The following is a 111144-nucleotide window of genomic DNA, read 5'->3' on the forward strand; positions in this document are numbered from 1 at the left end:
ATTTGGATTAGAATACGCCCCCTTATAGAGCCTGTTTACGATCGTCTGGCTGTAATAAAGATCGTGCACAGGCTCTTCGTGATTGGTTTTTGCCGCAAGGAGCTGCTGCATGCTGGATCAGGTCAACACTATCGCCCCCGATTTCTCCGGCAAGGGTCTGAAAATCGGCGTGGTCATGGGCCGTTTCAATGACAACGTCTGCCACGGCCTGCGCGATGCTTGCCTCGCCGAGCTGGTGAAGCTGGGCGTGGACGCCGGCGACATCACCCTGGCCACCGTGCCGGGCGCGCTGGAAGTGCCGCTGGTGCTGCAGACCATGGCCAAATCCCGTGCCTTTGACGCGCTGATCGCGCTGGGTGCGGTGATTCGCGGTGAGACCTATCACTTTGAACTGGTATCCAACGAATCCGGTGCCGGCGTTACCCGCGTCGGCCTGGATTTCGACATCCCGATCGCCAATGCCATCCTCACCACCGAAAACGACGAGCAGGCCGAAGTGCGCATGTCGGTAAAAGGTCGCGAGGCGGCACAGGTGGCGGTCGAGATGGTGAATCTGCACAAGGCCCTGCGCGGCTGAAGTCCTGCCCCATGGGCTCACTAGGGATGCGCATTTACGCTGGGTAAATGCCGCGTCCCTCAGTTTTTTGCCTTGTTTCGCGTGAGCTCGCTAGATCGTGAATACGCTCTGAGCCGTACGCCCGCTCTTTACCGAAGGAATTGCCGTAATGAAAACCGCCCGTCGCCGTGCCCGTGAATATGCCGTTCAGGGCATCTACGAATGGCAACTGAATGCCGATCGCCCGGCTTCGCTGATCGAAAAGCATCTGCGCGAGAACGACTACTTCCCGAAAGCCGACGAAGCCCTGTTCCGCGAGATCCTGTTCGGCGTGCTTAACGACGCCGCGCACCTGTCCAAGCTGCTGGTGCCGTTCTACGATCGTGACGCCGCCGAGGTAAGCCCGGTGGAGCGTGCCATCATGCTGATGGCGGCGTTCGAACTGACCGCCCACCCGCAGACCCCGTGCCCGGTGATCATCAACGAGGCCATCGAGATCGCCAAGACTTTCGGCGGCACCGACGGCCACAAGTTCGTCAACGGCGTGCTGGACAAGCTGGCCGCAGAAGTGCGCGCCGACGAGGTGCAGGCCATCCGCACCCGCCGCCAGGGCGCCTGAGCCGTAGCTTTTAGTTGCTGACAACACCCGCCACGGCGGGTGTTTTTCGTAGGGCGTGTGTACAAGCTCGCGAACCAAGCTCGTAGCTTGGGTTGAGTGTAGCGAAGCCCAACGTTTACCGAGACTGGTATGGCTGGCTGTCGCGGGTATGAATCGCTGGTTCAACCCGCCCTACGTGGCGCACCATTTTGCCCGGCTCGCGCCAACGGGTTTGGGGCAAGTCGTTACCGTTCTGGCGCCTGAGTAATCGGAGAAAGCCTTATGAACGGTATTGCCGCTTCGGCGAATGTTTATCTGGGTAGACCATGAACGAATTCGACCTGATCCGCCGCTACTTCACCCACCCCGCCAGCGGCGCGGTGCTGGGCGTGGGCGACGATGCCGCCATCCTGCGGCCTAGCCCCGGCCATGATCTGCACGTGTCCGCCGACATGCTGGTGTCCGGGCGCCACTTCTTTGCCGATGTCGACCCGGAGGCGCTGGGCCACAAGACGCTGGCAGTGAACCTGTCCGACATGGCCGCCATGGGTGCCACGCCGCGCTGGGCGTTGCTCACCCTGGCGCTGCCGCAGCTGGACGAGGCCTGGGTGGCGGCGTTCGCACGCGGCTTTTTCGGCCTGGCAGCGGCGCACGGCGTCAGCGTGGTGGGCGGCGATACCACCCGCGGCCCGCTGACGCTGTCGGTGACCATCATGGGCGAGACGCCGCAGGGCCAGGCGCTGCGCCGCGACGGCGCGCGTGCTGGCGACGATATATGGGTCTCCGGCCAGCTCGGCCTGGCCGCCGCCGCGCTGCACAGCCGCCTGGGCAAGCTGCCCGGCATCGCGCTGCCGGCGGACTGCCAGCAGCAGCTGGAGCGCCCGCAGCCGCGCGTCGCGCTGGGGCAACTGCTGCTGGGCATTGCCCACGCCGCGCTGGATGTATCCGACGGCTTTGCCGCCGACCTGTCGCACATCCTGCAGCGCTCGCATTGCGGTGCCGAGGTGTGGCTGGATGCCTTGCCCACCCACCCGGCGCTGCAGCCGTGGCGGGCGCAGCTGCTGCCATGCATTGCCGCCGGTGGCGACGACTACGAACTGTGCTTCACCGCGCCGCCGGAACGCGCCGCCGCAGTGGAAGCTGCCGCGCTGGCCGCCGGGGTGGCGGTGAGCAGGGTTGGCCGCATCACTACCGTGCCGGGTCTGCGCCTGCTGGCGGCGGACGGCAGCGAACTGCAACTGGAAAGGCTGGGTTATGACCACTTCGCGTAAACCGGATCTACGGTTTCTGCTGGCCAGCCCGGCGCATTTTCTGGCGCTGGGTTTCGGCAGCGGGCTGATCACCCCGGCACCCGGCACCTGGGGCACGCTGGCGGCGCTGCCGCTGGCCTGGCTGCTGCTGCAACTGGGGGTGACCGGTGCCGCGCTGGCCTGGCTCACGCTGCCGCTGTTCCTGCTCGGGGTGTGGGTGTGCGATCGCACCGGCCGTGCGCTGGGCGTGGCCGACAGCGGCCATATCGTCTGGGACGAGATTGTCGCCATGCTGCTGGTGCTGGCCTTCGTGCCGGCCACGCCGCTGGCCTGGCTGGCGGCCTTCGCTGCGTTCCGCTTTTTCGACATCATCAAGCCGTGGCCGATTCGCTGGCTGGATGCGCATGTGCACGGTGGCTTCGGCGTGATGCTGGACGATATCGTTGCTGGCATCTTCGCCACAGTTGTATTGAAATTGATACATTCAATATGAAATAAGCATTGTTTTGCCGCTTTTGCCTGCGTACGATGTGGCGAAATTTTTTGCGGCAATGGCTATGCGGTTTCATGTGGACGATGGCTTGATTGCAAGCCTGGCTCAGACGGAACAATGCTGGCTGGTGCTGGATGCGCATGGTGTGATCCACCATCGCAACCCGCCGGCCAGTTTGCTTTTGGGTACTGCCCTGATGCCGGGGCAGGCCCTGCCACCGCTTGCGCCCTGCGCCTTGCTGGGCGAGGGCAGCAGCCTGCTGGATCTGGCCCAGCTGGCGCTGGACGAACTCACCCTGGGGGTGCAGCTGCAGCCGCCGCAGGCCGGCTGGCAGCTATGCCGGCTGGTGGACCTGACACCGGCGCTGCAGCAGGAGCATGAGCGCCGCCAGCGCGAGTGCTACCTTTCGGTGCTATCCGAGCTGTCCAGCCTGCCCGAGAAGAACCGCGTGCGCCGGCTGGAATTGGCGCTGTCCCACGCCGCCGAGGCGCTGGGCCTGCAGGCCGGGCTGGTGACGCGCTACTGCGGTGACGCGCTGGAGGTGGTGGCGCACTGCGCGCCGCAGCCGTTCAGCCACGGCACCCTGTTGCCGCTGGAGCTGATGTACTGCGAGCACACCTTGCGCAGCAACAGCCTGCTGGCGGTGCACGACATCCTGGACAGTGTGCTGGCCGACAGCGCCTGCTACCGGCAGACCGGCATCCGCAGCTATATCGGCATCCCGCTGGAGGTGGACGGCCAGCGCTATGGCACGCTGGCGTTCTGGGGGCTGCCGCCACATGCGCCGTTCACCGAGGCCGATGCGCAGTTCGTGCGCCACCTGGCGCGCTGGGTGGGCATCGGCCTGGAGCGCAAGTTGGCCGCAGACGAGCTGTCGCTGTCCTATCGCATCCTGGAAGAACAACTGGACTGGCTGCGCCTGGCAGGGCAGGTGGCGCGGCTGGGGCACTGGAGCTACTCGCCGCGCAGCGGCTGGGTGACGCTGTCCGCCGAGGCCTGCGCGCTGCTGGCATTGCCGCGCCAGCACCTGCCGCTGAGCGAGGTGGAGCGGCGCATGGTAGTGGAAGACCGCCAGCGCTGGCGCAAGGCCTTCACCGGCTGCCTGTATGAAAGTGGCGAGCTGCAGCAGGAGGTGCGGCTGCGGCAGCAGGACGACCGCGTCAGCTGGCTGTCGCTGCGCGCGCAACTGGTGGAGCGCGGCGACGGCCCGCTGCTGTTCGGCGTGCTGATGGATGTGACCGAGGCCAAGGAATCTCAGCAGCTGATCCTGTACCAGGCTTCGCACGACGGGCTCACCGGCTGCGTCAACCGCGTGCTGCTGTTCGACCGCCTGGAGCAGGAAATCCGCCGCTGCGAACGTCTGCAGCAGTCGTTCAGCCTGATGTTCATCGATCTGGACCGTTTCAAGCTGGTGAACGACCACCACGGCCACGATGCCGGCGACAAGGTGCTGATGGCCATCGCCAACCGCCTGCAGCGCATGCTGCGCACCACCGACACCGTGGCGCGGGTGGGCGGCGACGAGTTCGTGCTGCTGCTGCCGGGCATGGCGCCGGGGCGCGGTCTGGCTATGCTGCAGCAGGAGGTACTGGCGCAGATCGAGCGCCCGGTGCGCGATGGCCGCCACAGCTACCGGGTGTCGGCCAGCATGGGCGTGGCCAGCTACCCGCAGGATGGCGGCGATGCCGGTGCGCTGCTCAAATTTGCCGACGGCCGCATGTACCAGGAGAAGCGCCCGGCACGGCACTGAACGGCTGCGCCGTGCCGCATTGGCAGCGCTAAGCCCGGCATACCAGGAGAACAACATGGCAACTGCGGCTTCGGATGAAGCATTATCGGCATCGGCGTGCATCGACCGGCGCATCGCCGAGCTGGCCGACTGGCGCGGCGAGCTGCTGCGGCGGGTACGAGAACTGATTCACGAGGCGGAGCCGGAAGTGGTCGAGGAGTGGAAGTGGATGGGCACGCCGGTGTGGTCGCGGCACGGCATCATCTGCACCGGCGAGGCCTACCAGGCGAAAATCAAGCTGACCTTCGCCAAGGGCGCCATGCTGGCGGACCCGGCCGGGCTGTTCAATGCCAGCCTCGACGGCAATGTGCGCCGCGCCATCGACATCGGCGCCGGAGAGGTGCTTGATGCCGATGCCTTCAAGGCGCTGATTCGCGCTGCGGTGGCGCTGAATGCCGCCAAGCCGGCCAAACGCAAGGCGTCGAAGTAGGCGGTGTGCCGGGGCGTGTAGCCCTGGTGGCCGTTGTGCGGTGCTGGCAACGCGGTAGAGTAAAGACCCTGCCGACAGACATGCGGCCAACCTTAAGGTTGGCCGCATGGGTTGGTGCCACCAGTCCGGGGGCACCGCTTGTCTGTTACTCAGTGCGGTTTGGCGTATTTGGCCACGCCGGTGACATCGATCAGCACGCAGCGCTGATCCCCCACCACCCAGGCATCGTGGCCGGGCGGCATGTAAAAGGCATCTCCCGGGCCGTACTCCATTTGCGAGCCATCATCCATCTTGACGACGATGCGGCCTTCCAGCACCACGCCGGTGTGAGCGGCCTGGCAGGAGTCGGTGCCGGCCAGCGGTTTGACGTGCTCGCTCCAGCGCCAGCCGGGTTCGAACTCGCCGCGGCCCATGGTCATATCTCCCAGCGTGACCACGGCCAGCCTGCCCATGTCATCCTTGAACGGGCGAAGCTCATCCGGCTCGTTCAGGGCCTTCTTTTCCAGCATTTGTGACATTTCAGCGTCCTCCAGAAGTATCCCTTGATCAAGATGTCCAGGCGGACGAAACGGGAGGCAACCATGCTCTTGCTGCGCCGGCCAGTCAGGCGGAGCAAGGCGCTTGTGCTGCGGGCGCTGCTGCGGCTGGCCGGAAATCCGCCAAACGATTCGCTGGAATCGAACTGAATCAATTGCTTGTGCCCCGTGCGCTAACGCTCGCCCGCACGGGAGTTGGGCCTTAACTATAGTGGATCGCCACGGCTTTGGCCGTGGCTGGGGAGGGTGCTTGAATCCGCTGCGGGGATGATGATTTAGCCCGTAGGGCGGGCTGGCCGCAGGCCATACCCGCGTGGAGTTGCCGGGTCTCGCGGGTATGAACCTCTGGTTCAACCCGCCCTGCGCTGGGCGCCGTTGCCGCAATGTCGGTGTTGCAGCCCGTAGGGCGGGTTGGCCGCAGGCCATACCCGCACGCAGTTGCCGGGCCTCGCGGGTATGAACCGCTGGTTCAACCCGCCCTGCGCCGGGCGCCGTTATCGCAATGTCGGTGTTGCAGCCTGTAGGGCGGGTTGGCCGCAGGCCATACCCGCGCGCAGTTGCCGGGTCACGCGGGTATGAACCGCTGGTTCAACCCGCCCTACGCCGGGCACCGTTACCGCATGGCCGGTGCCGGGGGCTCTGGCGACGGGTGTTGCCACAAAGACAACGGCCACCTTGCCGGTAGCCGTGTGGGGTGAAGCATGCGGCCAACGTTGGCCGCAGGGAGCGGGTCAGCCTACGAATTCCACCGGGACAAAGTAGCTGCGGCCGGTGCGGGTGAGCAGTACCTGCGGCTGGCCTTCCACCACGCTGCGGAATGCGCGCGGCAGGCGTTTCCAGTCACGGAACATCATCTTGATCGCTGCGTTGTCTTGCTTGCTCATGTTTGACTCCTTGCCATCAATCCACGGCGTGGATCACGTTGGTCACGACACCCCAGATAAAGAAGCTGGCGCCTTCCGGTACTTCGATCGGGCTGAAATCCGGGTTTTCCGGCAACAGGCGGATGCGGCCGGCGGAGCGTTCCAGCCGCTTCACCGTCAGTTCATCGTTGATCACCGCTACCACCACCTTGCCGTTGCGCGGCTCCAGCGAGCGGTCCACCACCAGCAGGTCGCCATCGTGGATGCCGGCGTTGAGCATGGAATCGCCCTTGACCGTGACCAGGAAGGTGGAGGCCGGCTTGCGCACCAGGTGCTCGTTCAGGTCGATGTCGGCTTCTTTCAGATCATCGCCCGGCACCGGCGAGCCGGCCGGCACGCGGCTGGCGAACAGCGGCAGCGACAGGTTCTGCAGCGCCTCGCCCAGCAGGGCGATGTCGCCGGCGGCGTTGTTGCGCAGGCCGCGCAGGATGCGGTATTCATCCAGCCAGCCTTCCAGCACCGGTTTCAGTGGTTCCGGTACCCGCATGGCAATGGTCTTGTCGCCGCCGAAGCGGGACTTGCGGCCGGCACCTTCGCGTTTTCCACCTTGGGTCATATGGCGTCCTCCTGTTGATTTGATTCTGTACGAATTCAAATAACAAGGCAAGAACGCAGTGCGTTACGGCTGGGGGAGTGTGGCGTTTTTGTCGATAAGCCGATGTGCTTGCTTATCGCCGGGCAGGCGGCCCCGCCACCGGGCCGCCGCCTGTCTTGCTGCCGATTGGGGCAGCTCAGCCGGGCTTGCGGCCAACCACCTGCAGCACCGCGGCGCGGCCGGTGTGCAGGCGGCCTTCCACCACCTCGCGCTCGATTTCCGCACAGCGCAGCAAGTCCAGCCCGGCCAGCTCGTTACGCACCAGTGCCGGCTCCAGCAGCATGTCCGCGTCCTTCGGCCCGCCGGTGCTGTAGGCCAGCTGGCGCGGGGTGTAGCCTTCCATGATCAGCAGGCCGCCGGGCTTGAGTGCGCGCACCGTACCGGCCAGCACGCGCCGGCGCAGCGGGCCGGGCAGGTGGCAGAACACCGATACGATGGCGTCCCACTGCGCTTCGCCCAGCGCGTACTGCTCCAGGTTGGCCAGCGTGGCCGTCACCGACAGCTCGGCGGCGTCGGCTCGCTGCAGCAGCTTGGCCAGGCCGCTCCATGCGGCATCCACCGCGGTGAGCTGGTGGCCCAGGCTGGCCAGGTACAGCGCATTGCGGCCTTCGCCTTCACCCAGGCTCAGTACCCGGCTGTCGGGGGCGAGCAGGCCGGCCTGTTCGCGCAGAAAATCGTTGGGCGCCTCGCCGTAGGCGTATTCCGGCCCGCTAAAGCGCTGGTTCCAGAAGGCGGCAAGCTCACTCATGGCATGTCCTTTACTGTCGGGCCGGGGCTAGTTTTCGTCCGCCTCGACCTCGGCGGCGATGCGGGCGCGGATGTCGGCGAAGAAGCGATGGATGGCCGGCACCGCGGCGCCGATTTCACCCAGCCAGGCGTCTTTCTGTTCGCGGCTGGCGCCGTCGATGAAGGGGCGCATCTCCGGGTCCGGGTGGCGCTCGAAGGCCAGCGCCAGGATGGGCGCCAGCGCCGGTGCGTTGTCGGCATCGTCGAACAGCAGCTGCCAGTCTTCGGCCATCAGCTGCATGCCCTGGTAGAAGCCTTCCGCCCAGTCGTTGCCGTGCACTTCGCCGGCGGCGTCCGGGCTCAACCAGGGCGCAAAGTCGTCGTGCTGCAGCGCGTGGCTGATGTCGTGCCAGTGGCCGCTTACCAGCCGCGCGAAGCGTTCCAGATCCTTGGGGCTGTGGAAGGCGTCTTCGTCGTCGAAGGCATCGCCCAGGATCAGCGGCAGGCAGTCCTGCGGCGACAGCGATTCCGGGCCGGCCAGCAACGCGGCCAGAAAGCCGTCCAGTTGCTCCAGGTTCATCGCGCCCTGGGCAGCAAAGCGCTGCAGCAGGGTCTCCAGGCGCTGGTAATCCTGCTCGCTGAGCGGGGTGTGTTTCATGTTGGCCATCCGGCAAAAAGGGTAAGGCGGCATTATCCGCTAAAATGGCCGCCTTGCGCCCGCTGTGCGGGCATCCGATGGAGTATGCGTGTCAGTCCGATTCTGCCCCTTGCCGCCGCGCGACGGTGTGCATGCCAGCTGCGTGGTGTTGCCGCACGAGGCATGGCCCAGCCTGCTGGCCTACCTGCTGCGGCGTTTTGCCCACGTGGCGGACAGCTGGCAGCAAAGGTTGGCCGCAGGTGAGCTGTGGGATGATGCTGGCCAGCCCTTGCCGGCGGATGCGCCGTATCGGCCCGGTCAGCGGCTGTGGTACTTCCGCAGCGTGGCTGGCGAAACGCCGGTGCCGTTCGATATCGATATCCTGTACCACGACGAACGCCTGCTGGTGGTGGACAAACCGCACTTCCTGGCCTGCGTGCCCGGCGGCCGCCACCTGCACGAGACGGTGCTCACCCGGCTGCGGCGCGACCCGGCGCTGGCAGACGCATCGCCCATTCACCGGCTGGATCGCGAAACCGCCGGCGTGATGCTGTTCTGCCTGGAGCCGGCAGCACGCGGCGCCTACCAGCGGCTGTTCGAAGCGCGCGCGGTGTACAAGTGCTACGAGGCGATTGCGCCGTATCGCGCCGATCTCGCACTGCCGCTGCAGCATCGCAGCCGGCTGCAGGAGCTGCCGGGCGGCTTCGTGATGCAGGAGGTGGTCGGCGAGCCGAACAGCGATACGCTGATCGAGCTGCTGCAACAGCGCGGCGACTGGGCGCAGTACCGGCTGACGCCGGGCAGCGGCAAGAAGCACCAGCTGCGCGCGCACCTGGCGGCGCTGGGCATCGCCATTGCCAATGACCCGTGGTACCCGGTATTCCACAATGACAAGGCCGCGGACGATTTCAGTCGCCCGCTGGCGCTGCTGGCGCGGCGCATTGCCTTTACCGACCCCATCGATGGCCAGCAACGGGTATTCGACAGCCGGCGAGCGCTGGCCTGGCCACAGGAGGCAACATGCTGCAATTGAACGGGCCGCAGGAACTGGGCGGCTTGCTGCTGGCCGGTGGTGAAGGCCGCCGCATGGGCGGCCAGGACAAGGGCCTGCTGCCGCTATGCGGCCAACCGCTGGCCGCACACGTGCTGGCGCGGCTGGCGCCGCAGCTGGGCTGGCTGGCGATCAGCGCCAACCGCAGCCTGGCGGATTACCGCCGCTTCGGCCTGCCGCTGTGGACCGACGCTGTCGCCTGGCAGGGCATGGGCCCGCTGGCGGCGCTGGCCACGGCAACAGACCAGCTGCCGCCGCACATCGCGCTGCTGCAGCTGGCGCCGTGCGACACGCCGGACCTGCCGGCGGATCTCTCCGCCACCCTGGCGGCGGCACTGGCGGCCGGCGATGCCGATATCGCATTGCCGGTAACGCCGCAGGGGCCGCAGCCTGCCTGCCTGCTGCTCAAGGTGGGCGTACTGGCCAGCGTGGCGCCGTATCTGGCCGGCGGCCAGCGCAGCATCCGCGGCTGGCTGGCCACGCAGCGGGTGGTGGAGGTGCCGTTTGCCGACGCGGCGGCGTTTGCCAATGCCAACGACCCGGCAACATTGGCCGCATTGGCGGCCGGGCGCAGCGGTGCCTGAGGCCGGCCCGCTGGCTGCACGCTGCCTGGCTGGGCTACACTGCCGCATCGATATGCCAGCCGCACCTTGCGGCGCTCAATGCTGCCCATGACGCATCCCGTTCACCCGCTTCACCCGGAGCCTGTCCCGCTGCTGCCCTATATCGGCAAGTGGCTGCTGCTGTCCGCCGCGGTGGCGGCGCTGGCCGGCAGCGCCTCGGCGCTGTTCCTGTTTTCCCTTGAGTGGGCTACCGCCACCCGCGAGGCGTCGCGCTGGCTGCTGTGGCTGCTGCCGCTGGCCGGCTTCGGCGTGGGCTGGCTGTACCTGCGCTATGGCCAGCAGGTGGAAGCCGGCAACAATCTGCTGATCGACGAGATCCACGACCCGAAGAAGGTGATTCCGCTGCGCATGGCGCCGCTGGTGCTGGGCGGCACCGTGCTGTCGCACCTGTTCGGCGCCTCGGTGGGGCGCGAGGGTACCGCGGTGCAGATGGGGGGTGCGCTGGCCGACCAGCTCACCCGGCTGTTTCGCCTGCAGCATGAAGACCGCCGCATCATCCTGATGGCCGGCATCAGCGCCGGCTTCGCCTCGGTGTTCGGCACCCCGCTGGCCGGTGCGGTGTTCGGGCTGGAGGTGCTGGCCATCGGCCGCCTGCGCTACGACGCCATTCTGCCGTGCATGCTGGCGGCGATCCTGGCCGACCGCATCAGCCTGCTGTGGGGCGTGCAGCACAGCCATTACCTGGTGCCGCATATCCCGGCGGTAACGGCCTGGGGGCTGGCGGCGATGCTGCTGGCCGGCGCGCTGTTCGGCCTCACCGGCAAACTGTTCGCCGATGCCACCCACGCACTGACCGCCTGGGTGAAACGGCGCATCGCCTACGCGCCGCTGCGGCCGCTGGCCGGTGGCCTGCTGCTGGCGGTGCTGGCCTGGAGTTTGCCGCTGGACCGCTACCTGGGGTTGGGCATTCCCACCATTGTCGAGGCGTTCCGGCAGCCGCTGGCGCCGTACGATTTTGCCGCCAAGCTGGCGCTGACGGTGCTGTCGCTGGGCAGCGGCTTCAAGGGCGGCGAGGTGACGCCGCTGTTCTACATCGGCGCCACGCTGGGCAATGCGCTGGCGCCGCTGCTGCAGTTGCCGCTGCCGCTGATGGCCGGCATCGGCTTCGTGGCGGTGTTCGCCGGAGCGGCCAACACGCCGCTGGCTTCCACGCTGATGGCGATGGAACTGTTCGGTAGCGACATCGGCATCTACGCCGCGCTGGCCTGCGTGGTGAGCTATCTGTGTTCCGGCCATTCCGGCATCTACAAGGCGCAGCGGCTGGGGCAGGGCAAGCATCGGCCGGTGCCGGAGGGCCTGCGCCTGGGCGAGTTGTCGCGGGCGCCGGAGCAGTCGCGGGAGCAGCCGCCATGTTGACTGCGCTGCGCAGTCTGCCCCGTACCGTCTGGCTGCTGGGCCTGATCAGCCTGCTGAACGACAGCGCCAGCGACATGCTGTATCCGCTGTTGCCGCTGTACCTGGCGTCGGTGCTGATGGCCGGGCCGCAGGTGCTGGGGCTGGTCGAGGGCATCGCCGAGGCCACCGCCAGCCTGCTCAAGCTGTTTTCCGGGGTGATGCTGGACCGGCGCGGGCGCAGCAAGCCGTGGATTGTGTGGGGTTACGCGCTGGCCGGCTTTGGCCGCCCGCTGATCGCCTTCGTCAGCAGCTGGCCGTGGCTGCTGGCCATCCGCTTTGCCGACCGGGTGGGCAAGGGGCTGCGCAGTTCGCCGCGCGATGCACTGCTGGCGGCCAGTGTCGAGCCGTCGCGGCGCGGGCTGGCCTTCGGCCTGCACCGGGCGATGGACAATGCCGGCGCAGTGGTGGGGCCGCTGCTGGCCGCGGGGCTGCTGGCCGCCGGGCTGTCGCTGCGCCAGGTGTTCCAGTGGGCCATCGTGCCGGCGCTGCTGTGCCTGGCGCTGGCGCTGGCATTGCGCGAACCGGCGCCGCAGGCGCATGCCGCTGCCAGTACGGCGTTCGACTGGCGCTGGCGCCAGCTGCCGCAGGTGTTGCGCCGCTACCTGCTGGTACTGGCGCTGTTCACGCTGGGCAACTCTTCCAATATGTTCCTGCTGCTGCGCGCCCGCGATCTGGGCGTGCCACAGGCCGAGGTACCGCTGCTGTGGGCCGGGGTGTCGGCGGTGGCCATGCTGTTCGGCACGCCGCTGTCGGCGCTGTCGGATAGGGTTGGCCGCATGCGCCTGCTCCTGGCCGGTTATGCCAGCTATGCGCTGATCTACCTGCTGCTGGGCAGCCTGACGCAGGGCGGCTGGGCGCTGTACCTGCTGATCACCGCCTACGGCCTGTTCCTCGCCGCTACCGAAGGGGTGGAGAAGGCGCTGCTGGCCGACATCGCGCCGCCGGATCGCCGCGGCACCGCCTTCGGCTGGTTCAATCTGGTGGCCGGCCTCTGCCTGCTGCCGGCTTCGCTGCTGTTCGGCGAGCTGTACCAGCATGTATCGCCGTTTGCCGCCTTCGCCGTGGCTGCCGCCTGCGCCGCCGGCGCCGCGGTGCTGCTGCGCTGGTGGGTGGCGCCGCTGCTGCCGGCCGGCCAGCGCTGATACCGCCTCATCCCGCCATATTGTGCGGCCAACACGTTGGCCGCACGACCGCCTTGTCGTAAATCAACAAGTGCTCGTCTGCTGCAAGCTATCGATACCGGGCCAAGTCGCCAAGAATGCATTCACCCTGGCACTTGAACACGGATACGTCCATGGCAAACCGTTACTCTTTCTGGAGCCTGCTCAAACACGGGCTCAAACATCATGAAACCTGGCAGCCTGCCTGGCGCACGCCGCAGCTCAAGTCGCGTTACGACGTGATCATCATCGGCGGTGGCGGCCATGGTTTGGCCACCGCCTACTACCTGGCCAAGAACCACGGCGTCAAGAACGTGGCGGTGCTCGAGAAAGGCTATCTCGGCGGCGGCAACACCGCCCGCAACACCACCATCGTGCGCTCCAACTACCTGTGGGACGAATCGGCCCACCTGTACGAGCACGCGCTCAAGCTGTGGGAAGGGCTGTCGCAGGAGCTGAACTTCAACGTGATGTTCAGCCAGCGCGGGGTGATGAACCTCGGCCACACCCTGCAGGACATGCGCGACATCGAGCGCCGGGTGAACGCCAACGTGCTGAACGGCATCGACGGCGTGATCCTGTCGCCCAAGGAAATCCAGGACATCGTGCCGCTGATGGATGTNGGTGCCAGCACCCGCTTCCCGGTGATGGGCGCCAGCTACCAGCCGCGCGGCGGGGTGGCACGTCACGATGCGGTGGCCTGGGGCTTTGCCCGCGCCGCCAGCGAGCTGGGCGTGGACCTGATCGAGCAGTGCGAAGTCACCGGCATGATCATCGAGGATGGCCGNATCAAGGGCGTGCATACCAGCCAGGGCGATGTGTTCGCCGACCGTGTCGGCTGTGTCGCCGCCGGCAGCACCTCCACCCTGGCCAAGATGGCCAAGGTGCGGCTGCCGCTGGAGAGCCACCCGCTGCAGGCCTTCGTGTCCGAATCGATGAAGCCGTGCCTGGATACCGTGGTGATGTCCAACGCGGTGCACGGCTATGTCAGCCAGTCCGACAAGGGCGAGCTGGTGATCGGTGCCGGTATCGACAGCTACCTGGGCTACGGCCAGCGCGGCAGCCCGCATGTGATCGAGCACACTGCCGCCGCCATCATCGAGCTGTTCCCCAGCTTCTCGCGCGTGCGGCTGAACCGCCAGTGGGGCGGCATCGTGGACGTGGCACCGGATGCCTGTCCGATCATCGGCAAGTCGCCGGTGAAGGGGCTGTATTTCAACTGCGGCTGGGGTACCGGTGGCTTCAAGGCCACGCCGGGCTCGGGTCACGTGTTCGCCCACACCATCGCCAACGATGCGCCGCATCCGCTGAACGCCGCCTTTGCGCTGGACCGTTTCAGCTCCGGCCACCTGATTGACGAACACGGCGCCGCCGGCGTAGCCCACTAAGGAGAAGCTTGCCCACAAACCCCTCCCTGCGTTGTTGCGCCGCCTTGCCGTACGATTAGTACTGTCTGCGGCGGCGCGCCTAGCAGGGACCGCTACGCTGGGGTTTGTGAACAAGCTTGAGGAGGAGAGTTCGATGTTCCAGCTTCACTGTCCGCACTGCGGGGCCACCCGCGAGGAAGAAGAATTCAGCTATGCCGGCGAGGCCTATATTGCCCGCCCGGCCAGCCCGGAAGATGCCAGCGACGCCGAATGGGGCGATTACCTGTTCATGCGCAAGAACACCCGCGGCTGGTTCTGGGAGCAATGGCAGCACACCGCCGGCTGCCGCAAGGTGTTCGTCGTCAAGCGTCACACCGCCAGTTACCAGATTGCCGGCAGCTGGACGCTGGCAGAAGGCAAAGCGCATTACCTGAAGGAGAGCGAAGCATGAGCGCCTACCGTGTCCACCGCAGCAGCCAGCGCATCAACAGCCAGGCGCCGCTGCAGTTCACTTTCGACGGCAAGCGCATGCAGGGCTTTGCCGGCGATACCCTGGCCTCGGCGCTGATCGCCAATGGCGTCAAGCTGATCGGCCGCAGCTTCAAGTACGGCCGCCCGCGCGGCATCATCGGCCACGGCTCGGAAGAGCCGAACGCGCTGATCCAGCTGGAAACCGGCGCGCTGACCGTGCCGGACCTGAAAGCCACCCAGGTGGAGCTGTATGACGGCCTGTCCGCCACCACCACCACCGGCTTCCCGTCGCTGAACTTCGACCTCAAGGGTCTGGCCGGCACCTTCAGCCGCTTCATGCCGCCGGGCTTCTACTACAAGACCTTCATGGGCCCGGTGAAAGCCGCCTGGCCGCTGTACGAGAAGATGATCCGCAAGGCCGCCGGCTATGGCCGCGCGCCGGTGGAAGCCGACCCGGAATTCTACGACCACCTGCACCACCACGTAGACGTGCTGGTAGTGGGCGGTGGCGCCTGCGGCCTGTGGGCCGCCACCCTGGCCGGCCGCGCCGGCCTCAAGACCCTGCTGGTGGACGAACAGAACGAAGCCGGCGGCTGGATGCTGTCCGACGCCAGCGCCCAGATCGACGGCAAGCCGGCGATGCAGTGGGTGGGCGAGCGCCTGGCCGAGCTGGACAGCCTGGGCAACGTCAGCGTACTGACCCGCACCACCGCCTTCGCGCTGCACGAACAGAACCTGGTACAGGCGCTGGAACTGCGCCAGGACCACCTGGCACCGGGCAGCCGCGACCGCAGCCAGCCGCGTCAGCGCCTGCACAAGATCCGCGCCCACCACGTGGTGCTGGCCGCCGGCGCCATCGAACGCCCGCTGGTCTTCGGCAACAACGACCGCCCGGGGGTGATGACCGCCGCCGCCGGCCAGACCTACCTCAACCGCTACGGCGTTGCCGTTGGCCGCAACGTGCTGCTGATGACGCACAACGATGCCGCCTACGACACCGCCCGCGACCTGGCCAGCGCCGGCAGCCGCGTCACCCTGGTGGACACCCGCCTGCGCGGTGCCGCCGACTGGCGCCTGCAGCAGGCCAAGCAGGCCGGCGTCGAACTGCTGCTGGGCTACGGCATTGCCGAAGTGCACGGCAGGACCGCCGTCAGCGGCGCACAGCTGGTACAGCTGGACCCGTTCACCAACACCGTGCGCGGCAAAGGCCCGCGCCTGTCGGCCGACAGCATCCTGTCCTCCGGCGGCCTCACCTCCACCGTACACCTGTTCTGCCACAACACCGGCCGCCCGTACTGGAAGGAAGAAAGCCTGTCCTTCGTGGTACCGGACGAAGGCCGCCAGGGCATCAGCTGTGCCGGCGCCATCACCGGCCGCTGGGAACTGGCCGGCGCACTGGCACAGACCCACGCCGCCACCAGCGCCATGCTGGCCGGCTTCGGCCGCAGCACCCACGGCGACTGCCCGCAGGGCGGCGAGCACGAAGTGGCCGCCACCCGCCGCCTGTTCCGCGTGCCGGACGGCCTGGCGGAAGGCCATGGCGCCAAAGCCTTCATCGACTTCCAGAACGACGTCTCCGCCGCCGACATCCACCTGGCGGTGCGCGAGAACTACCGCTCCATCGAACACGTCAAGCGCTACACCGCGCTGGGCTTCGGTACCGACCAGGGCAAACTGTCCAACGTCAACGGCTTCGCCATCGCCGCCGAAGCACTGGGCAAACCGATCTCCGCGGTGGGCACCACCACCTACCGCCCGGCCTACACCCCGGTGACCTTCGGTGCACTGGCCGGCAGCCACAAGGCCGACACCTTCGAACCGCGCCGCTACACCGCCATGCAGGCCTCGCACCTCAAGCGTGGCGCCCTGTTCGAGACCGTCGGCCAGTGGATGCGCCCGTGGTACTTCCCCAAGGGCAAGGAAACCTTGCACCAGGCCGTGGACCGCGAATGCCTGGCCACCCGTAACAGCGTGGGCGTGATGGATGCCTCCACCCTCGGCAAGATCGACGTGAAAGGCCCGGACGCGCGCGAATTCCTCAACCGCATCTACTCCAACGCCTGGAGCAAGCTGGACCCGGGCAAGTGCCGCTACGGCCTGATGCTGGACGAGAACGGCATGGTGATGGACGACGGCGTGACCGCCTGCCTGGCGGACGACCACTTCCACATGACCACCACCACCGGCGGCGCCGCCCGCGTGCTGAACTGGCTGGAACGCTGGCACCAGACCGAATGGCCGGAGCTGAAAGTACGCTTCACCTCCACCACCGACCACTGGAGCACCACCGCGGTCGTGGGGCCGAAGAGCCGCGCCGTACTGCAGAAACTGTGCAGCGACATCGACCTGTCCGCCGAGAACTTCAAGTTCATGGACTGGCGCGAAGGCACCGTTGCCGGCGTACCGGCCAAAGTGTTCCGCATCTCCTTCTCCGGCGAACTGGCGTACGAGATCAACGTCGATGCCTGCTACGGCCACTACATCTGGGAACAGGTGATGGCTGCCGGCGCCGAGTTCGACATCACCCCGTACGGCACCGAGACCATGCACGTACTGCGTGCCGAGAAGGGCTTCATCATCGTCGGCCAGGATACCGACGGCTCGATGACCCCGATCGACTTGGCCATGGGCTGGGCCGTGGGCATGAAAAAGCCGTTCAGCTTCCTTGGCAAACGCTCGCTGAGCCGCTCCGACACCGTGCGCAGCGACCGCAAACAACTGGTGGGCCTGTACACCGCAGACCCGAAAGTAGTGCTGACCGAAGGCGCGCAGATCCTGTCCACGCCGGACGCCACACCGCCGGCGGCCATGCAGGGCCACGTCACCTCCAGCTACCACAGCGCCTTCCTTGGCCGCTCCATCGCCATGGCCGTGCTCAAGGGTGGCAGCCAGCGCAGCGGCGACACCGTCTACGTGTGGGCGCAGGGCAAGATGTACCCGGCCAAAGTGGTTTCCTCCGTATTCGTCGATCAAGAAGGGGTGCGCCAACATGCCTAACTTCCAACCCTCCCTGCAGTCCCCGCTGGTGAACTTCAACCTGGCGGCGGAAACCGTACTGGCCGACAACAGCCAGCTGGCGCGCGCCAACGAACTGCCGCTGTTGGGCTACATCGCCATCCGTGGCGAGCTGGCGGATGCCGCCATCGCCGCCGCGGTCAGCAGCGTCACCGGTGCGGCAGTGCCGGCGGCGGAACGGTTCAGCAGCGGCGAAGGCGGCGTGCTGGTCTGGGTGTCGCCGGACGAGTTGCTGCTGGTGACCCGTCGCGCCGAACTGGGCGCCAGGTTGGCCGCATTCGACGCAGCCTTCGCCGGCCTGTTCGCCCACGCGGTGGACAACAGCGGCGGGCTGACCTGCGTGTCGCTGTCCGGTGCCGAACATGTGACCGTGCTGCGCCACATGGGGGTGTACGACTTCGAATCGCTGGCGGTGGGCCAGGCGGTGAGCACCGTGCTGGGCAAGGCGGGGGGCACCGTGCTGCGGCTGGAGGACGATGGTGTGTTCCTGCTGATCCGCCGCAGCTTTGCGGACTACCTGTGGCTGCTGCTGCGCAAGGTGGCGGCACCGTATCGCTTCGCGGTGGCGAAGCTGCCGGAATCCGGCAGCCACCCGCTGCTGCGCCTGCTGGATCGTCAGCATGGGGCTTCGGCACGCAAAGCGGTTACTGCTTAAACCTGGCTCTATCCATTTCGCCACGGCGGCAACTGCCGCCGCGGCCAACCTGATAAAGGACACCACTCCATGTCTCTGCATCAAGACAGCATCGTTATCGACGGCCTGATCATCGCCAAGTGGGAAACCTCGGTATTCGAGGATATGCGCAAGGGCGGGCTTTCTGCGGCCAACTGTACCGTGTCGGTATGGGAAGGTTTTGCCGACACCGTGCACAACATCGCCGAGATGAAGCAGAAGATCCGCCAGCACGACGAGATCCTGTCGCTGGTACGCACCACCGACGATATCCGCAAGGCCAAGGCCGACGGCAAGACCGGCATCATCCTGGGCTTCCAGAATGCGCATGCCTTCGAAGACAACATCGGCTACGTGGAGGCCTTCGCCGACATGGGCGTGCGCGTAGTACAGCTGTGCTACAACACACAGAACCTGATTGGCACCGGCTGCTACGAACGCGACGGTGGCCTGTCCGGCTTCGGCCGCGAGGTGATCTCCGAAATGAACCGCGTCGGCATCATGGTCGATCTGTCGCACGTGGGTGGCAACACCTCCATGGAAGCGATCCTGGAATCGAAAAAGCCGGTGTGCTACTCGCACTGCCTGCCGTCCGGCCTGAAGGAGCACCCGCGCAACAAGAGCGACGAGGAGCTGAAGTTCATCGCTGACCACGGCGGCTTCATCGGCGTGACCATGTTCCCGCCCTTCCTCAAGCGCGGCATCGAAGCTACCGTCGACGACTATGTGGAGGCGATGGACTACGTGATCAACCTGGTGGGCGAAGACTGCGTGGGCTTCGGCACCGACTTCACCCAGGGCTACGACAAGGGCTTCTTTGACTGGATTACCCACGACAAGGGCCGTTACCGCCGTCTGACCAATTTCGGCACCATTCTCAACCCGGAAGGCATCCGCACCATCGGCGAGACGCCCAATCTGACCGCCGCCATGGAGCGTGCCGGCTGGGGCGAGGCCAAGATGCGCAAGGTGCTGGGTGAGAACTGGCTGCGAGTGTTTGGAGAAGTGTGGGGGGCGTAACCCCATTTGTGCCCGGCATGCATGGCATGCCGGGTTTTTTGTATCGGGCTCCTTGCCGGCGCGCCAGGCTGGCGGCAGGGCGCAGGTTTTGTTTGTGCAGCAACCGGTAATTCAACAAGAGGCGCCATGCAGGCGCTCGATAGCGGGCAGTTCTCGTCATTACTCACAAAACAGATTGAGGCATCGACATGAATACAGGCAACAAGCGCTTCACCCGTCTTACCTTGCTGGCCGCAGCCCTGGCATGTAGCACCGCCACCTGGGCCGCTGACAAACCCCTGATCAAAATCGGCTACGTGGAGGGCTGGTCCGACAGTGTGGCCACCACCCAGGTTGCGGCCAACATCATCAAGACCAAGCTTGGCTACCCGGTGGAACTGGTGCCGGTGGCTGCCGGCATCATGTGGCAGGGCGTGGCACGTGGCGACCTGGACGTTACGCTGTCGGCCTGGCTGCCGGCCACCCACGGTGACTACTACCAGAAGCTGAAGGACAAGGTAGTGGTGGCAGGTACCAACTACCCCGGTGCCAAGATCGGCCTGATCGTGCCGGAATACGTGCCGGCCAAGACCATTGCCGACCTGAACAAGTACAAGGACGTGTTCCAGGACCGCATCGTTGGCATCGACGCCGGCGCCGGTGTGATGAAGAAGACCGAACTGGCGATCAAGGACTACAACCTGGACCTGAAACTGATGCCCAGCTCCGGCCCGGGCATGGCGTCGGAACTGGCGCGCGCCATCAATGCCAAGCGCCCGATCGCGGTAACCGGCTGGATTCCGCACTGGATGTTCGCCAAGTGGCGCCTGCGCTTCCTGGAAGACCCGAAAAAGGTCTACGGCGAAGAAGAGCATGTGGATACGGTGATGAACCCGGGCCTGGCTACCAAGGCGCCGGCCGTGGCCAGCTTCCTGAAGAAATTCAGCTGGAAGGCCGAGGAGATCGGCAATGTGATGCTGGACGTGGAAAATGGCGTGAAGCCGGCCGCCGCTGCGGAGAAGTGGGTGGCAGGCAATGCCAGCCGGGTGAACGGCTGGCTGTAAGCGCAACGTTCATTTGTCGCAGGCCCCCGCTAGTCGGGGGCCTTTTTGTTGCTGACACCCTGGCAATGCCGGGGTGTTGCTGTTTTTGGCGGGGCGGCGCTGAAGGCTGCGGCGCAGTCAGTAGAAAGAGCCATGGCTATAGCGGGCTGCCTGACATGCCAGGCCAGCGCTACAGAAGGAGGGCAGCATGCCGCTGGTGCTGCGGCTGTGCTACACCCATGCCGCATGAGCCACGCTAGCGCGAGCGGCGAGCCAGCTTGCTGGCGCAGGGGCTGGGCAGCGAAAAGGATCTGGATGAAATACTGCTGGCGGTGGCGAGGCAGGGCCGCGATGCAGTTGTGCGCAGCGGCATGAAAAACCGCCCGCGGGTGAGGCGGGCGGCTAGATGCTGCGTCGGGCCGGCGCGGTGCCGGCTTGCCGGCATCAGGTGGTCTGGAAGCGGCGGAAGCTGCGGCTGATTTCCTCGGTCAGCTCGCTCATGCGCGCGGCGGCGCTGGCGGCCTCGTTGGCCGCATCGCGGTTGCGCTGCGCAATCGAGGTGATGCGCTGCACTTCGCGCGATACCTGCTCGCCGGAGCGGGCCTGTTCCGACAGCGCGCTGGCAATGCCCTGCACGCTGTGGCCCACGGTGTCGGTGCCGCTCTGGATGGCCACGATGGACTGGCCGGCCAGCTGGCCCTGGGTGGCGCTGGTATGGGCGCGCTCTACCGACTGGTTCATGGCTTCCACGGCCTGCTGCGCGCTGATGCGGATGGCGCCGATCATGGCGGCGATCTCGCCGGTGGCCTTGGTGGTGCGTTCGGCCAGCTTGCGTACTTCGTCGGCCACCACGGCAAAGCCGCGGCCCTGTTCGCCGGCGCGGGCGGCCTCGATGGCGGCGTTCAGTGCCAGCAGGTTGGTCTGGTCGGCCACGTCGCGAATCACCGACACGATGTTGTCGATGGTCTGCGACTGGCGGCCCAGCTCGTTGATGCTGCCCGAGGTTTCCTTGATCAGATTGCTGATGGCATCCATCTCGCGCACCGCGCCCTTGATCACTTCCACGCCCTGCTGGGCCTCGCCGCTGGCGGAGCGGGCGGCGGCTTCGGTGTCGTCGGCGTTGCGGTGCAGTTCCTGCACGCCTACGGCCATCTGTTGGATCACGCTCACCATGTCGTCGGCGGCGCGGTTCTGTTCTTCGGAACGGGTCATCAGGCGCTGCATGGTGTTCTGCAGTTCGGCCGAGGCGGAGGCGCTTTCCTGCACGCTGTGTTCAACCGTGTGCAGGGCGTCGTTCAGCTCCTTGGTCATGCAGGACAGGTTGTACAGCAGCGAGCTGTTGTCGCCCTTGCGCAGTTTTACTGCCACGCCCAGGTTGCCGTGGGCGATTTCCTTCATCACGTTGGCCGCATAGTCCGGCTCGCCGCCCAGCTGGCGGGTGAGGGTGCGGGCCAGCAGCAGCGCCACGAAGATGCTGGCGCCCACGCTGATGACGATGGCCAGCAGCGAGGCGATCATGGTGTCACGCAGTGTGCTGGTGGTGGATTCCTTCTGCTCGTCCATCACCTTGGTGTGGTAGGCGATCAGCTTGTCCAGCTGGATGCCCAGCAGTTTTTCCTGCGGTTCCATCTTCTCGCTGACGATGATCGAGGCATCCCATTTCTGGCGGGTGATCATCGGTTCCAGCTTGTCCACCAAAGCGGTGAACTCGGTCAGCGACTGGCCGATCTTGTTTACCAGCGCCACTTCCTGCTCGTCGCGGGAAATGGATTTCATCTGCGCGTACTGCTCGCGGGCAACCTTTACCGAGTTCTTCAGGATGCCCATTTTTTCTTCCACCAGCTTGTCGTCGCTTTCCAGCAGGATGGTGCGCGCAGCGTTGGTGGAGGAAAGCAGGGCGCCGCTGAGGGTGCGCGAGTTCTGGATGATGGGAATGCGGTGTTCCACCAGCTCGGATACCCGCGACTGGATGGTGGTGAGGCGAAGCAGGGTGAAGGCAGAGCCGAGCACGAGCAACAGGATGACCGCGCCAAAGCCCAGGCCCAGGCGCTGGGCCAGTGTGAGTTTCCCCATGATTATTTTCCTTGCTGAAGCACTTCTACGTTGGTGGCGATGCGTAGCAGCCGGCTTGCTTGTGTTTGGAAATATGCCGGTCATTTTGTGTTAACGATAGTAAATCGGCCTTGCAGTTTGTAGAAGTGTTAACGCGGACAGGGGCAGTACGGCGGGGGAATCAAGAACCAGCGGTGCAACAGTTGGCCGCAGGCCGTGGCTGGCAGCGCACGGCCCGGGTGGGGTGGCTCAGCGGCCGGCCAGGAAGTCCTGCAGCAGGAAGTGGGCAATGGAGCGCGGCGGCGGGGTGAGCGGCAGGCTGTCGATATGGAACCACGCCGCATCTTCGATTTCGCCCGGCTGCGGAGTGATGTCGCCACTTTCGTACTCGGCGGTGAAGGCCAGCATCAGCGAATGCGGGAACGGCCAGGACTGCGAGCGCATGTAGCGCAGGCTGCGCACGCGTACGCCTACTTCTTCGAACGCCTCGCGGTGCACGCATTCCTCTACCGATTCGCCGGCCTCGACGAAGCCGGCCAGCGCGCTGTACATACCGGGGGCGAACTGCGGGCTGCGCGCCAGCAGCAGTTCGTTGCCACGATGGATCAGCACCATCATCGCCGGCGACAGCCGCGGGTAGTACAGCTCGCCGCAGCTGGGGCAGTGCTTGCCGTGGTCGTGGGCATTGGCCAGCAGCGGCGCGGCACAGGCGCCGCAGTAGCGGTGGGTCTGGTCGAAGCGGCGCAGCTGCGCGGCGCGTGCCAGCAGCGGGGTGTAGTCGGCGCTCAGGGTCAGCAGCGCCTGGCGCAGGCCGACCTTCTGCCAGTCTGCCGGCGGCTCACCTACCAGCTCGGTGGCAAACAGGTTGGCCGCAGCGTTGTGGCCGATGTAGCGCACCGCGGTATGCAGTGCCGGCGCCTGGGCGGGGAGTGCCTCGGCCAGCAGGTACAGGCCGTTGCCATCGAAGATGCACCACTGGGTGGGCAGTTGCGGATCGGGGCTGGCGGGAAGGTTGAGGCTCATGGGCTGACCTGGCGGCGGGGACGGGGCGATTCTACGCCGAGCGCCGCCGCGGTACCAAGTCAGGCCGCATGCGGGCTGCCGGCATCCAGCTGCAGCAGGCAGTCGGCCAGCTCCGCTGCCAGCACGGCATCGGCCAGGCTCAGTACGATGGTGCGGCCGGTGCGTGCCAGGCGCTGCAGGCGGGTCAGCAATAGCCGACGGGCGGGCTGCACCGCATCCGGCAGTGGCTCGTCCAGCAGCACGATGGGTGCGGCGCCGGCCAGGCTGCGGGCCACGGCGGCCAGTTGCCGGCTGCCGGCATCCAGCTGGCACAGCCGCTGCTGCGAAAGCGGGGTCAGGCCCAGCTCGCGCAGCAGCAGCTCTACCACCTGCAGATCATGCTCATCATGGCGCGGCCACCAGAAGCCGCGCGGCTGGCGCCCCTGCAGTACATAGTGGTGCAGGGTCTGGCGGCAGCTTTCGGCGCAGTCGCCTGCGCGGCAGGTCAGCTGCCGCAGGCTTTGCTGGCAGGCGGGCTGGCCGAATAGTTGGCCGCACACCTCGCCGTGCTGGCCGGACAGCGCCGCAAGCAGCCGGCTGCGTTCCCCGGCGCTGCCGCCGCTGATGATGCTCAGGCGGTTGGCCGGCAGGCGCAGCGTGATGGCGCGGGATGCCGCGCCGGGCGTGGTGGCTGGCAACTGGTAATGCAGGTTGTAGGCGGGCCGTAGCATGCGGGTTCCTGTCGAATGGCGCGGGTGGTTTGCACCGCAGATAAACGATAGCAAATGATAATCGTTATCGTTTAATTCGGCAATGTCATGCTACAACCGGGCCAGCCGTTCGCGGCACTGCTGGGCTTCCATTTCGATGCGCTGGAACAGCTCGGCCACGGTCGGCGTATCGTCAAGCAGGCCCTGCACCTGGCCGATCAGCTGCACGCCGCGCTGGTGGTCGCCATCCTGGATCGCCAGGCGGATGGATTCGGTGGCGGCGCCGAACTGCGCCAGCTGGCGCAATTGCTGCGGCTGGCGCAGCAGGCCGCCGATCACCACCCTGAATAGCGGCATGTGCATGCTGCGGGCGGCCAGTGCGGCGCGCCAGGCGGCACGCAGCAGCCCCAGCGGTTTGCGTGTGGCGCGGCGCGCGGCCGGGCTGTCCATCACCCGGCACCACAGGCCGTCGAAATTGCGCGAGTACAGCGTGTCCGCCACGCTGCGCTGGCGGATCATCTCCTTGCTGCGCTGATGCACCGGGCTTTCCTGCGTCATTGCCAGCCGCGAGCCCATGGCCACCGCATCGGCACCCAGCGCCAGCGCCGCCAGCAGGCCGTCGCCGTTGCCAAAGCCGCCGGCGGCGATGATGGGCAGCGTGGTGAGGCGGCGGATGGCCGGGATCAGCACCAGCGAGGTGACTTCGCCGCCATGCGCCGCCGCCTCGTGGCCGGTCACCAGCAGCGCATCCACGCCACTGTTGGCCGCAGACTGCGCGTGCTTCTCGGTGACCACCGTGGCGATGACCTTGCCGCCGTAGGTGTGGGCGCGCTTGACGATCCAGTCGCCCTTGCCCAGCGAAAAGTTGATCACCGGCACCTGCTCCTGCAGACCGACCTCGGCGTTTTCGTGCGCGCCCGGCATCATCAGCGTGCAGCCGATGCCGAATGGTTTGTCGGTGAGTTCGCGGATGCGGCGGATGGCGGCGCGGGTCTGCGTGGCGGACAGCGGCCCGGTGGCGAGTATGCCCAGCCCGCCGGCGTTGCAGGTGGCGGCCACCAGCTCCGGAGTGGCGATATAGCTCATGCCGGGGCAGAGCAGCGGTCTGGCTACGCCGAAGGCCTGGGTGAAGCGGGTTTGCATGGTGTCAGCCCTGTGTTGTGCGTTGTAGTGCGTTATTCTTGTCGCAACTCTCGATAAATTTCAAACGGTTGTTTGATATGTACTTGGTGCTGATAGGCTGGTTGTATTTCGTGCTGATGCTGGCGGTGGGGCAGAACAGCATCGTGCAGTCCGTGCTGGTGCTGCTGTTCCTGGGCGTGCTGCCTACCTGGTTGTGGCTGTGGATCGCCGGGCGCAAGCGGCGGCGGCGCGATGCGGATGGTGCCGACGGGGCTTGAGTGCGCGCCGGCGAAAATGCTAGAATTACGAGTTCCCCCAATTCCGGGGGAAATTACACACATCCGTACGCAATTAGGGTGCCCGCAAGGGTTGATTGTACGGGTGGAGGCTTAACCCTTTTGGAGATTAAAGATGTCCACCAATGTGACCATGCGTCAAATGCTTGAGGCCGGCGTACACTTCGGCCACCAAACCCGCTTCTGGAACCCGAAGATGGCTCAGTACATCTTTGGCAGCCGCAACAAGATCCACATCATCAACCTGGAAAAAACCCTGCCGCTGTTCGTGCAGGCTCAGGAATATGTGCGTCGTCTGGCCGCCAACAAGGGCACCATCCTGTTTGTGGGTACCAAGCGTCAGGCGCGTGAGATCATCCGCGAAGAAGCCATTCGTGCTGGCGTTCCGTTCGTGGATCACCGCTGGCTGGGCGGCATGCTGACCAACTACAAGACCGTGAAGCAGTCCATCAAGCGTCTTGAAGACAAGCGTGCCCAGCTGGAAGCTGGCGACCAGTCCGGCTTCAACAAGAAGGAACTGCTGGATATGCAGCGCGAAGTTGAAAAACTGGAGCGTTCGCTGGGCGGTATCAAGGATATGAAAGGTCTGCCGGACGCGATCTTCGTAATCGATACCGGCTACCAGAAAGGTACCATCGTTGAAGCCAAGAAACTGGGCGTACCGGTTATTGGCGTGGTTGATACCAACAACTCGCCGGAAGGCATTGACTACGTAATTCCGGGTAACGACGACTCCAGCCGTGCCATCCGCCTGTACGCTCGCGGCATCGCCGACGCCGTACTGGAAGGCCGTGCCCAGTCGCTGCAGGAAATCGTAGCTGCCGCCGAGGCAGCCGCCGAGTAAGCACTTGGCGAAAAGGGGCGAAAGCCCCTTTTTTTAAATCCTCCGGGACGTATTTATTTTTAAGGAGTTAGTCATGGCGGAAATCACCGCAAAGATGGTATCCGACCTGCGCGTTGCGACTGGTCTGGGCATGATGGAGTGCAAGAAGGCTCTGGTTGAAGCTGAGGGCGACGCTGCCAAGGCTGAAGAGATCCTGCGCATCAAGTCCGGCAACAAAGCCTCCAAGATGGCTGGCCGCGTAGCTGCAGAAGGTATCATCGGTTCTTTCGTTGCCGGCGGTGTTGGCGCCCTGGTGGAAGTGAACTGCGAAACTGACTTCGTGGCTAAAGACCCGACCTTCATCGCCCTGGTTACTGCCGCTGCCAAGGCTGTTGTAATCGCCAACCCGGCTGACGTTGAAGCCCTGGCTGCCGTTGAGGTTGACGGCCAGACCGTGGAAGAGACCCGCAAGGCTGCCATCGCCAAGCTGGGCGAGAACATGACCATCCGTCGTTTCGTACGCTACGAAACCGACGGCGCCATCGCCACCTACCTGCACGGCGCCAAGATCGGCGTGATCGTCGACTTCAAGGGCGAAGAGCAAATTGGCAAGGACGTGGCCATGCACATTGCCGCTTCCAAGCCGATCTGCGTTTCCAAGGATCAGGTTCCGGCCGAAACCCTGGAACAAGAGCGCAAGATCTACACCGCTCAGGCTGCCGAATCCGGCAAGCCGGCCGACATCGTTGCCAAGATGGTGGAAGGTCGCGTGAACAAGTTCCTGGCTGAAGTGACCCTGGTTGGTCAGCCGTTCGTGAAGAACCCGGATCAGACCGTAGAAAAGCTGCTGGCCGAGAAGGGTGCTTCCGTCAAGGCATTCGCCATGTTCGTAGTGGGCGAGGGCATTGAGAAGAAGGTTGTAGACTACGCTGCTGAAGTAGCTGCTGCTGCCAAGCTGTAATTTCGTAGTCTAGGTTGTACAAAAAAACGGCACCCTGCAAAACAGGGTGCCGTTTCGCAAACAGAATTCAAACCGAATGCCAGAGGTAATCATGAGCCAAGTTCCCGCATACAAGCGCATCCTGCTGAAGTTGTCCGGCGAAGCCCTGATGGGTGATGACAGCTACGGCATCAACCGCAACACGATCGAGCAGATCGTGGCACAGATCAAGGAAGTGGCGGGTCTGGGTGTGCAAATCGGCATCGTGATTGGTGGTGGCAATATTTTCCGTGGCGTGGCGCCGGCAGCATCCGGCATGGACCGCGCCACTGCAGACTACATGGGCATGATGGCCACCGTGATGAACGCGCTGGCGCTGAAAGATGCCATGACCAAGGCTGGCATGGTGGCGCGCGTGCAGTCCGCGCTGACCATGCAGCAGATTGCCGAGCCCTATGTGCGCGGCAAGGCCATGCAGTACCTGGAAGAAGGCAAGGTGGTGATTTTCGCCGCCGGTACCGGCAACCCGTTCTTCACCACCGACACCGCAGCTGCGCTGCGCGGCATGGAAATGAACGTGGACATCATGCTGAAGGCCACCAAGGTGGATGGCGTCTACACCGACGACCCGAAAAAGAACCCGGACGCGGTGCGCTACCAGACCCTGACCTTCGACGAAGCGATCTCGCGCAACCTGAAAGTGATGGACGCCACTGCCTTCGCGCTGTGCCGCGACCAGCACCTGAATATCAAGGTATTCAGCATTTTCAAACAGGGTGCGCTGGCCCGTGTCGTGCTTGGCGAAGACGAAGGCACGCTGGTACACTGCTGATTTAGTGATTCCACATAGGCGGAAACGGCTGCAAGCCGCTTTCCGCCTTGTTTTTCAGAATGCAACGGGAGTAATCATGATCAACGACGTAAAAAAGTCGGCTGAACAGCGCATGCAGAAGTCGCTGGAAACCTTCAAGACCGACCTGGCCAAAGTGCGTACCGGCCGTGCCCACACCGGTCTCCTGGATCATGTCATGGTCGACTACTACGGTAGCGATGTGCCGGTAAACCAGGTGGCCAACGTTACCCTGATCGATGCGCGCACCATCGGCGTGCAGCCGTGGGAAAAGAACATGCTGGCCAAGGTGGAAAAAGCCATCCGCGACAGCGACCTGGGCCTGAACCCGTCCTCCATGGGCGAGATCATCCGCGTGCCGATGCCGGCGCTGACCGAAGAGCGCCGCAAGGACCTGATCAAGGTCGTGCGTGCCGAGGCCGAAGGTGCCCGCGTATCCATCCGCAACGTGCGCCGTGACTGCAATAACGACCTGAAGAACCTGCTCAAGGACAAGGAAATCACCGAGGACGACGAGCGCCGCGGTCAGGACGAAGTGCAGAAGTTCACCGACAAGTACATTGCCGAAGTCGACAAGGCGCTGGCCGCCAAAGAAACCGAACTGATGGCCGTGTAAGGAGCATTGCGTGTTTGCAAGTTCCACGCAAAGCGTGCCGGCGGTACAGTGCGTGCCCCGGCACATTGCCATCATCATGGATGGCAATGGCCGCTGGGCCAAGAAACGTCTGCTGCCCCGTGTCGCGGGGCACAAGCGCGGTCTGGATGCGGTGCGCGATACCGTCAAGACCTGCATCGATCTTGGCGTCGAATACCTGACGCTGTTTGCGTTCTCCACCGAAAACTGGCGTCGTCCGGCGGACGAGGTCAACTTCCTGATGGAACTGTTCTTCGTGGCGCTGGACCGCGAGGTGGAGCGCCTGCACCAGAACAATATCCGCCTGCGCGTGATCGGCTCCCGCGAGCGCTTCTCCGCCGCCATCTGCCAGCGTATTGATGCCGCGGAGGCCAAGACCGCGGCCAATGGCGGCCTGGTGCTGACCATTGCCGCCGATTACGGCGGCCGCTGGGATGTGTTGCAGGCGGTGAACCGGCTGCATGCGCAGGGCGCGGTGCTGATCGACGAGGAAAACCTTGCGGCCAACCTGTCGATGGCTTACGCCCCGGAACCCGACCTGTTCATTCGCACCGGCGGCGAGCAGCGCATCAGCAACTTCCTGCTGTGGCAGCTGGCCTATACCGAGCTTTATTTCACCGATTTGCTGTGGCCGGATTTCGGCAAGGAAGCGCTGGGTCAGGCCCTGTCTTCCTTCCGCAGCCGCGAACGCCGCTTTGGCCGCACCAGCGAACAATTGCCGCAAGCGAATCGCCGAGGCTGATCCATGCTGATAACCCGCGTCATCACGGCCTTGTTGCTGCTGCCCATCATGCTGGGCGCTGTGTTCTATCTGTCTGCACCCCTGTGGGCGGTGTTCGCCTGGCTGGTGGTGGGCCTGGCGCTGTGGGAGTTCTCCCGCATGGCCGCACTGCAAGGTTGGCCGCAACGCCTGTACCTGGCGTGCAGCACGCTGCTGGCACTGGGCATTCACCAGCTGCCGGCTGCCAGCTTTGCCCTGGTCAGCAAGGGGCTGCTGCTGCTGTCGCTGCCGGTATGGCTGATCCTGGCGCCGATGTGGCTGGCCAGGCGCTGGGCGCTGCCGCGTGGCGCCAAGGCCATGCTGCTGGGCTGGCTGCTGATGCTGCCGGCCTGGCTGGGCTTCATCGCCTGGCGGCCGGACCACAACGCCGCCAGTGCCACCCAGTTGTTCGCGGTGATGGGCCTGGTATGGATTGCCGACATTGCCGCCTATTTCGCCGGCAAGGCTTTTGGCAAGCGCAAGCTGGCACCGGCCATCAGCCCCGGCAAGAGCTGGGAGGGCGTGGCCGGCGCCGTGCTGGGCGTGGCGGTCTACGTGTGGATGGTTACCCGGCTGGGCTGGCTGCAGCTGGATCTGCCGCTGCCGCTGTTGCTGCCGCTGGCATTGGGCCTGACCGCGGTGAGCGTGGTGGGCGACCTGCTGGAATCCTGGTTCAAGCGCAGTGCCGGCATCAAGGACAGCAGCAAGCTGCTGCCGGGGCACGGTGGCGTGTATGACCGCATCGACAGCCTGATTGCCGTACTGTCGGTCTCCGCCGCGCTGTACACTCTGTTTGCCTGAGAGCCTGTTTGCGATCTGCCGCGCTGCGTGAAAACGTAATGCGCCGAGTCGCCTGCGGTGGCGCGTTTGCTGCATGCAGACGCCGCTGTCGCAGCTGTTTTTGCCTTGCCTTGCGCTGGTTCGCGAGGTCGCAAGCGGGCTCCGAGTTCCTTTCGTCTTAAGGGCATCATGACGATCCAAAAAATCACCGTTCTGGGTTCTACCGGCAGCATCGGCGGCAATACGCTGGATGTGGTGGCCATGCACCCGGAGCGTTACCAGGTCTACGCGCTGGCAGCCAATAGCCAGGTGGACAAGCTGTTCGAGCAGTGCCAGCGCTTCCGACCGGCGTTTGCCGTGCTGGTGGACGCCGCTGCCGCGGCGCAACTGCGCAACCGCCTGGCCGCCGCCGGCAGCCACACCGAAGTGCTGCACGGCGCCGCGGCGCTGGAGACGGTATCGACCGCCGGCGAAGTGGACATGGTGATGGCGGCCATCGTCGGCGCCGCCGGCTTGCGGCCAACCATTGCCGCCGCGCTGGCCGGCAAGCGCATCCTGCTGGCCAACAAGGAATCGCTGGTGGTGGCTGGCGAGCTGTTCATGCAGGCGGTGCGCCACGGCGGTGCCGAGTTGCTGCCGGTGGACAGCGAGCACAACGCGCTGTTCCAGTCGCTGCCGGCCGGTTTTGCCGGCGATCATGCCGCCGCCGGCATCGAGGAGCTGATCCTCACCGCTTCCGGCGGCCCGTTCCGCCAGCACACGCTGCAGCAGCTGCAGCAGGTAACCGCCGAAGATGCCTGCCGCCACCCCAACTGGGTAATGGGGCGCAAGATCTCGGTGGATTCCGCCTCGCTGATGAACAAGGGCCTGGAGGTGATCGAGGCACACTGGCTGTTCGCCACCCCGGCCGAGCGCATCAAGGTGGTGGTGCATCCGCAAAGCGTGATTCATTCCATGGTGCGCTACCAGGATGGCTCGGTGATTGCCCAGCTGGGCACGCCGGACATGCGCACCCCCATTGCCTACGCCATGGCCTGGCCGCAGCGCATCACCGCACCGGTGGCGCCGCTGGATTTCATGGCCCTGTCGGGCCTGACCTTCGAGCAACCCGACCTACAACGTTTCCCCTGCCTGCGGCTGGCATTCGACTGCCTGCGTACCGGCGGGGATGCCTCGGCGGTGCTCAATGCGGCCAACGAGGTGGCGGTGGCGGCCTTCCTGGCCGGACGCATCGCCTTCCTGCAGATTCCGCAGCTGATTGAACGCGCGCTGGCGCAGGCCGAGCTGACTGCAAGCGGCGACCTCGACAGCCTGCTGGAGAAAGATGCCATGGTGCGTAGTCTGGTTCAGGGCTGGATCGTCTGATGACGCTCCTGGCCTTCCTGCTGGTCATCGGCGTGTTGGTGACCTTTCACGAGTTCGGCCACTTCCTTGCTGCCCGTGCCTGCGGCATCAAGGTGCTGACCTTTTCCATCGGTTTTGGCCGCAAGTTGATTTCCTGGCAGCCGGGGGAAACCGAGTGGCGCATTGCACTGGTGCCGCTGGGCGGCTTCGTGCGCATGCTGGATTCGCGCGAGGGCGAGGTGCCGGCCGCGGATGCTGCGCGTGCCTTCGATGCGCGCCCGATATGGCAGCGCATGATTGTGGTCAGCGCCGGCCCGCTGGCCAATCTGCTGCTGGCGGTGCTGCTGTTCTCCTGGACCATGTCCGGCGCCCAGACCACCATACGCCCGCTGATCGGCACCGTGGTGGCGCAGACTGCCGCTGCCGCCGCCGGCGTGCAGGCCGGCGACCGGGTGCTGGCCGTCAACGGCCAGCCGGTAGCGGACTGGACCGAGCTGCGCGGCACCATCGCCGACGTCATCGCCGATGGCGGCAAGCTGCAACTGCGGGTGCAGCGTGCACAGCTGCAGCAGAACCTTAACTTTGATCTGGAACGTTTCGAGCTGCAAACGCTCAACGAGCATACCTTTGCCAAGCTGGGGCTGATGCCGGTGCGCTACCTGCCGCAGGTGGGGGCGGTGCTGCCGGGCGGTGCCGGCGCGCGTGCCGGCCTGCTGACCGGCGACCGCCTGCTGGCCATCGATGGTCGCCCGGTGGGCAACTGGGAAGCCTGGGTGGCCTGGGTGCAGAATCACCCGGGGCGGCAGGTAAAACTGCAGGTGCAACGTGCCGGCAAGCTGCTGCTGCTGAATCTGCGCCCGGACGCGGTGGAGCAGGACGGGCAACAGGTTGGCCGCATCGGCGTGGCGCCGGCGCTGGATCAGGCCTGGATGCGCCAGTTGCTGCAAGGCAAGCAGGTGCCGGCCGGTGATGCGGTAGTGGCCGCGCTGCACCGCACGGTCGAGCTGAGCGGCAGCACGCTGCACATGATGTTTGCCATGCTCACCGGCACCGTGTCGCTGGATGCCCTGAGCGGCCCGCTGACCATTGCCGAGTACGCCGGCAAGAGTGCCGATGCCGGTCTGGACGCGCTGCTGGAATTCATGGCGCTGATCAGTGTCAGCCTGGGGGTATTCAATCTGCTGCCCATACCGGTATTGGATGGTGGGCACTTGCTGTATCATGTCATCGAATTGATCCGGGGGCGCCCGCTTCCGGAGCGCGCATACGAAGTCGGTCAGCGCTTGGGGATGGCATTCATTATGACTGTCATGCTGCTGGCCCTATTCAATGACTTCGCTCGGCTGCTGGGCCAATAGGGAAAACTAATGAACAAACGTTTTATTGCCGCTGCAGTTTCTGTCGTTTTGATGTCGCCAGCATGGGCGGCCGACAGTTTTGTCATCAAGGATATTCGCGTTGAAGGGCTGCAGCGTACCGAGCCTGGCACCGTATTCAACTACCTGCCGCTGAAGGTGGGTGACAGCTTCAGCGACGACAAGGCCGCTGCCGCGATCAAGGCACTGTACGCCACCGGCTTCTTCAACGATGTACGCGTGGAAACCGACAAGGACGTGGTGATCGTGTCGGTGAACGAACGGCCGGTGATCTCCCGCCTGGATATTTCCGGCGCCAAGGAATTCAACAAGGACCAGCTGATCAAGGGCCTGAAGGACAACGGCCTGGCCGAGTCCCGCATCTTCGACCAGAGCCTGCTGGACCAGGCGATCCAGGAACTCAAGCGCCAGTATTTCAGCAAGGGCAAGTACGCGGTGGAAATCACCCCGCAGATCACCAAGCTGGACCGCAACCGCCTGGCCATCACCCTGGACATCGTGGAAGGCGTTACCGCCAAGATCGCCAGCATCCACATCGTGGGCGCCCGCCACTTCAAGGAAGCGGACCTGCTGGACGAGTTCTCGCTCACCACCTCCGGTTACATGACCTGGCTGTCCCGCGCCGACCAGTATTCGCGCCAGGAACTGAGCGCTGACCTGGAAAAGCTGCGCGCCTACTACCTGAACCAGGGCTTTGCCGAATTCAACATCGACTCCACCCAGGTGTCGATCAGCGCCGACAAAAAGCAGGTCTACCTGACCATCAACATCACCGAAGGCAACCAGTACCGTGTGGCGGAAACCCGCCTGGCTGGTGACCTGAAACTGCCGGAAGCCGATCTCAAGAAGCTGCTGGTGGTAAAACCGGGCGAGCTGTTCAACCGCGAGCACGTCAACGAATCGGTAACCGCGCTGACCGACCGCCTGGGAGCGGAAGGCTATGCCTTTGCCAACGTCAACGTGAACCCGGAATTCGACAAGGAGAAGCAGACGCTGGTGCTGACCTTCTTCGTCGATCCGGGCCGTCTGACCACCGTGCGCCGCATCAGCGTGGCCGGCAACACCCGCACCCGCGACGAAGTGATCCGCCGCGAACTGCGCCAGCTGGAAACTGCGCAGTACAACGGCGACGCAGTGAAGCGCAGCAAGGAGCGCCTGGAACTGCTGGGCTATTTCGAAACGGTGGACGTGCAGACCCCGCCGGTAGCGGATACCCCGGACCAGGTGGACATGGTCGTGAACGTCAAGGAACGCCCGACCGGTTCCGTGCAGGCCGGTATCGGCTATGCGCAGCATGACGGCATCCAGCTGTCGGCATCGGTATCGCAGTCCAACGTGCTGGGTTCCGGCAAATCGGTGTCGGTCAACTTCAACCAGGGCAAGTCGTCCAAGGTGTACTCGGTATCGTTTACCGACCCGTACTACACCATCGACGGCGTCAGCGTCGGCTACGACATCTACCACCGCATCAGCACGCCGTACAACTCCAATACCGGCGCCTACGACCTGTACAAGAACACCACCACCGGTGGCCTGGTGCGCTTCGGTGTGCCCGTTACCGAGTACGACCGCATCAACCTGGGCATCGGCGCCGAAATGGGCACGCTGGCCTTGAGCAGCAACAGCCCGCAGCAGTACAAGGACTTCGTCGATACCAACGGCACCCACAACACCACCTTGCTGGGCACCGCCGGCTGGTCGCGTGACAAGCGCGACAGCGCGGTATGGCCGACGCGCGGCAACAATATGAGCGTCAACGCCAATATGGGCCTGCCCGGCGGCGATCTTGAGTACTACCGCATTACCCATAGCGAAAGCTGGTTCTGGCCGCTGTCCAAGACCCTGACCTTCGCCCTCAGCGGCGACGTGGGCTTCGTCAACAGCTACGGCAAGACCAAGCGCGTGCCGTTCTTCCAGAACTTCTACGAAGGCGGTATCGGCTCGGTACGTGGCTACGACAGCGGCAGCCTGGGCCCGCGTGACACCGACGGCGATCCGCTGGGCGGCACCCGCAAGATCAGCGGCTCGGCAGAACTGCTGTTCCCGTTCCCTGGCATGCGCGACAACCGCAGCCTGCGCACCAGTATCTTCTTCGATGCCGGCACCGTATGGGACGACAAGGTCAAGAGCGTGAGCGCGGCGGACGCCATGCGCTACTCCAGCGGTGTGGCGCTGGCCTGGCTGTCGCCTATCGGCCCGATGAAGTTCAGCTTCGCTTACCCGCTGGGCAAGAAGGAAGGCGATAAACTGCAGCGCTTCCAGTTCGTGCTGGGGCAGACTTTCTAAGGCAGGCACATGAAAGCATTCGTTTCCATGGCAGCAATGCTGGGCACGCTGGCAACGGCGGGCCTGGCACAGGCGGCAGACCTCAAGATCGGTTACATCAATACCGAGCGGGTCTATCGCGAGGCCGCCCCGGCGGTGGTGGCGCAGAAAAAGCTGGAGAAGGAATTCGCCACCCGCGAGCAGGAGCTGAAAAAGCTGGCCGCCCGCGGCAAGGAGCTGGAAGGCACCATCGCGCGCAACAAGGCCAATGAAACCGAACGCAAGGCGCAGGAGCGCGAGCTGGCGGCGGTGGATCGCGAATACCAGGCCAAGATGCGTGACTTCCGCGACGATCTGAACCAGCGGCGCAACGAGGAGTTCGCCTCGGTGCAGGAGCGGGCGAATCGCATCATCCGGCAGATTGCCGAGCGGGAACAGTTCGACCTGATCCTGCAGGATGCGGTGTACGTCAGCCCCAAACTGGACATCACGCCAAGAGTGCTCAAGGAGCTGGAGAAGTAAATCCAGCAGACAGCCAACCCCGAAGCCGACAACTGTCGGCTTCATTGTTGATGACAAACGATGAAATTATCCCGAATTGTTGCCGAGCTGGGCGGTGAGCTGCGCGGCGAGGACCGCGACATCGTGCGCCTGGCGCCGATGGGCGAGGCAACGGCACAGGAAATCACCTTTCTGGCCAACCCCAAGTTCCGCAGCCAGCTGCCCGGCTGCCAGGCTGGCGCCATCATCGTCAAGCCGGCGCTGGCCGACGAGGCGGCAGGCGAGGGCCGCAGCCTGATCCTGGTGGCCGATCCCTATCTGTACTTTGCCAAGGTGGCCACGCTGTTCAACCCGCCGGCCAGCGCACGCGCGGGCATCCATGAGCGCGCGGTAATCGGCGCCGGCGCGCAGATCGCCGCCAGTGCCGAGGTGCGCGAGCTGGTCAGCGTTGGCCGCAACGTGGTGATAGGCGAGCGCTGCATCCTGCACCCGGGCGTGGTGCTGGGCGATGACGTGGTACTGGGCGATGACGTGGTGCTGTATCCCAATGTCACCATCTATCATGGTTGCCGCCTGGGCAACCGCGTCGGCGTGCACAGCGGCACGGTGATCGGTGCCGATGGCTTTGGCCTGGCCTGGGCCGGCGATCGCTGGTACAAGATTCCGCAGACCGGCCGCGTGATCATCGAAGACGACGTGGAGATCGGCGCCAACACCACCATCGACCGTGGCGCACTGGCCGATACCATCATTCGTCAGGATGCCAAGATCGACAACCTGGTACAGGTGGCGCACAACGTGGAAATCGGTGCGCACACTGCCATTGCCGGCTGCACCGGCATTGCCGGCAGCACCAGGATCGGTGCCAACTGCACCATCGGTGGCGCGGCGATGTTTGTCGGCCATATCGAGATTGCCGACCGCACCCATATCGGCGGCGGCACCCTGGTTTCCAAGTCGATCCGTAACGCCGACAATTACGCCTCGTCGTTCCCGCTTTCCACTTATAAAGACTGGCTGGCCAATGCCGCGCACCTGCGCCACCTGGACCAACTGGTCGCCCGTGTAAAACAACTTGAAAAAGCACTGAAAGAAGTGCAACAGAACAAGGAAGTACAAGCATGACCGACGCCGCAAACAACACCGACAACGCCGCAGTTCACATCGACGTGCGCGAGATCATGAGCTATCTGCCGCACCGTTACCCCTTCCTGCTGGTGGATCGTGTCACCGAATTCGTGGCCGATACCCGCATCAAGGCGCTGAAGAACGTCACCATCAACGAGCCGTTCTTCATGGGCCACTTCGAGCAGTACCCGGTGATGCCGGGCGTGCTGATCATCGAAGCGCTGGCACAGGCCGCCGGCATCCTGGCGATCAAGAGCCAGGGCCAGCGCGCCGACAACGAGCTGTATTTCTTCGTCGGCATCGACAAGGCCCGCTTCAAGCGCCAGGTCGTGCCGGGCGATCAACTGGTATTCGAGGTGGAAACCATCACCGTGAAGCGCGGTATCGGCAAATACAGCGCCCGCGCGCTGGTGGATGGCCAGGTGGCCTGCGAAGCCGAAATCATGTGCGCCAAACGCGAGGTGTGAGCATGGCCATTCATCCAACCGCCATCATCGCCGAGGGCGCGCAGATTGCGCCGGACGTGGAGATTGGCGCCTACAGCATCATCGGCGCCAATGTCAGCATCGACAGCGGCACCTGGGTAGGCCCGCACGTGGTCATCGAGGGTCATACCAGCATCGGCAAGAACAACCGCATCTTCCAGTTCAGCTCGCTGGGTGCGGTGCCGCAGGACAAGAAATACGCCGGCGAGCCGACCCGCCTGGAAATCGGCGACGGCAACACCATCCGCGAATTCTGTACCTTCAACATCGGTACCGCGCAGGACGTGGGTGTTACCCGCATGGGCAACAACAACTGGATCATGGCCTACGTGCACCTGGGGCATGATTGCCAGGTGGGCAACAACACCATCTTCGCCAACAACGCCACCCTGGGCGGCCACGTCTACATCGGCGACTGGGTGATTCTGGGTGGCTTCACCAGCGTGCACCAGTTCTGCCACATCGGCGACCACGCCATGACTGCGTTCTCCAGCGCCGTGGCGCAGGACGTGCCGCCGTACGTGATGGCGCACGGCAACCGTGCGGTGCCCAGCGGTATCAATGCCGAGGGCCTGAAGCGTCGTGGCTTCACGGCAGAGCAGATCCGCAACATCCGCAACGCCTACAAGTCGCTGTACCGCAAGGGCCTGTCCTTTGACGAGGCCCGGGCCGAGATCGTTGCCGCCGCTGCGGCCAACCCCGAACTCGACCTGTTCGTGCGTTTCTTCGAGACAGCCAACCGCGGCATCATCCGTTAATCCATGACTGCAAAGCTGTTTACCCGCCCGGGTGCGCTCAAGGTGGCCATGGTCGCCGGCGAGGCCTCGGGCGATATGCTGGGTGCGCACCTGATGGATGCACTGCGCAGCGCCCACCCCAATATCGAATTCGCCGGCATTGGCGGCCCGCGCATGCAGGCCCGTGGCTTCCACAGCCAGGTGTCGCAGGAAAAGCTGGCGGTGCGCGGCTACCTGGAAGTGCTGAAAAGCCTGCCGGAGCTGCTGCGCATCCGCCGTACCCTGCGCGACACGCTGATCAGGGAGCGGCCGGACGTGTTCGTCGGTATCGACGCGCCGGACTTCAACCTGGGGCTGGAGAAAAAACTGCGCCAGGCCGGGCTGCATACCGTGCACTACGTCAGCCCCTCGGTGTGGGCGTGGCGGCCGGAGCGGGTGAGCAAGATCGGCGAATCCGCCGACCTGGTGCTGTGCCTGTTCCCGATGGAAAAGCCGCTGTACGACGCCGCCGGCGTGCATGCCACCTATATCGGCCACCCGCTGGCCAGCGAGATTCCGTTCACCCCGGACCGCGACGCGATGCGCGAGCAGCTGGGCCTGCGCAAGGATGGCCCGGTGTTCGCGCTGCTGCCGGGCAGCCGCCGCAGCGAGCTGGAGTTCATGGGCGGGCTGTATATCGACGTGGCGCGCAAGCTGCTGCAGGAATACCCGGACGCGCAGTTCCTGGTGCCGCTGGCCACGCGGCCAACCCTGGACCAGTTCGACCAGCTGCTCACCCGCCACAAGGCCTGGGATCTGCCGATCCGCAAGCTGTTCGGCCATGCGCAGATGGCGATGATCGCCGCCGACGTGGTGCTGGTCACCAGCGGTACCGCCACGCTGGAAGTGGCGCTGACCAAGCGGCCGATGGTGATCAGCTACAAGCTGTCCTGGCTTACCTACCAGCTGGTGAAGCGCAAGCTCAGGCTGCCGTTTGTCGGCCTGCCCAATGTGCTGGCCGGCCGCTTCGTGGTGCCGGAACTGCTGCAGAAGGAAGCCACGGTGGAGAAGCTGGCCACCGCGGTAAGCAAGCTGTACCAGGACCAGGACAGCCGCCAGGACATCATCGGCACCTTCGAGCGCCTGCATGAAGTGCTGAAGCTGGACTCCGCCAAGTTGGCCGCACGCGCGGTGCTGCGGGTGGCGCGATGCTGATCTGCGGCGTGGACGAGGCTGGCCGCGGCCCGCTGGTGGGCGCGGTGTACACCGCGGCGGTCATCCTCGACCCGGCGCAGCCCATTACCGGGCTGGCCGATTCCAAGGTGCTGAGCGAAGCGAAGCGCGAGGCGCTGGCGCTGGAGATTCGCGCCAGGGCGCTGGCCTGGTTCATCGCCCGGGCCGACGCCGCCGAAATCGACCGCGTCAACATCTTCCAGGCCACCATGCTGGCCATGGTGCGCGCGGTGGAAGGCCTGGCCATCACGCCGGACAAGGTGCTGATCGACGGCAACAAGGTGCCCAAGACCCTGCGCCTGCCGGCCGAGGCCATCGTCAAGGGCGATGCCAAGGTGGCGGAGATTTCCGCCGCCTCCATCCTGGCCAAGACCGCGCGCGATGCCGAAATGATCGCGCTGGATCAGCTGCATCCGCAGTACGGCTTTGCCCGCCACAAGGGTTACCCGACGCCGGAGCACCTGGCCGCCATTGCCGCGCACGGCGTGCTGGCCGAGCATCGACGCAGTTTCGGCCCGGTGCGCGCCCAGCTGGCGGCGGAGCAGGGTAGCCTGTTCTGATGCGCAAATCCAGCTTTCCTCCGGTGGTGGCCGCCGATACCCGGCTGCTGATTCTCGGCTCGCTGCCGGGCGAGGCATCGCTGCAGGCCGGGCAGTACTACGCTCACCCGCGCAACCAGTTCTGGCGGCTGATGGCGGCGGTGACCGGCAGCACGCTGCCGATGCTGGACTACCCGCAAAGGTTGGCCGCATTGCAGGCGCACGGAGTCGGCTTGTGGGACGTGGTGGCCGACGCGCAGCGCCGCGGCAGCCTGGATGCCGACATCCGCGAGGCGCGCTACAACCCCTTGCTGGAGTTGCTGGCCGAGTTGCCGGCGCTGCGTGCGGTAGCCTTCAACGGCAAGACCGCCGGCCGGGCGCAGGCGCAGCTGGCCGGCTGCGGGGTGGAACTGCTGGTGCTGCCGTCGTCCAGCCCGGCGCTGACCACGGCATTTGATAAAAAACTTGAAGAATGGCAGCAACTTGTCCGATATATCAGCTAATCGCTGTTTCCGGACCGCTGCCACATGAATCGCTACTGCATCTGGTTTGTCACCGCTGACGACACCGCCACCCGCCGCGCCGAGGTCAGCCTGGCCGGCACCCTGCACAGCAACCAGGTGCTTGAAGAGATCGAACTGCGCCTGGCCGACGAATTACGCCTGCCACGCATCATGATCACCAACTGGCAGCGCTTCGAGGATCGCTAGCGCCCCGGCTACCCCTGCCGAAGGCGTATGCCGCCACCGCGCAAGCTGTGCGATGATGCGGCTTTCCCTCTTGCCGTTCTTCCTGCCATGCAAAGCGTAGATCAGACCCGCGACTGGCTGCTGTCCCAGGCCCGTCCGCTGCAAACCATCGAAACTGTTTCCCTGCTGGATGCCGCCGGCCGCGTACTGGCCGCCGACGTGGTGGCCACCCTGGACGTGCCGCCGCACGACAACAGCGCCATGGACGGCTATGCCGTGCGCGCCGCCGATGCGGCCAACCTTCTGCCAGTAAGCCAGCGCATTCCCGCCGGCAGCCAGCCGCAGCCGCTGGCCGCCGCCAGTGCTGCGCGCATCTTTACCGGCGCGCCGATTCCCGCCGATGCCGACGCCGTGGTGATGCAGGAGCAGGCCGAACTGCAGGACGACGGCAGCGTGCGCTTCACCGCGCCGGTGTCCGCCGGGCAGAACATCCGCCGCCGCGGCGAGGACATCGCCAGCGGCCAGGTCGTGCTGAATGCCGGCCGCCGCCTGGGCGATGCCGACATCGGCCTGGCCGCCTCCATCGGTGTGGCCGCGCTGCCGGTGCGGCAGAGCCTGCGCGTGGCGGTGTTCTTCACCGGCGACGAGCTGGTGGAGCCGGGCCAGCCGCTCGCCGCCGGCAAGATCTACAACTCCAACCGCTACTGGCTGGTGCCGGCGCTGCGCCGCCTGGGCTGCCAGGTGCTGGACCTGGGCATCGTGCCGGATAGCCTGGAGGCCACCCGTGCCGCGCTGCGCGAAGCGGCGGCCAGCGCCGACGTGGTGATGACCTGCGGCGGCGTGTCGGTGGGCGAGGAAGACCACGTCAAGGCAGCGGTGGAAGCCGAAGGCGAGCTGCAGCTGTGGAAGATCGCCATTAAGCCCGGCAAGCCGTTGGCCAGTGGCCGGGTGGCCGAGGCCGACTTCATCGGCCTGCCGGGCAACCCGGTGTCCGGCTTCGTTACCTACGCGGTGCTGGTGCGCGACTTCCTGCGCGCACGCATGGGCGAGGCGGTGCAAGGTTGGCCGCAAGCGCGCCAGCTGCCGGCAGCGTTCGAATGGAACAAACCGGATACCAAGCGCGAGGAGTTCCTGCGCGTGCAGCTGCGCGAGCAGGGCGGGCAGCTTGTAGTGAGCCGCTACCCCAACCAGGGTTCCGGCGTGCTGACCTCCTGCGCCTGGGCCGATGCGCTGGTGCGCCTGCAGCCGGGGCAGCGCGTGGCGCTGGGCGACATGGTGGCGGTCTACCCGCTGTGACTCGCCTGAGCTTCTGGCGCGGCGGTACGCTGCTGGCGCAGGTCGACGATGCCCAGCCCGGCGACATGCTGCTTGATGTGGCCCGTTTTCACGACGTGCCACTGCACTGGCGCTGCGGCCAGGGCACTTGCGGCACCTGCGCGGTGCACATCCGTCACGCCGCGCAGCCGCGCGAGGTAATGGTTGGCCGCAAGGAGCGCAACGTGCTGCTGCGCGCCGGCCTGATCGACGCCGCCATGGCGGCGCGCGACAGCTGGCCGGATACCGAGGCCACGCCGCGGCTGGCCTGCCATCTGCCGCTGGAAGAAACGGATTGGCAAGTGCTGTTGCCGGAGGATAATTAGCCGGCGAGGCGCTTGCACTTGCCGTTGAGCCGCGTACAATGCGCGGCTCTTTTATTGTATTGATTCGCAAGGAAAAACCATGTCCAAGAAGCAGAAGCACGACGACGAACTCGACGACGAAACCCTGGCACTGCTGGCCTGGTGCATGGAGGTGGAAACCCACCTGGTGGCCGCCGGCGCCACCCAGGAAGAGGCGCAGGACCACATCGAAGAGCAGGCCGAGTGGTACACCGACATGTTCTACGACGGTCTGAGCCCGGCAGAGGCGGCCAAGCAGGCGCTGGCATGAAGCAGCGCCTGGCGGTCATCGACTTCGAAACCACCGGCATCACGCCGGGGCCAGGCTGCCGTGCCACCGAGATCGGCATCGTGCTGCTGGAGGGCGGGCAGATCGTTGACCGCTACCAGAGCCTGATGAACGCCGGCGTGCGCGTGCCGGCGATGATCGAACAGCTCACCGGCATTTCCAATGCCATGCTGCGCAGCGCACCGCCGGTAGCGCAGGTCATGCGCGAGGCGGCCGATTTTGTCGGCAGCACGCCGCTGGTGGCGCACAACGCCAGTTTCGACAGCAAGTTCTGGGATTACGAGCTGGCCCAGCTGGGCCGCAGCCGGCCGCAGGCCTTCGCCTGCACGCTGCTACTGTCGCGCCGCCTGCTGCCGCAGGCGCCGGACCACAAGCTGGGCACGCTCACCCGCTGGGCAGGCCTGCCAGCCACCGGCCGCGCCCACCGCGCCCTGGCCGATGCCGAGATGGCAGCCAACCTGCTGCTGCATCTTGGCAGCACCCTGCGCCAGCGCCACGGTGTAGCCCCGGCGCACGAGCTGCTGTGCAAGCTGCAGAAAGTCCCCGCCGCCAAGGTGGCGCAGTTCCTCTCCGCTACGCCGGCCTGAGGGGTAGGGTGGAAGCCCGCAGGGCGTTCCACCGACTACTCCGCGGCGGATCGCCCTTTGGGCATCCGCCCTACGTGTGGGGCCGAAGTGGTGTTTTGCCGCTGGACACACTTGCGGCTTTTCCCTTCCGACCATTCTGCTCTGCCACACCCATGCGGCCAACGTTGGCCTCCCTGCGGTGGGTATGAATTAGAAGTGGTATGTAGATCTTCGGCTATATCGTTTGGAAATAGTGGGAAATTGGTGGTATGTATTTAAGTTAGAGCTTGTCGTGTGAAATCACTGGTTACTCGGTTATTTACGCAAAATCAGTTGTCTGCTCTGTTATTTGCTAGCGTTACCATAAGCGCTCCAATAGGCTTGGCTTCAACTTTAAATCGACTTTTGAGCACTCTACCAATTGATTAAGACACTTGCGGGCTTTAGTGAGATTGTTGTCGAGATGCTCAAAATAGGTGGGCTCGTCATCATCTGTCATTAGCTCGCTCAGGGCTGCGTTGGCTTTGTCGGAGAAGAGGAATGCGCCACTGTCAGCATATTTACGGACTTTGGGGAATGACTGCTCCCAGTAGGCGTTTAGTTTCTGTTTGAAATCCTCAGAAAGTTCCCTGTACTCGATTTCGGCATTGAAGTGCACATCATAGTAGTAGACCAGATCAGATAGCGCCTCGATGGCATTTTGGTATGCGCCAACGCGCATTTCCCACCATTTCCGTTGACGATGGTCATGGTTGGCAAGAATGGATGAGAATAGGCCTGCCACTATGCCGACGCTGCCCAATTTCACGAGTTCGAGAACGGCATCAATCATGGTGTATAACTCCAAGCTCAACGGTGGCAGCGAGGTGAAGCTAAATGTGGTTAAGTACGCACATCGTATTTGGTGTAGCGGATTTGTTGTCCTTTGCAGTGCTTTGTTATAGCTTTACTTCGACTTGGCTATTGGCAAAGTAGTGTTTTCAGATTGTGCGGCATCTGCTGTTGAGAATGTGGCCATCGGACAGGGATGTCTTGTCAGTCGAATTTCAATTACATATGTCGCGTGAATTTAAGGCCGCGTTCCGCTTGTCGGCAAGCAATATCCGTTCGTGGTGAGTGTGGGGGGTACAGTTCGACTGCTGCAAGTGGAGTCGTAGCACGACCTAGTTCCCCGGCAACGGGCACAGATTCCCCGCCAGCAGCGGCAGCTGGCTACCCACCCGCAGGCCGGCCACTTCCTCAGTATCCAGCAGGATGTCCACCATGCTGCCGCCGCTTTGCACCGTTACCCGCCACAGCAGGTCTGCTGGCTGGATGGCCAGCACGGTGGCGTTCAGCCGCAGCCGGTCGGCAGCATTGCCCTGCAGGTAGACCTCGGCCGGGCTGCCGCGGCGTACGATGCGGCCTTGTGACAGCTGTAGCACCTGGCTGGCCAGTTTGAACACTTCCGGAATGTCGTGGCTTACCAGTACGGTAGTCACGGCAAAGCGTTGTTGCAGTTGCAGCAGCTCGTCTTGCAGCCGCTCGCGCAGTGCCGGGTCCAGCGCCGATAGCGGCTCGTCCAGCAGCAACAGGCGCGGGCGGCGCGCCAGGGCGCGCGCCAGGGCCACCCGTTGTCGCTGGCCGCCGGACAGCTGGCGTGGCCGCTGGCCGGCCAGTGCCGCCAGGCCGGTCAGCTCCAGCAGTTCTTCCACCAGTGCCGCATCGCTGGGCGCAGCGCCGAAGGCCACATTGCCGCGTACGTCCAGGTGCGGAAACAGCGCGTAATCCTGAAACACCATGCCCACGCCGCGTTGCTGCGGCGGCAGGCTGTGGCGGCCGCGTATCCAGCATTCGCCGTCCACTTCCAGTTCGCCACCGTCGGCGTTGGCGAGGCCGGCCAGCAGGCGCAGCAGGGTGGTTTTGCCGGCGCCGGATTCGCCGGTGAGGGCGGTGATGCGCCCGGCCGGCAGTTCGCCCGCCACTTCCAGGCTGGCATGTGGCGACAGGGTCTTGTGCAGCTTGAAGCGGATCATGCGGCCAACCTTTCGCTGTGGCGGCGCAGCAGGTTCACCGCCAGTACCACCAGGAAGGAGAAACCGCACAGCACGGCGGCGTAGACATGGGCGGCGGTGTAGTTCAGCGCCTCCACCTCGTTGTAGATGGCGATGGACGCCACGCGGGTGACGCCGGGGATGTTGCCGCCCAGCATCAGCACCAGGCCGAATTCGCCCACGGTATGGGCAAAGCTCATCACCATGCCGGCCACCAGCGCCGGCTTGATGCACGGCAGTTCCACCCGCCAGAAGGTGTGCCAGCGCGATTTGCCCAGCGTGTAGGATGCCTCGCGCAGGTGCTCCGGCAGCCCGGCTAGCGCTGCCGCCACCGGCTGCACCATGAAGGGCATGCTGAACAGTACCGAGCCCAGCACCAGGCCGGGGAAGGAGAACAGCAGCTGGATGCCGAAGTGCTGCAGCACGCTCCCCACCAGCCCGGCCGGTGCAAAGGCCAGCAGCAGGTAGAAGCCCAGTACCGAGGGCGGCAGCACCAGCGGCATGGCCACCAGGGTTTCCAGCAGCGGTTTGTACCAGCGGCGGCTGTGCGCCAGCCAGCCGGCCAGCGGCACGCCAAGCAACAGCAGGATAGCGGTGGTGCTGGCTGCCAGCCGCGCGGTAAGCCACAGCGGTTGCAGGTCAATCATGCGCTACTCCTTGCAGCAACAGCATGGCGTGCGACTTGATCAGCGCGCTCACCGCCATGCCGGGCGCCAGCTTCAGCCGCAGCGCCGACTGGCGGGTGATCAGGGCGTGCAGCGCCAGTTGGCCGCAGCGCAGGTCCACCCGCGCCATCAGCGTGCCCAGCGCCAGCGCCGTCACCTCGCAGGGCAGGTTGTTGCGGATGCTGATGTCGCCGGCCAGATCGCGTGCCAGCGCCACGTCCATTTCGCGAAAGCCCAGCATCACCTGCTGGCCGACGCTGGCCGGGGCCGCGTCGCCCAGTGCCAGCGCGGTGCAGTGATGCTCGCCCACGCTGACCTGCAGCAGGTGGATGCCGTCGGCGCTGTGCACGCCGGTGACAAAGCCGGGCAACTGGTTCATGGCAGGCGGTAGCCGTAGCGCTGCAGGATGGCGCGTGCCGCCGGCGAGCTCAGGTAGTCGAACAGTTTGCGCGCATCAGGGTTGGCCGCAGCCGGCTTCAGCAACGCCATGTCCTGCACGATGGGCTGGTGGCTCTGTTCCGGCATGTCCACCCAGTGGCCCTTGCCCTGCATCTGCGGTGCCAGCACCAGTGCCTTGGCGACAAAGCCGGATTGCGCTGCGCCGCTGTCCACGAATTGCGCCGCCTGGGCGATGTTGTCGCCCTGCACCAGGCGCGGCTTCACGCTGTCGGCCAGCTTGTAGAAGTCCAGTACGCGCAGTGCCTCGGCGCCGTAGGGGGCGGTTTGCGGGTTGGCGATCGCCACTTTGCCGCTGGCGGCCTTCAGCCAGTTCTGCCACTGTTTGCCGTCAAAGCCCGGGTCTTTCGACCACAGCACCAGCGCGCCCAGCGCATAGGTCTTGGGGGCGGCAACCGTCTGGCCGGCACTGGCCAGCTTGCGCGGGGTTTCGTCGTCGGCGGACAGGAACAGCTCGAACGGTGCGCCGGCCAGTACCTGGGTGGCGATCTTGCCGGAGGAGGCGTAGGACGGTTCCACCGCCACGCCGGTGTCGCGGGTGAAGGCTGCGGCGATGTCGGCAAAGGCGTACTGCACGTTGGCCGCAACGGCTACCTTGACCGGGCCGGCAAAGGCGGCGGGGGCGAGCAGGCACAGTAGCAGGGCGCCGATCGGGCGCAGGCGGGGGGTAAACGATTGCATCGGGGTTTCCTTGTCAGGGTTATGAAAGGGTTTAGTCGAAGATGCCCAGAATCACGTGCTGGGCGGAAAACAGGGCACTGGCCGTGCTGCCGGTTTGCAGCTGCAGGCTGGCAATGCTGTCGTTGTCGGCGATGACGCACAGCGTGCCGCCGCCGGGTAGCTGCAGGATCACCTCGCTGTTCACCGCGCCGGGGCTGATGCGGCTGATGCTGCCGACCAGGCGGTTGGCCACGGCGATGTGTGCAGCGGCGTCCGGCGTGGCCAGGGCCATCCACGATGCCTTGATCAGCGCCACCACCTGGCGGCCCGGCGCCAGTGCCAGCTCCTCGCTGCTGCTGCGTGTTACCTGGGCGATAAGCGGTTGGCCGCCGGCCAGCTGGATGTGTACGGTGTCGTTGACCGCGCCGGCTTCCAGCCGGGTGATGCGGCCGGGTAGCTGGTTGCGTGCCGAGGTGCGCAGCGGCAGCCGCGACAGCGCGGGCAGGGTGGCCGGGCTGTCGTCGGCGGCTTGCAGTGCGCTGCCGGCGGTATCCCAGGCGTGCAGCAGCTGGGCGCCCAGCTCGGTAAGGCGGGTGCCGCCGCCGCCGCGGCCACCGCTGACGCGCTCCACCAGCGCGCAGGGGCTTTGCCGGTTCATGTTTTCCACCTGCTGCCAGGCCGCTTTGTAGCTGATGCCGCAGCTGCGTGCCGCGGCGCTGATCGAGCCTTGCGTGGCGATGGCGCGCAACAGAGCCAGGCGCTGGCTGGCGCCGTGGCCGGCGAACAACTGCCAGGGATCGTTCATCGTTATTCTTCGCTATTCAAAATCGGGTTAACGCTAGGGCGACAAAAGGGCTGCCGGGCGCAGCCCCTGTGTTCATGCAGCAACCCGGTGCCTATTCGGCGTCGGTCTGCTGCCCGTCTGCCAGCCAGTGGCCGCTCTTGCCGCCCTGTTTTTCCAGTAGCTGCACGCCGGCAATGGTCATGCCCTTGTCCACGGCTTTGAGCATGTCGTACACCGTCAGCAGGCCGGCCATCACGCCGCTCAGCGCTTCCATTTCCACGCCGGTGCGGCCAACGGTCTCGGTGGTTACCTCGATGTACAGCCGATTGGCGGCGGCATCGGCGCTGAATTCCACCGCCACGCGGGTCAGTGCCAGCGGGTGGCACAGCGGAATCAGGTCGGCGGTGCGCTTGGTGCCCTGAATGGCCGCCAGGCGCGCGATGCCCACCACGTCGCCCTTCTTGTTGTTGCCGGCCTGCAGCAGCGCGAAGGTGGCGGGCGCCATGTCGATATGGCCGCCGGCACGCGCTACGCGGCGGGTTTCCGGCTTGCTGCCGACATCAACCATGTGGGCCTGGCCGGCGGTGTCGAAGTGGGTCAAACGGCTCATGCTGTTGATTCTGTAAAAGCGGATGGTGTGTCACCTTACCGCCAGCCGGCGGTGGGCACAATCCACCGAAAGGGGTAGTGGCGGCAGGTAGCGGCTGGCGGTCGCCTGCAGACAGCCGCCATGACACTGGCGCAGCGCGTGGCGGCTTGCCCGTGCGGGCAGGGTGGCTGCTCTGTTCAATTTGGCACTGCATGCTATACTCGCCCTTTGCTTTAGCCTGCTAGGCTTGCCCGCGCCGCGGGTGGGCGAACTGGTTTAAGTTCTGATTTCATGGCGCAGGAAAGCATCATCTGCAAGGTTCCTCCAGCACTACGCTAGGCTTGAGCGCGTTCACGATCTCGCGAGCTAGGGCGAGACAAGGCAAAAACGGCTGAGAAAGCGGAATTTACACAGAGTAAATGAGCATTTCGAAGTCGTTTTTAACGCCGTATCGCCGAAGCGCAGCTGATCGTGAGTGGGCTCTTAGGACTTTCCCGCTTCTGGCTTCAACCCCACACCTTTCAAGACTAAGGATTGGAAATGCAAGTACAACTGGAAACGTTGAGCGGCCTTGAGCGTCGCATGAGTATCGCCCTGCCGCTGGCTGCCATCGACGCCCAAGTGGCCGAGCGCCTCAAGCGTGTAGCTCGCTCCGCAAAGATTCAGGGTTTCCGCCCGGGCAAGGCTCCGGCCAAGATCGTTGAAATGAACTACGGCGCACAAGTGCGCGAAGAAGTGCTGGGCGAGCAGGTTCAGCAAGCCTTCTACAAGGCCGCTGCCGAGCAGAAGCTGCGCGTTGCCGGCTACCCGCGTTTCGAACCGGCTGAAGGCGATGCCGAGAACTTCAAGTTTGCTGCCGCTTTCGAAGTGTTCCCGGAAGTGACTGTTGGCGAACTGGCCGGCAAGGAAATCGAAAAGCCGAACACCGAAGTGACCGACGGCGAAATCGACAAGACCGTGGACATCCTGCGCAAGCAGCGTACCCGCTTCAACCGTGTTGAGCGCGAAGCCGCCGATGGCGACCGCGTGATCATCGACTTCAAGGGCGCCATCGACGGCGTGGCCTTCGAAGGCGGTTCCTCCGAGAACTTCCCGTTCATGCTGGGCCAGGGTCAGATGCTGCCGGAATTCGAAGCCGGCATCATCGGTATGAAGGAAGGCGAGATCAAGAGCGTGGAAGTGAGCTTCCCGGCTGACTACCATGGCAAGGATGTGGCTGGTAAGACCGCCGTGTTCGAAATCCTGGTGAAGAACGTAGCTGAAGCACAGCTGCCGGAAGTGAACGAAGAGTTCGCCAAGCAACTGGGCATCGCCGATGGCGACGTGGCCAAGATGCGTGCCGAGATCCGCAAGAACGTGGAGCGCGAAGTGAAGCGCCGCCTGTCTGCCAAGATCAAGGAAAACGTGATGCAGGCGCTGATCGACGTAACCCCGATGGACCTGCCGAAGGCACTGGTTGATCTGGAAGTCGGCCGTCTGATGGAGCAGGCCCGCCAGGACCTGGCCCAGCGTGGCATGCAGGTGAAAGATATGCCGCTGCCGGCAGACCTGTTCACCCAGCAGGCCGAGCGTCGCGTGGCTCTGGGTCTGATCCTGTCCGCCGTGGTTGAAGCCAACAAGCTGGAAGCCAAGCCGGAACAGGTGAAGGCACTGGTGGAAGAGTTCGCCGAGAGCTACGAGCAGCCGGAAGAAGTGATCCAGTGGTACTACGCCAGCCAGGAACGCCTGGAAGGCCCGACCTCCATGGTGCTGGAAGACAACGTGGTTGAATTTGTGCTGGGTAAGGCCAATGTTGTCGAGAAGGATGTTTCCTTCGAAACCCTGATGGGCCAGAACGCCTGATTTGTTGAATAACCGGAGAGGTCGATGAAATCGATGATTGAACCGCAAGGTCTGGGCCTGGTGCCCATGGTGGTAGAGCAGAGTGGTCGTGGCGAGCGCGCTTACGACATCTTCTCTCGCCTGTTGAAGGAACGCATCGTGTTCCTGGTCGGTCCGGTTACCGACGAGTCGGCCAATCTGGTGGTGGCACAGCTGCTGTTCCTGGAATCGGAAAACCCGGACAAGGACATCTACCTGTACATCAATTCCCCGGGGGGCTCGATTACGGCCGGCATGTCGATCTACGACACGATGAATTTCATCAAGCCGGACGTATCCACCCTCTGCATTGGCCAGGCGGCCAGCATGGGCGCGTTCCTGCTGTCCGCCGGTGCCAACGGCAAGCGCTTTGCGCTGCCGCATAGCCGCGTGATGATCCACCAGCCGTTGCTGTACGGCGGTGGTCTGACCGGCCAGGTTACCGATATCGAGATTCACGCCCGCGAACTGGTGAAAACCAAGGCGCAGATGAACGAGCTGCTGGCCAAGCATGCTGGCCAGAGCGTGGAACAAGTACAAGCCGACACCGAGCGCGACAATTTCATGTCCGCCGAAGATGCCCGTGTTTACGGTCTCATCGACAAGGTGCTGAGCTCGCGCGCCGACGTGGCGGCTTAATTAGGACGTCGATCAGATGGCAGAAAAAGGCGGTAACGAAAAACTGCTGTACTGCTCTTTTTGCGGCAAGAGCCAGCATGAAGTGCAGCGCCTGATTGCAGGCCCGCAGGTTTACATCTGCAACGAGTGTGTCGACCTGTGTGGCGACATCATCCGCGAGGAAGTGGAGGCCAAGGTGGCTGGCGACGGCAATGCCGCTGGCACGCCGCCGCTGCCGACACCGCAGGAAATCCGCACCTCGCTGGATCAGCACATCATCGGCCAGGAGCACGCCAAGAAGGCGCTGGCGGTGGCGGTGTACAACCACTACAAACGCCTGTACACCCCGAGCAGCAAGGACGATGTGGAGCTGTCCAAGAGCAACATCCTGCTGATCGGCCCCACCGGCTCCGGCAAGACGCTGCTGGCACAGACGCTGGCCAAGCTGCTGGATGTGCCGTTCGTGATTGCCGACGCCACCACGCTGACCGAAGCCGGCTACGTGGGCGAGGATGTCGAGCACATCATCCAGAAGCTGCTGCAGAAGTGCGACTACGACGTGGAAAAGGCGCAGCGCGGTATTGTCTATCTCGACGAGATCGACAAGATTTCGCGCAAGTCGGAAAACCCGTCCATTACCCGTGACGTGTCCGGCGAAGGCGTACAGCAGGCACTGCTGAAGCTGATCGAAGGCACGGTGGCCTCGGTGCCGCCGCAGGGTGGCCGCAAGCATCCGAACCAGGAATTCATCCAGGTGGATACCACCAACATCCTGTTCATCTGCGGTGGCGCTTTTGATGGTCTGGAAAAGATCATCCGTCGCCGTTCGGAAAAGGGTGGCATCGGCTTTGGCGCCAGCATCAGCTCCAAGGAAGACGGCAAGTCCATCACCGCGCTGTTCAACGAGGTGGAGCCGGAAGACCTGATCAAGTTCGGCCTGATTCCGGAGCTGATCGGCCGTCTGCCGGTGGTGACCACGCTGGAAGAGCTGGACGAAGAAGCGCTGGTCAGCATCCTGACCCAGCCGAAGAACGCGCTGATCAAGCAGTACCAGCGCCTGTTCTCGCTGGAAAACGTGGAACTGGACGTGTTGCCGTCCGCGCTGCGTGTCATCGCCAAACAGGCGCTGATCCGCAAGACCGGCGCCCGCGGCCTGCGCTCCATCCTGGAACGCGCGCTGCTGGACACCATGTACGAGCTGCCGTCGCTGGAAGATGTCTGCAAAGTCGTTGTAGATGAAAAGGTTATCGAAAAGGGCGACAAGCCCACCTTCATCTACCAGGGTGGCGATACGCGGCCGGAGGCGGCGCAGTCCGCCTGATCCGGTCAGACAGAGCCGCCCGCAAGGGCGGTTTTTTTATTCCCAGCGTTGCTGGAACTGCTTTAGCATGCTTGATAAGGACAGAATTGCCCTAATCTGTCCTGCTAATTGAAATCCCCAAGAGCAAGGTTAGGTGATATGCCACAACCCGCCGAATTGAAAGAACAGACCACGCTTGCGCTGCTGCCGCTGCGCGACGTGGTGGTTTTTCCGCACATGGTCATCCCACTGTTCGTTGGCCGCGCCAAGTCCATCAAGGCGCTGGAGCTGGCCATGGACGAAAACAAGCAAATCCTGCTGGTAGCCCAGCGCTCGGCCGAAAAGGACGAGCCGGCAATTGACGATCTGCACGAGATTGGCACCGTTGCCAGCATCCTGCAGATGCTCAAGTTGCCGGACGGTACCGTGAAAGTGCTGGTGGAGGGTCGCCAGCGCGCCCGCGTGGCCCAGGTGGACGACCATGGCGACTATTTCTCCGCCGTGGTGGACCCGCTGGCTCCGGACGCCGAAGACACCCGCGAGGTGGAAGCGCTGCGCCGCGCGCTGCTGGCGCAGTTCGAGCAGTTCGTAAAGCTGAACAAGAAGATCCCGAGCGAAGTGTTGTCTTCGCTGGGTGGCATCGACAAGGCTGGCCGGCTGGCCGACTCGGTGGTGGTGCATCTGCCGCTGAAGCTGGAAAGCAAGCAGCAGGTGCTGGAGATGTTCGACATCAAGGAACGCATCGAGTACCTGTTGTCGCTGATGGAATCCGAGATCGACATCCTGCAGGTGGAAAAGCGCATCCGTGGCCGCGTCAAGCGCCAGATGGAAAAGAGCCAGCGCGAGTACTACCTGAACGAACAGGTGAAGGCGATCCAGAAGGAGCTGGGCGAAGGCGAGGAAGGCAACGACTTCGACGAGCTGGAGAAGAAGGTCAAGGCCGCCGGCATGTCCAAGGAAGGCCGGGACAAGGCGATGGCCGAGCTGAAAAAGCTGCGCATGATGTCGCCGATGTCGGCCGAAGCCACCGTGGTGCGCAACTACATCGAGACCCTGGTTGATCTGCCGTGGAAGAAGAAGACCAAGATCAGCAAGGATATCGACGTAGCCGAAGAGGTGCTGGAAGAGGATCACTTCGGCCTGGAGAAGGTCAAGGAACGCATTCTGGAGTACCTGGCGGTACAGCAGCGTGTCGATCGCCTGAAGGCGCCCATCCTGTGCCTGGTAGGGCCGCCGGGTGTGGGCAAGACCTCGCTGGGGCAGTCGATTGCCCGTGCCACCAACCGCAAGTTCATCCGCATGGCGCTGGGTGGCGTGCGCGACGAATCCGAGATTCGCGGCCACCGTCGTACCTACATCGGCTCCATGCCGGGCAAGGTGCTGCAGAACATGAGCAAGGGCGGGGTGAAGAACCCGCTGTTCCTGCTGGATGAAGTGGACAAGATGGGTGCCGATTTCCGCGGTGACCCGTCCTCCGCGTTGCTGGAGGTGCTGGACCCGGAGCAGAACCATTCCTTTGTCGATCATTACGCCGAGGTGGAGTTCGACCTGTCGGACGTGATGTTCGTGGCTACCGCCAACTCGCTGAACATTCCGCCGGCGCTGCTGGACCGTATGGAGATCATCCGTCTGTCCGGCTACACCGAGGACGAGAAGGTGAACATCGCCACCAAGTACCTGGTGCCCAAGCAGGTGAAGGCCAACGGCGTGGTGGAAGGCGAGCTGCAGATCCAGGAATCGGCGCTGCGCGACATCGTGCGCTATTACACCCGCGAAGCCGGGGTGCGTAGCCTGGACCGCGAGATCGCCAAGATCTGCCGCAAGGTGGTGACGGTGCAATCCAAGAAGAAGGCTGGCGCCGGCAAGACGGTGGTGAACGGCAAGAACCTGGAGAAATACCTGGGTGTGCGCCGTTTCGACTTTGGCCTGGCCGAAGAAGAAAACCGTATCGGCCAGGTAACCGGCCTTGCCTGGACCGAGGTGGGCGGCGATCTGCTGACCATTGAAGCGGTGGCGCTGCCCGGCAAGGGCAACATCATCCGTACCGGTCAGCTGGGCGAGGTGATGCAGGAGTCGATCACCGCGGCGATGAGCGTGGTGCGCAGCCGTGCCAGCCAGCTTGGCATCAAGCCGGACTTCTACGAGAAGCACGACATGCACATCCACGTGCCTGAGGGCGCTACGCCCAAGGATGGCCCGTCGGCGGGCGTGGCGATGACCACGGCGCTGGTGTCGGTGCTGACCGGTAACCCGGTGCGTGCCGACGTGGCAATGACCGGCGAGATCACCCTGCGCGGCGAAGTGCTGCCGATTGGCGGTCTGAAGGAAAAGCTGCTGGCGGCGCAACGTGGCGGCATTAAACGTGTGCTGATTCCCAAAGGGAACGTCAAGGACCTGACCGAAATTCCAGCTAATATCAAGAACAAGCTGGAAATTATTGCGGTAAAGTGGATTGACGAAGTTTTGGCTCTGGCGCTGGAGCGTCAGCCGGAGGCTTTGTCGGCGGAAATGCCCGCCATTGCTGGGTCTGTTGCCGAGACGGCGACAGCACCAGTTCAAATGACGCATTAATGACGCATTGTTTTGATTTGCTGGAGAAAGCGCGCTAGCATCGGCTTCCAGAGGGGTTGCGAATAAGCTGGCACTTCGCTGGAAGCCGCTTGACACAAGGATTTTGGCCTTGCTATAAAGCTAGCGGTTTTATTCAGTACTCCGTACACCGAGAACGACGAAAGGGGACTTAACGTGAACAAGTCTGAACTGATTGACGCTATCGCCGCTAAGGCAGACATTTCCAAAGCAGCTGCCGGCAAGGCACTGGACGGCATGATCGATGCCGTGGCTGAAGCGCTGAAAACTGGCGATACCGTCACCGTTGTAGGCTTTGGTACTTTCTATGTAGGCGAACGCGCCGAGCGTAGTGGCCGCAACCCGAAAACCGGCGAGACCATTACCATTGCCGCTGCCAAGTCTCCGAAGTTCCGTGCTGGCAAGGCTCTGAAAGACGCCCTGTAATCGCCTGCCCGGTAACCGCAGGCAGCATGTCTGTCTGACAGTCTGGCCGGGGCTGGTGGTCTACCAGGCCCCATCAGATAACATCAAGGTGAACGGCCCGCCGTTCACCTTGTTCTTTTGCAAGACCCCATTCCGTCATGTTTGATTTCGTTCATAACAACAATGCCGCCATCAAGATCATTCTTGGGGCGGTGGCGCTGACTTTCGTCGGCTTTGGTATCGGTAGTTACAGTGCCGCAGTGGATGACCCTTACCTGGCCAAGGTGGGGGATGCCAAGATCTACAAGCGTGACCTGGAACGCCAGCTGCAGGATCAGCCCGCCAACGCCGCATCGCGTCAGGCTGCGCTGGAAAACCTGATTCGCCAGGAGATGCTGCTGGCGGAAGCCCGCTCCGCACACTTGGCGGTGGCGCCGGAGCAGCTGCGCACCGTCATTGCCGGCATTCCGGCGTTTCAGGATGGTGGCAAGTTCAGCCCGGCGCGCTACCAGGAGTTCCTCACCTCGCGCAATATGAGCGCCGAGACCTTCGAGGCGCAGCTGAGCCGCGACCTGCTGCTGCAGGCGCAGACCGCTCCGTACCTGCGTGGCCAGTTCGTGTCGCATACCTTGCAGAACCGTCTGGCGGCCATGATGACCGAGACGCGCGAAGTGCGCGCCCTGGTGCTGAAGCCGGAGCAGTTTGCGGCCAACGTCAAGCTGGACGACGCCATGCTCAAGGCCTACTACGACGCCAACCTGAAGCGCTTCAAGGCCGAGGAAACGGTAAAGCTGGACTACGTACTGCTGTCGCAGGCGCAGCTGGCGCAGGGCGTGCAGGTAAGTGACGACGAGGCCAAGGCTTACTTCGACAAGAGCAAGGGCGAGTTCGGTGGCGAGCAGCGCGACGTGTCGCACATCCTGCTGGCCGTGAACAAGGGCGCTTCCGCTGCCGACAAGGCCAAGGTGAAGGCCGAGGCCGAGGCGATCCTGAAGGAAGTGCGTGCCAACCCGGCCAAGTTTGCCGAGCTGGCCAAGGCCAAGTCGCAGGACCCGGGCTCTGCGGCCAACGGTGGCGACCTCGGCTTCTTTGCCCGCGGTGCCATGGCCAAGCCGTTCGAGGACGTGGCCTTCCGCATGCAGAAGGGGCAGATCAGCGAGGTGGTGGAAACCGAATTCGGCTACCACATCCTCAAGCTCAACGACATCAAGGGCAGCGATTTCGACAGCCAGAAGGCGGCGGTAGTGGCCAGGCTGCAGCAGCAGAAGGCTGCCGCGCTGTTCCGCAGCAAGGCCGAGAAGCTGGGCGAAGTTGCCTACCAGCAGGCGGATTCGCTGAAAGGCCTGGAGGCGCTGGGCCTGACCGTGCAGCACAGTGACGCGCTGCCGCGTACCGGCAAGGCCGGCGACCCGGTGCTGTCCAATCGCAAGGCGCTGGATGCGGCGTTTGGCGACGACGTGCTGAAAGGCAAGCACAACAGCGAGCCGATCGACGTGGGCAACAACACCCTGGTGGTGCTGCGTGTGGCCGAGCATCAGCCGGCGCGCCAGAAACCGCTGGACGAAGTGCGCGAGCAGGTGAAGGCCGAGCTGCTGGCCCGCGAGGGTGGCAAGTTGGCCGCACAGCGCGGCGAAGCGCTGCTGGCGGAGCTGAAGGCGGGCAAGGGCGTGGATGCGCAGGCCTGGCAGCCTATGCAGTCGCTGTCGCGCCGTACCGCCGGGCAGGTGCCGTCTGGCGAAGTGCGCGCCATCTTCGCGGTGTCGGGCAAGTCGTTGCCGGGTTTTGCCGGGCTGAAGCGCGATACCGGCGAGTTTGTGCTCTACCGTGTGGACAAGGTGCTGCCGGCTGCGGCGCTGGCGCCGGAAGAATCTGCCCAGTTGAGCGGCGTGCTGTCCGAGCTGTCGGCCAATAGTGTGACGGCCGCCTATCTCGAACAGCTGCGGCAGAAACACAAGGTGGTGATCAACCAGGCGTTGACGGAATGAAAAAAGGCCCCGCAAGGGGCCTTTTTCTTTAGCCCGGCATGGCGCCGGGCCTGGCTGGATCAGGCGAAGTTCTTGGCAACGAAGTCCCAGTTCACCAGCTTCCAGAAGCCTTCCATGTAGTTCGGACGGCTGTTGCGGTAGTCGATGTAGTAGGCGTGTTCCCACACGTCGCAAGTCAGCAGGGCTTTCTTGTCGGTGGTCAGCGGGGTGGCTGCGTTGCTGGTGGAAACCAGTTCCAGGCTGCCGTCGGCGGCTTTTACCAGCCAGGCCCAGCCGGAGCCGAAGGTGCCAACGGCACAGGCGGCGAAGGCTTTCTTGAACTCGTCGAAGGAGCCCCACTTGGCGTTGATGGCGTCAGCCAGTGCACCGGCCGGCTTGCGCTCTTCGCCAGCGGCGTTCGGGGCCAGGCCGAACCAGTAGAAGGTGTGGTTCCATACCTGGGCGGCGTTGTTGAAGATGCCACCGGAGGATTTCTTCACGATTTCTTCCAGGGAGGCGTTCTCGAACTCGGTACCCTTGATCAGGTTGTTCAGGTTGGTCACGTAGGTCTGGTGATGCTTGCCGTAGTGGAATTCCAGGGTTTCCTTGGAAATGATCGGCGCCAGGGCGTCCAGGCCGTACGGGAGTTCGGGCAGTTTGTGTTCCATCGTGCTCTCCAGAGTTAGGAAGTAAAACAGCATGCGCTGTTAGGCCGTTAAAGTTTACTGTAATTGGGCGAATGCGCCAATTGTTGACCAAATCACTAGACTAAAGGTTCGCGTTGTGCAATTCGATGTCATTGTTCTGGGTGCCGGGGCTGCCGGCATGATGTGTGCAGCTACCGCCGGCCAGCGTGGCCGCCGGGTGCTGCTGCTGGATCATGCCGACAAGCTGGCGGAAAAAATCCGCATCTCCGGTGGCGGGCGCTGCAATTTCACCAATCTGCAGGCACGGCACGATTGCTACGTGTCGGAGAACCCTAACTTCTGCCGTTCGGCGCTGGCGCAGTACACGCCGCGCGATTTCATCGCCATGGTGGAGCGTTACGGTATTGCCTACCACGAGAAGAAACTGGGGCAGCTGTTCTGTGATGATAGCAGCCAGCAGATTATCGACATGCTGGATAGCGAATGCCGTGCGGCCAACGTCGACCACCGCATGGGTGTGACGGTGCTGCAGCTTGGCCGCGACGGCGAGCTGTTCAGCGTGCACACCTCGCAGGGCGAGTTCCGCGCCGCTTCTCTGGTGGTGGCCACCGGCGGCTTGTCGATTCCGCAGATCGGCGCCACGCCGCTGGGCTACCAGATTGCCGAGCAGTTCGGTCTGCCGCTCACGTCGCTTACGCCGGCGCTGGTGCCGCTTACCTTCCACGTGGACGATGCCGAGCGTTTTGCGCCGCTGGCCGGGGTGTCGCTGGATGTGGAAGTGCGGGTGGGCAAGGTGCGCTTTCGCGAAAACGTGCTGTTCACCCACAAGGGCCTGTCCGGCCCGGCCATTCTGCAGATCTCCAGCTACTGGCAGCCGGGGCAGGAGATCGTCATCGACCTGCTGCCGGATATCGATGCCGAGGCCTGGCTGGAGGAGCGCGCCGGCAGCGAGCAGCTGCTGGCCAATGCCATGGGCGAGCTGGGTTGGTCCAAGCGCTTTGCCGAGGCCTGGCTGGCGGCGCAGGGGGCGAATGTGCGCGGCAAGGATCTGGCGGCCAAGAAGCGGCGCCAGCTGGCCGAGGCGCTGCACAACTGGCGGCTGCTGCCCAACGGTACTCAGGGCTACAAGAAGGCCGAGGTGACGCGCGGTGGCGTCTCCACCAGGGCGTTGTCGTCCAAGACCATGATGGCCAACGACGTGCCGGGGCTGTATTTCATCGGCGAGGTGGTGGATATCACCGGCTGGCTGGGTGGTTACAACTTCCAGTGGGCGTGGTCTTCCGGCTTTGTCGCCGGCAAAAACTGCTAGAATCACGCTTCTTCTAGTTTCTTCCTTCAGGGTTGGCTGCGGCCAACCCTGTCCTGATTTCCGACTGCCAGGTGTTATGAGCGAATTCGACATCAACGACGCGAGCGTCAGTGCCATCCGCACGCCGCCGCATTCCATCGAAGCCGAGCAATCGGTGCTGGGTGGCCTGCTGCTGGACAACAGCTCGTGGGAAAAAATCGCCGACCTGCTGACCGACGGCGACTTCTACCGTCACGACCACCGGCTGATCTTCAAGCACATGGCGCGCATGGTGGACATGGCGCGCCCGGCCGACGTGGTGACGGTGTCCGAAAGCCTGGACAAGAGCAACGAGCTGGCCAGCATCGGCGGCATCGCCTATCTGGCCTCGCTGGCGCAGAACACGCCGTCTGCGGCCAACATCCGCCGCTATGCCGAGATCGTGCGCGAGCGTTCCATCATGCGCGCGCTGGCGCAGGTGGGCACCGAGATTGCCGAGGCGGCCTACAACCCGCAGGGCCGCGACGCGGCGCAGCTGCTGGACGATGCCGAGGGCAAGGTGTTCCAGATCGCCGAATCCACCGCCAAATCCAAGCAGGGCTTTCTGGAAATGCCGGCGCTGCTGAAGGAGGTGGTGGAGCGCATCGACATGCTGTACAGCCGCGAGAACCCGGACGAAGTCACCGGCGTGCCCACCGGCTTTACCGACCTGGATGCCAAGACCTCCGGCCTGCAGGCGGGCGACCTGATCATCGTTGCCGGCCGCCCGTCGATGGGCAAGACCGCGTTCTCGATGAACATCGCCGAGCACGTGGCGGTGGAGGCGCACCTGCCGGTGGCGGTGTTCTCCATGGAAATGGGTGGCGCGCAGCTGGTGATGCGTATGCTGGGCTCGGTGGGCCGGCTGGATCAGCACGTGCTGCGTACCGGCAAGCTGGGCGACGAGGACTGGCAGAAGCTGACCTACGCCATCGGCAAGCTGTCCGAGGCGCCGATGTACATCGACGAAACCCCGGGCCTGACCGCGCTGGAACTGCGTGCCCGCGCCCGCCGCTTGGCGCGCCAGCACGGCGGCAAGCTCGGCCTGATCGTGATCGACTACCTGCAGCTGATGTCCGGCTCCGGTCGTGGCGACAACCGTACCGCAGAACTGGGCGAAATTTCGCGCGGCCTCAAGGGCCTGGCCAAGGAGCTGCAGGTGCCGGTGATTGCGCTGTCGCAGCTGTCGCGTGCGGTGGAGCAGCGTACCGACAAGCGGCCGATGATGTCCGACCTGCGGGAATCCGGCGCCATCGAGCAGGATGCGGACTTGATCATCTTCATGTACCGCGACGAGTACTACAACCCGGATACCCCGGACAAGGGCGTGGCCGAGGCCATTATCGGTAAGCATCGAAACGGCCCGGTGGGCCGGGTGCGGCTGGCCTTCATCGGCATGTACGCCAAGTTCGACAACGCGGCGGTGCACGGTATCACCGGCTGGGCCGACGCGGACGGTTAATGAGCATGCGGCCAACCTTGGCCGCAGCAACGCAAGGAATGGCGATGAGCTTTTTCGACAAGCACGTATTCATCTGTTGCAACCAGCGCGCCGAAGGCGAAGCCTGCTGCAACAACCACGGCTCCAGCGAGCTGCTGGGCTATATGAAGGACCAGATCAAGGCGCGCGGCCTGGCCGGCGACGGCAAGATCCGCGTCAACAAGGCCGGCTGCCTGGGGCGCTGCGACGATGGCCCGGTGATGGTGGTCTACCCGCAGGAGACCTGGTACACCTTCATCGACAAGGAAGATATCGATGAAATCATCGAGCGCCACATGGTGGGCGGCGAGGTGGTGGAAAGGCTGAAGATCTGATGCTGAAGCAGCTGCAGAAAATCGATATCGCCGGCCCGGTGGGCAAGCTGGAAACCATCGTGATTCCGGCGGCAGGCGACGCTACCGGCATCGCGGTGATCTGCCACCCCAACCCCACCCAGGGCGGCACCAACACCAACAAGGTGGTGCAGACCGCCGCCAAGGCGCTATCGCAGCTGGGTTATGTCTGCTATCTGCCCAATCTGCGCGGCGTGGGTAGTAGCGAGGGTGAGCACGACTACGGCAATGGCGAAGTGGACGACGTGCTGGCGGTGATCGCCCACGCCAAATCGGAGCAGGGCGAACTGCCGCTGGCGCTGGCCGGCTTCTCCTTTGGTGGTTTCGTCGCCGCGCGCGTACGCGAGCGTGTCGAGGCCGACAAGCTGCTGCTGATGGGCGTGGCGGTGGGCAAGTACGTGATTCCGACCCCGCACGTGCCGGAAGACACGCTGGTGATTCACGGTGAGGCGGATGAAGTGATTCCGCTGTCCGCGGTACTGGACTGGGCGCGCCCGCAGCAGCTGCCGGTGATGGTGTTCCCGGATGCCGGGCACTTCTTCCATGGCCGGCTGGTGCAATTGGCGGCGATGATCAAGCGCTGCTGGTAAGCGCTGCGAGCGTAAAGCAAACGGGCTGCCCAGGCAGCCCGTTTTGCGTATGCGGCCAACGTTGGCCGCAAGGCTGATTCTGCTCAGCGGTGCGGCTCGCCGGCGGCCTCGGGCTGGTAGCTGATGCCGTCGATGGTGACCACGATGTGGCCGCCGTCCGGCAGCGGCCAGTCCATGCTCTGGCCCACCGACAGGCCGAGCAGGCTACAGCCCACCGGCGCCAGGATGGAGATGCGGTCCGGGCTGCCGTCGGCGTCGCGCGGGTAGACCAGGGTGAGTTCGCGGATGATGCCGTTGCCCAGGTGGAAGCGCACGCGACTGTTCATGGTTACCACATTGGCCGGCATGTCGGCTGGCTCCACGATGTCGGCGCGGTCCAGCTCTGTCTCCAGGGCGCGGCCAACCTCGCTGTGGCCGGCCTCGCCGGCAAGCAGGGCGCTCAGGCGTTCGTAATCCAGGCTGGAGATGGTAATGCCGGGCAGGGTGCTCATGGCGGGTTCCTCGTTGTCGAATGCGGCGGCATAAAACAATTAAGGCGTGGCCGCTGCCACGCCTTATATGAGGGACATCCGCCTGCGCGGATGGTTCAGCCGCTCAGTGCTTGAACACCGGCTTGGGCGGGGTGCCGTCCGAGGTGGTGAGGATTTCGTAGCCGGTTTCGGTGACCAGGATGGTGTGTTCCCACTGTGCGGACAGGCCGCGATCCTTGGTTACCACCGTCCAGCCGTCGCCCAGGATGCGCAGGTGGCGCTTGCCCTGGTTGATCATCGGCTCGATGGTGAAGATCATGCCGGCTTTCAGCTCCAGGCCGGTGCCCGGCTGGCCGTAGTGCAGCACCTGCGGCTCTTCGTGGAACTTGGTACCGATGCCGTGGCCGCAGAATTCCTGCACCACGCTGTAGCCGGCGGCTTCGGCGTGACGCTGGATGGCGTGGCCGATGTCGCCCAGGCGTGCGCCCGGCTTCACTCGCTCGATGCCTTTCCACATGCACTCGTAGGTTACCTTGCACAGGCGGCGGGCAAAGTCGCTGACTTCGCCCACGTAGTACATGCGGCTGTTGTCGCCGTGGTAGCCATCCTTGATCACGGTGATGTCCAGGTTGACGATGTCACCCTTCTTCAGCGGCTTGTTGTCCGGAATGCCGTGACAGATCACGTGGTTGATCGAGGTGCAGATCGATTTCGGGTACGGGTTGGTGCCATCCGGCGCATAGTTCAGCGGCGCCGGGATGGTGCCCTGTACGTTCACCATGTAGTCGTGGCAGAGCTTGTCCAGCTCTTCGGTGGTTACGCCCGGCTTCACGAACGGGGTGATGTAGTCCAGCACCTCGGCGGCCAGGCGGCCGGCGATGCGCATTTTCTCGATGTCTTCCTGGGTCTTGATGACGATGGCCATGCTGTAATCGCTTGATGGGTGAACGAGTAATGATAGCAAATATCAAGTAGTTACGGGCGCCGGTGGCGCCCGTAAGAGTCCTGGCAAAGCCCTTTCGCATTGCGGAAGGGCTTTGTTTTGCAAATGGGAAGGCTGCCGGTGCAATGACTTGGCTGGAGCGGCCCGGCTTGGCCGGGTCCGGCAGCGTGTAAACGAAGCACTTTGTTGACAGCCTGGCGGGCGCCGGTGGCGCCCGTAGACTCTTGCGCTGGCCGAATGATCAGGCCAGGAACTGGTTGGGGTAGACCTCGTCGATCAGGGTGCGGCAATCGACGATGCGCAGGTCATTGTCCTTGGCGAAGTCCATCAGGAAGCGGAATACCGGCGGGTGCAGCTTTTCCATTTTCTTGTCGACGGCAACGCAGCGGATGCCGTCCAGCAGCATCGGACGCACGAACTGGTGGTAGGCCAGCTTCTGGTCGTCGCCAAACGAGGACAGGATGCCGGCCAGGCGTTCCGCCCAATCACTGGGGCGGAAGGTGCGGCCTTCGGAGGTAACACCTTGGATAACAATTTCGTAGGGGTTGCAGATCATTGACGTAACCGGGCGCTTGTTCTTGTGGGGTGTGGTCTCTGTCCGTGTCCTGTCTGTTTATTATGCGGGGCGCTGTTTTGTGATTATTGGGCCGACAGGTTAGCGGGTTATCCCTCAATTTTACCCGAAAACGCCGGTCGGGACACCTGCAAAAAAGGCGGATTTCCCTGATTGCGCGTCATCAGATACGGCGGAACGCCGGCAGCGAAGCCAGCAGTTTCTTGCCATAGCTCTGCCGCACGATGCGGTTGTCGAGGATGGTGACGCGGCCGTAATCGCTCTCGGTGCGGATCAGGCGGCCCACCGCCTGCACCAGTTTGATTGAGGCTTCCGGCACCGTCAGCTCCACGAAGGGGTTGCCGCCGCGTTTTTCGATCCAGCGTGCCAGTGTGCGGCCAACCGGGTCGTCCGGCATGGCGAACGGCAGCTTGGCGATGATCACGTGCACGCAGGCTTCGCCCGGCAGGTCCAGACCTTCGGAGAAGGAGTCCAGCCCGAACAGCACGCTGGCGCGGCCTTCCAGCAGCGCGGTGTGGTGCCGCTGCAGAATCACCGCCTTGGGCAGCTCGCCCTGTAGCAGTACATGTCCGCGCAGCGCGGCATCCAGCCCTTCGGCCACTTCCTGCATCTGCTTGCGCGAGGTGAACAGCACCAGGGTGCCCACCGCCTCGCTGCAGTCGATCAGCCGCGGCAGCCAGTCGATGATCTCGCGGGTGTGTGCCGACGGGTCCTTGGGGGTGGCTGCCAGCGGCGGCAGGTACAGCTCGCCCTGTTCGCTGAAGTTGAACGGCGAATCCAGTGCCACGCAGGTGACGTCCGGCAGCCACTTCAGGCCGGTCTGCGACAGCAGCAGGTCGAAGTTGCCAAGCGAGCGCAGCGTGGCGGAGGTGAGCAGGGCGCCGGACACGCGCCGCCACAGCGTGGCGGCCAGGCTGGCGGCGGCGCTTACCGGCGAGGCGGAGAACACGTAGTCGCCCTTGCCGTCCAGGCGGCGCGTCACCCACTTGGCGATCGGCGGCGCCGCTTCATCCGGCTCTTTCTCGAACAGATCCCACAGCGCCACCAGCTGCTCGCACTTGCCAACGAAGAAGCCGGCGTCGGCGGCGGTCTTGTCTAGCAGTAGTGCGTCCTGCTGCTTGTCCTTGCGCTGCAGTACCAGCGCGTCGGCCATGCCGGACAGGTTCTTGTACAGGCTGCGCGCCGACAGTGCCATGTTGGCCGCAGGAATCTTCATGTGCTCCGGCAGCACGCCGTCTTCCACCAGCCAGGACGGCTCCATATTGTCACTGGCGGCCTCCAGCGATTGCTCACCCTGCAGCAGCCACAGCCATTCGTTGAGGCTTTCCATGCAGGCGCCGGCGGCATCGATGGCGTTGACCGATAGCTCCGGTTTGTCGATCAGCGAGTCGACGCGGGTAGCCAGCGCCGCCACCTTGTCCAGCCAGCCCATGGCCTGCGCCACGCTGTGCTCGGCGGCGAACTGGTTCACCGCCTTCTTGGCCAGGTGGTGCGCCTCGTCGATGCAGTAGAAGCTGTGCTCCGGCGCCGGCAGGATCACGCCGCCGCCCATGGTCACATCGGCCAGCAGCAGGTCGTGGTTGGCGACTACCACGTCCACGGTTTCCAGTGTTTCGCGCGCCAGGTAGAACGGGCATTCGGCGCGGTTGGGGCAGCCGGCTTTCAGGCAGCCGTGGCGGTCGTTGGTGACGCGGCGCCACAGGTCGTCTTCGATGTTTTCCGCCCAGGTGTCGCGGTCTCCGTTCCACTTGCGGTAGTAGAAGGCGTCGGCCAGCTGGCGCAGGGCGTCGATCTCGGCCTGTTCCGGCTTGCGCTCCCACAGCGCCATGGTCGGGTCGGGTGACAGCAGCTCGCCCTGGGCGTTGTCGGCGGTGAGCTGGTACAGGCGGTACGGGCACAGGTAGCGGCCGCGGCCCTTGGCCAGGGCGAAGGTCAGCTCCAGGCCGCTTTTTTCGATCAGGAATGGCAGGTCGCGGTTGACCAGCTGCTCCTGCAGCGCAATGGTGGCACTGGTGACCACCAGCTTCTTGTTGCGGCACTTGGCCATTACGCCGCCGGCCAGCAGGTAGGCCAGGCTCTTGCCGACGCCGGTAGGGCCTTCCACCACGGCGATGCTCTCGCCGTTGCGTTCCACCGCCTCGCCTTCCTCGTTCACCGGCTGGGCACGGCCAAAGGCATTGGCAATTTCGGCCAACATGCGGCGCTGGGCGGCACGCGGGCGGAATCCCGGCAGGTTGTCGGCAATGGCGCGGTAATGGTCGCGCAGCAGGTTTTTTTCGGCATCGGTCAGCATGCGCGCATTGTAACGGATTCGCTGCGGCAACGCCGCCTGCGGCCAACGTGGCATGACGCCCAGGCGCGGCATAGGATGAAGTCAGCGCCACGTCATGAGCGCACATCGCAAGGGGGCGGCCATGCATCCGGTGAGCAGGGTATTGGTGGTGAGCAATGACGCGCCATGGCAGGCGGAGGTGGTGGCAGGGCTGCAGCGTGCCGGCGCGCTGCTGGATAACCCGTTCGGCCTGTGCGTGGAAGGGGTGCCCGGCAGCGCCGAAGCGGCGCAGCGCGTGCTGGCCGACGGCGAGGTGCAGATCGTGCTGATCGACAAGGGGCTGCGCGAGAACGGCGAGCCGCAGCCGGCAGTGGCACTGGCCAATCACATCAACCAGCTGCGGCCGGAGCTGTCGCTGTACATCCTGCTGCAGGACGATGACGAAAAGCTGCTGATGGAGGAGCTGGCCAGCCATGCCATCGACGGCTATTTCTACCGCGACGAGCAGGATGTCAGCGGCTGGTTCCGCATTCTGTCGGCGGAAATGGGCGAGAAAGCGGCCACGCCATTCTACGACCGCCTGAAGCAGTACGTGGCAATGGCCAAGGATTCCTGGCACACGCCGGGGCACTCCGGCGGCGATTCGCTGAAGGGCAGCCCGTGGGTGGGCGACTTCTACGAGTTTGTCGGCGAGGAGATGCTGCGTGCCGACCTGTCGGTGTCGGTGCCGATGCTGGATTCGCTGCTGCACCCCACCGGGGTGATCGCCGAGGCGCAAAGGTTGGCCGCAAAGGCCTTCGGCGCGCGCAAGACCTACTTTGCCACCAACGGCACGTCCACCTCCAACAAGGTGATCTTCCAGACCCTGCTGGCGCCCGGCGACAAGCTGCTGCTGGACCGCAACTGCCACAAGTCGGTGCACCACGGGGTGATCCTGTCCGGCGCGCGGCCGGTGTACCTGGATTCCTCGGTCAACCGCCACTACGGCATTTTCGGCCCGGTGCCCAAGCAGGTGATCTTCGACGGTATTGCGGCCAACCCCGATGCACGGGTGCTGATCCTGACTTCCTGCACCTACGACGGCCTGCGCTACGACCTGGCGCCCATCATCGCCGCCGCCCACGCTGCCGGTATCAAGGTCATCGTGGACGAGGCCTGGTATGCGCATGCGCGCTTTCACCATGCCTTCCGCCCCACGGCGCTGGAAGCGGGGGCGGATTACGTTACCCAGAGCACGCACAAGGTGCTGTCGGCGTTCTCGCAGGCCAGCATGATTCACGTCAACGACCCTGCCTTCGACGAGCACCTGTTCCGCGAAAACTTCAATATGCATACCTCCACCAGCCCGCAGTACAACCTGATCGCCTCGCTGGACGTGGCGCGCAAGCAGGCGGTAACCGAGGGCTACCGGCTGCTGAGCCGTGCACTGCGGCTGGCGCAGGAGTTGCGCGGCAAGATCAACTCCACCGGCGCCTTCCGTGCGCTGGAGCTGGACGACCTGCTGCCGGAGGCGGTGCGCGGCGATGGCGTGCAGCTGGACCCGACCAAGATCACCGTGGACATCTCGCAATCGGGCTACAGCAGCGACGAGCTGCAGCTGGCGCTGTTCGAACGCTTCAATATCCAGGTGGAGAAATCCACTTTCAACACTATTACCCTGCTGCTGACACTGGGGGCGACGCGCAGCAAGGTGTCCCGGCTGTTCGATGCGCTGTTGCGGCTGGCCAAGGAGCTGCGCCCGCCACGGCATTACCACCGGCTGCCGGAGATTCCCGGCTTCTCGCGCCTGGCCTGCCTGCCGCGCGACGCGTTCTACGAGGCCGGCGAGCGGCTGTCGCTGCTGGACGACGACGGCCTGCCCAATGCCGCGCTGTACGGCCGGGTGTGTTGCGACCAGATCGTGCCGTATCCGCCGGGCATACCGGTGCTGGTGCCGGGGCAGGTGATCGAAGCGCCCATCATTGCCTACCTGGCGCGTTTGCTGAAAACGCAGAAGTCGATAGAAATGCACGGCCTGCTGGAGGAAACCGAATACGGGCTGCGGGTGCTGAGCCCGGAAGAGCTGGCCGAACTGCCCAGTTGCGCCTGGTTCAACTGACATTTGGTACGGGGCAGGGTGCGGGGTGGTGCAGTGTGGCGGGTAGCGCAAATAAGGTGTTAATAATACTAAACAGGCGTTTGCCTGCTAAGTGCCTGTTTCCTATCGCATGTTGCGCGGTAGCGCGTGTTGCGGTGCGATAGGCGTGGGCAGGCGGGGTTGTCAGCACACTGGATTTCGGATACATATAACCATGTCGCAATTTTGTAAATCGCCGAGTCAATATCGGCGCAATTGCGCCCCCTCATACCCAATGACGGATGTTTTGCGTGTAGTAATGTGCCACTGCGCATGAAAACGCCATGTTTTCACGCTGCGGTGGCATTAATTTTTTCGGAATTCATCATGAGCCAAGTCAGACATTACCTGCAGTTCAGCGACCTCACCGCGGCGGAATACCAATACCTGTTTCAGCGTGCCCAGGTGATGAAGCGACGACAGGTCTCCGGCCAGCTGTACCAGCCGCTGCAGGGCAAGGTGATGTCGATGATCTTCGAGAAAAACTCCACGCGCACCCGCGTGTCGTTCGAGTCCGGTATGGCGCAACTGGGCGGCCATGCCATGTTCCTGGATGGCAAGAGCTCGCAGATCGGCCGTGGCGAGCCGGTGGAAGACACCGCCCGCGTGCTGTCGCGCATGAGCGATATCATCATGATCCGCACCTTCGAGCAGAGCTTGGTGGAGCGCCTGGCGGCCTATTCCCGCGTGCCGGTGATCAACGGCCTGACCAATGAATATCACCCGTGCCAGATACTGGCCGACATCCTGACCTATATTGAGCATCGCGGAGACATTCGCGGCAAGACCGTGGCCTGGATCGGCGATGGCAACAATATGGTGCGCACCTGGCTGCAGGCAGCCAAGCTGCTGGGCTTCAAGCTCAAGGTGGCCACCCCGGTGGGCTACGAGCTGACGGTGCTGGATGGCGAACATTACGGCAGCGATTGCTTCGAAGCCTTCCACAACCCGCAGTCGGCGGTGGAAGGTGCCGACCTGGTGACCACCGACGTGTTCACCAGCATGGGCTACGAGGCAGAGGCCGAGGCGCGACGCCAGGCTTTCGACGGCTATATGGTGACTGCCGAACTGATGCGTGCGGCCAACCCGGACGCGCTGTTCATGCACTGCCTGCCGGCGCATCGCGGCGAAGAAGTGGCGGCCGACGTGATCGACGGCCCGCAAAGCGTGGTCTGGGACGAGGCGGAAAACCGCATGCACGGCCAGAAAGCGCTGATCGAATACCTGTTGCTGGGTCAGGTTCACGACTGAACCGGCGCAAACTCACACCTGTGGAAAGAGAAAACGATGGCTGACATCAACAAAGTGGTACTGGCCTATTCCGGTGGCCTGGATACTTCGGTGATCCTGAAGTGGCTGCAAGACACCTACCAGTGTGAAGTAGTGACCTTCACTGCCGACCTGGGGCAGGGCGAGGAGCTGGAGCCGGCACGTCAGAAAGCGCTGAAATTCGGCATCAAGCCGGAAAACATTTTCATCGACGACCTGCGCGAAGAGTTCGTGCGCGACTTCGTATTCCCGATGTTCCGCGCCAACACCGTGTACGAAGGCGAGTACCTGCTGGGTACCTCCATCGCCCGTCCGCTGATCGCCAAGCGCCAGATCGAGATCGCCAACCTGACCGGCGCCGACGCGGTATCGCACGGCGCTACAGGCAAGGGTAACGACCAGGTGCGTTTTGAGCTGGGCTACTACGGCCTGAAGCCGGACGTGAAAGTGATTGCCCCGTGGCGCGAGTGGGACCTGCTGTCCCGCGAAAAACTGCTGGCCTATGCCGAGAAGAACGGCATTCCGGTAGAAGCCAAGCACAAGGGCGGCGGCGCACCGTACTCCATGGACGCCAACCTGCTGCACATCTCCTTCGAAGGCCGTCACCTGGAGAACCCGTCCGCCGAGGCCGAAGAAGCCATGTGGCGCTGGACCGTGTCGCCGGAAGCGGCACCGGACGCCCCGGAATACCTGGACGTGGAATTCGAGAAGGGCGACATCGTGGCGCTGAACGGCGTGCGCATGAAGGCCCACGAAGTGCTGACCAAACTGAATGAGCTGGGCGGCAAGCACGGTATCGGTCGCCTCGACCTGGTGGAAAACCGCTACGTGGGCATGAAGTCCCGCGGCTGCTACGAAACCCCGGGCGGCACCATCATCCTGAAGGCCCACCGCGCCATCGAATCCATCACCCTGGATCGCGAAGTGGCCCACCTGAAGGACGATCTGATGCCGCGCTACGCCAGCATCATCTACAACGGCTACTGGTGGGCGCCGGAGCGCAAGGCGCTGCAGGCGCTGATCGACACCACCCAGCAGACCGTCAACGGCTGGGTGCGCCTGAAGCTGTACAAGGGCAATGTGATCGTGGTGAGCCGCGATTCCAAGACCGATTCGCTGTTCGACATGAACATCGCCACCTTCGACGATGACGGCGGCGCCTACAACCAGGCCGACGCCGGCGGCTTCATCAAGCTGAACGCGCTGCGCATGCGCATTGCTGGCCGTCTGCACGGCAAGTAAGCTGTTTTGTATCAAACAAAACCGCGCCCCTCGGGGTGCGGTTTTTGTTTGTGCGCCGTATAATTGCCGGTCAACCGCAATCTCCGAGCCGCTGTCATGAGTGAAGAGCAATTTACCAACTGGTCGATGGGCATCCTGTTGACCGGCCTGATCATTTTCATGGGTTTCATTGTCTGGGATCTGGGCAAGAAATCGCAGGCCGGCAAGTTCGGCATGTTCATCCTGTTCCTGGTGTTGGGCTTGGGGGTGGGCGGATTCGTGTTCAAGAACATTCTGGTGGAATTCCTGATGCCGTAAGGGCTCGCCACCATGCTGTCAGGCAGCCTGTCGGCTGCCAGGGAAAGGAAGCATCACATGCCGTCGTTTGACATCGTGTCCGAGATCGACAAGGTTGAGTTGCGCAATGCCATCGACCAGTCCAACAAGGAAGTGACCAACCGCTACGACTTCAAGGGCTCGGATGCCCGCATTGAAACCGGTGACAAATCGCTCACCCTGTTTGCCGACAGTGAATTCCAGCTGGATCAGGTGAATGACATCCTGGTGGGCAAGCTGGCCAAGCGCGGCATCGACGTGCGCTGCATGGACTACGGCAAGCTGGAGAAGGTCAGCGGCAACAAGGTCAAGAAGGTGGTGACGGTAAAGGAAGGCCTGGAGACCGAGCTGGCCAAGAAGATCGTCAAACTGATCAAGGATGCCAAGATCAAGGTACAGGCCGCGATCCAGGGTGAGGCGGTGCGTGTTACCGGCCCCAAGCGCGACAACCTGCAGGAAGTGATTGCCCTGCTGCGCAAGGACATCGTCTCCGACATGGAGAACGGCTTCCCGCTGCAGTTCAACAACTTCCGCGACTGATGCCTTGCGGCCAACGTTGGCCGCATGATGGCAATAAAAAACGCCGACCAGTTGGTCGGCGTTTTCATGTGTGCTCCGCGCTCAGTCGCGGTTGCCGGCCAGGGCCAGCAGCAGCTGCAGCAGGCTGGTGAACAGGTTGTAGATGCTGATGTAGATGCCCAGCGCGGCGGAGATGTAGCTGGTTTCACCGCCATCCACCACGTTCTTCACTTCCCACAGGATCATCATCGAGCTGAACAGCGCGAAAGCCGCGGCGATGGTCAGCTGCAGGGCCGGCATCTGCAGAAACAGGTTGGCCACCACGGCGATCATCAGCACCACGGCGCCCACGGTAAGGAATTTGCCCATGCCGGACAGATCGCGTTTGGTGGTGGTGGCAATGCCGGCCATCACCGCGAACACGACGGCGGTGGCACCGCCGGCCACCATGATCAGCTGCGCGCCGTTACTGAAGCGCAGCGCAAACTGCAGCAATGGTCCCAGCAGCAGGCCCATCATGAAGGTGAAGCCCAGCATCAGCGGAATACCCAGCGCGCTGTTGCGGTTGGCCTGGATGGCGAACACCAGGCCGTAAAACACCGCCATGATCGCCAGCGAACCCAGCAGTGGGCTGGCGGCCAGGAAGGCGAAGCTCATCTTGATGCCCACGGCAGCGCCGATGATGGTTGGAATCATCGATAGTGCCAGCAGGCCGTAGGTGTTGCGCATCACCTTGTTGCGGTCGACAGCGTAGCTGGCTGCGCGGTAAGCGGGTTGATATTGTTGATTCATGGCGACGTTGCTCCTCGCACTTTGGGGTAAGGTTTGTTTATGCAGCGTGTGACTACAAACAGTTACACAAGTTTCCTACGACAGTACCATTCAGTGCAAGTACTTGCCAATAAATTGCCGGCAGGCTAATATCCCACGCCTGCCAGACACTGATTTGGCAATGCGAGAGTGGCGGAATTGGTAGACGCACTGGATTTAGGTTCCAGCGCCGCAAGGCGTGAGAGTTCGAGTCTCTCCTTTCGCACCACCCACTGGCAGCAAGTAGGTGCTGCTGCCCAGTTTTTCAAGTGGAAGCGTGGCCGAGTGGTTTAAGGCAGCGGTCTTGAAAACCGCCGAAGGTGTGAGCCTTCCGTGAGTTCGAATCTCACCGCTTCCGCCAGAAATATCCTGCAATATCAATATATTGCAGCGAGTCAATCATTTGCGAAACCCCGCTGTTGCTATTTGTCGAATGAAAGCAGACAAAGAGATGACCGCGAGACAGGTCGGAGTGTTCCTCCGTAGTGGTTCCACAAACTACTACTGTCGGGTTTATATTCCCAAGCAATTCCAAGAAAACTTCCAAGGCAAGGCATCGATAATCCGTTCACTCGGGGCATCTCAATCAGCTGAAGCCAACAAAAAGCCATTGTTATCCACATGGAAATGGATAACGAGTTTCAGCGGCTTGAAGCGCTATATCGCGCAACCACACTTGATTCATTGGCGCCAGAACAGATTCAGGCGATTGGCCACGATGAACTCGCCAAGGCATTGGCTTTGGATGGGCAAAACCGCATCGAAGGGCTGAATGTCGAACAGGTGGAAGCAAGGGGTGATGTCTCGGCTTGGATTGTTGGGTATAGGTTTCGTTCAGCACCGGAGAAACCCGATCAGCCTTGGTAACAGCGGCTTTCAAATTGTCCGGTACGATGACGCGAGAAGCGCCACCAAAATACTCGAACATCCTGACGTGCGAGGAGATCCAGTCGCGGGAGCGCTGCGTCCAGATGACTTCGCAATAGGTATAGTTCGAGCCCCCAGTACGCCAATAAACACCTGTGCCGTGCGGATTTCTTCAGTGACCGGATTAGTAATGCCAATCGTCATGCCGGAGTAATCAACATAGGCGGTTTCGCCATACACTTCGGCACGTCGCACCGAGATACGTAGTGATCGCTTGTATGTGAACCAGCTACCGGATGGGGGAAGCTGTTCCCCGAGTTGACTCCGGATGCCTGTGGGAAGACCAATGAGCAGTTCTCCAAGCGGTTCAGCGGTGTCTTGCGTGACTGGTGGCTCAAGCGGGATGGCATCAACTCCCACGGCCTCCGCCATGGCTTCAAGGGCATCTGCCGAGCCTGTGGGATTAATAAGGCATTGCATGATGCCCTGACCGGTCACCGCTCTGCTGCATCTACAGGGCGTCTATACGGCAGTGAGCAGTACTCGCTAGAGCCACTGTTGAGGCTATGGGGCGGATCACGGCGAAGGGGCTGGACTTGTCACGGGTGAGTGCAGGGCTGGCTATGTGACTGATGGGCGTGTTGCCCTTGGTGGTCTGCGCGGGTGGCATGGGCTGGTGATGCGATATGGTTATGCTAAAAGATACACTATTGACATATATTCTACTTGCATTTAGGATTTACATCCCATTTCAATAAATATTAGTGATTTGCTATGAAAAAAGTATTTGCTCTGGCTGCTTTTGCCGTTCTCTCCAGTGGTGCTTTTGCTGGCGGTTTTGATGGTGTCTACGCCGAAGCTGCTATTGGCTACGCGCACTCCAAAACTGACGTTGATGGCACTGCTCCTTCCCAGAACAGCACTGTTGGCAAGCTGACTGCTGGTTACTCCCAGGCATTCAACCAGTTCAACTTGGCTGGAAATGCTTACTTCATTATCGGTGATCAGAAAGCAGGTTCCGTGTCCGGCTCCGATGGCACCTTTACCGGTACTGTCGATTCCAAGGGCACAGATACCTGGGGCCTCTCTATTGAGCCGGGTATCAACTTGAACGACAACGCCTTGGTTTACGCGAAGCTCGGCTACGCTCAGACTACCGGCAAGATCGAGGTGAATGGCACGTACAATGGCGCCCCGGTCTCTGGCTCTGCCTCCACCACCTTCCACGGTTTCTCTTACGGTGTTGGTGCCAAATATAAGTTCTCCTCGAACCTGTACGGTGTAGTTGAAATCCAGCAGATCGACTACCGCTCCAAAGATGGCGTCAAGCCGTCTACCTTCATGAGCAACATCGGTATCGGCTACAAGTTCTGATTTTGAGTCGCGAATCCCAAGGCCCACCACACGGTGGGTTTTTTGTTTGTTTAGTCAGCGCGTAAGAAGCCCTTGGACTGTCTTCAGGCGTGGGCTACCTTGTCATTGCGGGAACACCCCCGAATGGAGGTCGCCATGCTTGAGCTTGAAGAACTACATGAAGTCGGTGGTGACCGGATTATGGTTCATGCCCGGTTTGATGGTGTCCCGGTTCACTTCCACATTGATGCGGATGCCGTAGACGATTTCTTGCAGATTGAACAGCGAGGAGTCGCCCACTCGGCAAAGGTGCTTGCAGACAACTGGAGTCGCTTTGTACCTCGGCTGGAGCCGTTCATCGCGCGGCGTGAAGGGCATGACTTCCTGATTACGACGGGGCTGCTCAATCCCTAGCCCGTAGGGCAGTGAGGCCGCTGAGGCCACCATCAGCTCTGCCGGGTAGTTCATCAGTCAGCTACGTACCTGCTCCGGGTTCTGGCAGGTCAAACTCGGTAATTGTAGGGGGCAGGTATTCCGTCCGCTCTAGCTCGTCTCAAGCCTTATAGCCGCACTCGGGCAAGTCTGTGTCAAGTTGCCTAGCCAAGACCTCCAGGGCAATGAAGAGACTATGTAGCCTGCTCTGGGTGGTCTGTGTTGATCCCAGCGGCAATTTGCGTCAGCCCTTCCATGAGCTTCACGACCTGCTTCTGTGGGTTTGGCTTGTCCAGCAAGCCGTATCTGTGAAACTGGTGAATGAAGCATCGGCAAGCATCCTGCAAGTTTCTGGGCGAGATGATGGGGAGCCAAGGGAACTGGTTCACAGGCGACTATGGATAGGCTGATGATTACCCATAAAGATAAGTGTAAGGGCCTGATGGAAGACCCTGTATCAAGAATGAGTTACTGGCTCCAGAAGCAATGACTTTTCAAAATGACCAAAAATCAGAGCTGCACAACGTGAGTGTTGAACTCGGCCTTTGCTCAATACCCCATTTCGCTCTATATCCCCAATTGCTTCCTTGGGTAGGACAGTTCTACTTAACATGCCCACTCAGGGTGCTTGTTCTAGGCGAAAGTCATTACCTCAAGCCCGAGAGCACTTACCACCTAGATTCTGAGGCTTGGTATAAAGGAGTAGATTTATCAAGCGCCACCGATGTGGGCCACTTCAAGACGCGCGGTATTATCAAAAATGGCATCGCCAAACAGTGGGCAGGTAAGTCGAAACTCATCTACCGCAACATTGCCGCTGCTATTGTTGCGAGCGGGCTAGTTCATTGTGACTCACCGTTCCAGTACATCTCCTACATGAACTACTTTCAGCGCCCAGCCCAGGCTTCAGGAGATTCTCTTGCGCCATCTGCACAGGACAAACTTCACAGTGCCAGAGTCGTCAGCAGTGTTATCGAGATTCTGCAACCAGAACTTGTCATCTGCTGCAGTTCATTGGCATGGGGGGCAGCGAAAGAAATGGGGCTAATAGGAAACTCCGTCAGCTTGAAGACGGTGTTCGTCCGGTCAGTTCATCCAGCTACCCGCTGGTGGAATACAAAAATGAAAAAACACAAAGAGCTAACAGGAACGCAGCTGTTTGTACATGGCATAAAAAATAGGCTCAATAACCTGATAAACCGGGATGTGCCCGTTTGGGCGGAACTAGAAGCCACCGAATAGGGCTACGGATGAAGTCAGGGCAGACTTACGGGACAGGGCAGGGTTGGAGACTGGGCCAAGCGTAACCGGACAGGGTGTCCGCCAGTTGATCCAGCGAGGAGCTAGGGTGGCGCTGGGTGAGGACGACTCTCTGTCGGTGACTGAGCTGCCTTCAGGCTTGATGCTACTCTCGCCGATCCCGAAGTATTCCGCAGTGGCCTTGATAGTGCCCCTGTCTCCGCCATCCATGCAACTACAGCAGCGTCATCAACCGACTTGGGCCTGCCAGTGTATCGACCCACAGCCTTGGCGATCTCGATACCACGCCGCTGCATCTCCTTGCGGTTCACATCGTCCACCTCACCCTGAGCAGCCATGACAGCATCACGGGTAACTTATGTCTGTCTACCCCGCCTCTACCGGTGACGATTGTAAAACCAGCAGCAAGGTTTGTATGGTTAGCTTGGCCGCCGGGAAATCCAGAGCCTGCACTTGCTGACGTAAGGCGTCAAACTGGCTGGCATAGGTGACGGGGGCCAGCTGCGGCATGGCCTCCAGCATGTCCAGCGCCTGAAGGTTGCCGGCCTCCAGCAAGGCGTGCATCGCTTGCAGCTGCGGGAGCATGGCTTTGTCACTCCAGGCGGCGTGTGGTTTCCTGTTGCTCAGGGTGTCGGCAGGCAGGGCCTGATGCAGCAGATTGCTGGCTTTGTGCAGCATGTCTGTCAGAACCGGAACTGTATCCGATGGCAGCGTCTGGCCAGCGCGGCTCTGCTCTTCAAGCGCGGCTGCCTGGCGGGAGAGCCCCCGGGCGCCCAGCGTTGCCGCACAGCCCTTGATACTGTGGCACAGCAGGCTGCATCTGTCGGCATCTGCGGTCTGGATTGCCTCGTCAAGGGAGGCCAGCAGCCGCTGCAGTTCCGGCATGAACTGGGTCAAGGCTGTACGGTAGACATCCAGTGTGCCGCCAAAACGGCGTCTGATTTCCTCCAGTGGCTCTATGTCTGCTATGTCCGGTTCTTCCCCGGCCTCACTGACAGATGGCTTGTCCAGCTGCTGCCCGCTTCCCAGGGCCAGCAATACCGTCAACAGCTGTTCCAGGTCGACCGGCTTGCTGATGTGGTCGTTCATGCCCGCGGCCATGCAGGCTGCCCGGTCGTTGCTCGACGCATTGGCGGTCATGGCGATGATGGGCAGGCCGGAAAAGCGTGCATCGCTCCGGATCCGCCGCGTGGCTTCCAGTCCATCGATGTCCGGCATCTGTATGTCCATCAGCACGGCATCGAATGGTTCGCTGCCGTGCAGCACCTGTTCCACGCCGGGCAGGCCGCCTTCGGCCACGGCGACGCGGGCACCCTCGTGGCCCAGCAGTTCGGCGGCGATCTGCCGGTTCAGCGCATTGTCTTCCACCACCAGAATATGCATGCCCTGCAGCCGTTGCGGCTTGAGGACGATCTGGCCGGGTGCCTGATCGGGTTGCCCCTGCAGGGCGCGGTACACCGAGCGCAATAGTTGGTTGGGGGTGACGGGTTTGGTCAGCAGGTCGATGTACGGGGTGTCTTCCTGCTGAAGGTTGGCCGCAAGCATTTCCTTGTCGTGCGCCGTCAGCATGATGACCAGCGGTATGCGCCCGCTCTGTTGCAGGCTGTCGCGGATCAGGCGGGCTGCCGTCAGGCCATCCATATCCGGCATTTTCCAGTCCATCAGGATCACATCGTAGTCGCAGCCCTGATGCTGGGCCTGCAGGACGGCGCCGACAGCGGCCAGCCCGCCTTTCACCAGCTGGGCCTGCCACCCCAGCGGCGCAATGGTCTGCATGACCAGCTCCGCCACCAGGGCGTTGTCTTCCACCACCAGCACCCGCAACGGCTTGTCGGGCAGGCTGACCTGCTCGACCAGCGGGGTGTTGTCGGCGATGGGCAGCCAGACATCGAACCAGAAGCAGCTGCCGGTGCCGAGCTGGCTTTCCAGTTGCAGCTGACCTCCCATCAGCTGGACCAGGCGCTGGCTGATGACCAGGCCCAGGCCGGTGCCGCCATAGCGGCGGGTGGTGGAGGCCTCGGCCTGGGTAAAGCCATCGAAGATGCGGGCCTGCTGCTCCGGGCTGATGCCGATGCCGGTGTCCTTGACGGCAAATCGCAGCTGCAGTCTGTCTTCCGTGCGTGACTGGGTGCTTATCCGTAGTTGCACCAGACCCTGCCTGGTGAATTTGAGCGCATTGCCGGTCAGATTGATCAGCACTTGCAGCAGGCGCAGGCCATCGCCCATGAGTTGCTGCGGCAGGCCGGGGTCGATGTCGAACATGATCTCCACATCGGTGTCGCCCTGGTTGCCGGACAGCACGATGGCTAGGTCATGCAGCAGGCTTTCCAGCTCGAAGGCATGGATATCCAGCTGCAGTTTGCCGGCTTCGATTTTGGAGTAGTCGAGAATGTCGTTCAGCAGGCCGAGCAGGGCGGTGCCGGCGCCCTGGGCCTTGGTGACATAGTCAAGCTGGCGGTCGGAAAGCGGCGTCTGTTTGACCAGCTGCAGCATGCCGAGTACGGCATTCATCGGCGTGCGGATTTCGTGGCTCATATTGGCCAGGAACGTGGATTTGGCGGCGCTGGCGGCATCGGCACGCTCCTTGGCTTCCCGCAGGCGGCTTTCCAGCTCCAGCTGCGCGGTGATGTCCCGGTTGATGCCGGTGACGCGCCGCGCCTTGCCTTCGCTGTCGCGTTCGATCTTTGCGCCTGCCTGGATGAAAATGATGCTCCCGTCGGGGCGCACCACCCGGAAGATCGAGCTGTAGGCATCATGGCCCGTTACGGCATCCAGCAGGGCTTTCTCTGCCGCGGCAATATCGTCCGGGTGCACCCGGCTGTACCAGTGCTGATAATCAAGCTTTTGCTCCCGTGGCCAGTCATACAGTTCGAACATGCGGTCGTTCCAGTGCAGGGCGTTATCGGCCAGCGTCCAGGTCCACACACCCAGTTCGGCCACATTGGCGGCCATCTCCAGCTGGTCGCGCGTGGCCAATACTTCTGCCTGCTGTTTTTGCAACAGGGACAGATCTGTCAATACCGCGACCGCAATATGTTCATCGGCCGACAGGCGCTCACCCAGGCTGAGCTGGGCGGGGAAGTTGCTGCCGTCCCGGCGCTGGGCCAGCACTTCCATCCGCTGGGCGCCATGCGGCACCAGCTCACCTTGCAAGCCTGCCAGCAGGTGCCGGTATTCGCAGGGAGGCAGATGCGGCAGCAACAGGTCCAGCGGTTGACCGATGATCTGCTCGCTTGCCCAGCCGAAGACTTCTTCACCGGCATGGTTGAAGGACTGGATGATGCCCAGGTAGTTGACGGTGAATACCGGGCTGGGGGCCGTATCCAGAATGGCCTGCGTCGTGGCCAGACTGGCGGCAAGCTGGCGCTGGGCTTGCAGCCGCTGGCTGATATCGACGGCAATGAACAGGTAGCCGCAGCTGCTGTCCTGCACATCCAGGATGGGGGTAACGGTAACGGATACCGGAAACTGGCTGCCGTCCTTGCGGACATAGGTCCATTCGCACACCTCCGCACCCAGCAGGTCTGCCTGGTGGACCAGCACCTGGAAGCCAGAGGCATCGGGCAGGCCGGCCATTTGCAGCGCCGTGCTGTGCTGGCTGACTTCGCTGACAAGGTGAATCTGCAGCGGCGTGATCTTGCCGACCACTTCCACCGAGTGGTAGCCCAGCATCAACTCCGCGCCGCGGTTGAACAGGGTGATGTTGCCTTGCGGGTCGGTGGCGATGATGGCCATCTCGGTGGCTGCACGCAGCACACTTTCCAGCAGCTGGTTGACGTGAGCCAGCTCCTGCGTGCGCTCCTTCACCTGGGCTTCCAGGCTGCTGTTCAGCTCGTGGATGCGCGCTTCTACCTGTTTCTGGCGGCTGATGTCGCGGATGGTTTTCGACCCGCCCACTACTTCGCCTTGCGCGTTCAGGATGGGGGAGGCGGTCAGCGACACATCCAGCAGCTTGCCATTCTTATGCCGCCGGCGGGTTTCCAGCCCCGGCAGCCGCTTGCCTTCCCTGATGCTCTGCAGGATGTTTTTTTCCTCTGCCTGCAGGTTTTCCGGCACCAGCAGGTCGGCCACCCGCTGCCCCAGTGCTTCTGCTGCGCTGTAACCGAACAGGGCCTCGGCACCGCTGTTCCACGCGGTGATGGTGCCATCGGTCTGAAGGCCGATGATGCCGTCCGCCGAACTGGACACAATGGCGGCCAGCTGCGCCTGCTGCCCATAGAGTTCTTTGCGACGCAGCTGGTTGAGGCTCAGTGCCACTACCAGGGCGGTCAGCATGGTGCTGGCCAGGCAGCCGAAGACAAATGTTTGCAGTGCAGAGGGCAGGTTCAGTTGCTGGATGAAGGCCGGGCCGGCAAACAGCTGCATCTGCCATTGCCGGCCGAAGACGGTGCGCGTCAGCTGGGTGGAGGGCAGGTCCCGGGTGCTGTGCTGCGGCAGGTAAAAGGGTAGCGGATGCTGCGGGTCGGTGATGTCGGTCAGCTGCAGCTGCAGATAGTCCGGGTTGTTGCCGAGCCCGCCCAGCACGTCCTCCATCAGCAGGGGAGCAAAGGACCAGCCTATGGTCTGCTCGCGGCGGGCATCCAGGGTGGCGGGTGTGCTGCCGTCCCGGTAGATCGGCAGCAGGATCAGGATGGACTGCTTCGGCTTGCCGGTGACCTGCACCAGCGTGATCGGCGCGGTGAGCTGTGCCGAGCCCGATGCCATGGCGGCCAGTGCCGCGCTGCGGCGATGTTCTTCCGAGGCAATATCCAGCCCGATGGCCTGTGCATTCGACTTGAACGGCAGGATATAGCGGATGACAAAGCGCTCCCCGGGGTTGGGGCCGAGTTGCCGGATGTGGAAACCTGGTTGCTGGTCGGCACGGGCCTGCTGCAGGAAGTTTGCCTCGTCATCAGGCGTCACGCGCTGGATGTAGCCGAAGCCCCGTGCACCGGGAAATTCGTTACCCAGGTCGCGTGTCTGCATGTAGCGGGCAACCTTGTCGAAACTCAGTTGCGCTCCCGCCGTGATGATGGTGCCGCGTATGCCGCGCAAACCATATGCGTAGCGCTCAAAGCGGTCATGGACCTGGGTGGACATTTCATTCAGTGCCTGACTCAGGGCGCGGGATTGCTGAATCCTGTTGCCTTGCTGCACATGCCAGGCCGCCAGAGCGCTCAGCAGACAGCCGATGAGCAGCACGATGGCACCATACCGGCTGGCTTGTGACCAATGCGGGCGTTTGAGCATGGCTGGTCCTTTTCTGGCGTCAGTTTTGTGAAGCAGGCTGGTCGTGCTGCAGGCGTTGTTCCAGTTCCGCGGTCGTGATCGGGCGCGAGTACAAATAGCCCTGCATGATCCGGCAACCCGCGGCCAGCAAGGCGTTTACCTGGCCGTGGTTCTCCACGCCTTCCGCCACCAGCTCCAGCCCCAGGGTAGTACCGAGCTTGATGATGGCCTCCACGATGGCCGCATCGCTCTTGTCGTGCAGCATGTCGCGTACAAAGCTCTGATCTATCTTCAGCACATCCAGCGGTAGTCGTTTCAGGTAGGAGAGGCTGGAATAGCCGGTGCCGAAGTCGTCGATCGAGATGCGTACACCCAGTTCGCGTAGCGCCTGCAAAATCTGCTGCGCGTTGTTGATGTCCTGCGCCAGTACACCTTCCGTGATTTCCAGCTCCAGCAGATCGTGGCGGATGCCCGTGCTGCCCAGGGTGTCCAGCACCATTTGCAGGAACTGCGGGTCACGAAACTGTACCGCCGAGATATTGACGCTGACACTGATGGGGAAGCCCAGGGCATGCCAGTGCATGGCGTCATGGCAGGCCTGCTTCAGCACGTATTTGCCTATCGGGATGATCAGGCCGGTTTCTTCCGCGAGAGGAATGAACTCGACAGGGGAAATCAGGCTGCCGTCTTCCTTGCGCCAGCGGATCAGCGCTTCGGCACCGACGATGCTCTGCAGCTTGGCATCGACCTTGGGCTGGTAGTGAATTTCAAAGATGCTGCTTTCAAGCGCCGCCCGCATATGCTGTTCCAGCAGGTGGCGGGAGCGCATGTTGTGCTCGATGTCCACCGAGAAAAAGCGGAACTGCCCACGGCCTGACTGCTTGGCCTTGTACATGGCGGAGTCGGCGTGCCGGTACAGAGTCTCGGAGTCTTCGCTGTCGTCCGGGAACAGGCTGATGCCGATACAGGCGCTCAGGTCGTAGCGCTCGTTGCCCATCAGAACCGGTTCGGCAACCAGGTCCAGCAGACGCACGGCAATGTCGCCTACCTGGTCCAGCGTGCCGATTTCCGGCAGCAGCAGGATGAATTCGTCCCCGCCCTGCCTGCTGATGGTATCCACGGTACGACAGGCACTCTGCAGCCGGTTGGCCACCTGCTGCAGCAAGGTATCGCCCACCGCATGGCCAACGGCATCGTTGATGCTTTTGAAGTTATCCAGATCCAGCACCATCATGGCTGCCCGGCGCTGGTTGCGCATGGCCTGCTGGATGGCCTGCATGATCCGGTCCTGCAGCAGCATGCGGTTGGGCAGGTTGGTCAAGGCATCGTGGTAGGCCAGGTGGGTCATCTTGATGGCCATTGCCCTGGCTTCCGATACATCGTGGAACACCACGATGGCCCCGGTGATCTGCCCCTGCTGGTTGCTGATGGGCGAGGCGGAGTCCTCGACATCGAACAGCGAGCCGTCACGGCGCAGCAGCTTGCAGTTCAGCGCCATGCCCACCACCCGGTTTTCCTGTAGCGCCAGCCGGATGGGGTTCTGCAGTTCGAACTCGTTGCTGCCGTCCCGCAGCGGCATGACCTGCTCGATGGACTTGCCGGTCGCGTGGCTGGCCTGCCAGCCGGTCAGGCTTTCCGCGATCGGGTTCATGAAAATCACCTGGCCTTGCGGGTTGGTGGCAATGACCGCATCGCCAATCGAATTGAGCATGACCCGGATGCGTTCCTTCTCCTCGAACAGCGCCTCCTCGTAGCGTTTGCGCTCGGTGATATCCACCAGCAGCATCAGAAAACCCACGCATACCGTGTCGATGATGCGTGCAACCAGGGTGAGCTGGCCGTCCCTCCGCGGGAGGTGGTTGCGTTGCAGGGTAAGGTCGAGGGAAACCAGCTTTCCCGTCAGAACTCTTTCCAGCTGCGGAGAGATTTGCTGGTAGCCGTCCGCTCCCAGCACCTCGGGCAGCAGCTTGCCAACCATGTTGGCCGCATCGATACCGAACCAGCTGCTGGATTGTTCGTTGCTGAATGCGCAACGCAGATTGGCCTGCCAGTAGCCAACAAACGCGGGTAAATGATGCAGAACGTCCCGCAAGTCGTGTTGCGCCAGTTCCAGCTTGCGGGTTTCAAGGCGCAATGCAAGGTGAGTGCGGATGCGCGCACGTGCAATGGAGACATTGAGCGGCTTGGAGAGAAAGTCCACCCCACCGTAGTCGAGTGCCTGCAGCTCTTCCTGCCCGCTGCTGTGTGCCGTGACAAAAATGACTGCAGCCTGTTTCAGCTGCGGGTCGGATTTCAGGGCCTGACAGACAGCGAAACCGTCCATGCCCGGCATTTCGATGTCCAGCAGCACCACATCCGGCAGGCAGGTGCGAGCCAGACTGATGGCGGATTCACCGTCCACGGCAAAGTACACATCACCCAGATCGTGGATCGCCTCGCGCAGGACGCGGATATTACTGGTCTGGTCATCGACGATCAGAATGACAGGCTTGCCAATCAGAGAGTCATCGAGCATGGCTTCATTCCTGCTACATATCTAATGCATTCTAGATGAAGGCCAAATCTATCAATGCCTTATTTGCGAATTAAGCAATGCCGTATGAATGTATGGCGAAGAAGTCATGATGGGCAACGAAGCAGCCGCACCAGAGAGGCAAGGGATGACGGGGGCGGTCGATCTTGTCCGCGCGCCGTCAGTGCAGGCGGCCAGGGCACACAAAAAAAGCAGGCTACCGAGGTAGCCTGAAAAGCCCTTGTGGAGGAATGAATACGTCAGGATGCCGCTGCATCCGGGCCGGCAGTTGCCGGCAACCGGGCTACCCGTTCGCGGGGTGTGGCATCAGTTGATACCGGTTTTCAGCGCGTTCCATAGCCGGTTTTCCAGGCGCTGCAGTTCGTTGGACAGCGGAATGCCGGTAATGAAGTTCTTGTAGGCCTCGCTGGGCGGGAACACCGCCGGGTCTGCCAGCACATCGGGGTGGATGAAGGCCCGCGCGGCGGGTATGGCGGTGGGGTAGGAGGTGTCGTTGGTCAGGCTGGCGCTTTCCTTGTCCGATAGCACGAAATTGATGAACTTGTGGGCGGCATCCGGGTGTGGCGCATCTTTCGGAATGGCCAGCATGTCGAACCAGATCGCCGTGCCGCTATCCGGCAGCAGGTATTTGATGTGGTACTTCTTGTGGGCGCCAAGCGCGGCAAGGCGGGCGGTATTGACGTCACCGGACCAGCCGAAGGCAATGCAGACATCACCTTCCGCCAGGTCGTTGATGTAGCCGGAAGAGTTGAACTGGGTGATGTACGGGCGAATCGATTTCAGCAGCTTGTAGGCGTCCTGGTAGTCCTGCGGGTTGCTGCTGTTCGGGTCTTTTTTCAGATACTGCAGCGCCATGCCGAAGCCATCCAGCGGCGAGTCCAGCATCGACACGCCGCAGCCTTTCAGTTTCTGCAGGTTCTGCGGGTTGAAAAACAGCTCCCAGTCGCTTTGCGGTGCATGTCCCAGTGCTGCGGTGACTTTTTCCACGTTGATGCCCAGCCCGTCGGTACCCCAGGACCATGGCACGCCGTAGCGCATGCTCGGATCATCCCGTTTCAGGTAGGCCATGATCTTGGGGTCGAGATGGCCGGTGTTGGGCAGCTTGCCGCTATCCAGCTTCTGGAACAGGCCGGCCTTGAGCTGGCGCGCCCAGTACAGGTCGGAAGGCACCACCACGTCGTATTGCGAATGGCCGGACAACAGTTTGGCCTGCAGGGTGTCGTTGGAGTCGAACTCCTGGTAGACCACCTTGATGCCGGTGGCTTTTTCAAAGTTGGCCACCGTTTCCTTGCCGATGGCATTGCCCCAGTTGTATACGTTGACAACCTTGTCATCGGCATTGGCTTGCGGCATACCCAGTAGCAGCAGGCTGCAGACTGCCATTGCCGACATCACCCGTTTGCCGGTTTTCTTCTTGCTCAGTTTCACCATCTCACTCTCCCGATCAAGCAACGATTTTCTGGTGGAGAAGCTGTTTCGTTGCGCATTGATATTAAAGAGAGGAGGGAAGGCAGATCATTCTCGGTTCCGACACAACTTCTGTGCCTGACGGGAAAAAATTTCCGGCGCCATGCCAGGGGGCATCGCGCTGCGGCCGGCCGCACAAAAAAGCCTCTGCACGGGCAGAGGCTTTTTTCTTGCCGCGGATATCAGTGCGGCACGCGCCAGCTGTCGTCAGCCTGCAGCGCCTCGCGCACGATGGGGCTAAGGTTGGCCGCATCCTCCTGTTGCAGGCAGTCCTGCAGCTCGCGGCGCATGCGCGGCTCCCAGAAGCGCTTGATGTGCAGGGTGATGCCGGCCAGCGCTTCCTGGCGATCCGGCATGGCTTCGAAGAAGCCGCCGATCTGGTTGGCCATGCGGGTGAGGGTGTGGTGGGTATCCATGCGAGTTTCCAGTGAGATTCAGTTGCCGCCGGGCAGGATGCGCTGCGCGTGGCTGTAGGCCACCCAGCGTTCCGGCTTGGCGAAGCCTATCAGGCACAGCCCGGCCTGTTCGGCCAGGTCCACCGCCAGCCGCGTGGGGGCGGAGATCGCCACCAGGCAGCCAAAGCCGGCAGTCACGGTTTTTTGCACCATTTCCATGCTGGCGCGGCTGGTGACCACCACGAAGCCGTCACGCACCGCGGGGCGGGTTTTCAGCACCGCGCCGATCAGCTTGTCCAGCGCATTATGGCGGCCAACGTCCTCGCGCACCATGCGGATGCTGCCATCGTCGCCGCACCAGGCGGCGGCGTGGGTGGCGCCGGTGACCAGTTGTAGCGTCTGGTATTGACGCAGCGCGGTCAGTGCCTGGCGGACGGCGGCTTCGTGCACCATGCCGGGCTGCGCCAACGGCGGCAGCGGGCGCACAGCATGCGCCAGGCTCTCGGTGCCGCACAGGCCGCAGCCGGTGCGGCCGGTGAGGTTGCGGCGCATTTCCTTCAGCCGGGCAAAGCGCGCGTTGGCGATATCCAGCTGCACCACCAGGCCGTCGCAGCGCTGTTCCAGCTGCAGGTCGTACACCTCGTCCACGCTGTCGACAATGCCTTCGCTGATGGCAAAGCCCAGCGCGAAGTCTTCCAGGTCCAGCGGCGTGGCCAGCATCACCGCATGCGAGATGCCGTTGAACTCCAGCGCCACCGGCTGCTCTTCCGCCAGCGTGTCGCTGGCGGAAGCCACCTGGCCGTGCTGCCAGGTCTGTACCCGGCAGTGGCTGGCCCCGGGTGGGGCGGGCGGTTGTTCCGGCGCCATCATGCCTTGCCTTCGTCGGCACCGGCCTGCTCCAGCAGTTCCAGCTGGGTGCGGTTGAAGCGCTGGTAGTCCTGCTGCCAGGCGGAAGGCTGGGTCACCTTCAGCACCTGCACCGCCGTCACCTTGTATTCCGGGCAGTTGGTGGCCCAGTCGGAGTTGTCGGTGGTGATCACGTTGGCGCCGGATTCCGGGAAGTGGAAGGTGGTGTACACCACGCCCGGCTGCATGCGCTCGCTGATTTTGGCATGCAGCACCGTTTCGCCGGCGCGGCTTTGCACGCCTACCCAGTCGCCATCGTTGATGCCACGCTCCTCGGCGTCGTGCGGGTGGATTTCCAGCACGTCTTCCGGGTGCCACATGCTGTTGGCGGTGCGGCGGGTCTGCGCGCCCACGTTGTACTGAGACAGGATGCGCCCGGTGGTGAGGATCAGCGGGAAGCGGCGGTTGACCTTCTCGTCGGTGGCCACGTACTGGGTAACGAAGAACTTGCCCTTGCCGCGCACGAAGCCGTCCAGGTGCATGGTTGGCGTGCCTTCCGGCGCGCTGTCGTTGCACGGCCACTGGATGCTACCCATGCGGTCGATCTTCTGGTAGTTCACACCGGCGAAGCTCGGCGTCAGCTGCGCGATTTCGTCCATGATCTCGGACGGGTGGCTGTAGTTCATCTCCATGCCCAGCGCGCGGGCCAGCAGCTGGGTGACTTCCCAGTCGGCGTAACCGGCCAGCGGCTTCATTACCTGGCGCACGCGCGAGATGCGGCGCTCGGCGTTGGTGAAGGTGCCGTCCTTCTCCAGGAACGAGGCGCCCGGCAGGAACACGTGCGCGTACTTGGCGGTTTCGTTGAGGAAGATATCCTGCACCACCACGCATTCCATTGCCGACAGTGCCGCGGTAACGTGCTGGGTGTTGGGGTCGGACTGCACGATGTCCTCGCCCTCGCAGTACAGGCCGAGGAAGCTGCCGGCCATGGCGGCATCGAACATATTGGGGATGCGCAGGCCCGGCTCCGGGTCCAGCGTCACGCCCCAGGCGGATTCGAACAGCTGGCGGGTGGCGGTATCGGAAATGTGGCGGTAGCCTGGCAGCTCGTGCGGGAAGGAGCCCATGTCGCAGCTGCCCTGCACGTTGTTCTGGCCGCGCAGCGGATTCACGCCCACGCCTTCGCGGCCGATGTTGCCGGTGGCCATCGCCAGGTTGGCAATGCCCATCACCATGGTGGAACCCTGGCTGTGCTCTGTAACGCCCAGGCCGTAGTAGATGGCGGCATTGCCGCCGGTGGCGTACAGGCGGGCGGCGGCGCGCACCTGTTCGGCCGGCACGCCGGTGATGTCGGCAGTGGCTTCCGGCGAGTTTTCCGGCTTGCTGACGAAGTTCTTCCAGTCGTGGAAGGATTTCTCCTCGCAGCGCTCGGCAATGAACTCGTCGGCCAGCAGGCCTTCGGTAACGATCACGTGCGCCAGCGCGGTGATCATCGCCACGTTGGTGCCGGGGCGCAGCGCCAGGTGGTAATCGGCCTTCACGTGCGGGGTCTGCACCAGGTCGATGCGGCGCGGGTCGATGACGATCAGCCGTGCGCCTTCGCGCAGGCGCTTCTTCAGCCGCGAGGCAAATACCGGGTGGCCGTCGGTGGGGTTGGCGCCGATCACCAGCACCACGTCGCTGTGCTCCACCGACTTGAAGGTCTGGGTGCCGGCCGAGGTGCCGTAGGTCTGGCCCAGGCCGTAGCCGGTGGGCGAGTGGCAGACGCGGGCGCAGGTGTCCACGTTGTTGTTGCCGAAGCCGGCGCGGATCAGCTTCTGCACCAGGTAGGTTTCTTCGTTGGTGCAGCGGCTGGAAGTGATGCCGCCCACCGAATCCTTGCCGTGCTTGGCCTGGATGCGGCGGAACTCGCTGGCGGCGTGGCCGATGGCTTCTTCCCAGCTCACTTCGCGCCACGGGTCGGTGATCTTGCTGCGGATCATCGGCTTGGTGATGCGGTCCGGGTGGGTGGCGTAGCCCCAGGCGAAGCGGCCCTTGACGCAGGCGTGGCCCTCATTGGCCTTGCCGTCTTTCCACGGCGTCATGCGCACTACCTGGTTGCCCTTCATCTCGGCCTTGAAGCCGCAGCCCACGCCACAGTAGGCGCAGGTGGTGATCTTGCTGTGCTCGGCCTGGCCGATCTTGATCACGGTTTTTTCCTGCAGCGTAGCGGTGGGGCAGGCATCGACGCAGGCGCCGCAGGACACGCATTCGGAATCCATGAAGGCCTGATCCTGGCCCGGCGATACGCGCGACTCGAAGCCGCGGCCGGAGATGGTCAGCGCGAAGGTGCCCTGGGTTTCCTCGCAGGCGCGCACGCAGCGGTTGCAGACGATGCACTTGGACGGGTCATAGCTGAAGTAGGGGTTGGATTCGTCCTTCTTGCTGTCCAGGTGGTTGGCGCCGGCCAGGCCGTAGCGCACGTCGCGCAGGCCCACCACACCGGCCTGGGTCTGCAGTTCGCAGTTACCGTTGGCCGCACAGGTCAGGCAGTCCAGCGGGTGGTCGGAGATATACAGCTCCATCACGCCGCGGCGCAGATCCTGCAGCTTGTCGCTCTGGGTGCGCACCACCATGCCGGCTTCCACCGGGGTGGTACAGGATGCCGGGTAGCCGCGGCGGCCTTCGATTTCCACCAGGCACAGCCGGCAGGAGCCGAACGGCTCCAGGCTGTCGGTGGCGCACAGTTTGGGCACCATGGTGCCGGCCTCGGTGGCGGCGCGCATCACCGAGGTGCCTTCCGGCACGCTTACGCTCTGGCCGTCGATTTCCAGGGTGACCATGCGCTCGGAGACGCGGGCGGGGGTGCCGTAGTCGATGTCGGGGGTGGGGTGGTTCATGGTGTCTTCCTCAGGCCATGCCGGCTTCGTCACCGAAGTCTTCCGGGAAATGATTCAACGCAGACAGTACCGGGTAGGGCGTCATGCCGCCCATCGCGCACAGCGAGCCATGCAGCATGGTGTCGCACAGGTCGCGCAGCAGCGCGATCTGCTGCGGTTCGTCCTGCCGCTGCTGGATGCGCTGGATCACCTCCACCCCGCGGGTGGAGCCGATGCGGCACGGTGTGCATTTGCCGCAGGATTCGATGGCACAGAATTCCATGGCGTAACGTGCCTGCTCGGCCATGTCCACGCTGTCGTCGAAGGCCACCACGCCGCCGTGGCCCACCACCGCGCCCAGCGCGGCAAAGGCTTCGTAGTCCAGCGGGGTGTCGAACTGCGCCGGCGGCAGGTAGGCGCCCAGCGGGCCGCCCACCTGTACCGCGCGGATCGGCCGGCCGCTGGCGCTGCCACCACCGAAGTCGTTCAGCAGCTGGTTCAGCGTCAGGCCGAAGGCTTTTTCCACCAGGCCGCCATACTTCAGGTTGCCGGCCAGCTGGAACGGCAGCGTGCCGCGCGAACGGCCCATGCCGTAGCCGGCGTAGAAGGCGGCGCCGCGCGCCAGGATTACCGGCACGGTGGCCAGGGTGATGACGTTGTTGATCACCGTGGGTTGGCCGAACAGGCCGGCCAGCGCCGGCAGCGGCGGCTTGGCGCGCACCACGCCGCGCTTGCCCTCGATGCTTTCCAGCATCGCGGTCTCTTCGCCGCAGACATAGGCGCCGGCGGCCTTGCGTACTTGCAGGCGGAAGGTTTTGCCGCTGCCCAGGATGTTGTCGCCGAGGAAACCGGCGGCGCTGGCGCGGGCAATCGCCTCGTTCATCACTGCCACCGCGTGCGGGTATTCGGAGCGGATGTAGATGTAGCCTTCGGTAGCGCCCACCGCCAGGCCGGCAATGGTCATGCCCTCGATCAGCATGTAGGGGTCGTCTTCCAGCACCATGCGGTCGGAGAAGGTGCCGGAGTCGCCTTCGTCGGCATTGCACACCACGTATTTCTGCGCGGCCTGCGCCTGCGCCACGGTGCGCCACTTGATGCCGGCGGGGAAGGCGGCGCCGCCGCGGCCACGCAGGCCGGAATCCAGCACCGCCTGCACGATGTCGCTGCCTTGCAGCGCCAGCGCATTGCGCAGGCCGGCAAAGCCTTCGTGTGCCTGGTAGTCGTCCAGCGACAGCGGGTCGGTAATGCCGACGCGGGCGAAGGTGAGCCGTTCCTGCTGCTTGAGGTAGGGAATGTCATCGGTCAGGCCGTGGCACAGCGGGTGTTCGGCGCCGGCCAGCAGCGCGTCGAACAGCGCCGGCACATCGTCGTCCTGCACCGGGCCGTAGGCCACGCGGCCTTGCGCAGTGGCCACTTCCACCAGCGGCTCCAGCCAGAACAGGCCGCGCGAGCCGTTGCGCACCAGTTCGATGCTGACGCCGCGTCGCGCCGCTTCTGCGGCCAACGTTGCGGCGGTGTCGTCGGCGCCCAGCGCCAGTGCCGCGGAATCGCGCGGCACATAGAGTTTGATCGTGCTCATCAGGCCTCCTTCACGCCGTGCAGCAGGCGGTCCAGCCGGCTCGCGTCCACGCGCGATACCAGCTTGTCGTCCAGCATGATGTTGGGCCCGGTGGCGCACAGCCCCAGGCAGTACACCGGTTGCAGGTCCAGATCGTGGCTGCTGCTGCGGCCGTGCAGGCTACAGCCCAGCGCCTGTTCGGCGTGTGCGGTCAGCTCGCGGCTGCCGCGCGCCTGACAGGCCTCGGCCTGGCAGATCTGCAGGTTGTGCGCCGCCGGCGCGCTGGTGCGGAAGTGGTGGTAGAACGTGATGACGCCGTGCACTTCGGCACGGCTCAGGTTCAGTGCCTGGGCGATGTCGGCCACCGTCCAGTCGGGAATGTAGCCCAGCGAGTCCTGCAGCGCGTGCAGGATGGGCAGCAGGGCGCCGGCCTCGTGCCGGTGCGTGTCCAGAATGGCCTGCAGCTGGGTGCGTGCCTGTTGTTGCGTTGTCATCGGGTGACCTCGGTAGCGAGCCTGCCCACGGGGCATGACCTAATTATTGTCGCGCAGGATGGCATGCGCAGCTGTCTGCAAACGACAGGGATTGGCTGAAAAAGACTGCAGGGTGCCTCGAAACACCCCGGTTTTTAAGCGAGACAAGGCTCGACCGAAAAATTCCGACGCAGCATATGTTTTATATGTAAGGAGGAATTTTTTGTGAGCAACGCAGTATCGCAACGAAAGCAGGCATTTTTCGATGTGCCCTGTTGCCAAATATGAAGCAGCAGACATAATCCATGGCGCGACAGGCGGCAGCATGCAAGCTTGTGGCAGTCTTGGCAATATGATCCGCACTACCAGAGATATATGCACAGAAAACATAAACTGCCACAGCGCCTGCAGGTGGACAGCCAGCTGGTCTGGCAGGTGTCTGCGGCCGCCGGCGAGCTGGTGCCGTACCGGCTGGTGGCGCTGCTCACCGCGGTGCAGGCCGACGGCAGCCTGTATACCGCCGCCAAAAGCTGCGACATCTCCTATCGCCACGCCTGGGGGCTGGTGCAGACGGCGCAGCAGCGCCTGGGGGTGCCGCTATTGCTGATGAAACGCGGCCGCGGCGCCGAGCTGACGCCGCTGGGCGAAAAGCTGGTGTGGGCCAACCGCCGCATCCAGGCGCGTATCGCGCCGATGCTGGAAACGCTGTCGTCCGAGATCGAGGCCGAATTGCGGCTGGTGTTGCAGGCGGCCGGCGCACCGCTGCGGCTGCATGCCAGCCACGGTTACGCGGTGGAGCGGCTGGTGCGCGAGCTGGCGGAAGAGGGGCAGGGTGTCGAACTGAAATACCGCAGCAGCCAGGATGCGGTGGCGGCACTGCAGGCGGGCGAATGCGAGCTGGCCGGCTTCCACGTGCCGCTGGGCGAGTTCCAGCCGGCCATTGCGGCCAACTATGCCGAGCATTTCGACCCGGCGCTGCACCGCGTGGTGCACGTGGTGACGCGGCGCCAGGGGTTGATGCTGGCCGCCGGCAACCCGCGGCGCATCTACGGCGTGGAAGACCTGGCGCGGCCCGAGGTGCGCTTCGTCAACCGCCAGCCGGGCTCCGGCACCCGCCTGCTGCTGGACAAGCTGCTGGACAAGGCTGCGGTGGCGCCGCAGCAGGTGCACGGCTACGAACAGGCGGAGCTGACGCATGCGGCGGTGGCGGCGTTCATCGCCAGCGGCATGGCCGATGTCGGCCTGGGCATCGAAACCGCGGCACGGCGTTTCAAACTGGACTTCCTGCCGCTGCAGAACGAGCGCTATTTCTTCCTGCTGCATCGCGACCTGCTGGCGCACCCGGTGCTGCAGCGCATTCTGGCGATCCTGCAGAGTCAGCAGTTTCGCGACGCCATCAGTGAGCTGGCCGGCTACGACGCTGCCGAGTCCGGCACGGTGCAGACCATTGCCGAGGCGTTTGCCGGCGTGCTGCCGGGGATGTAGCCGCAACGTTGGCCGCAAGCCCGATGCCGGCTCAGGAGAACAATGCCTTGGTGTACGGCAGCAGCAATGGCACGATTTCCCGTTCCAGCCGGGCCAGATCCCACTGCCGGCACGGCGCGGATATCACGATCGCGCCCAGCGGCGTGCCGTTGGCTTCCACCACCGCGGCAGCCACGTTCACCTCGTGCAGTATCGATTGCTGGTCGGTGAAGGCAAAACCGCGCGTGCGACTCAGCGCAATCTCGCTGCGCAGCTTGTCTGGGTTGGTCTCGGTATAGGGCGTGATGGCGCGCACCGGCTCGGCCAGGATGCTGTCCAGCTCGGCGCCGGACAACTGCGATAGGATGGCGCGCCCGCCGGAGGTGCTGATCGCCGGCAGCTGCTTGCCCATGTAGGCGGCGCGGAAGTCGGCGCCGGGCTGGCTCTGCACCGTGAGCAGGTGCAGGATTTCCTTGCCGTCCAGGATGCAGAACGAGCAGCGCAGGCCGCACTCGTCGCGCAGCCGCACCAACCGTGGCCACACGGTTTTCAGCACCCGGTCGCTCATCTGCAGGTTGAACAGCAGGTCCAGGGTGCGCACCGCCAGGCGGAAGGTTTTGTGGCGCGGCTCCTTTTCCACGTAACCATGCTGGATCAGGGTTTCCAGTAGGCGCTGCAGGGTGGGAATGGGGTAGCCGGTGACGTGGTGCAGATCGGTCAGCGTGAGTTCCGGCTGGGCAAAGGCAAACGCCTCCAGCGTGCGCAGGCCGCGCGCCACCGAGGTGATGAACAGCGGGTCGTCGTCTTCCGGAATATCCGGCAGCTCGCTTGTCGGCGGCGTGTCGGCAAAGGTGCGCGCCCAGGGCTGGATGCGCAGCTGTGAGATGGTCTGCGCGGTGGCGGCCACGGCATGGCAGAGCCGGCGCTGTTCGTCGCTGTCCAGCGTTTGCGGCCGGGTGGTGATGGAGACCGCGGCAACGCATTGCCCGTCGGCGCCGAACACCGGGGCGGCAACTACGGGAATCGGCGCCAGGTCGATACTGCAGCCGGCATCGTGCGCCAGGGGTTGGCCGCAGAGTATGCGGCCGGCCGCGTGGCTGTCGGCGCGGTGGCGTTCGCCGGTTGGCGCCAGTACCGCCGCCATGGTGGCGGACGGCAGGCGCGTGATGTTCTCCGCATCGATGCCGCCGAGCGCCAGCAGGTCGTACTGCATGATGCGCGCAATGTTCACGATGTCTTCACCGCTCAATACCCACAGATCGCACTGCATGCCGGTGGCCGCGCTGAGCTCGGCCAGCGGTTGCATCGACATGTCGATCAGGTGGTTGGCGGTAATGTAGCGGTGCGCCAGCAGCGCGCAGCGATGCGACAGCGAGATGGCGGTGGAGGCCGGATCGCGTTTCAGGTAGCCGCAGCGCGCCAGGGTGTAGACGGTTCTTTGTGCGCTGCTGCGGTTCAGGCCGGTGAGCTCGGCGATTTCCGCCAGCCGCAAATCCGGTGTTCTCGGGCCGAAAGCTTCCAGTACCTGTAGTGCCTTGCCCAGGGCGGCAACATAGCTGCGTCGGTCGTCTGCCATTAGTGACAATGATTAGAAAAGGTGGCGACAGAATAGCATTGACTTCGCTATTCACCGTAACTACGATAACCAGAATTGTTTTGCGGTAAGTGTAATCGTATTGCGGTAAAAGTCAACACTGTTCAAAAAAGCTGTTCAAACGAGCAATGTGAGGAGCAAAGATGTTCACATCAGCCAGTACGATCATCTCCCCCTGGGGCGCTGCGGCAGGCATCGCGCTACAGCAGGCGGTGAGCCAGCCATCGTTGGGGAGCCAGCCGGCAGCGCCGCAAAGCACCGCGAGCAGCCGCCCGGCCGCCGCGGACATGCCGGTTATCGATGTACGCCAGGTACGCAAGACTTTCGATAGCCCGAGCGGCCCGGTCAGCGCGCTGCACGAGGTGTCGCTGTCGATACGGCAAAACGAATTCTTCACCCTGCTCGGGCCGTCCGGCTGCGGCAAGACCACCCTGCTGCGCCTGCTTGCCGGTTTCGAGCAACCCAGCTCGGGCTCCATCCTGCTGTCCGGCCAGCCGGTGGAAGCCTTGCCGCCTTACCAGCGCTCCATCAATACGGTGTTCCAGCATTACGCGCTGTTTCCGAACATGACCGTGGCCGAGAACATCGGCTTCGGTCTGCGCATGCTGCGCATGAGTCGCGAGCAGATTGCCAGCCGCGTGGACGAGATGCTGCGCATGGTGAAGATGGAACGCTTCGCTGGCCGCCGCACCGCGCAGCTGTCCGGCGGCCAGCAGCAGCGCATCGCGCTGGCCAGGGCGCTGGCGCCCAAGCCCAAGGTGCTGCTGCTGGACGAGCCGCTGTCGGCGCTGGACCTGAAGCTGCGTCAGGCGATGCGGCTGGAACTGAAAACCCTGCAGGCGGAAACCGGCATCACCTTCGTGTTCGTCACCCACGACCAGGAAGAAGCGCTGGCGATGAGCGACCGCATTGCGGTGATGTCGGAAGGCACGGTGCAGCAGATCGGCTGCCCGGGCGAGATCTACCACCACCCGGCCAGCCGCTTCGTGGCGGAATTCATCGGCGAAAACAATCTGCTGCCGGCCCATGTGTTGTCGCAGGGTGCCGGCAGGGCACGGCTGGCGATCGATGTCGTCGGCGAAGTGGTGCTGCCGGCCGCGGACGACCTGGCCAGCACCGCCACCGTGGCGGTACGGCCGGAAAAGCTGACGCTGGCCAGGGGTGAGTTGGCCGCAGGGAGCATCCGCTTCAACGCGCAGGTCAAGGCCACCATGTTCCTGGGTACCGATACCGCGCTGCACCTGTTGCTGGGCGATGGCCTGCACGTGGTGATGCGTGACCTCAAGGCCGCGGCCGAGGCGCAGCCGCCGGCGGTGGGCAGCACGGTGGCGGTGGATGTGGCGGTGGCCGACATGCAAGTGCTGGGAGGCTGAGCCATGGCGACTCCTGCTACCTCGCACGCCGCTGCCGGCGGCAAGGACCTGGCCCGGCAGGCGCGGCAGCGCTACCTGGCCAGCATCGTGCCGGCACCGCTGGTGATTGTCCTGTTCCTGGTTGTGCCGCTGTTGCTGATCGTCGGCTACTCGTTCATGGAGGCCAACGGCTACGGCGGGGTGCGGCTGCATTTCAATCTCGATGCCTATACCCAGCTGCTGTTCGACCGCCAGCTGGATGACACGCTGCAGTTCACCGATGCCTACCTGACCATTGCCTGGCGCTCTGTGGGCGTGGCCTTCTGCACCACCGTGCTGGTGGCGCTGATCGGGCTGCCGGTGGCGCTGTACATCGTGCTGCAGCCGCCGCAGCGCCGCAGCCGCCTGCTGCTGCTGGTCACCATTCCGTTCTGGACCAACATTCTGGTGCGCACCTACGCCTGGATTCTCATGCTGCGCGACTCGGGGGTGATCAACAGCCTGCTGCAAGGCCTTGGGCTTACCGACGGGCCGCTGCCGCTGCTGTATACCGACGGCGCGGTGCTGGTCGGCCTGGTCTACACCTATGCGCCGTTCATGGTGCTGCCCATCTATTCCAGCCTGGAAAAAATGGATGTCCGCCTGATCGAGGCGGCGCATGACCTGTATGCCAACAAGTGGCAGGCGCTGCGCATCGTGGTGTGGCCGGCGGCGCTGCCTGGCCTGATCGCCGGCTGCCTGCTGACCTTCATTCCCTGCCTGGGCGCGATGATCGCACCGGAGCTGTTGGGCGGCGGGCGCAAGCTGATGCTCGGCAACCTGATCTACCGCCAGTTCACCGAGTCGCGGAACTGGCCGTTCGGTTCGGCGCTGGCGGTGGTGCTGCTGGTGATGATCGCGCTGGCGGCGCTGCTGCTGTTCCGCCGCCGCAGCAGCGTGCGGCCAACTGTGGAGGATGCAGCATGAAAACCGGCTTCTCGGTACGCAAGTTTCACGGCATTGGCTGGCTGACGCTGGGCTTCTACATCTACCTGTATCTGCCCATCGTGGCGCTGGTGGTGTTTTCCTTCAACGCCAGCCCCTCGGCCACGGTGTGGGATCACTTCAGCCTGCTCTGGTATGCCCGCGTGTGGCACAACGAGGCGCTGCGCGATGCCGCGCTCAACAGCATCGGCATCGCCGTGATTGCCGCGCTGGGCGCCGCGCTGCTGGCCACCATTGCCGCGCTGGCGGTAACCCGCGGCGGCAAGCCCGGCCAGGCGCGTTACGCGCAGGGGCTGATCATGCTGCCGCTGGTGGTGCCGGAAATCGTCATCGCCGTGGCCATGCTGGGCTTCTTCAGCGCCATCGGCCTGTCGCTGGGGCTGGGCAACCTGATCATCGCCCACATCGTGTTCTGCATCCCGTTTGCCTTCCTGCCGGTGCGTGCCCGCCTGCAGGACATGGACAACAAGCTGGAGCAGGCGGCGATGGACCTGTATGCCGACGAATGGTCCGCCTTCCGCTACGTGACCCTGCCGCTGCTGATGCCCGGCATCGTGTCCGGGCTGATGCTGGCCTTCGTGGTGTCGCTGGACAACTTCGTGATCTCGGTACTGATCGCCCAGGCCGGCTCCACCACCTTGCCCATTTTCATCTTCGGCCTGATGCGCATGGGGGTGACCCCGGACGTGAATGCCGCGTCGACCATCATTCTCGTGGTGTCGGTGGCGCTGGTTGCCATCGCCAACCTGATCAACCGCCCCAAGCACGCGTAGCCCCCCGTTCCCGACGAAAGGATGTATGCCATGAAAAGCAAGAAAGCCCTGTTTGCCGGCCTCTGCGCCGCCGCCCTGATGCCGCAGTTCGCGCAGGCAGAAGGGGTAGTCAACCTGTATATCTGGTCCGGTTACATCGACCCTGCTGCCGTGAAGCAGTTCGAGGAGAAAACCGGCATCAAGGTGCGCATCGACAATTACGATTCCGAGGAAACCCTGCTGGCCAAGCTCAAGCAGGGTGGCGGTGGCTACGACGTGGCGGTGGCGTCGCAGGCGATGGTGCCGGTGCTGCAGCGCGAGCAGCTGATCCAGAAAGTGGCGGTGCGCGACCTGCCCGGTTACAACAAGATCATCCCCAAGCTGCGCAAGCCGGAATGGGACCCGACCGGTGATTACTCGGTGCCTTACCTGTGGGGCACCACCAACTTTGCGGTGGATACCAGCGTCTACAACGGCCCGACCGACAGTCTGAAAGTGCTGTTCACACCGCCGCCGCAGCTGCGTGGCAAGGTCAATATGCTGGGTTCGGCTTCCGACAGCGTCAGCCTCGCCAGCATTGCCGCCGGCGTGCCGCTGTGCAGTGAAGACCCGAAGCAGATGAAGAAGGTGCAGGACCTGCTGATGCAGCAGAAGCCCTATGTGCGCACCTACAACTCCAAGGCCGGCGCGATCCGCGAATCCATGGTGTCCGGCGAGATCGCCGTCTCGTCGATCTGGAACGGCACTGCGCAGCGGGCGCGGGAAATGAAGAAATCCATCCGCTACGTGTTCCCCAAGGAAGGCTCGCTGGCCTGGGTGGACAACCTGGTGGTGCCGGCCGGTGCGCCCAACCCGGACAACGCCAAGCGCTTGCTGGCCTTCCTGATGCAGCCGGATGTGGCGGCCAAGAACTCGACCTTCCTCAAGTACCAGAACCCGATCCAGGGCTCGGAAAAATTCCTGAGCCAGGAGATTCGCGACATGCCGGAACTGAACCCGCCGGCCAGCGCCAAGATGGTGTTCCTGAAAGCCTGCTCGGAGAAGGCCGTGCGCATGCGCGACCTGATCTGGACCTCGCTGCTGAAATAAGCCAAGCGGCCGCCGCGTGCTGCTGGTGCGCGGTGGCCTGAGCCTCTTCATCGATTCAGGGATGCTGCAATGACTATCGATGCCCAATTATTGACGCGCTCGGCCGTGGATATCGTCGGCCTGCTGCGTAGCGAGCAGATCAGCCCGCTGGACTTGCTGGACACCCTGCAGTGGCAGGTGGAGCGGGTGGAGCCGCACGTGAATGCCTTGCCGGTGCGCTGCTGGGAACGTGCTTATGACCACGCCCGCACGCTGATGCAGAAACCGTTGGCCGCACGCGGCCTGCTGTGCGGCATGCCGCTGCCGATCAAGGACCTGACCGCGGTGGCAGGGGTGCGCACCACCTTTGGTTCGCGGGTATACCAGAACCACGTGCCGCAAAGCTCGGATGTGCTGGTCACCCGGCTGGAGGCGCAGGGCGCCATTGTCTACGCCAAGTCGAACACGCCGGAATTCGGCGCCGGCGGCCATACCTACAACGCGGTGTATGGCGCCACCCGCAACCCCTGGCATTTGCAGCGCTCGGCCGGCGGCTCCTCCGGCGGCGCGGCGGCAGCGCTGGCTTCCGGCACCGCCTGGCTGGCGCACGGCTCCGACCTGGCCGGTTCGCTGCGCACCCCGGCGGCGTTCTGCGGCGTGGTGGGCGTGCGGCCAACCCCTGGCCGCATCGGCAGCGGCCCGTCGACTGCCGCCTTCGATACCCTGGCGGTGGAAGGCCCGATGGCGCGCAATGTGGCCGACGCTGCCCTGTTGCTGGATGCCATGTGTGGCATCTCCAGCCACGAGCCGCTGTCGCTCGGTGCCGGTGGCGAGCGTTTTCTCGATGCCGCACTGCGGCCGCAGCGCCCGCTGCGCATTGCCTACAGCCCCGACCTGGGGGTGGGCAAGGTGGACCCGGAAATTACCCGCGTGATGCAGCAGGCGGTGGCGCGGCTGCGCAGCCAGGGCCTGGCGGTGGAGGAGATCGAGCTGGATCTTTCCGCCGCGCGCGAGGCGTTCTATGCCTTGCGCGGACTGGGTTACGCCGGCAACTACGCCGCGCTGCTGGGCGAGCAGCGCACGCTGCTCAACCCCAATGTGGTATGGAACATCGAATACGGCCTCAAGCTGGATGCGCAGCAGATCAAGGACGGCATGCGCATGCGCTCGGTGCTGTACCAGCAGGTGATCCGGCAGCTGGGCGATTACGATCTGCTGATCTGCCCGGCTTCCATCGTGCCGCCGTTCCCGACGGAGTGGACCCATGTGCGGCAGGCGGCTGGTGTCGATTTCGACATCTATATCGACTGGCTGGCGATTACCTATGCGCTGACCATGCTGGCGCTGCCGGTGGTGGCCATGCCATGCGGCATGACGGCGGAGGGCTTGCCGGTGGGCATGCAGCTGGTGGGCAAGCCGCGCGGCGAGGCCGGGCTGCTGGCCATGGCGCGGGCGCTGGAAGCCGCCCTGGGCGAGTGGGCGACGGCAAGGCCGCAGCTGCAGAGCCTGCTGGAGGGGGAAACCGCTGGTCATGCCTGAGAGCGTAGAGCACCTCGATAAACGCCTGCTTTCGAGGTGCTCTGGCGAGTAGGCAGCAAGGGCCGGTCATCTGACCGGCCCTTGTTTATATGCGCGGGTTCACGCCAGCCGCTGCTGCTCGCGCTGTATCAGCGCCACCAGCGTATCCAGCCGGGTGTTCTGCATTGCCAGTGCCAGGCCGGGCGCCATCACCGGGCCCAGCAGCCGGCTCAGCGTGTTGCCCGGCAGCATTTCCACCGCCAGGCGAGCGCCGCGTTCCACTGCCAGACGCGAGGTGTCGTGCCAGCGCACCTGGCGCGCCATATTGCCGGCCAGGTCGAGGCCGATCTGTTGTGGGTCGCGCAGCACCCTGGCGGCGCTGCTGCTCAAATAGGCCAGCCGCGGCGCTTGCAGGGCAATGCCGGCAAACGCCTGTTGCAGCTGCTGCGCCGGTTCCGCCAGCAAGGGGCAGTGACTCGGCACGCTCATGTTCAGCCGCTGGCAGCAGCTGGCGCCGGCGGCATGCGCGTGCTGTGCCAGCCGGTGCAGCGCCTCGTCGGCGCCGGCCACCACCAGCTGGCGTTCCGCATTGATGTTGGCGAGCCAGGCCGGCTGACCTTCGGCGTGCAGCTGCTGCAGCACGCGCGCCAGCTGCGGCACATCCAGCCCGATCACCGCGCTCATGCCGTAGCCGCGCGGGTAGGCCTGCTCCATCAACTGGCCGCGCAGCGAGACCAGCGCCAGTGCATCGGCAAAGGCGAGCACGCCGGCGCAGACCGCGGCGGCATAAGCGCCTATCGACAGCCCGGCCACCATGTCGGGCGGCCCGGCCTCTGCGGCCAACATGCGCGCCGAGGCCACGCCGGCAATCAGCAGGCAGCGTTGTACCGCCACGGTGGAGTGCAGGGCCCGGGCGCTGTCGAGCTGTGCCGGCGGCAGGTCAAGCGCTGCCGTGGCTTCGGCCAGCGTCTGCCGTATTGCCGGATGATCCGGCAGCTGCTGCAGCATGCCGGGGTAGTGGGCGCCCTGGCCGGGAAAGACGAACAGCACGCTCATGCCGGGCTGCCGTCCGGCTGCCACGGGTTGGCCAGCAGCAGCGGCCCGGTCGGGGTTTTCACCATGACGCGCGCCGGGCGTCGCGCCCATTCGACCAGGGCGATCGCGCCGGCCGGGGTTTCCAGCTGGACGTCGATATGGCAGGGCTGGCGCAGCAGCAGCGTCAGCCAGTAGCGCAGCATGGCCTGGCTTGGCGGGTGCGCGCAGCGGATCAGCAGATCGAGGTCGCTGCCGGCGCGCAGCACCGGCAGACCGGTAGCCAGTTCGTAGCCGGCGCTGCCGCAGACGCCCCAGCCGCAAGTGGTTTCGTCCAGTATCGCTTGCAGCGCCGCCAGCGCCAGCAAGGCCGGCAGCGCATGCCGCCGTGGCGTGTTGGCGAGCCGGGCGGGCAGTGCCTCCGGCGCCAGCTGTTGCACCACCTGTTGCCGGCTTGCCCACAAGGCGTGGCGCTGCTCGCGGCTGGCGCCACGGATGCCGACGGCGACCCTGTCCGCGCTTGCCGCCGCCCGCCGCACCACCACCGGCAGCGCCGGCTGCCACTGGCTGGCAACCCAGCCGGGCAAGGGCTCGGGGCTGTGCAGCGCGCTGGCGTCGCGCAGCCACAGCAGATCATGCGGGCGATACTGCGCCAGCTCAGTCATGCCACTGCTCGCGCAGCCGTGCCCGCACCCGCAGCGAGGCGGAACGTGCCGGGCCAAGCCGGCTCGCCAGATCCGGCGCCGGGTCGCGGGCGATGTCGTCCAGCGCGGCGGCCAGTGCGGCGCGGACGTGGCCGAGGTCGGCGGTGCTGGGCGCGTCGGCGGACGCTACCGGCAGCAGGCGCCACAGCAGCCCCAGGTTGGCGAAGCTGGCGATGTCGTAGGCCATGGGCGGAATGCGTGCGGCCAACGTTGCCAGCTCCTGCTCGCTGCGCTGGGTGACGCGCGCTGCCGACTGCTTGCTCATGGCATGCACCATCACGCCGGCGTCATCCAGCGCCAGCAGGCGGCTGGCCTGGTAGCCGTGCGCCAGAAAGCCGCCGGACATGGCCTTGCCAACGATGAGGCCGATGACCGGGTGGCCGGCCAGCCGGGCGCCGGCATAGGCCGCGGCGGCGGCGGCCAGCGCCTGGTGGATGCCATAGGCTTCTTCGCGCCGGCCATAGGCCTGGCTGGGCACGTCGATGATGGCGACAATGGCGCGCTTGTCGGGCCGTGTCCGGTCTGCCGCCACCAGTTCATTTACCGCCTGCGCCAGCGCCCAGCCTTCCAGCAGGCCGGCCTCGCCATTGCGTGCGCGCGGGAAAGGGTTGGCCGCATCGGCCACCAGCGCCAGGTAGCGCGCCGGGCGCCCGGCCAGCTCGGCATCGGCCACCAGCAGCGAGGAAGGGAACTGCGCCAGAGGCGGCTGGCCGGCGGTGAGCAGCTGGAACCAGTCGCGACCGCGCGTGGATGGGGTGGGCTGTTGCATGGCTTACTCCTGGCTGAATAGCGTGCGAGCACGCTGGCTGTCAGCCTGCTGCGACGAGTCGAGGCTGCTCAGCCGCGGCAGAAAATACCCGCTGCGCGCATGGCGCGGCGTGGCGGGCAGCGGCCGCTGGCAGTAATCGGTGACCGCCGCCCGCAGGGTGTCGCAATCGTCTTCCAGATAGGCGTCGGCAAAGCCGGTGGCAAAGCGCTGCTCGCCGCCAGTCAGGCTCCAGATGAAGGGCCGGTCGCGCGAGTCGTACTCCAGCACGCCGGCTTCCTGCTCGATTACCTGCGGGCCGTTCAGCCCCAGCCGTGCTTCGCGGGTCACCAGCAGGTAGCTGCACAAGCCGGCGGCGATGGACATGCCGCCAAAGCAGCCCACCGGCCCGGCGATGACGCCGACTACCGGGCGGTAGCGCGCCAGGTCGACGATGGCGGCATGAATCTCGGCAATCGCCGCCAGCCCCAGGTTGGCTTCCTGCAGCCGCACGCCACCGCTTTCCAGCAGCAGCACCGCCTGGGTGGCAATGCCGCGGCGGTTGTCTTCTGCGGCCAACTCCAGCGCGCCGGCGATCTTGGCGCCGCCCACTTCGCCCAGGCTGCCGCCCTGGAACGCGCCCTCGATGCTCAGCACCACGGTGGGCTTGCCCGCCAGCCGGCCCTTGAGCACTACCACGCCGTCGTCGGCCTGCGGGACGATCTGCTGCGCCCCCAGCCATGGCGACATCAGGCGTTCGAACGGGTCCAGCAGCTCGCGGCCGCTGCCGGGATCGAGCAGGGCGTGCGCGCGCTGGCGGGCGTTCAGTTCGGTAAAGCTGCGGCGGGCCAGCAGGGTGGCGAGTTTGTGTTGCTGCGTGCTCATGGTGCGGCCTCCAGTGCTTCCAGTGCCTGCGCCAGCCGCAGGCTCACCACGCCGGGCGTGGCGCCGAAGTCGTGGATTTCCACCAGCATCGCCGGCTGTGCCGGGTCGGTGAACAGGCGGTCGAGCAGTGCATGCCAGCGGGCACTGCCTACGCGGGTGGCGCTGGTGATCATGACGCGGGAGAGGCCGGCCGGTGCCGGCTCGATCAGCACTTCCAGGTCACCGGAGCTGACCACGCCGGCCAGCGCACGGCCGCTGGCAGGGGTGCCAGCCGGGTAATCGAGTTGCAGTGTTTCCATGGTTATCCTCGGGAGGCGAGTGCATCCAGCCGGTCCAGTAGCAGCGTGGCGGCCAGCAGGTCGGCGGCGCCGCCGGGCGATGCGTTGAACTGGCGCATGGTGTGGTCGAGCGCCAGCAGCTGCTTGCGCCCGTCGAAATGGCCGGCGCCGCCGGCGGCCAGCGCCGCTCTGGCGCCGTGCTGCAAGGCGGCCAGCGCATCGGGCCCGCCGCGCGACAGCACGCAGGTGTCGTCCAGCTGCGCCATGATGGCGAGCAGTGCATCCAGCCGGGCGTCGGCCTCGTCATGGCCGCGCGCGCGGGTGGCCTGCAGCGCCGGCAAGGCGTGCTCGATGATGTGCGGAAAGCCTTGCTGCGCCTCGGCGCGGGCGCCGCCTACGCCGTAGCGCTGGCAGGTCAGGGTGCCGGGTAGCGGCTGGCTGGGCTGGCGGTGGTCCGGCAGCCGTGCCAGCACGGCGGCGCGCTGGGTGATGGCGTGCGGTGCCAGTGAATGCGGCTCCTGCGCGGCGGCAGCCACCAGCAGGCCGAGCGCCCAGATGGCGCCGCGGTGGGTGTTGATGCCGCCGGTGACCTGCAGCATGGCCTGCTCGCCGGCGCGGCCGATGCTGCCCAGCTGGGTGCGCAGTTGCGGCGTGGCCGCCGCGTGGTAGGCGTGCAGCGCCAGTTCGAAAAAGGTTGGCCGCAAGGCGGTGATGGCATCGCGCATCATCGCCAGCGTCATGTCCCGGTGCACGCCTGGCCCGCGGCTGTCCACCAGGCCGGGCTTGGGGGCCAGGTGCAGCTCGTCGCTCAAGGCCTGGCCGGCAAGCTGGGCGAGGCGGCGGGCGGTGAGCAGCGCCTGGGTGCAGGGCTGGGTGGAAGTGGCTGCGGCTGTCATCACCAGCTCCTGAACCGCGCCGGCGGCTGGTACAGCCCGTCCGACCAGCTGACCAGTTCGGCGATGCTTTTCGCCGCCAGCAGCGAGCGGCTGGCGTCGGCGTGACGGATGCCGAGATCCTCCGGCAATGCCACCAGCCCCTGGCGGCGCAGCTCGGTGCTGCGTCCGGCGTTCTGCGGCAGGCCGATCGGGGTAACGCCGGCCACCGCCGCGATCATGTCCATGCGCTCCTGCAGCGAGCGCGCCTTGTACAGGTAGGCGATGCCTTCCTCGGTGAGCAGGTGGCTGACATCGTCGCCATACACCATCACCGGGGCCAGCGGCATGCCGCAGTCCGCCGCCACCTGCACCGCATCCAGCGTTTCCACCAGCGTGGGCTGGCTGCCGGATTGAAACGTCTCCACCATCTGCACTACCAGTTTGCGGCCGCGCGCCAGCGGGTCATCGCCCTGGATCAGGTCCAGCCATGCCGGGCTGGCATGGCGCCGCCCGCCGGGGTTGTGCCCCATGTTCGGCGCGCCGCCAAAGCCGGAGAGCCGGCCGCGAGTGACGGTGGAGGAGTTGCCCTGGCCGTCCATCTGCAGCGTGGCGCCAATGAACATGTCCACCGCGTACTGGCCGGCCATCTGGCAGTAGGCGCGGTTGGAGCGCAGCGAGCCGTCGCGGCCGGTGAAGAAGATGTCGGGGCGGGCGGCGACATAGGCTTCCATGCCCAGTTCGCCGCCAAAGCAGTGCACGCTGTCCACCCAGCCGCTTTCGATGGCCGGAATCAGGGTAGGGTGCGGGTTCAGCGTCCAGTGGCGGCAGATCTTGCCGCGCAGGCCCAGTGTTTCGCCATAGGTGGGCAGCAGCAACTCGATGGCGGCGGTGTTGTAGCCCAGGCCATGGTTGAGCGATTGCACCTGGTGCCGCTGATAGATGCCGCGAATCGCCATCATCGCCATCAGCACGTGCACCGGCGTGATGTGCCGCGGGTCGCGGGTGAACAGCGGCTCGATGAAGAACGGGCGGTCGGCCTGCACCACGAAATCCACCCAGTCGCCGGGAATGTCCACCCGCGTCAGCTCGCTGCTGTCCTCGACAATCTCGTTCACCTGCGCAATGACAATGCCGTCGCGAAAGGCGGTGGCCTCCACGATGGCCGGGGTGTCCTCGGTGCTGGGGCCGGTGTACAGGTTGCCGTGGCGGTCGGCCTGGTAGGCGGCCACCAGCGCCACATTCGGGCTCAGGTCGACGAACAGGCGCGAGTACAGCTCGATATAGGTATGGATGGCGCCGATTTCGAGGCAGCCGTCCTGCAGCAGCTGGCCGATGCGCAGGCTCTGCGGGCCGGAGAACGAGAAATCGAGCTTGCGGGCGATGCCGGCTTCGAAGATGTCCAGGTGTTCGCTGCGGCCAACGCTGGGGATGATCATGTGCAGGTCATGCACCCGCTGCGGGTTCACTTTGGCCAGCGCGCGAGACAGGAAGTCGGCCTGCTTCTGGTTGTTGCCTTCCAGTGCTACCCGGTCACCGGGGGACAGCAGGATTTCCAGCGCTGGCACCAGCTGGCCGGTGGGCAGGATGCGGCCGTCGGCCAGCGTGCCCAGGCGGGCGATGCGCTGTTGTTTGTCACTGCGGCGCGTGTTCCAGACAACATCGGGCGAGCGGGGGGCTGGCATGGCTGCTTCCTGGCGGATGACATGCCGGCAGGGTAGCCACGGGGTGGGCGGCCATCAATCAAGCCGCCGTACGCTTTGTTAGCCTGAGGGTAATGATTCGCCGGCCGTCTGCAGCATGCGCGCCTCGGCCAGTAGCGCCAGCAGATTGGGGTCGCGTTCGCGGTTGGCCGGCAGGATCAGGCCTATGGTCTGCTGCAGCTGGTAGCGCGGCGCCAGCGGGGTGAGCCGCACGCGGCCGGCCAGCAGGCTGTGCACCCGGCCCGGCAGCAGCGACAGCCCGATGCCGGCGGCCACCAGGTTGATCAGCGAGAAAATATCGTCCACGCGCATGGCTACTTGCGGGCTGAAGCCGGCAATGGCAAACGCCTGCTCGAAGTTGTGGGCGGTGGCAAAGCCGCTGCCCAGGGTGACGAAGCTGGCGTCGCGGTAGTCGGTCAGCTCGGCCGGTTCGTGCGGTGCCGGCTGGCTGGCCGGGGTGGCGAGGTAGACCTGGTCCTGGAAGATCGGCACCGCCAGTAGCCCGGCGGGCAGGCCGCTTTCCGGTAGCGACATCAGCAGCGCATCCAGCGATTGCTCCGCCAGCTGCGCCAGCAGCGCGGTGTTGGAGCCCAGGGTCAGTGCGATGTCCAGATCCGGGCGGCGGGTTTTCAGGCCACTGATCAGGCGGGGGATCAATTCCACCGTCAGCGAATACATGGCGCCGAGCTTGAGCTGCGGCGCGTGGAAGCCGCCGACATTGCGCGCCTCCTGGATGCCGTAGTTCAGCTGCTGCAGGGCGCTCCTGGCGTGCTCAGCCAGAGCCAGGGCGCTGGGCAGCGGCTTGAGATTGCGGCCCTCGTGCCTGAACAGCGCGCAACACAGCCCCTGTTCCAGCGAATGCAGCGCGCGATGCACGCTGACAGTGCTCAGCTGCAGGCGTTCGGCGGTGCGGCCCAGGTGGCCGGTTTCGACGAAGGCCAGCAGGATCTCCAGCTTACGCAGCGTGATTTCTTCGTTGATCATGAGGGCGTGGCATTCCGGATAGGGGGGCTCTTCAGCTTGGCTTCTGGCTGGTTTTTGATCCGCAGGCTGTAGCTAGTCTCTTGCTTTCCGTGTTGGTTCACAGGATCGGCAGGATCCTGGGGCGGAAGCAGTAGGTGGCCCCACGGCGGACTAGGTATGCCGTTCTGGCATGGCATTGTCGGTCATGTGTGTAGCACCCGCGTGTAGCAGCCAAAGAAAAAGGCCATTGAGAATCAGCAAGTTACTGATCTTCAATGGCCTTTTAGGGTTCTGGTGGAGGCGGCGGGAATCGAACCCGCGTCCGGAAGCCCTCTACGAAGAGATCTACATACTTAGTCGTGTCATTTGGATTTGATTACCGACACGCCGACGGACAGGCTTGGCAGTAACGAGTCACCTTGAATTTAACACCGGATCAAGTGACCCGATCCGATGCGAGCTGGTGTGAAATGACTCTACCGGGGTTGCCCCCACAGCCCACCAGCGAGCTGCTGTAGAGTCTAGCCGCAATTAAGCGGCCAGAGCGTAAGTTTCGTCGTTTGCGACTATATAAATTCAGCGTTTTACGGGGTAACTGAAATCCCGGTATGCCCTCATCCGCTTTGCAACCCCCGTCGAAACCAGGTCGCCCCCAGATGTGAGATTTATATTGTAGCGCAGAGCGGGCTTTCAAGGCCAGCCCTGCGTTTTTTAGTGCGCTTCGCCGGCGCGGATGATCTTCAGCGTATTGGTGCTGCCCATCAGCCCCACGCTGTCACCCACGGTCACCACCAGCACGTCGCCCTGGCTGACACGGCCGCGCTCCAGCAGTTTGCGCTCGGCTGCGGCCAACAGTTTCTTCTGGTCGCTGGCGGTGGGCAGCAGGATGGGGAACACGTCGCGATACAGTGCCAGCCGGCGGTAGGTGGCTACCTCGGGGGTAAGCGCGTAGATCGGTACGCCGCAGTTCACCCGGCTCATCCACAGCGCGGTGGAGCCGGTCTGCGTCAGCGCCACCAGCGCCTTTACCTGCAGGTGGTTGGCGGTGAACAGCGCCGCCATGGCGATGGACTGATCCACGCGGACGAACTCGCGGTTGAGGAAGGCGCGCTCCAGCTGGTATTCGGACGAGGTTTCCGCTTCCAGGCACACCCGTGCCATCGCCTCCACCGTTTCCACCGGGTACTGGCCGGCGGCGGTTTCGGCAGACAGCATTACCGCGTCGGTGCCATCCAGCACGGCGTTGGCCACGTCGGACACTTCGGCGCGGGTAGGCACCGGGCTGCTGATCATGGATTCCATCATCTGCGTGGCGGTGATGGTGAGCTTGTTGCGCTCGCGCGCGATGCGGATCATGCGTTTTTGCAGCGCCGGCACTGCGGCATCGCCCACTTCCACCGCCAGATCACCGCGCGCCACCATGATGCCGTCGGAGGAGTCGATCAGGTCTTCCAGGTTGGCAATCGCCTCGCAGCGCTCCACCTTGGCGATGATGCGCGCCTGGCAGCCGGCGGCGTGCACCAGGGTGCGTGCCATGTAGAGGTCGGCGCTGCTCTTGGGGAAGGATACTGCCAGGTAGTCGGCATCCAGCAGGGCAGCCACCTTGATGTCGTCAATGTCCTTGGCGGTAAGCGCCGGCGCCGACAGCCCGCCGCCTTGCTGGTTGATGCCCTTGTTGTTGGACAGCACGCCACCTACTTTCACGCGGGTGTGGATCTCGTTGCCCACCACTTTTTCCACCACCAGCACGATGCGGCCATCGTCCAGCAGCAGTACCGCGCCGGTGTCCACATCCTGCGGCAGTTCCTTGTAATCCAGGCCGACGCGGTTGTCGTCGCCCAGCTCGCAATCGGCATCCAGAATGAAAGGCTGGCCGTTGACCAGGGTGACCTTGTTATTGGCGAACCTGCCGACGCGGATCTTCGGCCCCTGCAGGTCCACCATGATGGCAACCGGCACGCCCAGCCTGTCGGCGGCGCTACGTACCAGGTTGGCGCGGTCGATATGATCCTGCGCGCTGCCATGCGAAAAATTCAGGCGCACTACATTGACGCCGGCCTGCAGCAACCGCTCCAGCGTGGCCTCATCGTTGGAGGCCGGGCCGAGGGTGGCGACAATCTTTGTACGACGGGTCATGGTTGAGTCTCCCTTGATTTGTGTAGTTATGGTACAAAAACACGCTGTAATTGGCAGCTTACATTGGTAGTTTTACTACTTTATATGGCGACTGCGTGTCCTTGCCGAGACAAAAACTGCACTTTGGGCACAATGACGCTCCTGTGGTGCTGTGCTACAGTGCGCCATCAATTCTCCAAACGGGCGATCACGAGTCGCCCGTTATTCATTGCCTATCTATTTATGGCATGAAATATCCCATGGTCTGTAAACAGGAGCATTTTCTGTGGTCAACATTGCCGCACTCGAACCCAAGGTAGTTTGGGAACATTTCCAGACACTGTGTGACATTCCGCGCCCGTCCAAGCACGAGCAGGCGCTGCGTGACTACCTGCAGGGCTGGGCCGAACTGCGTGGCCTGGATACCACCATTGATGCCGTGGGCAACCTGATCATCCGCAAGCCAGCCACCCCGGGCATGGAAAACCGTGCCGGCGTGGTGATGCAGGGCCACCTGGACATGGTGTGCCAGGCCAACACCGGCACCGTGCATGACTTCTTCAACGACCCGATCCGCCCGGTACTGCAGGACGGCTGGCTGATTGCCGAAAACACCACCCTGGGCGCCGACAACGGTATCGGCGTGGCACTGGGGTTGGCCGCATTGAGCGCCGACGATATTCCGCACGGCCCGCTGGAAGTGCTGCTGACGCTGGACGAGGAAGCCGGCATGGGCGGCGCGCTGGGCCTGGAAGCCGGCCTGCTGCAAGGCAAGATGCTGATCAATATCGATACCGAGGAATGGGGCGAGTTCTACATGGGCTGCGCCGGCGGTATCGACGTGAACGTACGTCGCGACTACGCCTGCGAGCCGCTGCCCGCCGGCTACGAAGTGCGCCAGCTGACGGTAGCCGGCCTGCGCGGCGGGCACTCCGGCGCCGACATCCACCTGGGCCGCGGCAATGCCAACAAGGTGCTGATCCGCCTGCTGCAGGAGCTGGGCGAGGTTACCGACCTGCGCGTGGCCAGCTTCAACGGCGGCACCGCGCGCAACGCACTGGCGCGCGAAGCCTTTGCCGTGGTGGCTTACCCGGTCGCGGACGCTGCCACCGTCGCCGCCAAACTGGATGCCTACCAGGCACTGATGCGCTTCGAGCTGGCCGGTGTGGACGAGGGCGTAAGCCTTGCGGCCAACCCTGCCGAAGCCGGCAGCGTGATGGCGCGCGATGCGCAGCAGGCGGTGTTTGCCGCCCTGCACGCCGCGCCGCATGGCGTGAAGCGCATGAGCCAGCGCGTGCATGGTGTGGTGGAGACCTCCAACAACCTGGGCGTGATCAGCATTGCCGATGGCAAGGTGTTCACCAACCTGATGGTGCGTTCGCTGCTGGACAGCGGTTTTCGCAATCTGGCGGGCGAGATCGAGGCGCTGTTCGGCCTGGCCGGCTTTGCGGTGGAAACCGAAGGCGGCTACCCCGGCTGGGCACCCAACCCGGCCTCGCCGCTGCTGGCGCTGTGCCAGCGCGTGTTCCGCGAACAGTTCGGCGGCGATTCCGCGGTGCAGGTGATTCACGCCGGCCTGGAGTGCGGCATCATCGGCGCCAAGTATCCGCAGATGGACATGGTATCGTTCGGCCCCAATATCCGCGGCGCGCACGCCCCGGGCGAGCGCGTGGAAGTGGCGTCGGTAGGCAAGGCCTGGCAGTTGCTGCAGGCCGTGCTGGCCGCCGTACCGGCCGCCTGATCCGCCACGCGGCACCAACAAAACCCGGCCTTCGTGCCGGGTTTTGTTTTATGGCGCGCAATTGGCGAACATAAAGGGGCGGCAAAGTGGTGTCTGATGGCATTCGTGCCGGTGGATGGGCTTGTCATGTTTTCACTGCCGCGGCGGCGGTTCGGCTAATTGATGCATCATTCGGCATATGGCGCT

The 111144-nt window shown here is 64.0% G+C and carries 104 protein-coding genes, 2 tRNA genes, 1 other RNA gene and 2 pseudogenes (1 of these 109 cut by a window edge); 67 read left to right on the forward strand and 42 right to left on the reverse strand.

Features of this window, described 5'->3' with window-relative positions:
• The 7 genes from ribBA to PSELUDRAFT_RS13680 all read left to right on the forward strand — a co-directional run.
• On the forward strand, positions 1-11 hold the final stretch of the coding sequence (ribBA, locus tag PSELUDRAFT_RS13650; RefSeq protein ID WP_088968502.1) for a bifunctional 3,4-dihydroxy-2-butanone-4-phosphate synthase/GTP cyclohydrolase II. The gene continues 1105 nt to the left of window position 1, outside the view; 11 of the gene's 1116 nt are visible here — the last part of the coding sequence; its start codon lies beyond the left edge, outside the window; it ends in the stop codon at positions 9-11.
• A gap of 98 nt (positions 12-109) precedes the next feature.
• Positions 110-577 carry a 6,7-dimethyl-8-ribityllumazine synthase gene (ribH, locus tag PSELUDRAFT_RS13655; protein WP_088967356.1) on the forward strand — a complete coding sequence of 156 codons (468 nt, stop codon included), beginning with the start codon at positions 110-112 and terminating at the stop codon, positions 575-577.
• 148 nt (positions 578-725) lie between these two features.
• Positions 726-1175, forward strand: a complete 450-nt coding sequence (gene nusB, locus PSELUDRAFT_RS13660) for a transcription antitermination factor NusB (protein WP_088967357.1) — start codon at positions 726-728, stop codon at positions 1173-1175.
• 305 nt (positions 1176-1480) lie between these two features.
• Positions 1481-2425, forward strand: coding sequence for a thiamine-phosphate kinase (gene thiL / locus PSELUDRAFT_RS13665; RefSeq protein ID WP_088967358.1), 945 nt, complete (start codon positions 1481-1483; stop codon positions 2423-2425).
• The gene (locus tag PSELUDRAFT_RS13670; protein ID WP_088967359.1) at positions 2409-2897 is read left to right on the forward strand and encodes a phosphatidylglycerophosphatase A; all 489 of its coding nucleotides are present in this window, start codon (positions 2409-2411) and stop codon (positions 2895-2897) included. The genes thiL and PSELUDRAFT_RS13670 overlap by 17 nt, the downstream gene beginning before the upstream one ends.
• Positions 2898-2985: 88 nt before the next feature.
• The gene (locus PSELUDRAFT_RS13675; protein WP_157725131.1) at positions 2986-4647 is read left to right on the forward strand and encodes a sensor domain-containing diguanylate cyclase; all 1662 of its coding nucleotides are present in this window, start codon (positions 2986-2988) and stop codon (positions 4645-4647) included.
• Positions 4648-4702: 55 nt separating this feature from the next.
• Positions 4703-5116, forward strand: a complete 414-nt coding sequence (locus PSELUDRAFT_RS13680; RefSeq protein ID WP_088967361.1) for a DUF1801 domain-containing protein — start codon at positions 4703-4705, stop codon at positions 5114-5116.
• A gap of 149 nt (positions 5117-5265) precedes the next feature.
• Here PSELUDRAFT_RS13680 and PSELUDRAFT_RS13685 read toward each other — a convergent pair whose 3' ends face one another.
• The 5 genes from PSELUDRAFT_RS13685 to PSELUDRAFT_RS13700 form a co-directional block, all read right to left on the reverse strand.
• The gene (locus PSELUDRAFT_RS13685; RefSeq protein WP_088967362.1) at positions 5266-5634 is read right to left on the reverse strand and encodes a cupin domain-containing protein; all 369 of its coding nucleotides are present in this window, start codon (positions 5632-5634) and stop codon (positions 5266-5268) included.
• 749 nt (positions 5635-6383) lie between these two features.
• On the reverse strand, positions 6384-6536 hold the full coding sequence (locus PSELUDRAFT_RS19615; RefSeq protein ID WP_164497431.1) for a hypothetical protein: 153 nt from the start codon (positions 6534-6536) through the stop codon (positions 6384-6386).
• 16 nt (positions 6537-6552) lie between these two features.
• Positions 6553-7131, reverse strand: a complete 579-nt coding sequence (locus PSELUDRAFT_RS13690; protein WP_088967363.1) for a LexA family transcriptional regulator — start codon at positions 7129-7131, stop codon at positions 6553-6555.
• 175 nt (positions 7132-7306) lie between these two features.
• Positions 7307-7918 carry a bifunctional 2-polyprenyl-6-hydroxyphenol methylase/3-demethylubiquinol 3-O-methyltransferase UbiG gene (locus tag PSELUDRAFT_RS13695; protein WP_088967364.1) on the reverse strand — a complete coding sequence of 204 codons (612 nt, stop codon included), beginning with the start codon at positions 7916-7918 and terminating at the stop codon, positions 7307-7309.
• Between the two features lie 27 nt (positions 7919-7945).
• A complete protein-coding gene (locus tag PSELUDRAFT_RS13700) occupies positions 7946-8554 on the reverse strand; it encodes a UPF0149 family protein (protein WP_088968503.1) in 609 nt (202 codons plus the stop codon).
• Positions 8555-8642: 88 nt separating this feature from the next.
• On the opposite strand from PSELUDRAFT_RS13700, the gene PSELUDRAFT_RS13705 reads away from it, so the two are divergent.
• From PSELUDRAFT_RS13705 to PSELUDRAFT_RS13750, 10 genes are all read left to right on the forward strand, one after another.
• Complete coding sequence (locus PSELUDRAFT_RS13705) at positions 8643-9566, forward strand: pseudouridine synthase (RefSeq protein ID WP_231895221.1); 924 nt, start codon at positions 8643-8645, stop codon at positions 9564-9566.
• Positions 9554-10168: a molybdenum cofactor guanylyltransferase MobA gene (gene mobA / locus PSELUDRAFT_RS13710; protein ID WP_088967365.1), complete on the forward strand. Its 615-nt coding sequence runs from the start codon at positions 9554-9556 to the stop codon at positions 10166-10168. Before PSELUDRAFT_RS13705 ends, mobA begins: the two co-directional genes overlap by 13 nt.
• Positions 10169-10255: 87 nt before the next feature.
• Positions 10256-11563 (forward strand): voltage-gated chloride channel family protein, encoded by a 1308-nt coding sequence (locus PSELUDRAFT_RS13715; protein WP_088968505.1) that lies wholly within the window; start codon positions 10256-10258, stop codon positions 11561-11563.
• Positions 11557-12744, forward strand: coding sequence for an MFS transporter (locus PSELUDRAFT_RS13720; protein ID WP_088967366.1), 1188 nt, complete (start codon positions 11557-11559; stop codon positions 12742-12744). Before PSELUDRAFT_RS13715 ends, PSELUDRAFT_RS13720 begins: the two co-directional genes overlap by 7 nt.
• Positions 12745-12896: 152 nt before the next feature.
• Complete coding sequence (locus tag PSELUDRAFT_RS13725; RefSeq protein ID WP_088967367.1) at positions 12897-14150, forward strand: sarcosine oxidase subunit beta family protein; 1254 nt, start codon at positions 12897-12899, stop codon at positions 14148-14150.
• Positions 14151-14283: 133 nt separating this feature from the next.
• Complete coding sequence (locus PSELUDRAFT_RS13730; RefSeq protein WP_088967368.1) at positions 14284-14580, forward strand: sarcosine oxidase subunit delta; 297 nt, start codon at positions 14284-14286, stop codon at positions 14578-14580.
• Positions 14577-17597: a sarcosine oxidase subunit alpha family protein gene (locus PSELUDRAFT_RS13735; RefSeq protein ID WP_088967369.1), complete on the forward strand. Its 3021-nt coding sequence runs from the start codon at positions 14577-14579 to the stop codon at positions 17595-17597. The genes PSELUDRAFT_RS13730 and PSELUDRAFT_RS13735 overlap by 4 nt, the downstream gene beginning before the upstream one ends.
• Entirely contained in the window at positions 17590-18270 is a 681-nt protein-coding gene (locus PSELUDRAFT_RS13740; RefSeq protein ID WP_088967370.1) for a sarcosine oxidase subunit gamma, read from the forward strand. Before PSELUDRAFT_RS13735 ends, PSELUDRAFT_RS13740 begins: the two co-directional genes overlap by 8 nt.
• 69 nt (positions 18271-18339) lie before the next feature.
• Positions 18340-19308 carry a dipeptidase gene (locus PSELUDRAFT_RS13745; RefSeq protein ID WP_088967371.1) on the forward strand — a complete coding sequence of 323 codons (969 nt, stop codon included), beginning with the start codon at positions 18340-18342 and terminating at the stop codon, positions 19306-19308.
• A 188-nt stretch (positions 19309-19496) separates the two neighbouring features.
• The gene (locus PSELUDRAFT_RS13750; protein ID WP_088967372.1) at positions 19497-20351 is read left to right on the forward strand and encodes a glycine betaine ABC transporter substrate-binding protein; all 855 of its coding nucleotides are present in this window, start codon (positions 19497-19499) and stop codon (positions 20349-20351) included.
• A 423-nt stretch (positions 20352-20774) separates the two neighbouring features.
• Here PSELUDRAFT_RS13750 and PSELUDRAFT_RS13755 read toward each other — a convergent pair whose 3' ends face one another.
• The 4 genes from PSELUDRAFT_RS13755 to PSELUDRAFT_RS13770 form a co-directional block, all read right to left on the reverse strand.
• Positions 20775-22403 carry a methyl-accepting chemotaxis protein gene (locus PSELUDRAFT_RS13755; RefSeq protein ID WP_162291263.1) on the reverse strand — a complete coding sequence of 543 codons (1629 nt, stop codon included), beginning with the start codon at positions 22401-22403 and terminating at the stop codon, positions 20775-20777.
• A gap of 228 nt (positions 22404-22631) precedes the next feature.
• Positions 22632-23405 carry an NAD(+) diphosphatase gene (gene nudC, locus PSELUDRAFT_RS13760; RefSeq protein ID WP_088967374.1) on the reverse strand — a complete coding sequence of 258 codons (774 nt, stop codon included), beginning with the start codon at positions 23403-23405 and terminating at the stop codon, positions 22632-22634.
• Positions 23406-23464: 59 nt separating this feature from the next.
• Entirely contained in the window at positions 23465-24115 is a 651-nt protein-coding gene (locus tag PSELUDRAFT_RS13765) for an ABC transporter ATP-binding protein (protein ID WP_088967375.1), read from the reverse strand.
• Between the two features lie 90 nt (positions 24116-24205).
• Positions 24206-25237 (reverse strand): nitronate monooxygenase family protein, encoded by a 1032-nt coding sequence (locus PSELUDRAFT_RS13770; protein WP_088967376.1) that lies wholly within the window; start codon positions 25235-25237, stop codon positions 24206-24208.
• 77 nt (positions 25238-25314) lie between these two features.
• On the opposite strand from PSELUDRAFT_RS13770, the gene PSELUDRAFT_RS13775 reads away from it, so the two are divergent.
• From PSELUDRAFT_RS13775 to PSELUDRAFT_RS13880, 22 genes are all read left to right on the forward strand, one after another.
• A complete protein-coding gene (locus tag PSELUDRAFT_RS13775) occupies positions 25315-25494 on the forward strand; it encodes a hypothetical protein (protein WP_088967377.1) in 180 nt (59 codons plus the stop codon).
• A gap of 133 nt (positions 25495-25627) precedes the next feature.
• Entirely contained in the window at positions 25628-26356 is a 729-nt protein-coding gene (gene rpsB / locus PSELUDRAFT_RS13780) for a 30S ribosomal protein S2 (RefSeq protein ID WP_088967378.1), read from the forward strand.
• Between the two features lie 73 nt (positions 26357-26429).
• Positions 26430-27296, forward strand: coding sequence for a translation elongation factor Ts (gene tsf, locus PSELUDRAFT_RS13785; protein ID WP_088967379.1), 867 nt, complete (start codon positions 26430-26432; stop codon positions 27294-27296).
• A gap of 91 nt (positions 27297-27387) precedes the next feature.
• The gene (gene pyrH / locus PSELUDRAFT_RS13790) at positions 27388-28107 is read left to right on the forward strand and encodes a UMP kinase (RefSeq protein WP_088968506.1); all 720 of its coding nucleotides are present in this window, start codon (positions 27388-27390) and stop codon (positions 28105-28107) included.
• Positions 28108-28183: 76 nt separating this feature from the next.
• Entirely contained in the window at positions 28184-28741 is a 558-nt protein-coding gene (frr, locus tag PSELUDRAFT_RS13795) for a ribosome recycling factor (protein ID WP_088967380.1), read from the forward strand.
• A gap of 10 nt (positions 28742-28751) precedes the next feature.
• Positions 28752-29501, forward strand: a complete 750-nt coding sequence (gene uppS / locus PSELUDRAFT_RS13800) for a polyprenyl diphosphate synthase (RefSeq protein ID WP_088967381.1) — start codon at positions 28752-28754, stop codon at positions 29499-29501.
• A 3-nt stretch (positions 29502-29504) separates the two neighbouring features.
• On the forward strand, positions 29505-30320 hold the full coding sequence (locus PSELUDRAFT_RS13805; RefSeq protein WP_088967382.1) for a phosphatidate cytidylyltransferase: 816 nt from the start codon (positions 29505-29507) through the stop codon (positions 30318-30320).
• A 168-nt stretch (positions 30321-30488) separates the two neighbouring features.
• Complete coding sequence (gene ispC, locus PSELUDRAFT_RS13810) at positions 30489-31664, forward strand: 1-deoxy-D-xylulose-5-phosphate reductoisomerase (protein ID WP_088967383.1); 1176 nt, start codon at positions 30489-30491, stop codon at positions 31662-31664.
• Positions 31664-33001, forward strand: a complete 1338-nt coding sequence (rseP, locus tag PSELUDRAFT_RS13815) for an RIP metalloprotease RseP (protein WP_088967384.1) — start codon at positions 31664-31666, stop codon at positions 32999-33001. The genes ispC and rseP overlap by 1 nt, the downstream gene beginning before the upstream one ends.
• A gap of 51 nt (positions 33002-33052) precedes the next feature.
• The gene (gene bamA, locus PSELUDRAFT_RS13820) at positions 33053-35305 is read left to right on the forward strand and encodes an outer membrane protein assembly factor BamA (protein WP_231895222.1); all 2253 of its coding nucleotides are present in this window, start codon (positions 33053-33055) and stop codon (positions 35303-35305) included.
• 9 nt (positions 35306-35314) lie between these two features.
• Positions 35315-35806, forward strand: coding sequence for an OmpH family outer membrane protein (locus tag PSELUDRAFT_RS13825; RefSeq protein WP_088967386.1), 492 nt, complete (start codon positions 35315-35317; stop codon positions 35804-35806).
• Between the two features lie 60 nt (positions 35807-35866).
• Positions 35867-36910, forward strand: coding sequence for a UDP-3-O-(3-hydroxymyristoyl)glucosamine N-acyltransferase (lpxD, locus tag PSELUDRAFT_RS13830; protein WP_088967387.1), 1044 nt, complete (start codon positions 35867-35869; stop codon positions 36908-36910).
• On the forward strand, positions 36907-37380 hold the full coding sequence (gene fabZ, locus PSELUDRAFT_RS13835) for a 3-hydroxyacyl-ACP dehydratase FabZ (protein WP_088967388.1): 474 nt from the start codon (positions 36907-36909) through the stop codon (positions 37378-37380). Before lpxD ends, fabZ begins: the two co-directional genes overlap by 4 nt.
• Positions 37381-37382: 2 nt before the next feature.
• The gene (gene lpxA, locus PSELUDRAFT_RS13840) at positions 37383-38156 is read left to right on the forward strand and encodes an acyl-ACP--UDP-N-acetylglucosamine O-acyltransferase (RefSeq protein ID WP_088967389.1); all 774 of its coding nucleotides are present in this window, start codon (positions 37383-37385) and stop codon (positions 38154-38156) included.
• Positions 38157-38159: 3 nt separating this feature from the next.
• A complete protein-coding gene (lpxB, locus tag PSELUDRAFT_RS13845) occupies positions 38160-39329 on the forward strand; it encodes a lipid-A-disaccharide synthase (protein WP_088967390.1) in 1170 nt (389 codons plus the stop codon).
• A complete protein-coding gene (gene rnhB, locus PSELUDRAFT_RS13850; protein WP_179947548.1) occupies positions 39323-39907 on the forward strand; it encodes a ribonuclease HII in 585 nt (194 codons plus the stop codon). The genes lpxB and rnhB overlap by 7 nt, the downstream gene beginning before the upstream one ends.
• A complete protein-coding gene (locus tag PSELUDRAFT_RS13855) occupies positions 39907-40389 on the forward strand; it encodes a DNA-deoxyinosine glycosylase (RefSeq protein ID WP_088967391.1) in 483 nt (160 codons plus the stop codon). The genes rnhB and PSELUDRAFT_RS13855 overlap by 1 nt, the downstream gene beginning before the upstream one ends.
• A 24-nt stretch (positions 40390-40413) precedes the next feature.
• Positions 40414-40596 carry a hypothetical protein gene (locus PSELUDRAFT_RS13860; protein ID WP_088967392.1) on the forward strand — a complete coding sequence of 61 codons (183 nt, stop codon included), beginning with the start codon at positions 40414-40416 and terminating at the stop codon, positions 40594-40596.
• A gap of 87 nt (positions 40597-40683) precedes the next feature.
• Positions 40684-41871 carry a gephyrin-like molybdotransferase Glp gene (gene glp / locus PSELUDRAFT_RS13865; protein ID WP_088967393.1) on the forward strand — a complete coding sequence of 396 codons (1188 nt, stop codon included), beginning with the start codon at positions 40684-40686 and terminating at the stop codon, positions 41869-41871.
• The gene (locus PSELUDRAFT_RS13870; RefSeq protein ID WP_088967394.1) at positions 41868-42215 is read left to right on the forward strand and encodes a 2Fe-2S iron-sulfur cluster binding domain-containing protein; all 348 of its coding nucleotides are present in this window, start codon (positions 41868-41870) and stop codon (positions 42213-42215) included. The genes glp and PSELUDRAFT_RS13870 overlap by 4 nt, the downstream gene beginning before the upstream one ends.
• Before the next feature lie 79 nt (positions 42216-42294).
• Complete coding sequence (locus PSELUDRAFT_RS13875; protein WP_088967395.1) at positions 42295-42504, forward strand: hypothetical protein; 210 nt, start codon at positions 42295-42297, stop codon at positions 42502-42504.
• Positions 42501-43109 carry a PolC-type DNA polymerase III gene (locus PSELUDRAFT_RS13880; protein ID WP_088967396.1) on the forward strand — a complete coding sequence of 203 codons (609 nt, stop codon included), beginning with the start codon at positions 42501-42503 and terminating at the stop codon, positions 43107-43109. The genes PSELUDRAFT_RS13875 and PSELUDRAFT_RS13880 overlap by 4 nt, the downstream gene beginning before the upstream one ends.
• Positions 43110-43446: 337 nt before the next feature.
• On the opposite strand, the gene PSELUDRAFT_RS13885 is transcribed toward PSELUDRAFT_RS13880, so the two are convergent.
• From PSELUDRAFT_RS13885 to moaC, 7 genes are all read right to left on the reverse strand, one after another.
• Complete coding sequence (locus PSELUDRAFT_RS13885) at positions 43447-43920, reverse strand: hypothetical protein (protein ID WP_088967397.1); 474 nt, start codon at positions 43918-43920, stop codon at positions 43447-43449.
• 331 nt (positions 43921-44251) lie between these two features.
• Positions 44252-45103, reverse strand: a complete 852-nt coding sequence (locus PSELUDRAFT_RS13890; protein ID WP_088967398.1) for an ABC transporter ATP-binding protein — start codon at positions 45101-45103, stop codon at positions 44252-44254.
• A complete protein-coding gene (gene modB, locus PSELUDRAFT_RS13895; protein ID WP_088967399.1) occupies positions 45100-45768 on the reverse strand; it encodes a molybdate ABC transporter permease subunit in 669 nt (222 codons plus the stop codon). Before modB ends, PSELUDRAFT_RS13890 begins: the two co-directional genes overlap by 4 nt.
• The gene (locus PSELUDRAFT_RS13900; RefSeq protein WP_088967400.1) at positions 45761-46165 is read right to left on the reverse strand and encodes a TOBE domain-containing protein; all 405 of its coding nucleotides are present in this window, start codon (positions 46163-46165) and stop codon (positions 45761-45763) included. The genes modB and PSELUDRAFT_RS13900 overlap by 8 nt, the downstream gene beginning before the upstream one ends.
• Complete coding sequence (gene modA, locus PSELUDRAFT_RS13905; protein ID WP_088967401.1) at positions 46162-46923, reverse strand: molybdate ABC transporter substrate-binding protein; 762 nt, start codon at positions 46921-46923, stop codon at positions 46162-46164. The genes PSELUDRAFT_RS13900 and modA overlap by 4 nt, the downstream gene beginning before the upstream one ends.
• A gap of 31 nt (positions 46924-46954) precedes the next feature.
• Positions 46955-47707, reverse strand: coding sequence for a TOBE domain-containing protein (locus tag PSELUDRAFT_RS13910; RefSeq protein ID WP_088967402.1), 753 nt, complete (start codon positions 47705-47707; stop codon positions 46955-46957).
• 91 nt (positions 47708-47798) lie between these two features.
• On the reverse strand, positions 47799-48296 hold the full coding sequence (gene moaC, locus PSELUDRAFT_RS13915) for a cyclic pyranopterin monophosphate synthase MoaC (protein WP_088967403.1): 498 nt from the start codon (positions 48294-48296) through the stop codon (positions 47799-47801).
• 519 nt (positions 48297-48815) lie between these two features.
• Here moaC and tig point away from each other — a divergent pair.
• The 6 genes from tig (at position 48816) to PSELUDRAFT_RS13945 (ending at position 57032) form a co-directional block, all read left to right on the forward strand.
• A complete protein-coding gene (gene tig / locus PSELUDRAFT_RS13920) occupies positions 48816-50117 on the forward strand; it encodes a trigger factor (RefSeq protein WP_088967404.1) in 1302 nt (433 codons plus the stop codon).
• A 24-nt stretch (positions 50118-50141) separates the two neighbouring features.
• Positions 50142-50774 (forward strand): ATP-dependent Clp endopeptidase proteolytic subunit ClpP, encoded by a 633-nt coding sequence (gene clpP / locus PSELUDRAFT_RS13925; protein ID WP_088967405.1) that lies wholly within the window; start codon positions 50142-50144, stop codon positions 50772-50774.
• A gap of 16 nt (positions 50775-50790) precedes the next feature.
• Positions 50791-52074, forward strand: coding sequence for an ATP-dependent Clp protease ATP-binding subunit ClpX (gene clpX, locus PSELUDRAFT_RS13930; RefSeq protein ID WP_088967406.1), 1284 nt, complete (start codon positions 50791-50793; stop codon positions 52072-52074).
• A 138-nt stretch (positions 52075-52212) separates the two neighbouring features.
• Positions 52213-54624, forward strand: coding sequence for an endopeptidase La (gene lon / locus PSELUDRAFT_RS13935; RefSeq protein WP_088967407.1), 2412 nt, complete (start codon positions 52213-52215; stop codon positions 54622-54624).
• Between the two features lie 174 nt (positions 54625-54798).
• On the forward strand, positions 54799-55068 hold the full coding sequence (locus PSELUDRAFT_RS13940; RefSeq protein WP_088967408.1) for an HU family DNA-binding protein: 270 nt from the start codon (positions 54799-54801) through the stop codon (positions 55066-55068).
• Positions 55069-55205: 137 nt separating this feature from the next.
• Positions 55206-57032, forward strand: a complete 1827-nt coding sequence (locus tag PSELUDRAFT_RS13945) for a SurA N-terminal domain-containing protein (RefSeq protein ID WP_088967409.1) — start codon at positions 55206-55208, stop codon at positions 57030-57032.
• Between the two features lie 59 nt (positions 57033-57091).
• On the opposite strand, the gene PSELUDRAFT_RS13950 is transcribed toward PSELUDRAFT_RS13945, so the two are convergent.
• Entirely contained in the window at positions 57092-57679 is a 588-nt protein-coding gene (locus PSELUDRAFT_RS13950; protein ID WP_088967410.1) for a superoxide dismutase, read from the reverse strand.
• 115 nt (positions 57680-57794) lie between these two features.
• Here PSELUDRAFT_RS13950 and PSELUDRAFT_RS13955 point away from each other — a divergent pair, with 115 nt between their 5' ends.
• The 4 genes from PSELUDRAFT_RS13955 to PSELUDRAFT_RS13970 all read left to right on the forward strand — a co-directional run bounded on the left by PSELUDRAFT_RS13955 (position 57795) and on the right by PSELUDRAFT_RS13970 (position 61408).
• Positions 57795-58967 (forward strand): NAD(P)/FAD-dependent oxidoreductase, encoded by a 1173-nt coding sequence (locus PSELUDRAFT_RS13955; protein WP_167748523.1) that lies wholly within the window; start codon positions 57795-57797, stop codon positions 58965-58967.
• A 76-nt stretch (positions 58968-59043) separates the two neighbouring features.
• Positions 59044-60447, forward strand: coding sequence for a replicative DNA helicase (dnaB, locus tag PSELUDRAFT_RS13960; protein ID WP_088967412.1), 1404 nt, complete (start codon positions 59044-59046; stop codon positions 60445-60447).
• Between the two features lie 44 nt (positions 60448-60491).
• Positions 60492-60800 carry a ferredoxin gene (locus tag PSELUDRAFT_RS13965; RefSeq protein WP_088967413.1) on the forward strand — a complete coding sequence of 103 codons (309 nt, stop codon included), beginning with the start codon at positions 60492-60494 and terminating at the stop codon, positions 60798-60800.
• Positions 60800-61408 carry an alpha/beta hydrolase gene (locus PSELUDRAFT_RS13970; protein WP_088967414.1) on the forward strand — a complete coding sequence of 203 codons (609 nt, stop codon included), beginning with the start codon at positions 60800-60802 and terminating at the stop codon, positions 61406-61408. The genes PSELUDRAFT_RS13965 and PSELUDRAFT_RS13970 overlap by 1 nt, the downstream gene beginning before the upstream one ends.
• A gap of 83 nt (positions 61409-61491) precedes the next feature.
• On the opposite strand, the gene rnk is transcribed toward PSELUDRAFT_RS13970, so the two are convergent.
• The 4 genes and pseudogenes from rnk to dinG all read right to left on the reverse strand — a co-directional run bounded on the left by rnk (position 61492) and on the right by dinG (position 65688).
• Positions 61492-61899 (reverse strand): nucleoside diphosphate kinase regulator, encoded by a 408-nt coding sequence (gene rnk / locus PSELUDRAFT_RS13975; RefSeq protein ID WP_088968508.1) that lies wholly within the window; start codon positions 61897-61899, stop codon positions 61492-61494.
• 103 nt (positions 61900-62002) lie between these two features.
• Complete coding sequence (gene map, locus PSELUDRAFT_RS13980) at positions 62003-62803, reverse strand: type I methionyl aminopeptidase (protein WP_088967415.1); 801 nt, start codon at positions 62801-62803, stop codon at positions 62003-62005.
• 286 nt (positions 62804-63089) lie between these two features.
• Positions 63090-63377: pseudogene (locus PSELUDRAFT_RS13985) on the reverse strand (DUF3579 domain-containing protein); the annotation flags it as partial.
• A gap of 181 nt (positions 63378-63558) precedes the next feature.
• On the reverse strand, positions 63559-65688 hold the full coding sequence (gene dinG / locus PSELUDRAFT_RS13990; protein WP_088968509.1) for an ATP-dependent DNA helicase DinG: 2130 nt from the start codon (positions 65686-65688) through the stop codon (positions 63559-63561).
• Positions 65689-65782: 94 nt separating this feature from the next.
• Here dinG and PSELUDRAFT_RS13995 point away from each other — a divergent pair, with 94 nt between their 5' ends.
• From PSELUDRAFT_RS13995 to PSELUDRAFT_RS14015, 5 genes are all read left to right on the forward strand, one after another.
• On the forward strand, positions 65783-67765 hold the full coding sequence (locus tag PSELUDRAFT_RS13995) for an aminotransferase class I/II-fold pyridoxal phosphate-dependent enzyme (protein WP_231895223.1): 1983 nt from the start codon (positions 65783-65785) through the stop codon (positions 67763-67765).
• Positions 67766-68110: 345 nt separating this feature from the next.
• Positions 68111-69034, forward strand: coding sequence for an ornithine carbamoyltransferase (gene argF, locus PSELUDRAFT_RS14000; protein WP_088967417.1), 924 nt, complete (start codon positions 68111-68113; stop codon positions 69032-69034).
• Positions 69035-69070: 36 nt separating this feature from the next.
• Complete coding sequence (locus PSELUDRAFT_RS14005) at positions 69071-70294, forward strand: argininosuccinate synthase (protein ID WP_088967418.1); 1224 nt, start codon at positions 69071-69073, stop codon at positions 70292-70294.
• Between the two features lie 96 nt (positions 70295-70390).
• The gene (locus tag PSELUDRAFT_RS14010; protein WP_088967419.1) at positions 70391-70591 is read left to right on the forward strand and encodes a DUF2788 domain-containing protein; all 201 of its coding nucleotides are present in this window, start codon (positions 70391-70393) and stop codon (positions 70589-70591) included.
• Positions 70592-70648: 57 nt separating this feature from the next.
• The gene (locus tag PSELUDRAFT_RS14015) at positions 70649-71149 is read left to right on the forward strand and encodes a YajQ family cyclic di-GMP-binding protein (protein ID WP_088967420.1); all 501 of its coding nucleotides are present in this window, start codon (positions 70649-70651) and stop codon (positions 71147-71149) included.
• An 81-nt stretch (positions 71150-71230) separates the two neighbouring features.
• On the opposite strand, the gene PSELUDRAFT_RS14020 is transcribed toward PSELUDRAFT_RS14015, so the two are convergent.
• On the reverse strand, positions 71231-71920 hold the full coding sequence (locus PSELUDRAFT_RS14020; protein ID WP_088967421.1) for a Bax inhibitor-1 family protein: 690 nt from the start codon (positions 71918-71920) through the stop codon (positions 71231-71233).
• A gap of 162 nt (positions 71921-72082) precedes the next feature.
• On the opposite strand from PSELUDRAFT_RS14020, the gene PSELUDRAFT_RS14025 reads away from it, so the two are divergent.
• The 5 genes and pseudogenes from PSELUDRAFT_RS14025 (at position 72083) to PSELUDRAFT_RS14040 (ending at position 74179) form a co-directional block, all read left to right on the forward strand.
• Positions 72083-72167, forward strand: a tRNA-Leu gene (locus tag PSELUDRAFT_RS14025).
• 42 nt (positions 72168-72209) lie between these two features.
• Positions 72210-72299: transfer RNA gene (locus PSELUDRAFT_RS14030), tRNA-Ser, on the forward strand.
• Between the two features lie 90 nt (positions 72300-72389).
• A pseudogene (locus PSELUDRAFT_RS20140) lies at positions 72390-72533 on the forward strand (hypothetical protein); the annotation flags it as partial.
• Between the two features lie 26 nt (positions 72534-72559).
• Positions 72560-72805, forward strand: coding sequence for a hypothetical protein (locus PSELUDRAFT_RS14035; protein WP_088967422.1), 246 nt, complete (start codon positions 72560-72562; stop codon positions 72803-72805).
• A gap of 774 nt (positions 72806-73579) precedes the next feature.
• Positions 73580-74179, forward strand: a complete 600-nt coding sequence (locus PSELUDRAFT_RS14040) for an outer membrane protein (RefSeq protein ID WP_088967423.1) — start codon at positions 73580-73582, stop codon at positions 74177-74179.
• A 153-nt stretch (positions 74180-74332) separates the two neighbouring features.
• Here the strand turns inward: PSELUDRAFT_RS14040 and PSELUDRAFT_RS19465 are convergent, their stop codons facing one another.
• Complete coding sequence (locus PSELUDRAFT_RS19465) at positions 74333-74626, reverse strand: hypothetical protein (protein WP_157725132.1); 294 nt, start codon at positions 74624-74626, stop codon at positions 74333-74335.
• A gap of 450 nt (positions 74627-75076) precedes the next feature.
• Here PSELUDRAFT_RS19465 and PSELUDRAFT_RS19470 point away from each other — a divergent pair, with 450 nt between their 5' ends.
• A complete protein-coding gene (locus tag PSELUDRAFT_RS19470; protein ID WP_157725133.1) occupies positions 75077-75832 on the forward strand; it encodes a hypothetical protein in 756 nt (251 codons plus the stop codon).
• Between the two features lie 384 nt (positions 75833-76216).
• Here the strand turns inward: PSELUDRAFT_RS19470 and PSELUDRAFT_RS14045 are convergent, their stop codons facing one another.
• From PSELUDRAFT_RS14045 to PSELUDRAFT_RS14080, 8 genes are all read right to left on the reverse strand, one after another.
• Complete coding sequence (locus PSELUDRAFT_RS14045) at positions 76217-81079, reverse strand: PAS domain S-box protein (RefSeq protein ID WP_088967424.1); 4863 nt, start codon at positions 81077-81079, stop codon at positions 76217-76219.
• Between the two features lie 19 nt (positions 81080-81098).
• Complete coding sequence (locus PSELUDRAFT_RS14050; protein WP_088967425.1) at positions 81099-83573, reverse strand: EAL domain-containing protein; 2475 nt, start codon at positions 83571-83573, stop codon at positions 81099-81101.
• A 324-nt stretch (positions 83574-83897) separates the two neighbouring features.
• Complete coding sequence (locus PSELUDRAFT_RS14055) at positions 83898-85022, reverse strand: polyamine ABC transporter substrate-binding protein (protein ID WP_231895224.1); 1125 nt, start codon at positions 85020-85022, stop codon at positions 83898-83900.
• Positions 85023-85240: 218 nt separating this feature from the next.
• The gene (locus PSELUDRAFT_RS14060) at positions 85241-85474 is read right to left on the reverse strand and encodes a formate dehydrogenase subunit delta (RefSeq protein WP_088967426.1); all 234 of its coding nucleotides are present in this window, start codon (positions 85472-85474) and stop codon (positions 85241-85243) included.
• An 18-nt stretch (positions 85475-85492) separates the two neighbouring features.
• Entirely contained in the window at positions 85493-86323 is an 831-nt protein-coding gene (gene fdhD, locus PSELUDRAFT_RS14065; protein ID WP_088967427.1) for a formate dehydrogenase accessory sulfurtransferase FdhD, read from the reverse strand.
• Positions 86320-89178, reverse strand: coding sequence for a formate dehydrogenase subunit alpha (fdhF, locus tag PSELUDRAFT_RS14070; RefSeq protein WP_088967428.1), 2859 nt, complete (start codon positions 89176-89178; stop codon positions 86320-86322). The genes fdhD and fdhF overlap by 4 nt, the downstream gene beginning before the upstream one ends.
• A gap of 10 nt (positions 89179-89188) precedes the next feature.
• The gene (locus tag PSELUDRAFT_RS14075) at positions 89189-90736 is read right to left on the reverse strand and encodes an NADH-quinone oxidoreductase subunit NuoF (RefSeq protein WP_088967429.1); all 1548 of its coding nucleotides are present in this window, start codon (positions 90734-90736) and stop codon (positions 89189-89191) included.
• Positions 90736-91209: a formate dehydrogenase subunit gamma gene (locus tag PSELUDRAFT_RS14080; protein WP_088967430.1), complete on the reverse strand. Its 474-nt coding sequence runs from the start codon at positions 91207-91209 to the stop codon at positions 90736-90738. Before PSELUDRAFT_RS14080 ends, PSELUDRAFT_RS14075 begins: the two co-directional genes overlap by 1 nt.
• A gap of 354 nt (positions 91210-91563) precedes the next feature.
• On the opposite strand from PSELUDRAFT_RS14080, the gene PSELUDRAFT_RS14085 reads away from it, so the two are divergent.
• The gene (locus PSELUDRAFT_RS14085) at positions 91564-92673 is read left to right on the forward strand and encodes a substrate-binding domain-containing protein (RefSeq protein WP_088967431.1); all 1110 of its coding nucleotides are present in this window, start codon (positions 91564-91566) and stop codon (positions 92671-92673) included.
• 31 nt (positions 92674-92704) lie between these two features.
• Here the strand turns inward: PSELUDRAFT_RS14085 and PSELUDRAFT_RS14090 are convergent, their stop codons facing one another.
• Positions 92705-94228: an IclR family transcriptional regulator gene (locus tag PSELUDRAFT_RS14090; protein ID WP_088967432.1), complete on the reverse strand. Its 1524-nt coding sequence runs from the start codon at positions 94226-94228 to the stop codon at positions 92705-92707.
• A gap of 161 nt (positions 94229-94389) precedes the next feature.
• Here PSELUDRAFT_RS14090 and PSELUDRAFT_RS14100 point away from each other — a divergent pair, with 161 nt between their 5' ends.
• The 5 genes from PSELUDRAFT_RS14100 to PSELUDRAFT_RS14120 all read left to right on the forward strand — a co-directional run bounded on the left by PSELUDRAFT_RS14100 (position 94390) and on the right by PSELUDRAFT_RS14120 (position 99941).
• A complete protein-coding gene (locus PSELUDRAFT_RS14100) occupies positions 94390-95619 on the forward strand; it encodes an ABC transporter ATP-binding protein (protein ID WP_197693868.1) in 1230 nt (409 codons plus the stop codon).
• Positions 95620-95622: 3 nt separating this feature from the next.
• Positions 95623-96564 carry an ABC transporter permease gene (locus PSELUDRAFT_RS14105; protein WP_088967435.1) on the forward strand — a complete coding sequence of 314 codons (942 nt, stop codon included), beginning with the start codon at positions 95623-95625 and terminating at the stop codon, positions 96562-96564.
• Positions 96561-97355, forward strand: a complete 795-nt coding sequence (locus PSELUDRAFT_RS14110; RefSeq protein WP_088967436.1) for an ABC transporter permease — start codon at positions 96561-96563, stop codon at positions 97353-97355. Before PSELUDRAFT_RS14105 ends, PSELUDRAFT_RS14110 begins: the two co-directional genes overlap by 4 nt.
• Before the next feature lie 30 nt (positions 97356-97385).
• Entirely contained in the window at positions 97386-98423 is a 1038-nt protein-coding gene (locus tag PSELUDRAFT_RS14115; RefSeq protein WP_197693869.1) for an extracellular solute-binding protein, read from the forward strand.
• Positions 98424-98492: 69 nt separating this feature from the next.
• A complete protein-coding gene (locus PSELUDRAFT_RS14120) occupies positions 98493-99941 on the forward strand; it encodes an amidase (RefSeq protein ID WP_088967438.1) in 1449 nt (482 codons plus the stop codon).
• A 99-nt stretch (positions 99942-100040) separates the two neighbouring features.
• Here PSELUDRAFT_RS14120 and mdcH read toward each other — a convergent pair whose 3' ends face one another.
• The 10 genes from mdcH to pyk all read right to left on the reverse strand — a co-directional run bounded on the left by mdcH (position 100041) and on the right by pyk (position 109238).
• Positions 100041-100976 (reverse strand): malonate decarboxylase subunit epsilon, encoded by a 936-nt coding sequence (mdcH, locus tag PSELUDRAFT_RS14125; protein WP_088967439.1) that lies wholly within the window; start codon positions 100974-100976, stop codon positions 100041-100043.
• Positions 100973-101617 (reverse strand): malonate decarboxylase holo-ACP synthase, encoded by a 645-nt coding sequence (locus PSELUDRAFT_RS14130; protein WP_088967440.1) that lies wholly within the window; start codon positions 101615-101617, stop codon positions 100973-100975. Before PSELUDRAFT_RS14130 ends, mdcH begins: the two co-directional genes overlap by 4 nt.
• Positions 101610-102425: a biotin-independent malonate decarboxylase subunit gamma gene (gene mdcE / locus PSELUDRAFT_RS14135; RefSeq protein WP_088967441.1), complete on the reverse strand. Its 816-nt coding sequence runs from the start codon at positions 102423-102425 to the stop codon at positions 101610-101612. The genes PSELUDRAFT_RS14130 and mdcE overlap by 8 nt, the downstream gene beginning before the upstream one ends.
• A gap of 3 nt (positions 102426-102428) precedes the next feature.
• Entirely contained in the window at positions 102429-103286 is an 858-nt protein-coding gene (locus PSELUDRAFT_RS14140; RefSeq protein ID WP_088967442.1) for a biotin-independent malonate decarboxylase subunit beta, read from the reverse strand.
• The gene (locus PSELUDRAFT_RS14145) at positions 103283-103585 is read right to left on the reverse strand and encodes a malonate decarboxylase subunit delta (protein WP_088967443.1); all 303 of its coding nucleotides are present in this window, start codon (positions 103583-103585) and stop codon (positions 103283-103285) included. The genes PSELUDRAFT_RS14140 and PSELUDRAFT_RS14145 overlap by 4 nt, the downstream gene beginning before the upstream one ends.
• Positions 103586-103587: 2 nt before the next feature.
• Positions 103588-104460 (reverse strand): triphosphoribosyl-dephospho-CoA synthase, encoded by an 873-nt coding sequence (locus tag PSELUDRAFT_RS14150; protein ID WP_088967444.1) that lies wholly within the window; start codon positions 104458-104460, stop codon positions 103588-103590.
• Positions 104460-106121, reverse strand: a complete 1662-nt coding sequence (gene mdcA, locus PSELUDRAFT_RS14155; RefSeq protein ID WP_088967445.1) for a malonate decarboxylase subunit alpha — start codon at positions 106119-106121, stop codon at positions 104460-104462. Before mdcA ends, PSELUDRAFT_RS14150 begins: the two co-directional genes overlap by 1 nt.
• Positions 106122-106199: 78 nt before the next feature.
• Positions 106200-107123: a LysR family transcriptional regulator gene (locus PSELUDRAFT_RS14160; protein WP_088967446.1), complete on the reverse strand. Its 924-nt coding sequence runs from the start codon at positions 107121-107123 to the stop codon at positions 106200-106202.
• A 271-nt stretch (positions 107124-107394) separates the two neighbouring features.
• Positions 107395-107756: a transfer-messenger RNA gene (ssrA, locus tag PSELUDRAFT_RS14165) on the reverse strand.
• Between the two features lie 57 nt (positions 107757-107813).
• A complete protein-coding gene (pyk, locus tag PSELUDRAFT_RS14170; RefSeq protein WP_088967447.1) occupies positions 107814-109238 on the reverse strand; it encodes a pyruvate kinase in 1425 nt (474 codons plus the stop codon).
• Between the two features lie 265 nt (positions 109239-109503).
• Here pyk and PSELUDRAFT_RS14175 point away from each other — a divergent pair, with 265 nt between their 5' ends.
• Positions 109504-110958, forward strand: coding sequence for an aminoacyl-histidine dipeptidase (locus tag PSELUDRAFT_RS14175; RefSeq protein ID WP_088967448.1), 1455 nt, complete (start codon positions 109504-109506; stop codon positions 110956-110958).
• Positions 110959-111144 lie beyond the last annotated feature (186 nt).

This window comes from Vogesella sp. LIG4, assembly GCF_900090205.1.
Lineage (GTDB): Bacteria > Pseudomonadota > Gammaproteobacteria > Burkholderiales > Chromobacteriaceae > Vogesella.

Bases quoted from the DNA above. Each gene is read 5' to 3' on its own strand.
- ribH (WP_088967356.1), top strand. From the start codon at position 110: ATGCTGGATCAGGTCAACACTATCGCCCCCGATTTCTCCGGCAAGGGT.
- nusB (WP_088967357.1), top strand. From the start codon at position 726: ATGAAAACCGCCCGTCGCCGTGCCCGTGAATATGCCGTTCAGGGCATC.
- thiL (WP_088967358.1), top strand. From the start codon at position 1,481: ATGAACGAATTCGACCTGATCCGCCGCTACTTCACCCACCCCGCCAGC.
- PSELUDRAFT_RS13670 (WP_088967359.1), top strand. From the start codon at position 2,409: ATGACCACTTCGCGTAAACCGGATCTACGGTTTCTGCTGGCCAGCCCG.
- PSELUDRAFT_RS13680 (WP_088967361.1), top strand. From the start codon at position 4,703: ATGGCAACTGCGGCTTCGGATGAAGCATTATCGGCATCGGCGTGCATC.
- PSELUDRAFT_RS13685 (WP_088967362.1), bottom strand. From the start codon at position 5,634: ATGTCACAAATGCTGGAAAAGAAGGCCCTGAACGAGCCGGATGAGCTT.
- PSELUDRAFT_RS19615 (WP_164497431.1), bottom strand. From the start codon at position 6,536: ATGAGCAAGCAAGACAACGCAGCGATCAAGATGATGTTCCGTGACTGG.
- PSELUDRAFT_RS13690 (WP_088967363.1), bottom strand. From the start codon at position 7,131: ATGACCCAAGGTGGAAAACGCGAAGGTGCCGGCCGCAAGTCCCGCTTC.
- PSELUDRAFT_RS13695 (WP_088967364.1), bottom strand. From the start codon at position 7,918: ATGAGTGAGCTTGCCGCCTTCTGGAACCAGCGCTTTAGCGGGCCGGAA.
- PSELUDRAFT_RS13700 (WP_088968503.1), bottom strand. From the start codon at position 8,554: ATGAAACACACCCCGCTCAGCGAGCAGGATTACCAGCGCCTGGAGACC.
- mobA (WP_088967365.1), top strand. From the start codon at position 9,554: ATGCTGCAATTGAACGGGCCGCAGGAACTGGGCGGCTTGCTGCTGGCC.
- PSELUDRAFT_RS13715 (WP_088968505.1), top strand. From the start codon at position 10,256: ATGACGCATCCCGTTCACCCGCTTCACCCGGAGCCTGTCCCGCTGCTG.
- PSELUDRAFT_RS13720 (WP_088967366.1), top strand. From the start codon at position 11,557: ATGTTGACTGCGCTGCGCAGTCTGCCCCGTACCGTCTGGCTGCTGGGC.
- PSELUDRAFT_RS13730 (WP_088967368.1), top strand. From the start codon at position 14,284: ATGTTCCAGCTTCACTGTCCGCACTGCGGGGCCACCCGCGAGGAAGAA.
- PSELUDRAFT_RS13735 (WP_088967369.1), top strand. From the start codon at position 14,577: ATGAGCGCCTACCGTGTCCACCGCAGCAGCCAGCGCATCAACAGCCAG.
- PSELUDRAFT_RS13740 (WP_088967370.1), top strand. From the start codon at position 17,590: ATGCCTAACTTCCAACCCTCCCTGCAGTCCCCGCTGGTGAACTTCAAC.
- PSELUDRAFT_RS13745 (WP_088967371.1), top strand. From the start codon at position 18,340: ATGTCTCTGCATCAAGACAGCATCGTTATCGACGGCCTGATCATCGCC.
- PSELUDRAFT_RS13750 (WP_088967372.1), top strand. From the start codon at position 19,497: ATGAATACAGGCAACAAGCGCTTCACCCGTCTTACCTTGCTGGCCGCA.
- PSELUDRAFT_RS13755 (WP_162291263.1), bottom strand. From the start codon at position 22,403: ATGGGGAAACTCACACTGGCCCAGCGCCTGGGCCTGGGCTTTGGCGCG.
- nudC (WP_088967374.1), bottom strand. From the start codon at position 23,405: ATGAGCCTCAACCTTCCCGCCAGCCCCGATCCGCAACTGCCCACCCAG.
- PSELUDRAFT_RS13765 (WP_088967375.1), bottom strand. From the start codon at position 24,115: ATGCTACGGCCCGCCTACAACCTGCATTACCAGTTGCCAGCCACCACG.
- PSELUDRAFT_RS13770 (WP_088967376.1), bottom strand. From the start codon at position 25,237: ATGCAAACCCGCTTCACCCAGGCCTTCGGCGTAGCCAGACCGCTGCTC.
- PSELUDRAFT_RS13775 (WP_088967377.1), top strand. From the start codon at position 25,315: ATGTACTTGGTGCTGATAGGCTGGTTGTATTTCGTGCTGATGCTGGCG.
- rpsB (WP_088967378.1), top strand. From the start codon at position 25,628: ATGTCCACCAATGTGACCATGCGTCAAATGCTTGAGGCCGGCGTACAC.
- tsf (WP_088967379.1), top strand. From the start codon at position 26,430: ATGGCGGAAATCACCGCAAAGATGGTATCCGACCTGCGCGTTGCGACT.
- pyrH (WP_088968506.1), top strand. From the start codon at position 27,388: ATGAGCCAAGTTCCCGCATACAAGCGCATCCTGCTGAAGTTGTCCGGC.
- frr (WP_088967380.1), top strand. From the start codon at position 28,184: ATGATCAACGACGTAAAAAAGTCGGCTGAACAGCGCATGCAGAAGTCG.
- PSELUDRAFT_RS13805 (WP_088967382.1), top strand. From the start codon at position 29,505: ATGCTGATAACCCGCGTCATCACGGCCTTGTTGCTGCTGCCCATCATG.
- ispC (WP_088967383.1), top strand. From the start codon at position 30,489: ATGACGATCCAAAAAATCACCGTTCTGGGTTCTACCGGCAGCATCGGC.
- rseP (WP_088967384.1), top strand. From the start codon at position 31,664: ATGACGCTCCTGGCCTTCCTGCTGGTCATCGGCGTGTTGGTGACCTTT.
- bamA (WP_231895222.1), top strand. From the start codon at position 33,053: ATGTCGCCAGCATGGGCGGCCGACAGTTTTGTCATCAAGGATATTCGC.
- PSELUDRAFT_RS13825 (WP_088967386.1), top strand. From the start codon at position 35,315: ATGAAAGCATTCGTTTCCATGGCAGCAATGCTGGGCACGCTGGCAACG.
- lpxD (WP_088967387.1), top strand. From the start codon at position 35,867: ATGAAATTATCCCGAATTGTTGCCGAGCTGGGCGGTGAGCTGCGCGGC.
- fabZ (WP_088967388.1), top strand. From the start codon at position 36,907: ATGACCGACGCCGCAAACAACACCGACAACGCCGCAGTTCACATCGAC.
- lpxA (WP_088967389.1), top strand. From the start codon at position 37,383: ATGGCCATTCATCCAACCGCCATCATCGCCGAGGGCGCGCAGATTGCG.
- lpxB (WP_088967390.1), top strand. From the start codon at position 38,160: ATGACTGCAAAGCTGTTTACCCGCCCGGGTGCGCTCAAGGTGGCCATG.
- rnhB (WP_179947548.1), top strand. From the start codon at position 39,323: ATGCTGATCTGCGGCGTGGACGAGGCTGGCCGCGGCCCGCTGGTGGGC.
- PSELUDRAFT_RS13855 (WP_088967391.1), top strand. From the start codon at position 39,907: ATGCGCAAATCCAGCTTTCCTCCGGTGGTGGCCGCCGATACCCGGCTG.
- PSELUDRAFT_RS13860 (WP_088967392.1), top strand. From the start codon at position 40,414: ATGAATCGCTACTGCATCTGGTTTGTCACCGCTGACGACACCGCCACC.
- glp (WP_088967393.1), top strand. From the start codon at position 40,684: ATGCAAAGCGTAGATCAGACCCGCGACTGGCTGCTGTCCCAGGCCCGT.
- PSELUDRAFT_RS13875 (WP_088967395.1), top strand. From the start codon at position 42,295: ATGTCCAAGAAGCAGAAGCACGACGACGAACTCGACGACGAAACCCTG.
- PSELUDRAFT_RS13880 (WP_088967396.1), top strand. From the start codon at position 42,501: ATGAAGCAGCGCCTGGCGGTCATCGACTTCGAAACCACCGGCATCACG.
- PSELUDRAFT_RS13885 (WP_088967397.1), bottom strand. From the start codon at position 43,920: ATGATTGATGCCGTTCTCGAACTCGTGAAATTGGGCAGCGTCGGCATA.
- PSELUDRAFT_RS13890 (WP_088967398.1), bottom strand. From the start codon at position 45,103: ATGATCCGCTTCAAGCTGCACAAGACCCTGTCGCCACATGCCAGCCTG.
- modB (WP_088967399.1), bottom strand. From the start codon at position 45,768: ATGATTGACCTGCAACCGCTGTGGCTTACCGCGCGGCTGGCAGCCAGC.
- PSELUDRAFT_RS13900 (WP_088967400.1), bottom strand. From the start codon at position 46,165: ATGAACCAGTTGCCCGGCTTTGTCACCGGCGTGCACAGCGCCGACGGC.
- modA (WP_088967401.1), bottom strand. From the start codon at position 46,923: ATGCAATCGTTTACCCCCCGCCTGCGCCCGATCGGCGCCCTGCTACTG.
- PSELUDRAFT_RS13910 (WP_088967402.1), bottom strand. From the start codon at position 47,707: ATGAACGATCCCTGGCAGTTGTTCGCCGGCCACGGCGCCAGCCAGCGC.
- moaC (WP_088967403.1), bottom strand. From the start codon at position 48,296: ATGAGCCGTTTGACCCACTTCGACACCGCCGGCCAGGCCCACATGGTT.
- tig (WP_088967404.1), top strand. From the start codon at position 48,816: ATGCAAGTACAACTGGAAACGTTGAGCGGCCTTGAGCGTCGCATGAGT.
- clpP (WP_088967405.1), top strand. From the start codon at position 50,142: ATGAAATCGATGATTGAACCGCAAGGTCTGGGCCTGGTGCCCATGGTG.
- clpX (WP_088967406.1), top strand. From the start codon at position 50,791: ATGGCAGAAAAAGGCGGTAACGAAAAACTGCTGTACTGCTCTTTTTGC.
- lon (WP_088967407.1), top strand. From the start codon at position 52,213: ATGCCACAACCCGCCGAATTGAAAGAACAGACCACGCTTGCGCTGCTG.
- PSELUDRAFT_RS13945 (WP_088967409.1), top strand. From the start codon at position 55,206: ATGTTTGATTTCGTTCATAACAACAATGCCGCCATCAAGATCATTCTT.
- PSELUDRAFT_RS13950 (WP_088967410.1), bottom strand. From the start codon at position 57,679: ATGGAACACAAACTGCCCGAACTCCCGTACGGCCTGGACGCCCTGGCG.
- dnaB (WP_088967412.1), top strand. From the start codon at position 59,044: ATGAGCGAATTCGACATCAACGACGCGAGCGTCAGTGCCATCCGCACG.
- PSELUDRAFT_RS13965 (WP_088967413.1), top strand. From the start codon at position 60,492: ATGAGCTTTTTCGACAAGCACGTATTCATCTGTTGCAACCAGCGCGCC.
- PSELUDRAFT_RS13970 (WP_088967414.1), top strand. From the start codon at position 60,800: ATGCTGAAGCAGCTGCAGAAAATCGATATCGCCGGCCCGGTGGGCAAG.
- rnk (WP_088968508.1), bottom strand. From the start codon at position 61,899: ATGAGCACCCTGCCCGGCATTACCATCTCCAGCCTGGATTACGAACGC.
- map (WP_088967415.1), bottom strand. From the start codon at position 62,803: ATGGCCATCGTCATCAAGACCCAGGAAGACATCGAGAAAATGCGCATC.
- dinG (WP_088968509.1), bottom strand. From the start codon at position 65,688: ATGCTGACCGATGCCGAAAAAAACCTGCTGCGCGACCATTACCGCGCC.
- PSELUDRAFT_RS13995 (WP_231895223.1), top strand. From the start codon at position 65,783: ATGAGCGCACATCGCAAGGGGGCGGCCATGCATCCGGTGAGCAGGGTA.
- argF (WP_088967417.1), top strand. From the start codon at position 68,111: ATGAGCCAAGTCAGACATTACCTGCAGTTCAGCGACCTCACCGCGGCG.
- PSELUDRAFT_RS14005 (WP_088967418.1), top strand. From the start codon at position 69,071: ATGGCTGACATCAACAAAGTGGTACTGGCCTATTCCGGTGGCCTGGAT.
- PSELUDRAFT_RS14010 (WP_088967419.1), top strand. From the start codon at position 70,391: ATGAGTGAAGAGCAATTTACCAACTGGTCGATGGGCATCCTGTTGACC.
- PSELUDRAFT_RS14015 (WP_088967420.1), top strand. From the start codon at position 70,649: ATGCCGTCGTTTGACATCGTGTCCGAGATCGACAAGGTTGAGTTGCGC.
- PSELUDRAFT_RS14020 (WP_088967421.1), bottom strand. From the start codon at position 71,920: ATGAATCAACAATATCAACCCGCTTACCGCGCAGCCAGCTACGCTGTC.
- PSELUDRAFT_RS14035 (WP_088967422.1), top strand. From the start codon at position 72,560: ATGGAAATGGATAACGAGTTTCAGCGGCTTGAAGCGCTATATCGCGCA.
- PSELUDRAFT_RS14040 (WP_088967423.1), top strand. From the start codon at position 73,580: ATGAAAAAAGTATTTGCTCTGGCTGCTTTTGCCGTTCTCTCCAGTGGT.
- PSELUDRAFT_RS19465 (WP_157725132.1), bottom strand. From the start codon at position 74,626: ATGAACTACCCGGCAGAGCTGATGGTGGCCTCAGCGGCCTCACTGCCC.
- PSELUDRAFT_RS19470 (WP_157725133.1), top strand. From the start codon at position 75,077: ATGACTTTTCAAAATGACCAAAAATCAGAGCTGCACAACGTGAGTGTT.
- PSELUDRAFT_RS14045 (WP_088967424.1), bottom strand. From the start codon at position 81,079: ATGCTCAAACGCCCGCATTGGTCACAAGCCAGCCGGTATGGTGCCATC.
- PSELUDRAFT_RS14050 (WP_088967425.1), bottom strand. From the start codon at position 83,573: ATGCTCGATGACTCTCTGATTGGCAAGCCTGTCATTCTGATCGTCGAT.
- PSELUDRAFT_RS14055 (WP_231895224.1), bottom strand. From the start codon at position 85,022: ATGGTGAAACTGAGCAAGAAGAAAACCGGCAAACGGGTGATGTCGGCA.
- PSELUDRAFT_RS14060 (WP_088967426.1), bottom strand. From the start codon at position 85,474: ATGGATACCCACCACACCCTCACCCGCATGGCCAACCAGATCGGCGGC.
- fdhD (WP_088967427.1), bottom strand. From the start codon at position 86,323: ATGATGGCGCCGGAACAACCGCCCGCCCCACCCGGGGCCAGCCACTGC.
- fdhF (WP_088967428.1), bottom strand. From the start codon at position 89,178: ATGAACCACCCCACCCCCGACATCGACTACGGCACCCCCGCCCGCGTC.
- PSELUDRAFT_RS14075 (WP_088967429.1), bottom strand. From the start codon at position 90,736: ATGAGCACGATCAAACTCTATGTGCCGCGCGATTCCGCGGCACTGGCG.
- PSELUDRAFT_RS14080 (WP_088967430.1), bottom strand. From the start codon at position 91,209: ATGACAACGCAACAACAGGCACGCACCCAGCTGCAGGCCATTCTGGAC.
- PSELUDRAFT_RS14085 (WP_088967431.1), top strand. From the start codon at position 91,564: ATGCACAGAAAACATAAACTGCCACAGCGCCTGCAGGTGGACAGCCAG.
- PSELUDRAFT_RS14090 (WP_088967432.1), bottom strand. From the start codon at position 94,228: ATGGCAGACGACCGACGCAGCTATGTTGCCGCCCTGGGCAAGGCACTA.
- PSELUDRAFT_RS14100 (WP_197693868.1), top strand. From the start codon at position 94,390: ATGTTCACATCAGCCAGTACGATCATCTCCCCCTGGGGCGCTGCGGCA.
- PSELUDRAFT_RS14105 (WP_088967435.1), top strand. From the start codon at position 95,623: ATGGCGACTCCTGCTACCTCGCACGCCGCTGCCGGCGGCAAGGACCTG.
- PSELUDRAFT_RS14110 (WP_088967436.1), top strand. From the start codon at position 96,561: ATGAAAACCGGCTTCTCGGTACGCAAGTTTCACGGCATTGGCTGGCTG.
- PSELUDRAFT_RS14115 (WP_197693869.1), top strand. From the start codon at position 97,386: ATGAAAAGCAAGAAAGCCCTGTTTGCCGGCCTCTGCGCCGCCGCCCTG.
- PSELUDRAFT_RS14120 (WP_088967438.1), top strand. From the start codon at position 98,493: ATGACTATCGATGCCCAATTATTGACGCGCTCGGCCGTGGATATCGTC.
- mdcH (WP_088967439.1), bottom strand. From the start codon at position 100,976: ATGAGCGTGCTGTTCGTCTTTCCCGGCCAGGGCGCCCACTACCCCGGC.
- PSELUDRAFT_RS14130 (WP_088967440.1), bottom strand. From the start codon at position 101,617: ATGACTGAGCTGGCGCAGTATCGCCCGCATGATCTGCTGTGGCTGCGC.
- mdcE (WP_088967441.1), bottom strand. From the start codon at position 102,425: ATGCAACAGCCCACCCCATCCACGCGCGGTCGCGACTGGTTCCAGCTG.
- PSELUDRAFT_RS14140 (WP_088967442.1), bottom strand. From the start codon at position 103,286: ATGAGCACGCAGCAACACAAACTCGCCACCCTGCTGGCCCGCCGCAGC.
- PSELUDRAFT_RS14145 (WP_088967443.1), bottom strand. From the start codon at position 103,585: ATGGAAACACTGCAACTCGATTACCCGGCTGGCACCCCTGCCAGCGGC.
- PSELUDRAFT_RS14150 (WP_088967444.1), bottom strand. From the start codon at position 104,460: ATGACAGCCGCAGCCACTTCCACCCAGCCCTGCACCCAGGCGCTGCTC.
- mdcA (WP_088967445.1), bottom strand. From the start codon at position 106,121: ATGCCAGCCCCCCGCTCGCCCGATGTTGTCTGGAACACGCGCCGCAGT.
- PSELUDRAFT_RS14160 (WP_088967446.1), bottom strand. From the start codon at position 107,123: ATGATCAACGAAGAAATCACGCTGCGTAAGCTGGAGATCCTGCTGGCC.
- pyk (WP_088967447.1), bottom strand. From the start codon at position 109,238: ATGACCCGTCGTACAAAGATTGTCGCCACCCTCGGCCCGGCCTCCAAC.